The sequence below is a fragment of the Dasania marina DSM 21967 genome (assembly GCF_000373485.1).
In the GTDB taxonomy this organism is placed as follows: Bacteria; Pseudomonadota; Gammaproteobacteria; order Pseudomonadales; family Dasaniaceae; genus Dasania; species Dasania marina.
Window position 1 is genome coordinate 346,029 of sequence record NZ_KB891586.1, and the last position, 115,343, is coordinate 461,371.

Here is a 115,343-nt window from a genome sequence, read left to right on the forward strand (position 1 = left end):
CATCGCCTCTTCAAACTGCTGCATAGCAGTATAGGCACAGGCCAATTGATAAAAAGCATGACTGTTTTCAGGGTCAAATTTTAAGGCTTGCAGGCAGAGATTGGCAGCCCACTGTGGCTCGTTCAGTTCTAATACCGCATCGGCCTTATACGTTAAGGCCTCACAATCGTTAGGCCGTAATTTTAAAATCTCATCATAGGTGCTGATTTTATTGGGTATGGCGATGTCTTGTTGCGCCCTAAGCCACAGCGCCTGTATCTCTTGGGTTAGGCCTATCTCATCGCGGTTTTCTTCTATGTGTTTGGTTTTTTGATGCAGCTGACGCTCTATCCCTTCTAAACGTTTTTCGTATTCACCCACCAATTTAGAAATTTCTTCATCGGCTAGTATATGTACACGCTCTTTAATATCGCGTATCGAAGTCCAGCCCACGACGACTAGCACCGAGGTGGCCGCGGCAATCAAATAAAAGAAATAGGTCACGGTGTCAGTGGCATAGCTAACCGCCCTATCGACTGAACGGTGCTCCCTATCTAATATTTGCTGCATCAACTCATGCTTGGTATTGGCCTGCTCTACCCGCAGCGCCTTAACTTCGTCTAGCATATAGCGTTCGACAAAAGGGTTGTATAGCGGCTTAGTTAAAGCCTCTACCTCTTGTTTAGCCTTATCCGTTTGTTCGCTATTATTTTCTTGTGCGAAGGCTATAGAGCTAAAAAAAATACAGACAATTAAGAGGCGATACATATAGCTAATCCATGATTATGTATTTCTACCAATGAGGCATGCAGACTTTTTACCGCCGCATCGTAGTCACATTGATTCACTACAAACTGCATATCCACTTGCCGCATAGCCTGGTGTATAGATAAGACATTAATATTGGCATTGGCAACAGCCTGTACAGACTTAGCTAAGATACCGGGTATTTGCATATCGCTGCCTATTACCGACACAATAGCGACCTTTCTTTGATTAATATCCGCCTCTTTAAAAGTATTCTGTATCGCAGTAATAATACGCTTGACGGTTTTTAAGTTGGTCGAAAGGTAATGGGTAATGGTATTGGCGTTGAGATCTTTAGAAACAACTTGCGCCTTATAACGCTGAATAATTTCTAAAATGGCAATATCGTAACGCTGCAAACTGCCCGCCATATCCTGATCAAAAACCTCTAGGGCATAAACACCTCTGCAACCCGCAATAATTTCTACGCAGGGCGAATCACTAATATACTCACTGGTGATCAGAGTGCCTGTATGCTCAGGTTCAAAGGTGTTTTTAACCCGCAGTGGAATATTGTTTTGTCGTAAACCTTTTGCTGCTTTAGGGTGTATGGCTTCCATACCTAAGTTAGCCAACTGATCGGCCACATCATAATTAGTACGACCTATAGGCACGGCATTAGCTTCGCCCACTAAACGTGGATCGGCACTGCTAAGGTGAAACTCTTTATGTATTACCGCTTCGTACGCATGTGTGAGCACCGCTAAGCGACTAAAAATCATTTCACTATAACCGCGATCAAAGGAAGACATGAGACCTTCCTCACTATGCGCGTAGCCGGTAACGATAGGCAGTTGTTGGCTGAAATCTATGTCTTCAAAAGCCAAATTAATACGTTCATCTAAAGAGATATGGGTATTGGCACGCCAACCGGTTAAGTCGATAAAGCAAGCATTGACGCCATCGCGCTGTAATAAGCGCGCAGTATTCCAAGCACTGTGCGCCTCACCGAGGCTGGCTAGCATTTCCCTAACCGTGTGCAAGTGCGAATCTAAAGAAAAGTGGCCATGCTGACAGAGGCTCTGTAAATCTAATAAGCAGTGTTTAGCATCGTCTAAACGGGTTTGCAAAAAACCATTAGCCTCGTGCAATAACTCTGTGTCGCCAAATAATTGCTGGTTAATATCTTGCAGCTGCTGACTAAGTTGTTCAAAGCGCTGTAGCCAGGTATCGCCACTCATACCGCCGGCAAATAGCGCGAATATACCCGGCTCGCCGGTTTTTTTGCTTTCTAACAATAAGTCCGTCACGCCGCCATAGGCTGACACCACAAACACTCGGCCATAGGCCCCGGCTTCGTTATTTAAAATAATATTATCCCTCACTGAGGAATAATCACTCATTGAGGTACCGCCAATCTTTTCAATCGTGTGCATATAATACCATCTTTGTTAGTGTTAGTTTGCTGCGCAGTTAATACAAACCCGGATATGCGGCACTATCTCTAACCTAGCAACAGGAATCGTGGCGTTGCATAACTCGCAGTAACCGGCGTCATCACTTTTTAACCACTCAATATTTTTAAGCAATTCAGATAATTCTTTTCTATGGCCTGCATCCACAGTTTCATCTACGGGTGCAGCTATGGTTAAGTCTAGACTGGCACTTTGATCACCTGCTTGTGTTTGTTTTTTAACCGACAAAGAGTCATTCTCTATTAGATCTTGCTTCAAAAAAGCAATTCTTTGTTCGACTTGACTTATTAACTTGTTTTTTTCAGTCTTATTCATTATGACTACGCATTTGTTTTATGAGTTTTGATAGCGGTAACGGCCTCTCTAGTACAAACATATTCTGGTCGTGCAGGCCTATCACAAAAGGGTTTCTGCACCTGATTGCTTAAAGCGTTATACACAAAAAAGGCATTTGAGCGTGGGTAAGGGGTGATATTACTATTTGATCCGTGCATGGTATTACAATCAAAAACAATAACACTGCCAGGCTTACACACAGCTGTTGCTATATCCCCTTGGTCTATCAACGTGCTTAGACAGGCATCAGATGGCACGCCATACTCCTGTTTTTTCAAAGAGATTCTATGATGATTGTCGGGGGTATAACCTTCACACACCGCATATTGTTGATGCGAATCAGGTACTAACATTAAAGGACCGTTATGGCCGTAGTTTTCAGTTAAGCTTATAGACATGCTCAACGCACGCATACGTGGCATACCATCTTCTACATGCCAAGTTTCAAAATCTGAATGCCAGTAAAAATCTTTACCCCTATAACCCGGCTTATAGTTTAATCGCGACTGATGTATATACACATCGTCATCTAATATAAACCGCGCCAAATCTACTAAACGGGGATCTTCAGATAACTGTTTAAATAGCGCACTATGGTTGTGCACTGCAAAGATAGAGCGCACATCACCACTACTGTGCTCGGTAATGGTTTCACGAGCACTTTTTATAGACTCACTTACACGGAGCTGCTGCAACTCGGCATTCAAGCGCTCAATTTCTTGCTCGCTAAACACATCATCCAACACCATGTAACCATGCTGCTGGTAATGCTTTATGTGTTGCTCTGTTACAGGCGCCTGCGAGTAATCATCGCGGTATACAACGGGATCTTTTCTAGCAATCAATTGCGTTTTTTTACCATCCCTAGAAGCATAATCATCGCTGTTATGCGCAAAGCTATTATCCTGATTGTAGCTATTTCCTACTGCATCATCTTGGCTTGCGATGGCACAAGTCATCACTACATCAACCATGTTGTTAACTACCCCTTATACTGTTTCTTCGTCTAACGCGTAGGCACCTTCTTTGTTGTGTACCTCGTTGCCATTAAGCGGCGGGTTAAATACACAGGCCATAGACATTTCTTCAAAAGCGCGCAGCACATGTCTGTCGTGTTTATTAAGCACATATAACGTACCCGGCTCTATAGGATAGCATTTGCCATCATCTAGGCTTTCTACCTCACCACGGCCTGAAACACAGTACACCGATTCCAAATGATTTTGATAATGCATTTTAAAATCAGCATCTTTATAAATAGTGGTGATATGAAAAGAAAAACCCATGCCATCACTTTTTAATAACATGCGCGTGCTTTCCCAGTTACCATCGGGCGATACGATTCTGCGTGGTGAGTTTTTAGCTTCTTGTAATTGTCTAACTATCATAAATATTCTTCCTCCGTTATCTCTTTAATCTCTATAGTCATAGTTCGCCTACCAGTAACTGTAGCTATCTCGCCGCCATCGATAATCAGATGATCACCGCTACGTAAAGGCTCTCTATGCGTATCTGACATAATGCGTAGATACCCCTCACCGGCAACACACTCCACTTTATATAAATTGGGCGCCTCACCGACTGGTAATAAACACCGCTCACCTGGCCATATATTGATATGTAGCTGCTTGGTTTTTTCGGGTGTAGATGTCATCGGGGTATACATAGTGTTAACTGGCCTCCGAGAAATAAACTTTTTCTTCAGGAATGCTACCCGCCTTAGCGCAAACTTCCTTAATGGCCTCCTCGACTATATCTATACCTTTTTTAAGGTTTTCATCACTGATAACTAAGGGGCATAAAAATTTTACTACCTGATCATCGGCACCACTAGTTTCTATTAGTAGATTATGTTTAAAGGCGGCGCGGGTAATTTTCCCAGCCAGCTCGCCATTGACACAGTTAATGCCCTGAAACATACCGCGACCTCTAGTAGTGAAATTACCTTCACCATAATTGGCCACAATTTCATTTAAGCGCTGCGACACATAGCGGCCTTTGCGCTTAATCGATTCAGAAAATTCATCATCTACCCAGTAATTCTCTATGGCTGCTTTGGCAGTAACAAAAGCGAGATTATTACCTCTAAAAGTACCGTTATGCTCGCCTGGTTTCCATTGATCTAGCTCAGGTTTTAACAGTACTACCGCAAAAGGCAAACCATACCCGCCTAAAGATTTAGACAAGGTAATAATATCAGGCTCTATACCTGCCTCTTCAAAACTAAAGAAGTCACCGGTGCGACCACAACCTGCCTGTATATCATCGACAATTAATAAAATGCCATGCTTTCTACAGACTGCCTGTAAGTTTCTCAGCCACTGTGTGCTGGCAGCATTAATACCACCCTCACCCTGCACCACTTCAACTAAAACTGCAGCTGGCGAATTGATACCGCTACTAGAGTCAGACAGCACTTTATCTAAATACTCGGTGGTATCTATGCCTTCGCCTAAGTAGCCATCGTAAGGCATGCGATGCACACCGTTGAGGCTAACACCCGCTGCATCACGGTGATGCGAGTTACCCGTTGCTGCCAATGAACCTAAGCTGACGCCGTGAAAGCCATTGGTAAAAGTCACTATGTTTTGCTGACCCGTTACATTGCGCGCCACTTTCATAGCAGCCTCTACCGCATTAGTACCCGTAGGCCCCGTAAACTGCACCATGTATTCCATGCCGCGGGGTTTTAAAATATGATCATTAAAGGACTGTAAAAATTCACCTTTGGCCTTGGTGTGCATATCCAGGCCGTGGGTAATGCCGTCGTTTTCTATATATTCCAATAACAGGGGCTTAAATATAGAATTATTGTGGCCGTAATTTAAGGTACCAGCACCCGCTAAAAAATCTAGGTACTGATTGCCATCTTCATCCCACATAAACTCGCCTTTAGCGCGGTTAAACACACGCGGAAAAGACCTAGCATAACTCTGTACTTCAGATTCAATTTCTTCAAAAATTCTCATATATTCACTCCATTTTTATCAATTTTTTTATCGCGGTTACTAGTCAGCTATGACTGACTAGACCACTGTTAGCATCTAGCTTGCGTATTAATGCAAGGGGCCGATTTTGACCAAGGTTTCGGAATCATGCTGGCCGTCAAAATGCTCTAAGGCATCTAGCCAGTCCACCGCTTGTAAGTCCGCATTGACCAGCTTGGCAAAAACTTTAAACAAGCCCCATGAGGCATCGTTATCTTCGGTGATGGTGGTTTCTATATATTTCACACCGCTGCCACGCTGGCGATTAACAATATGCTGTAGCATTTTTTTGCCTAAACCACGGCCTCTGGCCTCTTCCGATACGGCTACCTGCCAAATAAACAAGGTGTTAGGACGATTGGGCAATAAATAACCGGAAACAAAACCCACTATCTCGCCGTCTTTTTCTGCCGCCACCGAGGTGCTAGCAAAATGTCCGCACTGCAATAGGTTGCAGTAAGTGGAGTTGGTATCTAAGGGTTGGCAGCGCTCAACCAGGCTGTTAACGGCAACTCCGTCAGCTAGTGACGGCATACGCAATTCAATAGCGCTACTTTCAGGCCTTTCTTTATCTAGCATTTCTTTATTAAACAAAGTGCCTCCAAACTATAATTTATTTACAATACTAAGCATTTAATAATAAAAAACTCCCGAATAAATCAAGGAGAACTGCGAATAACGGCAAAAGCACGCCATTTACCTCGCAAAATTGCTTAGTGCTGTAAACATAGTACACTAAATAATTGTTGACGTAAAATCAGCCTACGGAAAGACAGATTGTTGACGCCTGATCCCGTAAGCCAAAAGCAGCACTGGCAAGGCAGTGCCACAGGCAGAAAAACGCGATTAATCGCTACCTCAGCACTCACCGAAAACGCGAAAAACGAGCCTATTTATGCCCACAAATATCGACATCAGCCCGGGCCGTAATTCCGCTTTAGTCACAGACCAAAATTGTCTATATAATCCGCCCATTACCCCCAAGCCCAGTAGCCTATAGCGAGCAGCCCGTGAATCAGATAGAAGAAGTACTTGTCGCCTTACGACGCGTAATCAGAGCAACAGACTTGCACTCTAAGCACTTGGCCAAAACCACCGGCCTTACCGCGCCGCAAATTTTGCTACTACAGACCATTAGGGATAAAGGGGATGTCACCATAGGCGAAATAGCCAAAGACATGAGCCTTAGCCAGGCTACGGTAACAACGATTATTGATAGATTAGAAAAGCGCGAGCTGGTGTATAGGGAGCGCTCTAAGACCGATAAGCGCAAAGTGCATGCCCTACTCACTGATGAGGCCTATAACACCTTAAAAGAGGCACCCATCCCCTTGCAGGAGCAGTTTGCACGCCAATTTAATGATTTACAGGAATGGGAGCAGACTATGATCATCTCCTCGTTGCAGCGGGTCGCCCGAATGATGGACGCCCAGCATATTGATGCCTCGCCGGTCTTAGATATAGGCACGCTGGACCGATAAAGCACGCTAGCTAGGCATGGTGCTTTACCGGCAAATAATTAAGCCATTTAAAAAGCTAGAGTAACCCCAGGCTGCGCTGCAACGTCACCCAGCGCACCACCAAAAGCCTGATACACCGCAACCAGATCCTTCATTACCTGCATCTGGCCATCAATATAACCACTCTGCGCATCCAATAAACTGCGCTCGGCATCTAATAAATCCAATAAGTCAGACAAGCCCGCACGGTACTCAGCATCGGCCAACACCATAGAGCGCTGGGCCGCCGTCTGTTGATCGGCTAAGTGCTGCAAGCGCTGCTGGCTAAAACTGTAAGACGTCAGCGAAGACTGCGCCTCATTAACCGCCACCAATACCTGCTGCTGATAGCGCGCTAAAGCCTCACGCTGGCCAGCACTGGCAGCGCGTATACGCGCCTGCACCGACCCCCAATCCAAACCCTGCCAGCTCACACTAGGCGTTAGCGACCAAGCTCTAGCATCACTGTTTAACTGGCTACTTTGGCCGGTAATAAAACCTAAAAAACCATTAACATTTATAGCGGGATAGAGGTCTGCCTTGGCCACCCCTATGTCGGCAGTGGTCATGGCTAGGCGACGCTCGGCGGCGCGCACATCAGGGCGACGCTGTAATAGCTGGTCGGCATCACCTATGGCAACTGGGCCATTTAATGCAGGCATGGCAACAACCACAGCTACCGACAAGTCCACCGGCAATTGATTGGGCTGGTAACCGCTAAGCAAGGCCAAGTCGTAACGCGCCTTTTGCAGCTGGCTATCTAGCAATACTATCGCCGCTTTCACCGCACTTTGCTGCGCCTTAATTCGGCTCAACTCAAACTCTGACGCCAAGCCTTCCTGCAAACGTAAATCTATTAACTGTAGCGTTTCCGCCAGTATGTTTTCATTGCGCTGAGCAACCACCCGCTTATTTTGCAAGCCGCGATAATCAGCATAGCGGCTAGCCAAACGGCTCACTAAGCTCACCCGCAGCGCCTGAAAATCGGCTTCAGCACTTTCAGCGCTAGCATAAGCAGACTCACTAGCACGGCGCAGCTTGCCCGCTACATCTACCGCCCAACGCAGATTGGCACCCGCTTGATAGCGATGACTGTACACCCGCTCATTGCTAACCCCAGGCTGCTGGCCTTTGCTGTTAGTCACCTGCGCATCCAAACTGCCGGTGGGTGTAGCGTCATTATCAACATCATCAAACTGTGCCATGGCACGCTCGACATTGGCCTGCGCCGCCGCCAAGGAATAATTGTTCGTTAGCGTTTGCTGCACCAGCTCGGTTAATACCGGGTCGTCGAAGCGCTGCCACCACTGCCGCTCATAGGCCATGGTTTCAACATCTGCACCCATGCGCATATCCACCGCCAGTGCATCAGGCTTTTGATAGTCGGGGCCGACACTGGCGCAGGCCGTTAACAGCAAGGCAGTAGCGACTAAAAAAGAAGGCTTAATCATTATTCAGCAACCTCTGTTGTTAATGAATGCTTAGGCTGCTGTTGCGTTAAAGCAGGCTTATGTGAGGGGTCATGTGATGGATTGTGCAATGGCCCACGCCCTATATATTTACGCACCAACACATAAAACACCGGCGTCAGTAACAGGCCAAATAGTGTTACCCCTATCATGCCCGAGAATACTGCCACCCCCATAGCCTGACGCATTTCCGCGCCGGCACCGGTAGAAATCACCAGCGGTAACACCCCCATAATAAAAGCAATAGAGGTCATTAAGATGGGACGTAGGCGCTGATGGCTGGCTTCTAATATAGCCTCAACAATACCTTTGCCTTCTAGCTCCTGTTCGCGGGCAAACTCCACAATCAAGATAGCGTTTTTAGTCGCCAAACCCACCAACACGATAAAGCCTATTTGGGTGAATATATTATTGTCGCCGCCATAAATAACCACACCGACTATGGCTGACAACAAGGTCATGGGTACGATTAAAATAATCGCTAGCGGCAAACTCAAACTTTCGTACTGCGCCGCCAACACCAAAAACACTAACAACACCATTAAGGGGAATATCAACACCGCCGTATTACCCGCCAATTGCTGCTGGTAGGTTAGGTCGGTCCACTCATATTCCACCCCTGCAGGCAGGTTCTCAGCCAGCAATTTTTCCATCGCCGCCTGCGCTTGCCCCGAACTATAACCGGGCGCTGCCGAAGCATTAATTTCCGCCGTCATAAAACCGTTGTAGTGCATCACCCTATCGGGGCCAGCCGAATGTTTAACCTTAATAAAAGACGCCAACGGGATCATATCGCCCTGCTTATTACGCACTTTTAACTGGCCTATTTGCTCAGGCTGCTGCCTAAAGCTCTCTGCCGACTGTACATTCACCTGATAGTTACGACCAAATTTATTAAAGTCATTAACATACATAGAGCCTAAATAAATCTGCATAGTGGAAAAAATATCATCCACCGCAACGCCCTGCATTTTCGCTTTTTCACGATCAACATCCACATCAATTTGCGGCGTATTTACTTGAAAGCTAGTAAAGGCACCCGCCAATTCTGGTACCTGCCTAGATTTGCCAATCACTTCTTGTGTCGCTTTGTACAAGGCTTCGTAACCTAAGCTACCCTTATCCTGCAGCTGCAAACGAAAGCCGCCTATATTCCCCATGCCCCGCACCGGTGGCGGCGGGAATATCGCCATATAGGCATCTTGTATAGAGGCAAACTGGCCATTTAACTTGCCGGCAATCGCCTGGGCCGATAAATGCTCACCCTTGCGCTCTGCAAAGGGTTTTAAGGTTACAAAAATCACCCCCGAGCTAGAGCTGTGACTAAAGCCATTAATATTAAGGCCGGGGAACGCCACGGTATCTGCCACCCCTGGGTGCTCTAAGGCCAAGCGCGACATTTCGCGTATCACCGCTTCGGTGCGATCTAAAGAGGACGCATCAGGCAGCTGGGTAAACGCCACTAAATACTGCTTGTCTTGCGAGGGCACATAACCGGTAGGCGTGCTGGCAAACTGCTGTGCGGTGAGCAGTAATAGGCCCACATACAACAACATCACAATACCGGCACTGCGTATGATTTTTTTAATCACCCGCGCATAGCCGTGGCTACCCCAATCAAACAAACGATTAAAAGGCGTGAATAACCAACCCTGTAACAGCCTATCTAAAAAACGGCTAAAGGCATCCTTGGGAGCGCCTTTGCTGCGTAATAATAAAGCCGACAAAGCTGGGCTTAGGGTGAGCGAGTTTAACGCCGAGATAAACGTCGAGATCGCTATGGTTAGGGCGAACTGTTTATAAAACTGGCCGGTTAAGCCTGACATAAACGCCGCAGGAATAAACACCGCGCCCAATACCAAGGTGGTGGCAATAATCGGCCCGGTGACCTCTTTCATCGCCTGCTGTGCAGCCGCGACTGACGACAAACCTTTTTCTATATTACGTTCTACGTTTTCTACCACCACGATAGCATCATCAACCACTATGCCTATGGCCAACACCAAGCCAAATAATGACAACGCATTCAGCGAAAAGCCCATGCCATGCATCACCGCAAAGGTACCAATTAAAGATACCGGCACCGCCGCTAAGGGGATAATCGCCGCGCGCCAGTTTTGCAAAAACAGCACTACCACTACTACCACTAGCAGCAAGGCTTCAAATAAGGTTGTCACTACCGCATCAATAGAACCGCGCACAAACACGGTGGGGTCATAAACAATGCGGTAGTCCATACCTTGCGGGAAGCTGGGCTTTAACTCAGCCATTTTCGCACGCACTGCATCCGACACTTCTATAGAGTTAGCACCTGCGCTTTGGAAAATAGGTAAGGCCACCGCCTGCTTATTATTAAGCAAGGAACGCAAGGCATAGGTTTTCGCCCCCAACTCGACTTTGGCCACATCCGCTAGGCGCACTAGTTGCCCCTGCTCGCCTACCTTAATTACTATCTCTTTAAATTCCTGCTCAGTGCTTAAGCGGCCCTTGAGATTAATTAGTAATTGGAAATCATTTTGCTCGCTGGGTTGCGCACCCAAGCTGCCAGCAGCGGCCTGTACGTTCTGCTCACGTATGGCAGACACCACATCCATGGCCGTCATATTCAAGGCGGCAATTTTTTGCGGGTCTAACCATATGCGCATAGAGTAATCGTCAGAACCAAACACCCTAACATTGCCCACACCTTGTAAACGCGCCAATTCATCTTTAACTTTTAGGCTGGCGTAGTTGGCTAGGTATAGCGAGTCATAGCTGTTATCCGGCGAGGTAATATGCACTACCATGGTTAAATCCGGCGAAGACTTTTCAACCACCACCCCTAAACGCTGCACCTCTTGGGGCAGCCGTGGCAGGGCACGGGTGACTCGGTTTTGCACCAATACCTGAGCGGCATCAACATCGGTGCCCAGCTCAAAGGTAACGGTTAACGACAAACTGCCATCCGCGTTTGCTTGCGAGGACATATACAACATGCCCTCAGTGCCATTAATGGCCTGCTCTATAGGTGTAGCCACGGTGTCACCGATAACCGTAGGGTTAGCACCGGGGTAGCTAGCCGTTACCATCACGGTAGGCGGCACTACATCGGGATATTCCGAAATCGGCAGCTGAAACACCGCTATCGCTCCGGCTATGGTTATCATCAATGAGATAACCCCGGCGAATATGGGCCTAGATATAAAGAATTGAGAAAATTTCACGACGACTATCCCTTAACTGCGCTGATCTGAAGGTAGTTTGCTAAGCGCTATGGCGGTTTGCGCCTGTAACTCATCAACCCGCTGCTGCAATTGCTGTAATTGTGCCAACAGCTGTTTATCAGCCATCTCAACAAGTTGTGGCTGCACCGTGACACCGGAGCGCACACGCTGCACACCGTTAACAATAATGCGCTCGTGAGCGGCTAAACCCTGCTCAATAATGCGCAGGCCATTATGGGTTTCACCCAACACCACGGCGCGACGCTCAACCTGATTATTATCATCCACCACCCAGACAAACTTATGGCTAAGATCGGTAGCGACCGCTTTATCGTCTATTAATATGCCATCGTAGCTGGCGCTGCCCGCTACTTTAATGCGAGCAAATAAGCCCGGGGTAAAACGGCCCTCTTCATTTTCAAATACCGCTCGGCCACGTATGGTGCCGGTTTGCTGATCAATTTGATTATCGACAAAGTCCATATGACCGGCGTGGGGGTAACCCGCATCGGACACCAAGCCCATAAATACTGGCGATTGATTATCCCGCGAGCTGGGGCGGCTGCCCTCTCTAGCCAACTGGCTGTACTTAAGATAAGTCTGTTCATCGGCATCAAAATAGGCGTAGATCTTTTCGGTAGACACCACCGTAGTCAACAAGCTTTGACCCGCCGCCACATAGTTGCCCTTAGTGATTAAAGCCCGCGATACACGGCCGCTAATAGGCGCCTTGACCCGGGTATAATCCAAATCCAACTGAATTTCAGCCAAGACTGCTTGCTTAGCATGTAAGGTAGCAGCGGCCTGTTGTTGATGGGCCAAACGATTATCCAAAACCTCTTGAGCTATAGCATTTTGCTTTTTTAAACGCTGGGCACGCTCTAATTCGCGCTGAGCTAAAAACAACTCACTCTCAGCATGCGCCACATCAGCCTGCAAGCGTTTAAACTGTGCCTGCAGCGCCTTATCATCAATTAAAAACAGCACATCACCCTCGGTAACCAACGCCCCCTCTTTAAACACCACCTCGTCTATATAACCCGATACTCTGGGGCGCAGCGCAACGGTTTGAGGGGCCTCTAAACGACCGGTAAATTCATCCCACTCAGTAATACGCACATTAAGCACCTCGGCAACACTCACCTCTGGACCCGCTTTATTGTGCTGGCCAGCAGCCTGCTGCCCATCTGACGACTGGCAGGCCGCCAAGACAGCCATAGCAGTAAAGAGCAAATAGCGTAGGGAATGTGGCGTTAACATGTTGTTTCTCCATGGGAAATTAATTTTGATCGAGGTATTCTAAGGCAACAGAAGCATCATTAATAATCATCAATTCATATGAAACGCATATAATTATATGATGCATTGGCTACAGGGCTAGCCAAACAACTCATACAGTGTAATGATGCATCCACTTGACATTGATAGGCAGGGATAATGATATGCGCCCACAAGAGCTAAACTTAATGGTGATTTTTGACACCATCATGACCGAGAAATCCATTACCCGCGCCGCCGACCGGCTAGCCATGACCCAACCCGCAGTATCCAACGCCGTAGCGCGCATGCGCGATGCTTGGAAAGATGAGCTGTTTGTTAAAGATGGCCGCAATATCCAGCCCACCCTATACGCCAAAAACCTCTGGGACCAAGTCAAAGACCCGCTGCACCAGCTCAACCTAGCGATTAACCCCGGCCATTTTGACCCCAAAACCGCCCAGCGTACCTTTAGGGTGGCGGTTAGCGATATCGTGGTAGACACTATTTGGTTGCAGATGCGCCGCTTATTTGAGGCTGAAGCTCCGGGCATCAACTTACACGCCGTGCCCTACACCATAGTTAACAGCCAGCAGGTATTGGATGATGCCGAAGTGGATTTGGTGGTGGCGGCCAGTAACCCCATGCAGGAAAACATACGCTCTAGTTATTTATTCGACTCCTGCCTGGTGTGTACCATGCGCAAAGATCACCCTCTGGCCAAGGCCGATTTAAGCTTGGAGGAGTTTGCCGCCGCCGACCATCTATTAATCTCGCTATCAGGTAACGCTGACGGCACTACCGATCAAGCCTTACTGCAACACGGTTTAAAGCGACGTGTCGCCATTACCGTCAATCACTTTGCCGCTGCCGCGCCACTATTAATAGGTAGCGATTTAATTGCCATGCTGCCCGCCGGCATTAACCAGCGTTATATTACCAGCGGCCAACTCTCTGTTACCAAGGCGCCTATAGATATCCCCCCTTCCGCCATATCCATGTTGTGGCATAAGCGCCAAGATAAAGACGCCGGACTACAGTGGCTGCGTATGCACATACATAACCGCATGGTGACTACTTGGGAGAAGAACCGGCACAAGGTTTTTGACTGCCTGTGCTCATAGACTCAGTAATATATCCCCACTAAATATAGCCGCAGCAATAATCATAGAAAGCCAACGCTTACCGCTATCTTCACTATAATTAGTCTATTGTTTTTTATATGGTTAAACCTCCGCTATGGTAGAAGTACCCGAACAACTCAGCATAATTTGCGACAGGGATGATTTCCGCTGCTGGCAAGATGGCCAAACTTTAAATATAGGGCTTAAGCGCGACTGGGTATTAAGCGAAGTGGGGCGTCTAGAGCGAGAGCTGGCAGAGCTTGCTATAGCCAGCCGCCCAATCAACAAGGTCGCTATTTTTTGTGGTGGTTTACGCAACCTAGACCTTAGTGGCGCCATGCTGCTATATCGCAGCGCAGAACAACTAAAAATTCTGGGTATGGACGCTGACTTTTCCGGTTTTAAGGCCGAGCATTTTAAATTCATTAAACAGGTGCTCACCGTTAATGACCAGCCGGTGATCACAGCACCGCGCTATAGCTTATACCAACGCAGCCTGCAAAAAAGTACCGCCTTAATACAGAGCCTAAGCAGCAGCCTCAAGCAACGGCAGCAGTTTATGCACACACTGTGTCAGGAATTATTGCGCACCCTACAACAGCCACGTCGCCTGCGCTGGATAGCCACAACAAGGCATATAGAAGAAGCCGGCGTAAACGCACTACCGGTGGTGGTGATGATGGCGTTTTTAATTGCGGTGGTATTAGCCTTCCAAGGGCAAAATCAATTATCCCGCTTTGGTGCGGAAATTTTTACCATAGACCTAGTCGCCATTTCGGTACTGCGCGAAATGGGCGTACTGCTAACCGCCATCATGATTGCAGGTCGCTCTGGCAGTGCCTTTGCCGCCGAAATAGGCGTCATGCAACTCAACGAAGAAGTTGATGCCATGACCACCATGGGCATACGCCCCTTCGAAGTATTAGTGATTCCGCGGGTGCTAGCGCTGCTAATCAGCCTGCCCTTGCTAAGCTTTATCGCTGACATAGCCGGCTTACTAGGCACTCTAGCGGTAGCCACCAGCTTGTTAGATATTCCCTTTAACCTTGTGATAGAGCGCTTTTTAAGCTTACAAATCAGCAGCCATTTTATGGTAGGCATGATTAAAGCACCCTTCTTTGCCATAGCCATTGCACTCACTGCCTGCTATAGAGGGTTTTACGTTAGCAAATCTGCCGATGCCGTGGGCCGCAATACCACCCGCGCCGTAGTTGAATCCATTTTTATGATTATTATGGTGGACGCTATTTTTTCGGTTATTTTTGCCCAGCTCAATTGGTAACCACGATGCCACACGCGCACAAAAAAGAAATGATACGCATCACCGGTTTAGTCAATCGCTTTGGCGATCACCTAGTACACGATGGTATAGATCTCAATGTCTATGAGCACGAGGTGTTGGGCATAGTCGGTGGCTCAGGCACCGGTAAGTCGGTATTGCTTAATTGCATGCTAGGCTTGCGTACCCCCAGCGCTGGCGAGGTACGTTTATTCGGCCAAAACATTTGCCAAGATGAAAACGGCAAACTCAGTTTTTGCCAAACCCGCTGGGGCGTTTTATTCCAAACCGGCGCGCTATTTTCCGGCCTCACGGTGTTAGAAAACGTGATGACACCCATACAAGAGCACAGCAATGCCAGCCTACTCTTAATAGAAGAAATAGCGCGGCTAAAACTGCATATGGTGGGTTTAAAAGAAACCGCGTTTAAAAAATTCCCGTCAGAACTGTCAGGCGGCATGATTAAACGTGCCGCCCTAGCCCGCGCCCTAGCTATGGAGCCCAAAATTATTTTTTTAGATGAGCCTACTGCAGGCTTAGATCCCATTAGCGCCGCCGAATTTGATGCGCTAATTTTATATTTGCGGGCCCATCTAAACTTAACCGTGGTGATGATTTCCCACGATATGGACTCACTGCTTACGCTATGCGATCGCTTTGCTGTGATAGTCGATAAAAAAGCGATAGTGGGTGAGCGCGATGATATTATTCACCACCCCCATCCTTGGATACAACAATACTTTGGTGGCGTGCGCGGACGTGCGGCCTTGGCCTCCACCTCGTAAAAGTTTCATAACACAATTTCACCTTAGCTATTGGCATAAGAGAAAACCATAATGGAAAGACATGCGAAATTTATTCTGGTGGCGGGCTTTATACTCATCTCTGTACTGAGCTTAGTATTGTTTAAACTGTGGGTTACTCCCTCGGAGAATAGCGCCGACAGCCAGCTATACCGCATACTCTTTCGCGGCTCTGTTAGCGGCTTAGCAGTAGGCAGTGAAGTCCGCTACCTAGGTGTGGCAGTGGGACGAGTAAGTGATATTACGATTAATCAACAACAGGCAGGCCATGTCAATGTCGCCTTTAACAGCGAGCAAACACTACCCACCTCGCAACTGCTAGCACAGTTGGAGCCCAAAGGTATTACCGGCCTATCGGTGATAGAGCTGCGTTTAAAAAGCGAGGCTGACTCTGGTTTAAACAATGGCTTTAACAGCGGCCAAGGTATTATCCCCGGCTACCCCTCGCTATTGTCACAACTGAGCAGCTCGGCAGGCAATGTAGGTAATAACGCCAACCAGCTACTAAACAGTATCAATCAGATTTTTCAGCCCGATAATATCCAGCATCTCAACAACAGCTTGCAACAGCTGGACTTGGCCAGTGCCAACCTAGCCCACGCTTCCGAGAATATGGCCGAACTAGTCAACAACCTCAACAGCAATAGCCAACAGTTACATAACACCCTAACTAGCTACCATCAGGCCGGCAAGCAACTGGACCAACAACTACTGCCCAGCCTACACGCCACCGCCGAACAATTACAGGCTGCTGCCAGCTCAGCTAGCAGCCTACTCAGCGATAAGCACGACGATATTAACCGCCTATTTAATCAACAAATACCCAGCATAGTGGGCATTAGTGATCAACTGTCCCTGTCGTTACAACGTATTAATGAACTTGCCAGTGGTTTAAGTAATCAACCCCAGCAATTACTTTATGGCAAGCCGCTACCGCAATTGGAGATTGATCGTGAGTCTGAATAATAAAAAATCTATGGGCGTATTACGCACTTTGGCTATAGCCCTGCCCATAACCTTGACCCTGTCCGGCTGTATCAATTTACCTGAGCACAACAACAGCGCACCGCAGCACTACAGCTTGCTAGCGGCCAATAGCGCATGCCAAGTCAACAGCACCAACCCGGTTAAGTTAGCAATTACCCGTGTCGCCGCAGGGCTGGAAAGCGATAGAATCATACAAAGCTCTGCTCTAAGTGGTGAAATTATTTACCTCAGTAATATGCGCTGGCCTAACAACACCCAAACCATGTTAGAGCAACGCTTAGCGCAGGACTTAGAAAACGCAGGCTTTAGTATTATCACCAGCCATAAACAGCTAGCCAGTAACCCACAACTCAACTGCGAATTACGCGCCCTCAACTTAGTCACTCAGGGCCAACAACAGTCTGCAGTTTTTGCGCTGTCCTGCGCCTTATATAAATCCAATGAAAAAACACAGCACAGCATCCTTGTTAATCAACAGCTACCGCTGCCTCAGTTGAGCACTAACAGTATAGCTATAGCGTTAAGTCAAAGTTATAACTTAGGCTTTGAACAACTCTGTGATCAACTCAAGCAAGCCTTACCTAACAAATGACATTAGCCAGTAACATCGCGAGTAAAAACCGCCAACAAGTACAGCTAGTAAACATATTGTTCGATAAGCACACAACCAACCCTCAGCGGCCGGCCTACGCCTATCATTAAACAGCGGATAAGCTAAAAACTATCAAGATCAACCCTTACCTTTGGCAAAATTTTGCCTATAATGCGCGCCCTTTACGTATTCTCAATAGTCATTCGGGGTTTGCATTGATTATTTACACCATTACTAACACCATCACCCAGCAAATTTATGTAGGTTCTACTAGGGAATGCGCGTATGAGCGCTGGAAGCAATACCTCGCCGCCCACAACAAAGATATAGACGCGGCGCTATACCGCGATATGCGGCAACACGGCGCGGAAAACTTCAGCATTAATGAATCTGGCTTTGCCTATGATATGGACGAAGCTAGGGAGATGGTCGCTGACACTATAGCGACTATGGATGCCATAAACCTGCAAGGCATGAAAACCTCGGCACCGGCACTAAAGGCCGTAATCAGTAAAAAAACCACTAGCGTGACTAGGGAAGCCAAAACCGCTAACAACAGTAGTGCCCGTAGTGAAAAACCTAAAATCGCCACCGGCCGCACCGGCTCTAGCAGCAAAGAAAAGAAAATACGCGACGCTATAGAGCAAGAAAAAGCCGATAGACAAGAGCAGCGCTATAGGCAGATAGCCGCCGAAGCCGATGAAATGAAAGCCATTATGGCCAAACTGGATGCGCGAACAAGCGGCCCGGCCAAACGCAGCCGCTAGCCCTGTTAGCCTGCTTAATAATTAAAGGCAATTAAAGGCAATTATTTAGGGTAGTTATACCGTGGGTAGCGGGTTTGAATAACAGGGTCCATCTCATACTGCGCTTGCAAAAACGCCACCAAATCAGTCAGCTGTTGCACAGTCATCACGCTATTGTAATTAGGCATTAACGATTGCTCACCGCTTTGTATCATGGCCTGGGGGTAACCTTTAGCTAAACGATGGGAAGGGTTAATAATAGACGTCACTAACTGGCCATAGTTTTGAATAATGCGTACGGTTCCGCCTAGCTTAACCGTAATGGCGGCCTCTTCAGAATGGGGAATGTCAGCACGACCTTTAATAGCATGGCAACTATTACAATGTAACGCCAAAAAAGCGTCCTGCCCTTTTTGCGCGTCACCCTCAGGTAAAGTAAAACCCCTGCCAGACTTAGTGGGGTCGCCACAAGCTACCAATAGCTGTGTAACGACTAAAACCAATACGGTATATATAATTTTCACGATTATTCCCTCTTCGTAATAGGATGCTAACAACGGCTATCTACACAATAGCAGCCCCGTCGGCCGTAAAGTTTTGCGCTAAATCAACAATGCGCCAGAAAATAAGCCACTAATAATCAGTCCGGTTCGTCCCAGCGTTTTTCTCTAGTTCTAGTTCGCCAGTTATTAAATTTACCCTGTAACTTACGCGAGTAGAATGCGGTGAAATCTTCAAAGGTATCGATACCGTATAAAATAACCACCACTACTACAGACATTTTGATAGCAACAAATTCACCCGCTACCACTATACAAACGCCTATAGCGGCTAACACCCATATGGTAGCGGCCGAGGTAGCCCCCACCACCAGGCCCTCTTTAGCCAGCATAACACCTGCGCCTAAAAAACCTATGCCCGTCACCACTTGGCCTATCACCCTAGAGGGGTCGGCAGAGTCATTAAGCACCTGCATAGATAGGGCAATATATAAGTAGGTGCCCAACACGATAAGAGAAGACGTGCGCATACCTACCGGCTTACCCCTGAGCTGCCGCTCTAAACCTATCAATGAGCCGCAAAAAAGTGCGGTGGCAACGGCACCCCAGCTTAGCGGCTCTATGGCGAGTAATAGCTCGATATCCATCATTTAGTTTCTCAGTGCATCGCGTATGGAATAATAATTTGCCCCCATAAATAACATGGGCACACGCAGTAATTTACCGCCGGGAAACGGCATATGTTTAATGCTATTAAATACATCAAAACGCTCGGCGGTACCCGCCACCGCCTCAGCCACTAAGCGGCCGCCCAAATGGGCCAAGGCCACGCCGTGGCCAGAATAGCCTTGGGCATAAAACACATTATCCTGCGCCCGACCTATAGCGGGCATGCGGTTATAGGTAAAGCCCATAGTGCCGCCCCAGGCATAATCAATTTTAAAAGGTTTAAGCTGCGGAAAGGTTTTTAATAATTTCGGCAAGCGCCAGGCTACGATATCGCTGGGGTCTTTACCGCTATAACGGGTACCGCCACCAAACAGTAAACGCTTGTCAGCCGACAGGCGGTAGTAATCCAATAGATAACGATAGTCAAAGGCAGAACAGTCTTTAGGTAGTAGCTTGCGATGCACCTCTTCCGGCAAAGGCTCTGTCGCCAAGATATAGCTAGTGACGGGTAAAATTTTTCGGCTAATCGCAGGGGCTGCTTTACCTTGCGCTAAATAGCCATTGCCACAAACGATGACATATTTAGCCTGCACCTGACCCTGCGCCGTTTTCACTACCGGTTGTTTACCATACTCTATGGCAATCACCTCCGAACCTTGGTAAATAGCCGCACCCAAATCACTAGCGGCTTTAGCTTGGCCGCACACCAAATTCAAGGGATGCACATGGCCGGCATCGGCATCAAATAATCCACCCACATACTGCGAGCAATCTGCGTAGTCGGCAACCTGCTGCTGCGACACGGCCTGTAAGTGGGGATAATTATAACGCTGCGCTTCGGCGATTTTATCTTGCATAAACTGTAGATGGGTTTTGTTATAGGCTGCCATAAACAAGCCCGTCGCTTTATAGTCGCAGTCTATCTTGTAGCTGTTGACCCGCTCTTTAATTATGGCTTTGGATTCTTCATTCATAGCCCACAACTGTTGCGCCTGTTCCTGCCCCACCAATTTTTCTACCACAGCCATATCGGGACTATAGAACCCCGCCCACTGCCCGCCGTTGCGGCCTGAGGCACCCCAACCCACGCGCTGCGCCTCAATTATGGCAACGCTATAACCGCGTTCAACTAGATGCAGCGCTGCCGACACCCCAGAGAACCCTGCCCCCACTATGCAAACATCGGCCTGTTGTGACCCCTTTAAAACGGGATACTCTATAGCCGTATTCTGGGTAGCGGCGTAATAAGACTTTGTGTGTTTGATCATCAAAAAAACCATTAATTGTTGTGAGTAATAAATAGACAGCGTTTTTTGCTACGGCTTATAAAACTATAGCTCTATATTTTTTTCCAGCCATGGTAATTCTCCGCTAGATAGACCGCAATGTATGACAGCCTTGTCACTTTTATGTCATCAAATAATTATAGGCTTATGCTCTCAGTTAAAAGGAGCATCCATGTTTAAAGTCACCTATATTACATGCATTATCTTATTCTCGTCACTTAGTCTAGCCGATGACAGCTATCTGTTTAAAATTTCCGGATCTAATACTATAGGTGCGCATTTAGCCCCCGCCTGTGCAGTAGATTTTTTAAAAACCCAAGGTTTTACTGACCTGCAGATTAACAACAGCCCTAGAGACAATGAAAAAATAATTACTGGCAACGACCGCCAAGGCCAAACACAGGCTATATTCATTGCCGCGCACGGATCCAGCACCGGTTTTCAAGCGTTACAAACCGCGGCCGCAGATTTAGCCATGTCATCACGCCCCATCAAAGCCCAAGAACGGCAACGCTTGGCAGCATTAGGTGATTTACGCTCACCGCAGGCAGAGCACACCGTCGCCATAGACGGGCTCGCGATTTTGCTTAACCGCAACAACCCTATTCAACAGTTATCGGTGCAACAGGTAGCCGCTATATTCTCGGGGGCTATCAGCAACTGGCAAGCATTAGGTGGCGCCAATTTAGCTATTAGTCTATACGCAAGAGATGAGCAATCGGGCACGTGGGATACCTTCAAAAACTTAGTATTAGGCAAACGCTATACATTAGCGTCATCAGCGTTACGCTTTGAATCTAACGATCAGCTCTCCGACCAAGTAGCTCAAGACCCCGGTGCAATAGGCTTTACCGGTTTAGCGTCAGTACGCAATAGTAAGTTGCTTGCTATCTCCGATGATAATACCCAAGCACTACTACCTGAGCGCCTGAGCATTGCCACAGAAGACTACCCACTCTCTAGGCGTTTATATTTTTACCAACCGCAAAACAATATAAAAAATGCCACTTGGGTGCAGCAGTATGTAGATTTCTGCCTATCTGAATCCGGTCAAAAGTTGGTAAAAACAGCGGGATTTATTACCCAAAACATTATCGCGGTAGAGCAACCCCAGTATGACAACGCCCCCATCAGCTACTTGCAACTAGCCGATAAAGCCCTGCGCCTGTCGATTAATTTTAGATTTGATAATGGCAGCAGCCAATTAGACAACAAGGCCTTAAAAGACCTGGATAGGGTGAGCCAATTTTTAAACAAGGCCAAGTACCGTAACCGCAATGTGTATTTAGTCGGATTTAGTGACAGCCACAAAAAACAAAAATACGACTTACTTATCGCCCACTTTAGAGCCCTAAGCGTGCAAGCTCAATTAATGAAGCAACAAATAGCTATAGCAAAGAGTTATAGCTTAGGCTCATTTATGCCAGTAGTCTCTAACAACAATCAGGCGGCCAAGCTAAAAAACTCTAGGGTTGAAATATGGATAGATAAAAAACAGCCTACGCCAACAACATTATAACGATTTTAAAATATCTTCTGCCGACATAGTATGACTGTATAAATAGCCTTGGTGATAGTCACACTTATTTTCATCCAGAAACTGTAACTGCTGTTGAGTCTCTACCCCTTCAGCAACAACTTCAATATTTAAGTTATGCGCTAAATCAATCAGAGCTGGCACTATTTTCTTATCCTGACTCGCACTGTCGGTGCCTTGAATAAAACATTGATCTATCTTTATACCATCTATGGGTAGGTCTCTTAAATAATTTAACGCTGAATAGCCCAAACCAAAGTCATCCACAGAGAGATAAATACCCAATGCTTTTAAGCTATTTAATACCAGTGCCAAATTTTCAGGCTGGGCAATAATAATACTCTCAGCTATTTCTAGGTGTAAGGCTAACGCAGGCAGCTGATATTTTTGTAGCATGCTGGCTATATAAGCCACCGCCCCCTCACTAAACAAAAAACTATGGCTAACATTGATACAAACCGGCATAGAGGGCGCCGGCCTATGCTGCTGTAAGGTGGCAGCAAAGCTACAGGCTTTATCCAACACCTGCTGTTCTATAGCCACTAAAAGCCCTAACTCTTCGGCGCTATCAATAAATGATTCTGGGGATAGCAAGCCTTGCTGAGGATGCTGCCACCTAAGCAAAGCTTCTACTGACACCATATTATGGTCGCAGCTCATGATAGGCTGGTAATGTAAAATAAACTCATCACGCTTTAGTGCCAGCCGTAAATCGCTGTCTATATGTAATTGTTTGGCGCTATCGACTTGTAAATCTTTGCTATAAAATTGATAGTTATTTCGGCCTAGGCTTTTCGCTTGATACATAGCTAAATCGGCATTTTTCATTAGATCTGAAATCAATACACCATCATCAGGCACCATAGTGACACCTATACTTACAGTCACAACAACCTCTTCATTAGCGAGCTGTATAGGCTGGGATAAGGCGTTAATAATACGCCTAGCTATCGTATCGACATAGTCACGTTCCTTATTATTAATATTTTTTAAGATAATCGTGAATTCATCACCCCCTAACCTAGCCACATTATCATTGGCATCAACACAGGAGGATAAGCGCTCCGCCACAGTAATAAGTAATTGATCACCGGCATCATGCCCTAAAGTGTCGTTGATAATTTTAAACCTATCTAAATCCAAAAACAGCAAAGCACAAGAGGCCTTACTATCAGCCATTTCTTCAAGTAAACACTCCAGTCCGTCTCTAAATAAACGCCTGTTTTCCAAACCTGTTAATGTGTCGTAATAGGCCAGCTGTTCCATTTGTTGCTGATGGTTTTTATGCTCAGTGATATCTTCACAAACAGCGACAAAATGCGTTAAGCGACCGATATCATCACGTATAGGTGAGGTAGACAACAACACCCATACATCATCACCATGCTTGGCATGCAGCTCTAACTCACCATGCCAGCTCTCACCACTATCTATCGCCTGCAACATGGCACTGAAGTTTTTATGGCTGTGATCAGCCACTTTAATCTGATAAACATCACCACCCAGCAACTCACTTTCATCATAACCGGTCATAGCAATAAACGTGGGGTTAACATACTCTATATATTGTTTATTATTCACAATAAACACACCACTGGCGCTATGCTCTACCGCTCTAGATAACATCAATAATTTATGCGCATCTTCTTTACGCTCAGTAATATCACATAGCACACCATGGTAATGACTTACCTCGCCATTCTTATCACGATGTATTTTGCTACGTTCCTCAATCCAGCGCCACTCGCCTGCTTTAGTAACAACCCTATATTCAACAGTGTATTCATTGCTATCTCTAGCATCCTCTGCCGCATTAATGATATCTAAATTATATTGATAGTCTTCTTGAAATATTATTTTTCTATAGAGATTTTTATCTTGATAAAAATCTTCAGGACTGTAACCAAACTGAGCTATATTCTCTGAGATAAACTCTACGGGTGAATTGCTGCCAACGCCCCATTCCACCACAATAAAACGACTACCATTAATAATAGCGTCCATCTCCTCGCGCCGCTCAGCCAATGCCTTATAGCGCTGTTGCGATTTTTTTCTTTCATCATTCATAATCGCATGGGCCATAATATCGGCCAAACCACCGCAGACAGCTATCTCCTCATTACTCCACCGCCTCTTTTCACCTTTATGATCCAGATTAATAGCGCCCACCATTTTACCCTGCACACGTATCGCACTTTCCAATGTTGAAGAAATATTTTCAGGAATGTAAAATAGCTCAGCAAAAGAACTGGCCAAAGGGTCATTTAAGGTATCGTTAATAGCTACCGTACGCCTGCGCCTTAACTCAGTATAAAAAACATCATACAAATCTGCATCATGAGAAAACTGCTGCAAATTTTCTTCATAGTAATCGCCCTCTAAAATGTAAGAGCTTAACAACCAAGCATGACGCCCTTCATAATCAAACATCCATACACCGGCATTATAAACATTTAACAGCACTGCCATCTTCTTAGTTATTAAATCAGCAACCTTTTGCAAATTACCATTAATAACATCTTTGTGCGTCGCCAACTCAACCAACATTTCCTGTTTTTTTCTTAACCCTTCTCTAGCTTCTTGTGACCTTTTATCTTCTTCTATGCTCTCATTATTCATTAAAGCCTGAGTTATCTGATCACTCATACTAGAAACAAAAACAACTTCATCTTCGTCCCACAAACGTACTGTTTCACAATGTTCAACAGCCAATAACCCTAGGGTTTCACCCCGCACCCTAATAGCTACATCTATACCTGCAGTGATGCTTTTATCACGGATTAACTCGGCAAAACACATAGCTTCATTTTTATCTTTAGAAGAAGCATCAAAAATTATCTGCCTACCGGAGGTTAATAACTCATAATAGCCTGTAGAGTCTTTTAATCGATAGGGTTTATCTCTGTGATAATAACCTCTGGAGTTATCATAACCTTGCTCGATATTGATATAACTACTTTCTTGGTCAAGCCACCACACTTCGGCTCGCTGACAACCCAATGCATCAACAACATTTTTGCATATCGCTTTTATTACCCCGCCAACATCCCCACTTGACAACTGCGAGCTAACAGCTATAGAAGAGAGTAAAATATTTTTATGATGCATTCTCGTTATTCGTTCCTGCTCTTGCTCTAATCGTAATATTTTTTCCTGCTCTTGTTGCCTATAGGATTTATTGGCTAGCATAAAGCCAATAATGTCAGCCACCGTACCATGAAATGCTATTTCATCTGCCGTCCACTCTCTAATATTTCCATAGTGCTCTACATTCAATATACCCACAATTTTTGCATGCAAACGTATGGCGCTATCCATAGATGAAGCAATGCCATATACATTCTGCTCTTCATCTAAAAACTCCGAGGTCCTACTATCATTTTTCGCATCATCAGCGGCAATAGTTTTCTCTTTTTTTAATGATTTAAAAAACCGAGGGTAATTTTCTTGCGTATAGCTAACATCCACATAATGACGATTATTTGAACGCTCATAATAATCAACGCACGTAAGTTTATTAGCATCACTATCACTGAGCCAAACACCACAACCTTCAACACCCAAGGTTTTGCTGACTAGTTCGTTAATATAATGTATCGCTTTTTCTACATTATTAGCGGCCACTATCCTGGAATCTAATGACAACTCGCTGACCACCTTTTGCAAATGGCCAGCATAAATAACTTGCTCGTTGATTTTTCTCTCGGCATCTTTAAGCTTTGAGTTAATAATCAACTGCGACAGCTGTGCCGACAGCTCATGAACAACAGCTTCTTCATGAGGCTGCCAGCGATAGGAACTATCGCTTTTCTCTAAAACAAGAACTGCTTGTATATCACCGGCAATATAGACGGCACTTTCTAATACCGAAAAAAGCGTACCTTGATGTTGAAAAAGACCTTGGCATACCGATCTAGAATCAAACTCACTCGCCGCCACCTTCGACACCGAAGCAAGCTCGTGCATATACGTTAACGGGCATACCTCTTTATTAGCATTTCCAGCAGCTATATATTTTTTTCTTTTATTATCATATCTGCCATCAAGACTGAAACATTGTTCCGCTTCATTCTTTAACCAAAAATTAGCTGCGGAAGCGTTAAAAAAACAAGCAATTTTCTTTAAGGTATATTTTAATGCCGAGACATAATAGCCCTGTCTAAAATCAGATTGATTAACCAACTCCATGATTAGTGCTTGCTGCTCTCTATCGCGCTGCTTCTGCAAGATAAAGTCATCACTTAACAGCCTATACTGTTCGTTACGCAAAACTTCCGCCAACAGGACTGATATATGGCCATGAAAAGCGACTTCATCACTCGCCCATATGTGGTTAATCCTGCAATGCTCACTGCTCAGTATGCCAACAATTTCACCATCCACTTTAATAGGGCTATCCAGCGTTGAGGTGATGTCGTAACGCTCTATTTCTCCTGCGAACTCATGCTTAATTAAATTTGTGAGCGTCCCGCCTTCTTCCACCAGTGTTCTTACCTCTAATAAGTCAGAAAAAAACTGCGGATAATCATTGATGTGGTAATTATCTTCCGGGGCGTGACTTTTTTTACTCAGGGTGTATTCATCATGGGCAACCAGTAAGTCTTTTTCTTGGTTAAAAAACCAAACCCCGTTGTATTCGGTATTAAGCACTTCAGCCACGGCCTCAGTAATCAAGATTATAGCCTGCCGCGTATTACCGGTTTTAATATCAGGGTGCGTACTCAGGCGTTTGAGCACTTCATCTTGCTGACGCTCACGCTGCTGCTGTTTACTTTTGGGGCTATCCGACAGATTAAACTCTAAATCTAAGGCCTTGATAACCTGCAGCACCTTACCCATCTCAACAGTAGACTTGCCGTTTTCCAGCTCGGATAAAAACCTAACACCCACATGACAAAGTTCTGCAACTTCAGCCTGCGTCAAACCTTTAGCTCTGCGAAAGGTTTGTATTTTTTTACCGAACTCAATAAAAAAGTGATCACTCTCAACGCTAGCGAGGCTAGATATAGTCATATAGCGGTCTTTACCCATATTATTTTAATATCGATTACAACTTACCCGTACGGGATAATTTTCAGTGTAGCAGTAGATAAGATATCTGTAGGAATAAAAGCTAAATAGCTACGGCGACCTGAAAACACAGATAATAAGCAAGGTTATAGCGTTTTTTATTCACATTCCCGAATATCGCTGCACTCCACGCTTGTACACCTTAGCTTTTGGATAAACCGCAAGGCCTGCTAAACTACTTCAAAACATGCCACATCGGAACTTGTAATGACCCAAGCCGCAGATAGCAACAGCAGCCACTCCCTGAGAAAAGCCATACCCGTAGGCCTCAGCGCCTGCTTGGCCGGCCAGCCAGTACGTTATAACGGCGGCCATAGCCAATCACGATTATGCCTAGACACCTTAAGTCAGCACTTCGACTTTAAAACCTTCTGCCCCGAAGTGGCGGCAGGCTTTGGCACGCCTAGGCCCACCATGCGCTTAACCGGCGACCCCGCCAACCCGCGCCTACAGCTTAGTAATGATGATCAACAAGATTTTACCGAGCAACTACAACAGGGTTTTAGCGAGCAACTGGCGCAATTTGAGCACTTGGATGGTTATATATTGATGAAGAACTCGCCCAGCTGCGGCTTAAAGCGCATCAAGATTTATCAAGCCAATGGCTATCCACACACAGAACGAGGCCAAGGCCTGTTTACCGCAGCCTTAATAGAACGCTACCCATTGCTGCCAGTAGAAGAAGAAGGCCGCCTACAAGACCCTCATCTGCGCGAAAACTTTATTTTGCGGGTCTATGCCCATCACAACTTCAGAGCCGACGTTAGCTTGGCACCCAGCCATCACACGCTATTACAATTTCACAGCAGCTATAAATATGTGCTGATGGCGCACAACCAACCACTATACCGCGAGCTGGGACGCATGCTAACCAACGCCAAGCAAAGCGATCTCAGCCCATTAATGGCGCAATATTTCAGCCTATTTATGCAAGCCTTAAGCGAGCCAGCAACGGTCAAAAACCACTGCAATACCTTGCTACATATTTTAGGATACTTAAAAAAATCCGTGCCTTCCGAGGCCAGACAACATATCGCCGCCGTAATACACAAATACCGTGTAGGGCAATTGCCACTAGTCACTCCCATGACCTTGCTGAAACACTATATAGAGCAGTTCGGCAGCGACTATATAAAAGGCCAACGCTATTTTGAGCCTTACCCAGAAACGCTATGCCTCAGCAATAACATATAAGCGTCCCCTACCACTATGCCTACAACAACTATGCCCACACCCATAGCCATACACTGGTTCAGACAAGATCTGCGCCTAGCGGATAACCCCTCACTTCAGTACGCAGCCCAACAGGGCAGCGTATTACCCATTTATATTTTGGATGAGATAAATGCAGCCGAGCAGGCTACTACAGGCGCAGCGCGCTGCTGGCTGCACCATTCACTGCAAGCCCTCAACGACAGCCTAGGCGGCAAACTACAACTCTACCGCGGCGACGCCAAACGCATTATTGCCCAGCTCTGCCAGCAGCATGCGGTGACCAGCATCAACTGGAACCGCTGCTACGAACCCTGGCGCATAGGCCGTGACAAAGCCATAAAGGCCGAACTACAACAGGCAGGCATAGACTGCCACAGCCACAATGGCTCACTACTATGGGAACCTTGGCAAACGCTAAAAGCCGATGGCAGCGCCTATAAAGTGTTTACCCCCTATTACAAAAACGCCAGGCTCAACGGGCCAACGATACGCCAACCACTGGCCGCACCCAAAAACCTTAAGCTAGCGACGGGGGATTTTGGCGCGCAAAGCATCACCGAGCTAGCACTACTACCCAAGCAAAACTGGCACAGCCCACTGCTAGCACATTGGGCGGTAGGTGAAGCCGGCGCGCAAAAAGCCTTACACCGTTTTATAGAACGCGGGTTAAACGGTTACAAAGAGGGCCGAGACTTTCCAGCCCAAGAACATGTGTCGCGCTTATCCCCTCACTTACACTGGGGCGAAATCTCACCGCAACAAGCTTGGCACTACAGCCAACTGGCGGGTGACAACGTAGACGTAGCCCACTTTCACAACGAGCTAGCCTGGCGCGACTTTTCCCACGGCATGCTCTACCACTATCCCGACCTGCCCCACCGCAACTGGCAAAGTAAATTTGACCGCTTTGCTTGGCAGCACAATGACGAGCTACTAAAGGCATGGCAGCAAGGCCGCACCGGCTACCCCATTATTGATGCCGGTATGCGCGAGCTATGGCAAACCGGTTATATGCACAACCGCGTGCGTATGTTGGTAGGCTCTTTTTTAGTTAAAAACCTGTTGATTGATTGGCGCCACGGCGAGCGTTGGTTTTGGCAAACCTTGGTAGATGCCGACTTGGCCAACAACAGCGCCAGCTGGCAGTGGGTGGCAGGTTGCGGTGCTGATGCCGCCCCTTACTTTCGCATTTTTAACCCGGTGATTCAGGGCGAAAGGTTTGACCGCGATGGCAGCTATACCCGACGCTATGTACCCGAGTTGGCGGCACTACCTAACAAATATCTATTTAAACCTTGGCTAGCCAGCCCCGAGATACTGCAAAAAGCAGGCGTTGTTTTGGGTGAAAGCTACCCCCAACCCATCATCGACTTAAAATTATCACGCGAATTAGCCCTAGATAGCTTAAAAGCGCTGTCGCCATAAATTGGCGTAGCGCTTAAAAAGCCAACAACAATAACCGCAAGAAACAGCACGTTTCCCCTAAAAAGTCACAAAAACAACCATTTTTACAGTCTTTTTTTATCAGTCATTTAGCCTGATTGTTTCTATATAGCTATTAATAATATGACTTTTCCCCTATTTCGCCCCCCGATAGGCCGTAGTAACCCCACCACAATAGCCCTTTTACGCTAGTTTTTGTTCGATTTATAATCAGCAGCCGTCAACAATCAACATTCACCAAAAAAATAGCGAACATTTACAGTGGTTATAATGGTGTGTAGTATTCGTGACACTGTATTTATCAGGAATCAATAAAACAGTATATAAACCCGTTGTTCTTCAACGAAGACAATAGGGCCGTTTTTTTCTGGTAGAGTCATTTCAGTTAAAAAAAGACCACCCCATACCACCCCCAGTATCGGGTTCGTTTTAACCATAACAATTAAAAAATAAAAACTAAGGACACATACATGGCTGTTAAAAATAGATTACACCGCAGTGAGCTTGCCGTACCAGGTAGTAACCTACGCATGCTTGAAAAAGCACCCTCCTCCGGTGCCGACGTGGTCTTTCTCGATTTAGAAGATGCGGTAGCCCCCGACGACAAAGAACAGGCGCGTATCAACGTCATCAACGCCCTAAACAATTACGACTGGTCCAAGTGCGCCGTCTCGGTTCGTATCAACGGCTTAGACACCCACTACATGTATAGGGATTTGGTAGACGTGATGGAACAGGCCGGCGACAAGCTGGACACCATCTTAATACCCAAAGTAGGCTCCGCCGCCGACGTGCATTTAGTCGCCACCCTAATGGAGCAAATTGAAGCAGCCATGGGCCACAAGCAAGTTAACATCCACGTGCTCATCGAAACTGCCCAAGGCATGTACAACGTCGATGAAATAGCCGCCGCCTGCCCCCAGCGTATGGAAGCCATGGTATTTGGCGTGGCCGACTACGCCGCCTCTATACGCGCCCGCACCACCCAAATAGGCGGCGCTAACGCCAACTACCAAGTGCTATCTGGCGAGCCTAACGATGCCAACCGCCAATATTTTTGGGGCGACCCATGGCACTACGCCATCTCACGCATGGTAGTAGCCTGCCGCGCCAACGGCCTGCGCCCAATCGATGGCCCCTTTGGCGCCATAGACGACCCCGAGGCCTTTAGAGCCGCCGCCAATGCCGCCGCCGCGTTGGGTGTGGAAGGTAAGTGGGCGATACACCCCTCGCAAATTGAACTGGCCAACGAAATTTACACCCCCAGTGACGCCGAGCTAACACGCGCCACCCGGATTTTAGAAATGATGAAAGAAGCAGCAAAAGCAGGCAAAGGTGCCGTCACCTTAGATGGGCGTTTAATCGATGCCGCATCGATACGCCAAGCTGAAGTTGTGGTGGCACAACACCAGCAAATCACCAATCGCTAATCACTCAATAGCGTTTGCGTAGCTACCCCAACAAGTAGCCTGCAAGTAGACACCCCAACAATAAGTGACTCGTCTTGCCCCCCGCAACGGGTCACATACAAAAAACGGGAGATACTCTATGTGTCGTACCAAACCTGAGCTGGATGCGTTTATCGCCTCACAGCGCTTATCCGATTGCTTTGCAGGCTTACCCCTGCAGGGCAAGCGCGTGCTAGATATGTCCACGGTAATAGCAGCCCCCTACGCGGCTGCACTGCTGGGCGATGCTGGCGCAGAAGTGATAAAAATTGAAAACCCAAAAGTGCCCGATGGCCTACGTCAGTGGGGCACCCTAAAAGACAGCGGCATAGAACCCTACTACGCGGTAATAGGTCGCAATAAATTACCGGTTACCGTTAATTTAAAAAACGAACACGGCAAAGCCCTTTTTATGGACTTGGTAAAACAAGCCGATGTGCTGATAGAAAATATGCGGGTAGGCGCTATGGAGCGTTTGGGCCTATCACCCGATGAGCTATTAGCCGTTAACCCCGGCCTCATCATTGCCAAAGTCTCAGGCTATGGCATGGACGGCCCCAACGCCGAGCAACCCGGCTTTGGCACCTTGGCCGAAGCCTATAGTGGTTTCACCTACTTAAATGGCAGCGTCGACAGCGGCCCCACCAGCCCACCTATTGCGCTGGCCGATTTAACCACCGGCGTGCATTTAGCTTTTGCTGTTAGCCTAGCGCTGGCCAGCCAAGAACGCGGCGTAAAAGGCGGCCAGCTTATCGATATCTCATTGTATGAGCCTTTGCTGGGCTATTTAGGCGGCGAGTTTTTACACTACAAACTCACCGGCGAAAACCCCGAGCCCATAGGCAATGAATTACGCGCTGCCTCACCGCGCAATAATTATCAAACCAAAGATGGTAAGTGGATAGCGCTCTCCTGCTCTTCACAAAAACCTTGGGAAAAACTGGCGCAAGTAATGGGACACGATAATTTAATTAAAGACCCACGCTTTCTCACCAACAACGAACGCATAGAACCCGCCAACCGCGAAGCCTTAAACGGTATTATTCAAGACTGGCTTAAAAGCCACACCAAGGCTGAAGCCATGGCAATATGCCGCCGCGAAAATATTACGGCCGGGCCTATCATGGCCATGAAAGATATAGACGTAGATGAGCATATCGCCGCGCGTGGCTCTTTTGTCACTATGGAAGACCCCGCCACGGGCATAGAGCTGAAGTTTCCCAACGTACCCTTCCGCCTCACCGCTCAACCTACCCGTATACGTTTTCCAGGTCTGCCTCATGGCTCGGCTAACGATACCGTTTATAAAGAGCTGTTAGGGTTTAGTGATGGGCAGTTGAGTGAGCTAAAAGCGATGGGGGCGATTTGATTTTAAGCTTCAAGCTTCAAGCTTTAAGAAAAGCTTATCGCAATCACTGTTATAGATAGCAGCGAGCTGAGCTACGCACTTTATTTTAGAGCATTCACTTTTCTTTAACGTTGTCACTCCGGCGAAAGCCGGAGTCTAATTACGCTATATTAATTTTAAAAAAAGACTGTCTTAATAGTGATTCAGGTTTCAAAAAAGCTTGTCGTAATCACTGTTATAGATAGTAGCTATCTGAGCCAAGTATTACATTACAGGACACGCCGTAAATACTTCCATGTACCCAAAGCACTCGTGGGGCAGGCTCTAGGACAGGCAATACTTAACTCATTGCATCACGCTTATCTTTCTTACAAAATATTTTTTAAAACTTGCTACGGAGCGCTTACTCTTAGGAAGTAAGCCATCTTGGTTCAAGACAGTCGCAGGCATGGATGCCTGCGCCTAGCCTACATGGAAGTATTTACGGCGTGTCTTGAAACAAGATGGCTTGCTTACCCATCGGCTAGAAGGGAAAAGATAAACTAACTTAACACCGTCATATTTTGGCTAAATATTTATGATGTAATACCTAAGCCACAGTATTAACTAAAGGCTTAACCCCAGTAACTTCTACCACCACCTCATCGCCTGCTTTTAAATAACGTGGCGGTGTCGAGCCCATACCTACCCCTTCCGGCGTGCCGGTAGCGATGATATCACCGGACTGCAGCGTCATACCCGCCGACAAGGTTTCTATCATCGTGGGTATATCAAAAATCAAATGATCCAAAGTATCTTGCTGGCGCACTTCACCATTAATGGTGCACTTTACGGTTATCTGATCAGGGCTGGGCATCACACTGTGGTGTACCACCACCGGCCCCATAGGGCCAAAGCCATCGAGGCTTTTCGCTTTAAAAAATTGCTTGTGGTTTTTTTGCAAATCTCTAGCAGTAACATCATTAAAAGCGGTGTAACCAAACACATGTTGCCAAGCATTAGCGGCACTAATATCGCGACCACCTTTGCCTATGATAATAGCCAACTCGGCCTCGTAATCCAGCTTTTGAGTGTATTGCTCACTAGCGGGAATCGTGTCGCCTGGGCCTATTACGCAGCTGGGAGCCTTGGTAAAAATAATGGGATATTCGGGTAAGTCGGTAGAGGTATTGGTTTTTAACGCCACCTCAATTAAGTGGCCGGCATAGTTTTTACCTAGACACATAATATTGCGGGCTGGGGTGGGGAATGGCGCGATGATGTCAGCCTGAGCATAAGCCTGGCAGGCCAAATTTTGTGCCGCCGCTGCGGTTGCTATAGCCCACACCTGCTTGGCCGCCTCATCACCCAGCGCGACTAACTGCGCCAAAGTGCTGGCTGGTGCCGCTTGCCCTAAGGCTAGTGCCGCCGCAGCGATATCAATGACTTGCTCATCTACTAAGGCCGCTAACTGACCCGACGCCAAGGTAACAAACTTCATAACAGGCTCAACCTCGCGGCTTACACCGCATTATCACTTTGAAAATACTCAATTAAAAAATCTACCAACATACGTACCTTAGTCGATAAATGACGGTTATGAGGGTACACCGCCCAAGTAGACGTATCAAAACCATTGTACTCGGGTAACACCTCTACCAGCGCGCCGCTGGCGAGCTGTTCCTGCACATAAAAATGCGGCAATTGTACTATACCTATGCCTTTTTCGGCAGCGACTAACAAAGTATTACCATTATTAGTACGCCAGTTGCCCGACACCTTGTGATTAACTATTTCCTTATCCACTTCAATTTGCCAGCTGGACAAAAAACCGCGCAGGCAATTATGTTGCTTTAAATCTTCCAACTTTTCAGGGCTGCCGTATTTTTTTAAATACGCGGGGCTGGCGCACATATACAATCGGCGCGGGGCGATTTTGCGGGCGATTAATGAGGAATCTTGCAGGCGGCCAAAGCGTATCGCTAGGTCGTAACCCTCTTCTACGATATCCAATGTGCGGCTGGTAAAGTTAATCTCTATAGACAGCTCCGGGTACTTGGCTAAAAAGTCTGCCACTGCTGGCCCTATATACTTTTCGGCAAAAGTGCCCGCCGCGGTAATTTTTAAACCGCCACGCGGGGTTTGCTGCAAATTATTGATGGCCATTTCGGCTTCTTCTAAATCAGCCAAAATTTGCGCGCAGCGGCTGTAATAACCCGAACCCACATCCGTGAGCTTGACCGTGCGGGTGGTGCGGTTTAATAAGCGCGCACCCAAGCGATCCTCTAAACGGGCAATTTGTTTGCTGACATGTGATTTAGATACATTTAATTTATCGGCTGCCATGGAAAAGCTTCCGCAATTAACCACCTCAACAAACGTTTCTAGGCCTTCATAGCGCGCCATGGCACCCTCTCTTTGATATCGTTATCATTATTTCACTTATTTAAAACAACACACTAATGAATAAACATTCATTTAGTGAAAGGAGAGCTAGCATAAACCGACTCCACCAGAAAAGCCACACCTTTGATGGGCCAAACCGAAGCTATAGTGGCATAAACTATCCCCCCATATAAGCCCGTCAAATAAGCAGTTTTATGCCTATATACAGCGACTACACTATACTCAACCCCCCCCTAATCACGAGGCTTAGTTATGAACATAGTCATTACCGGGGGCACGGGATTTATTGGTATAGCCCTGTGCCGCCACTACCTACAAAAGCATCAAGACGCGGTAACCCTGTGGGTGTTAAGCCGCCAAAGCAGCGAGCAGGTTAAACAGCTATGTGGCGATGCCGTGCTCGCCATCAACCACATGGACGCGCTAAACCAACCCATCGATATCATCATTAATTTAGCTGGCGAGCCTATAGCTGATAAGCGTTGGAGCGCGGCACAAAAACAGCGCCTGCTAGCCAGCCGCCTTAACATCACCCAACAATTAATCGATTACATTGCCTGCGCCAAACATAAACCTCACTGCCTCATTAGTGGCTCGGCAATAGGTTATTACGGTGACCAAGGCAGCAGCCCCCTCACTGAAGATAGCCCGCCGCAGGATGAATTTACCCACCAACTCTGCGCGCAATGGGAAGCCTGCGCCCTGCAAGCCCAACAATACGATGTAAGAGTATGCCTATTAAGAACAGGCTTAGTGGTAGGCCCCGACGGCGGCTTTTTAGCCAAAATGCGTTTGCCTTTTCAGCTGGGTTTGGGTGGCCGCATAGGCTCGGGGCAACAGATAATGTCGTGGATACACAGGGATGACTTGCTGGCCATCATAGAATTTTTGGTGAATCAAGAGCAGCTACAAGGCGTCTTTAATGGCACCGCTCCCAACCCGGTGAGCAATCAAGAGTTTAGCAAAACCTTGGCTAGGCTATTACATAGGCCAGCAGTCATGCCCGTATTCAGTTGGACGCTAAAACTAGCTTTAGGTGAAATGTCGCAGCTGTTATTAACCGGGCAAAAAGTATTACCGGCCCGCTTACAGCAGGCTGGCTTTCGCTTTACATACCCGGTGTTAGCGGATGCGCTAAGCGCTAGTTTGTAGCGCTTAATTGGCTGAGGCAATTATCCAAGGCGGCGATAAAGATATCGACATGCTCAGGTTGAAACACCAACGAGGGCCGCAGTTTTAAGCTGTTTTTTAAGGGGCCTGAGCTGCCTATTAACACTTGCTGCTCGCGCATTAACTCTAACAGCTGGCCGGTTTGTTCGGTGGCCGGTGCCTTGCTAATGCGGTCGGTCACAAACTCTACCGAAGCCAACATGCCCCTGCCCCGCACATCACCAATTAAGGGCTGGGTTTCGGCCAACTTGTGCAGCTGCGCGCGTAGGTAGTCGCCGGTGCTATTGGCATTGGCGATGAGGCTTTCATTTTCGATGACATCCAGCACCGCCATACCCGCCGCGCAAGACACCGCATTGCCACCAAAGGTGCTAAACAATTCCGTCGTTTCCATAAATTGCGCCAGCACTTTTTTATTGAGCATGACGACACCTAAGGGATGGCCATTACCCACAGGCTTGCCCAGGGTAATCATATCGGCCTTCATACCACGTGCTTCGTGGCCCCACATTTGTCCTAGGCGACCAAAGCCCGCTTGCACTTCATCGGCAATAATCAAACCACCGGCGGCGCGCACCTTAGCCTCAACTTTGGCCAAGTAACCTTCGGGCACATCCACTACGCCGCTAGAGCAATAAGCGGTATCCACCATAAAGTAACTGGGTTTAAAGCCGCGCTGGTCTAACTGTGCAATGGCCTTATCGGCATCCTGCGCATACAGCTCGGCCATATCCGGTTTACCGGCATGCGGCCCTCTATAGGGGCAAGGCACACCTAGATAGGCGACATAATCGGGGCGGCGACCTTCGCAGGGGGAGAGATCCATCGTAGCGTCGGTGACGCCGTGGTAGGCATCTTCTACTATTATGGCGCCGCGCTCACCGGTAATCACCCGCGATATTTGCACCGCTAAATCATTGGCCTCGGAACCTGAGTTTACAAAGATACAGGCATCGATATGATCGGGGGTGAGAGCGACTAAACGCTCAGCATAATCCAACACACTTTGATACATATAGCGGGTGTTAGTGTTTAACACTTTGGCCTGCCGCCCTATGGCGCGCGCCACATGGGGATGGCAGTGGCCTACCTGCGGCACATTGTTATACAAATCCAAATAGGCTTTACCGTTCACCTCATACAACCACGGGCCACGGGCGCGTTCAAAATGCAAAGGCTGTTGATAGAAATGCCAAGGGTCGCCCAGTAACTCTTTACGCTTGGTTTTTAATTGCGCCTCAGCTTGTGGGTTAGGCTCTTGGTATTCACCTATGGCGGGGCTGTATACGGGGAAACAGCAAGCCTTTCTAAAACGGGCGGTGATTTCTGCACGGCCTATAGTATGTAAGCGCGTGATTAGGGTTTCGTATAAATCTATATCGTCTACATAGGGGGGCTCATCGGGGCTCATGGCCGCGCGCCAAGCCGACACGGCTAGGGTAATGGCATTGCGCACCATAATCATATCGTAGAGCAAATCCAGCTCTTGCTCCTCTAGCTCCAACTCACTGTCGAAACCGGCGACAATGTCGCTCATATCCCTCACCGGATCGGCCACGCGATGCATCATTAAATCGCAGGCCACCACCAACTCCATCATTAAGGGGCCGTAGAGCATATCGCCAAAATCAATAATGCCCGCCACGTGGTCGGGCTGCTCGGGGTTGATTAATAAATTGCCGCTGTGGGCATCTTGATGCACCACCTGATGACGCAATGCGGTTAACTTAGGCATAAGGCTATTAGCACGGTCGAACACCGCCTCTACCAAGCTACGTATTTCAGGGTTGGCGATATGATGGGTGTGCTCGCGGTACACCATGAAATTCATCATGTCCCAGGGGTGGCTGTTACGCGCATTAGGATGAAAAAATCCGCGCAGGGCATGGCCCAAACGGGCCACCGTTGCGCCCACATTACGACGTAACACCGTGGTATTTAACTCGGCACGCTCGCCTATCATAATGCCTGGCAAGAAACTGAGCAGGCGCACCACGTGTTGGTCGTCACCCTGCCCGGCCACTATGGCGCAGGGCTCGGCGTTTACCGTAGGCAGAATGCGCGGCACCGGTAGTGCATCGTTTTGCTGGGCTATGTGTAGCAGCGCTTGGGTTTGAAAGTCTATGTCAGCGGGGGCATCTTGGGCGTTAGACACTTTAAAAATATATTGCTCACCATCATCGGCGGTTAAGCGATAACTCTGGTCGCGCTCGCTGGGCAGGCGTTTAAACTCACCCTGCACGTTAAAATATTGTAACGCGATGCGCTTAATGTCCTCTAATGAAAACGCAGGCACATTACGATCTAATAACTGGGCAACTTCTAACATCTGAACACTCCTGGCCATTTCTCTAGCTGGCATTTTTTCACATCAATAAGCATAGCGTGCACACTATCAGGGACCACACTATAGATCAGTTCCCCATATGGGTAGGTGATTTTTTAGCGGGTTAAATAGGGGATAAAAGCGGGTTGTCGTGGTTGCAACGTTGCTTTTGATCAACTTCATATCACCGTCGCACCGGCCTTGAGCCGGTGCCTATCGTTTTAATTATTAGAGCTTAGCTTGTAAGCTGCTAGCTAAGCGCATACCGTCCAATAGCTAAACCGGGAATAAGTTACAAGGTAATAGCTAGGCACGGGGATTTAGACCTGTGTATATTTGGGCAGAAACGCGAAGATATAGGCTTGGATTTTACACCTGACTCTTCTAGTTAATAACACTGTTAGGGCATATATGAGAGATAAGCCAGATTTCATAGGACATCAGAAGTTCTCGCTGGGGAATCTTCATCAAGATTCATGAACCTCCCCCGATAATGTAGACACCACCTATAGTTATCATTGTTAAATTTCAAAAACATAAGGCCAAAAATAACCAATGGATACCACAGTCGTACTATGGAGCCTACTCTTCGGCTCTATCGGCCTAGGCTACTTCATCTACGGCAAGAAGCAGTCTCACGCAGTTGCAAAATATAGTGGCATTGCCTTAATGATATACCCCTACTTTGTTTACAATTCGACGCTATTGGTTATTGTGGGGATTATTTTGTTACTGCTACCGAAATTCGTAAAGATATAATAAGCCTTCTTGCATAGGAATAAGCGATAGCACCCAAAAGGAATTAACATGGCCGGAAAATATCCTAGCAGAATAAAATCCCTACCCTTATACGATGGCCGCTTTGACGCCTATAAACTTGAAGCGAAAAATAGCGATGTGTTATTTGCCTCTTACCCTGCGGGCACCGAAATACCAGCCCACAGCCACGATACCGACAACCATGGAGTTATCACCCGGGGCGAACTCATACTCACCATGAACGGCCAAACCATCAAAATCAGCACCGGCCAGTGGTACCACGTGCCCGCTAATATTGAGCACTCAGCCAAGTTTGAGATTGAAACTGATGAGATAGAGTTTTGGTTTCATCAGCCCAGTACCGGAAAATAAGCCATTACCTGCATATAATTATTAGTAACACCGTAGCTTTCTGACTATTTCACCATGGAGCTTAGCAGCCTACCCGCCACTATGACGACGTATAAACAAAAAAACAAAGAGCTGATATTTGCCCATCAAATGGCAAACGCACTAGGGCAGGCGTGGGATATAGCAAGCTCACCCAATGAAAGGGAATGGCCTGATTTAATTGTTACTGACGGGCGCTCTAAATTTGGTCTAGAGGTTAGGGAATTCACCAAAGATCGTGAATCCAACGAGGGTTCAAAACTAAGAAAGCTAGAAAGCAATAACAGCCTATGGATGAGACAACTGGTAAGCCAATATTACTCACATTCCACTAGACCTATTAAAGTTGAAATACTGGGCAAGCTAGCATCTAGGGATGACATACTTCCAATGCTGCTCAATTTTTCCAAAACAGCCCATGAATGGCAACACCAATGCCTAAAACTAGATACTAAGGCAATCATGCACATCACTAAGCTACCCAATCAATTTAGCCGCTATGGTCATTGGAAGTATATTAGCGATCGCACTGGCTGGATTAGAAAAATGTGTGTTAATGATCTAAAACCCATGATTGCCAGCAAAGAGAAAAACTTGGCGAAGTATCGAACACATTTAAACGATGTCAGGTTAATGCTAGTCGCAGACCCCACCTTTAACTCTGGCATGGTGTCATTTGCAGACGAACAGATAAACCTCCCTAGTACGTTCAACCAAGTGTATTTATTTATCTACCCCAAAGAGGTCCACAAGCTTAAAGCCAGCAGCAATATCTAAGTCGAGTAACAATGGACACCGGATCAAGCCCGGCGTGACAGATAAATAAATCCCGCCTCAACTCCTGCGCCACATATAAAAACACCGGCACTAGGCCGGCGTAACAAAACTAAAATCTTTAATCTTACCTCTTGCAGCTTGCCTCTTATCGCTGCCCCTCTAGCGACTAGCGACTTTCAACTAGAGACTGTAGCTACATCGGCGCAGGCACCTGCGTACGACGATCAAAATTAACAAACGGCAGTGCGCAAATAGTAACCGCCACTGGCTGATCATTAATAAGCACAAAACCTTCGCCCACTTCGGCATAGGCTACGCGTAAGGACGATAGGCCCAACCAATGCTTGGCGCTGTATGACCAGGACACCGAAGGTAAGGTGCCTATTTGTACGGTTTCGCCGCTGATAGTGGCGTAGAGCTCGGCGCCGTCCTCCAGCTCGCATTCGTCTTTGATGATGAAGCCTTTCATAGTAAAGCGTGAGCCTTGTGCTCTTTCCTGTAGCAGCGCGGCTTTGCCTACGAAGTCATCCTCTCTATCCCAGCCTACGTTCCAGCTCATGCCTAGCTCTAGCGGGCTGCGTTCAAACTCTGGGTCTTCGAAGGTTTGTAGAGTGTCCCAACCGGGTACCACCAAGCCGCCTTCCATACGGCATAGCTGTATAGCGGTGAGGCCATAGCCGGCGATTTGTATGCCGAAGAGTTTCTCGGCGTTGATAAAGGCTTGCTCTACCGCTTTGCCCAGTTCGGGTTTAAACCAAATTTCATAGCCTAGGTCGGCGGTAAAGCCGGCTCGGGTTACCATCACTTGGCCGCCATTAAAGTCATAATTAATAACTTGGAAAGGCTTCATATTGGCGATGCCGTCAAAACCAAAGCTATTAAGCACCGCGCAGGACTTAGGCCCCTGCACCGCAAAACCAGCCAGAGAGGGGGTTTCTTCGGTGACTTGGACATCGCCCCCTACTTTTGCTTGGCAGTTGGCGAAGTGCTCGTCGTGGTCCATTTCGGCCACCATAAGCAAATAATCGTCTTCGGCTAATTTATACAGCAGGGCATCGTCATTAAGCATACCGTCTTCAGTACACCAAATGGCATAGGTAGAGCGCATGGTGGGCAAGGCGCTCATTTTGCGGGTAAACACATAGTCCATAAAGGCACCGGCATTGGCGCCGCGTATGCGGTATTTTTTAACCGGCGAGGCGTCGAATAAGGCACAGCCATTGCGTACGGCGTTGTACTCTTTTTCTTCGTCCTCATACACGTGAGGCAAGCAGTGGCCATGCCAGTTTAAATAGTCTTCATCCTGTACCGCGCTGGCTATATAGGTATCAAAGTCGGTGTTTACATAACGGGAGACAAAATCGTAAAAAAAACTTTTCTTGGCGGTGTCACTCATACTGCTGTTTCCTTGCTTATTATCGTGTGCATGCTTGCTCAGTAACCACGATATTGAACAAACGTATATTTAGATTTAACAGGCTAACACAGCCACCAGATCTGTCAGCTATAAACTTGTGCTAAAGCCTCTGACTATGTAAACAAAGCCCTCAGAGAATATAAAATAACTCATTAATATCAATCACTTAACTAGCCACCCCGGTATTGTCGCCATAAGAACACACTGCGTTAACCATGGGAACAAATACCCAAGCCAGGCAACAGTAATAACCAGCAATAACTTGGACAAATATTGCTAATTGCCGCCAAAGCAGGTCAAAGCCTAAAAAAGCGGCTATAATCCCCCGCCATAGCTTTTTGAACACCACGTTTAACCATAACAATAATAAATGAAGCGCATAGCCGTACTATTAGCCTCCTTTTTTGCTAAGCGCTCACTGTCTACCCCAAGGCTACCTTGACGCTAATGCTAAACATTAATACCTCCATTGCTGTGCTCGCTTTTACGCTGCCTAACACTTTTGCGGTCGCTGAATCCGTGCGTGTGCTTAACTGGGAGGAGTATCTTGCCCCTGCGGTGATTAGCGCCTTTGAACAAGAAACCGGCCATAGCGTAGAGCAGTTTTACCTCGATAATGAACAACAGCGCGATACTATGCTGTTCAGCGGCCGCGGCGGCAATTTCGACCTCGTTATGATTGATAGCCAAGCATTGAAAACCGATGGAGAAAAAACCTATTTCGTCGACATTCCCATACATAAAATCGCCAACAGCTCGCAGCTATCACCGGCCTCGCATTTAGCCTGTGGCCGCAAGGGTATGCCCTATGCTTGGGGGACTTTAAGCATCGCTTATAGAGCATCGGCCAACCCACAGGGTATAGACTCCTGGCAAGCATTGTTTGATATAGCCCCCGGCAATCAGCAAAAAACCATTATGCTGAAAGATTCCATAAACAGCACCGGCCTTAGCCTTATCGCTTTGGGCCTACCGCCCTATAGCGAAGACAAAGATGATTTAAAACAGGCCTACGCGCTATTAAAAAAACAGCGCGTACATTTGCACTCCTATGGTTATGGCCTTAGCTACGCCATCGACTTACAGGCTGCTAGCGACATCACCATGGCTGTAGCTTACTCCGGTGACACTAAACATTTTATTAAGGCCACGGGGCAGCAAGACTGGCGTTATACTATCCCCCGAGAAGGGACGATTATATGGACAGATTGCCTAGCCATGCCCCATAGAGACAGCCCTATTAAAACGGCGACCATAGAATTTTTAAATTTTATTAGCCGCCCCGATATCGCCTTGCTTAATGCCGAAACCATAGGCTTAGCTACGCCCAACCTAGGCGCACTGCGGATAGCCCGCGACGATTATAAAAACGACCGTGAGCTATTCCCCAGCCCAGCGATACTGGCCAAGAGCCACCATGTAAAAACCCTCTCTAATGAGCAGTTAAAAATACGCAGCCGCATACTGCAAAAGCTAATACACAACGACTAAACCTATTATGAAACTCACGCGACGTATTAATGTAATTCTGCTACCGGTTATCGCTGGTGTCTTTATTATTACCACCGAGATACTCAACACTACCATGGAGGATCAGGCGCGCCTAGTGTATGAGCAACAGCTAGAGCAAACCCTTACCAATAGCCTTTATCGCATTAATTATGAGACTAACTTAGCCGACTCTATCTTTTCACAAATGGTTAATAGCCATGAATATGCCAATTACATAGTCGACCCCTCGGTACATGTACTCTACGATGCCCTAGACAGTTTACTGAACAAACAGCGCGAACAAGTACGCAGCTTTATGCCGGGGCTAGTCAGCCTACAAATTATTAATGCCGAAGGCGACATTCTGTTTTCCGCTGACGAAAGAGAGCTCTTTGCTGAACCTAAACTCCCCCTTATACCTAAACAACAGCAGCATTGGCTAGATAAACCCGCCCATAAACTAGCCTCTAAAGAATCATTCTTATTTACCAGTGAAGCGGGGCAAGTGCACTTGGCCCGGCTACATACTTTTAGCTCAGAATTTTTATCAACCGGCTCGCGCAGGCACAAAAATGAAAACAAAGTTAGCTATTTTTTAATTATTATTAACATGGATTTTATCCGCCTAGGCACCCCTGCCTTACAAGAAGAATTTGCTAACCACTACCATACAAACCTCAACATTAATAACAACCCCGATCAAAGTAATATCACTCCAACTATCACCTTAGGTAAAAGTAAAAGAATTATCTCTGCCAACTTAACTCACCCTCTATTTGAAAAAGAAGTGACGATATCTGATGAATTTATAGGCCAACAATTAAAGGAGCAAAAAAACAATCAGTGGTTTTTAACTATAGCTTTGATTTTGTTTTCATACTCATCGCTGCTATCACTGATACACAGGCAAATTATTAACCCTGTACTCAAACTAACCAATCAAGTTCGCAGTGGTAAAAAATCCACCCTAGAAACCCAGCAGGGAAATGACGAGGTAGCAGAGCTCAACAATGCCTATGCCAAACTTTTGGTGGAAGTGGAAAACCTGGCTCAATATGATTCCTTAACCAACCTAGCTAATAGAGCCAGCTTTAAAAACAGCTTCGCTAGAGCCTTAACCCGATCGCTATACCAAGAAGAGCCTCTAGCCATACTCTATATAGATTTAGACAATTTCAAGCAAGTCAATGACCACTACGGCCACGATGTTGGCGACCAACTACTCATAGAATTTAGCGACCGTTTATTAGAATCCATACGCAGCACCGATGCATGCTCTCGAGTCCCTCAAGAGAGCGCAGTAGCCCGCCTAGCAGGCGATGAATTTGCCGTAGTGTTGGCCAACTCCACGCCAGATACTGCAGCCATAGTCGCCAACCGAATTTTAGAACTATTTAAAGGCGGCTTTACCGTAGGCAAGCAGAAGCATAATGTTAAAGCCAGCATAGGCATAGCCATTACCCCTGATGATGGCGTAGAAGTATCTGAGTTAATGCGGCATGCCGATGCGGCTATGTACCAAGCCAAATCTGCCGGTAGAAACTGCTATCAGTTTTTTACCAAAAAAATTGCCGATGCCATGAAGGAAAAAATAGATATAGAGGATGAACTGATTTACTCGCTGGAAAATAAGCAGTTTTACCTTATGTTTATGCCTATTTATAACAGTGATTCATTGACTATAGAGAGCCTAGAGGTCTTATTGCGCTCCTCGAACGCCATGCTTAACAAATGCGGTCCTGAAAAATTTATTCCTGTTGCTGAATCCACCGGCCTAATTAAAAAAATAGACTTATGGGTAATAGATCAAGCGCTGCGTAAATTGAAAGAATTTAATGACACCATTAATTACCAGAAAACCTTTAGTATTAATATGTCATCGGTGGAGCTACACAATAAAGATTTCCCGAAAAAAGTTGCTGCGTTAATAAAAAAATACGATATAGATCCTAAGCAAATTGACTTAGAAGTAACAGAAACTTCGCTCGTAGCCTATGACAAAAATAGCATACAAGTATTAAACGACTTAAAAGCGCTGGGCGTAAGCTTGTCCCTGGATGATTTCGGCACTGGCTATACTGCCTTTAACCAATTAATACACTACCCTGTCGACCACTTAAAAATTGATAGAAGTTTTGTCGCCGCATTAAGTAATCAAGACGACAAAGACCATTCCATGTTAGAAATCATTGTCAGTATATCCAGAATATACGGATTAAAAACGGTCGCCGAAGGCGTAGAAACCCAACAGCAGTTAGACTATCTCATACAATTAGGTTGTGACTATTTACAAGGCTACTATCTCAGCAAACCCTTAAGCGAGGCCGACTTACTGAGTTTGTTAAAGAAGCAGAACCAGCCCCGGTTTTGCGACCTATAAAACAATACACCCTGTGGGCACATACCCACAGCGCACAGCATTCCACAAGGTAATACCATGAAACGCTTTGGCCCCGGTTTATTAGTTATGGCCGCCTTTATAGGCCCCGGCACCGTCACCACGGCCAGTAAAGCCGGCGCGAATTATGGCTACACACTGATGTGGGCTTTAGCATTTTCTATTATCGCCACCCTGATATTGCAAGAGATGGCATCGCGACTGGGTTTAGTCGCCAGAAAAAATCTTGCTCAGGCACTGCGCACTAGCTTTCAATTACCGGCTTTTAATATTGCCGCCAGTATTATGGTAATCGTAGCCATAGGTTTTGGTAATGCCGCCTATGAATCGGGTAATATCGCTGGTGCTGCCATGGGCTTGGCCGCCATCACAACACTACCTATTAATGTCTGGGCCTTAGTGGTGGGGCTTAGTGCTTTTTCAATATTAGCGATAGGTAAATATGCCTTAATAGAAAAAGGGCTAATGTTGATGGTGGTGATTATGAGTTTTGTTTTTATCGTTACCGCCCTAGTCATACAGCCCGATGTAGGCAGTATATTTCGCGGCCTAACCCAACCCAGTATACCGACAGGCTCCATGCTGACGGTTATAGCCCTAATAGGCACCACCGTGGTGCCTTATAATTTATTTTTACACTCCAGCACCGTGCAAGAAAAATGGCCCGCCGACATGCCCGCTGCTGAAGCACTAAAAGAATCCCGCAAAGATAATGCCTATGCCATAGGCTTGGGCGGCTTAATCACTTTAGCTATAGTCACCACCGCCGCCACCGCTTTTTATGGCAGCGACAGCGAATTTACCGCCGCAACTATTTCGCAACAACTAGAGCCTTTACTGGGCAGCTACGCCAAGTATTTTTTTGCTATAGGCCTATTAGCTGCAGGCCTAACCAGCGCAATAGCCTCACCGCTGGCCGCTGCCTACGCCGTTAGCGGTGCTATGGGTTGGCCGTTAGATTTAAGCAATAGACGCTTTAAAAGTATTTGGGCGCTGGTTTTACTCTCGGGCACCACGGCCGCGGCCTTAGGTACCAGCCCCATTAGCGCGATTCTTTTTGCACAGGCGGCTAATGGTTTTTTACTACCGGTAGTGGCGGTGTTTTTATTGATAGTGATGAACAAAAATAATCTGCTGGGCAGCTACACCAACAATCTGTTGGCAAACCTATTAGGTATTGCCGTGGTATTAACTGTATCAGGCTTGGGTGTGTTTAGAGTGCTTACCGCATTCAACATTCTGTAAGCACTAGCTGTTATCTACGCACACTGTTGTGCGTTTACACTTTGCCAAACTGCTGCACCATTAACCCCATATCGTGAGCCAAACGGGTTAATTGCTGGCTGGCAGCGGTGGTTTGCTGAGCGTTCTCATGGGTATCGTTCGCCAAGGCCATGATGTTAACCATATTACGATTAATCTCTTCGCTAACCATACTCTGCTCTTCCGAGGCCGCGGCAACTTGGTAGTTCATATCGCTAATTTGACTCACCCCAGCACTAATGCCTCCAAAAGCGTCACCGACTGATTCGATTTGCTGCACACTTTTGTAGGCTAATTGCTTGCCGGCATCCATGGCCTCTACCGCCTGCACTGCGGTTTGCTGTATGCGCTTAATCATTTGCTGTATTTCATCGGTGGAGTTCTGAGTATTGCTAGCAAGGTTGCGCACTTCATCAGCTACCACCGCAAAGCCCCTACCCTGCTCACCGGCCCGAGCAGCCTCTATGGCGGCGTTGAGAGCCAGTAAATTGGTTTCTCTGGCTATATTGCTAATCACATCAACCACTGAGCCAATTTTCTCACTATCTTGCTTTAACGCCTCTATGACTTGAGTGGCGCTATCCACTGACTTGGCTAGGGTATCTATATCATTAATAGCCGCAGCCACCAGTTTTTCGCCCTGCTCGGTTTGCGCTAGCACTTGCTGTGAGGCCTGCGATGTAGCCTCAGAACTACTAGCCACTTCGTTTACCGTGGCCGACATTTCATGCATGGCGGTAGCGACCAGCTCTACCTCTTGCTGTTGCCGCCCCACCCCTACTGTGGTTCTCTCTACGATTGCTTGGGTAGACTCGGTAACCGCCAATAAGGTTTGGGAGGCTTGCCTGACACGCCCCAAAATAGTCCGATTTTGGGCACGCTGCGCTTTGATCACTAAATCTAACTGGCCCAGCTCATCTTCTCGTCCGCTGTACACCGCCTTGGTCAACTCATCGTTAAAAATAGCTTTAGACTGTGTAGCCATAGCAATTAACGGCTGCACCAAACACTGACTCAAGCCCAGCGCCAGGCCTAGCGTTATAACCGCCACCCAGATACTGCCGCCCACAACAACAGCAGCTATGGCCGGTGCAGCCACCAGCAAAGCAAATACAGCTGCCTTTGAGCGAAAGGACAAGTTGCGCGGCCGCAACGAATGCAGCCATGGACGCTTGTTACTCTTCAGCTCTTGATACCGCTGCTTAGCTCTAGCAGTCACCACGGGATCGGCTTTAACTCTTACTGATTGGTAGCCCGTCACCTTGCCCTGCTGGTATATAGGTGTGATATAAGCATCCACATAGTAGTGATCGCCGTTCTTACAACGGTTTTTCACCAAGCCCATCCACGGCTTATCGCCTGCGATTACAGACCATAAATCTTTAAACGCGGCATGCGGCATATCGGGGTGGCGCACTATATTATGCGCCTGCCCCAACAGCTCCTGCTCCTCAAAACCCGATACCCGAATAAAGTCATCGTTGATAGAGGTAATCACCCCCTTAGTGGTGGTGGTCGATATCAACACGTCTTCATCGTGCAAGTCATATTCAGTATCGCTGATAGGCAGGTTATTTCGCATAGCTACGTGGCGCTCAAATATTAAGTAAGTGCTTATTTTCATTAACTTTTATCAATAATAACATCCGTATATTTACCTAATTCTATTAACTACATATAAATGCACTGATTTATATCAAGATATCTTTTATATAAAAAACTAACGACAGCATGGCTGCGGCCTATTTTTTAATCACCTGTGCAGATATCAACCAAAACGGTGGTAGTTTTTTTAAGGTAAGCCTTCACAAAGCTTGTTATTATCGGTGGATAATTGCTTCCAGACGTTACTATCGAAATAAAAAGAGAGAAGGCATGACTAGCTCCCGCGAACAATTTGGTTCCCGTATAGGGTTTATTCTGGCAGCTGCTGGCTCAGCGGTAGGCATAGGCAACTTGGTAGGCTTCCCCGTTGCCGCAACCAAAAATGGCGGTGGCGCTTTTTTATTAATTTACGCCTTCTTTGTTGCCTTTGTCTGCCTGCCGGTAATGGTGGCTGAACTCAGCCTGGGTAGAAACACCCAAAAAGACCCTATAGGCGCCTATCGCAAACAAGCGGGCAGCGACTCTCTGTGGCAAATAGCCGGCCTACTCGCCTTTATTACCCCTTTTATGATTGCCGTTTTTTATATGGTGATTACGGTATGGATATTTGGCTACTTTGTAGAAATACTGAGCGGCAACTTAGATACGTTGGCACAAGCTGAAACCTTCGGCCAATTTATTAACAGCAAGGTTATTTTTCTCTATTTAGTGGTGGTGGCGGGTTTATTGAATGTCATTTTATTAAGCGGTGTTAAAAACGGTATAGAGCGAGCCGCTAAAATCATGATGCCGGCTTTATTTATTATGCTTATAGGCTTGGTGATATTTGTATTAACTCTCGACAACGCTTGGGCTGGCGTGCGTTATTATTTAATCCCCGACTTCAGCAAGATAGACGCAAAAGTGGTTAATGGCGCGTTATCACAAGCCTTTTTCTCTTTATCACTGGGCATGGGTATTTTAATTACCTACGGCTCCTACGTTAACCAAAAAGAAAGCATCACCACCAGCGCGAAACTCATCGCCCTTACCGATACCGCCGTAGCCTTTTGTGCAGGTTTATTAGTGCTACCAGCTATTTTTGCCCTACACCCCAATACCGACACCTCACAGCTCAGCAACTCTTCGGTAAGCATGATATTTTCTTTCTTACCGCAAATCTTCTTAGAGCTGCAAACACTGATAGGCTATGTAGGCGCCAGTGCAGTAGCCGCCACCTTCTTCTTATTAGTCTTTTTTGCCGCTATTACCTCTATGGTTTCTATTACCGAAGTGCCTACCTCTAGCTTAATCGACAGCCTACAGTTACCACGTAAAACCGCCTTAATACGCCTCAATGTGGCTATGGCCTTGTTTACTATAGCCTGCGCTGTATCTTTTGGCATGGTGGGCTGGCTTAGCAGTTTTATCGAATATGCAGACACTAACAAATCTTTTTTTGATGTAGTGGTCGATGTTTTTTACGAAACCATTTTGCCGCTTAACGGTTTATTAGTGTGCTTATTTGTACGCTATCGCTGGAAAAAAGGTTTTAATGATGAAGTTGAAACAGGCGATAGGCATTTTAAAAATTCCTGGACTGAACGCTATATTAACTTCTCGTTAGCAACGTTCATCCCATTAATACTCTTGGTTATTTTTATCAACACCGTGGCGCAAAAATTCTTTGGCGCGGCCCTGTTTGGCTAAATAATAACAATGACTCTTTTTACAGGAACACCCTATGAGTACAGCTAGAGGCCAGTTTTCATCGCGCTTTGGTTTTATTATGGCCGCTGCGGGCTCAGCGGTAGGCTTGGGTAATGTTTGGGGCTTCCCCACCCAAACCGCCAGCAATGGCGGCGCTGCCTTTGTATTGGTGTATTTTGTGCTGGCTTTTTTATTAGCCTACCCGGCGTTAATGGCCGAGTTAATTATAGGCCGCCACGCCCGCGCCAATGTCGTCACCGCGTTAGGCTCTTTAAGTAGCAACCCAATCACCTCCTTTATCGGTAAAGGTGTAGGTTATTACGGGGTCATATTAGCGGGGTTAATTCTCAGCTTTTACACTATCGTGGCTGGCTGGATGCTATCCCACCTAGGCCATGGCATTGCCAATGTGGCAGGCATGACTACCGTCAGCCAGTGGTTAATCACCAGCTCTATCACGCGCGACTTAATGGGCAGTGTTATTTTTGCCGGTTTAACCATGAGTATTATTGCCAGCGGCATAGAGGGCGGCATAGAAAAATGGTCCAGCCGCCTAATGCCTATATTGATGGTTTTATTAGTCTTACTTATCGCCTATGTGTTTACCCAGCCTGGGGCCATGACCGGTTTAAAAGTTTACCTACTGCCCGATCTTAGTCAGGTGCTCAAGCCCAGCTTACTCATTAGCGCGCTGGGCCAGGCCTTTTTTTCATTGTCACTGGGTGTGGGCACCATGCTGATTTATGGCTCCTATGTGGATAAAAATGAAAACCTACCCAAACTAGGCGCCATAGTCACCTGCGTAGATCTAGCCATAGCCTTCACTGCGGGCTTGCTTATTATCCCCGCCGTTTATGTGGCGCAACACAATGGCTCGGTGATATTTAATGAGGCAGGTGAGTTAATTGCTGGGCCAGGCTTAATTTTTCAAGTGCTACCGTCGTTGTTTACTGCCATGGGTAACACCGGCTTATGGGTGGCCATAGCCTTTTTTGCCTTGATGAGCATAGCGGCTGTTACCTCATCTATTTCTATGCTGGAGGTGCCGGTATCGACAGCAGTAGAAAAAACTCGCCTCAGCCGCTTGGCCGCCACCCTAATTATGGGCAGCGCCTGCCTGGCTATTAGCGTGTTGATTATTTTTAACTTTGATCTGCTATTTGTTTTTGTTATAGACCTAACCACCAAATACAGCGAACCCTTACTGGGCATTATGTTTTGTATTTTTGCGGGCTGGATACTGCAACGTAACGCGCTATTGCAAGAATTAAAGCAAGGTAATGCGGCGATAGAGAGCAGCCTATTTTGGAAAATATGGCCTTGGTATGTAAGAGTGGTTTGCCCGCTATTAATTATAGCGACGTTTGCGCAAAGCCTAAGTTAGCTGGCTACCCATATAAATCATCTGGGCCGGATGAGGATAGACTATAGCGCTTACACCCATACCGTGGGCCTAGCCTTGGCCACACTTATTAATGCTGTGGCTGGCCAGCGAGTTTCAGCAATACCCATTATTGCTACAAGCGAAAGCCACCAGCAAAAATTACAAGCATAAGTATGGTCGTTAAAAACCTGCCCGTAAGGACTACGCGCAGCGCTGCTCTAAGTAAGCAACAATCTCTTTAGATTCATACAGCCACTGACTGCTGCCATTTTCTACAATACGTAAACAGGGCACTTTCACCCTACCGCCGCCTTCTAATAGCGCAGTTTTATGCTCAGCTTGTTGGGCATTAAGAGTAGCCACAGGAATATTTAACCGGCGCATAGCGCGGCGTACTTTGACGCAGAAAGGGCAGGCATAAAATTGATACAGAGTTAAACCCTCGGCCACTTTGTTAACCTGGGCTTGCTGCTCTACTGGGCGTTTGGCTTTGCGCGGGCTGGTGATAAAACTGATGGCGACGATGATATAACCTAACACTAAACGTATAACTTTTAACAAAACGACTTACCTCTATAACTACAGACTTTATCGCAAGGCCATTAATCGGCTTGGCGAGCTTTCTTTTTGCTGCGCTGTTGATACCACAACACAAAACCGGATAAGGATAAAAACAATAATAAAACAGCGGCAATATCCACCACCCAGACACCGCCATGACCAAACAGGCGACCGCTGTGCAAATCTAATAATACCCGTTCCCACGACAGGCCTTGGCCTCTATAAGCGCGGATAATAGCCTGCTCTATAGCCACCGGTAATGGCTGTGCCTTATTGGCACTGGGGCGCATATTTTCCACCGGGGTAAAACTAAACTGCTGGGTGTCTATCACAAAACTGCGCTTGGCGGTGGCCAAACAGAGTTGCTCACCGCATAGGCCAAACGCAACTATAGGTACGGGCAAACCATAAGCAGCGCTGAGACTATCCACCACCTCGCCTTGCGGGTTTACCAGCAGCACTTGCTGTTGGCAGGCTAACCAGTAATAGCCCTGATAAGCCACGGCAGTCAGTAATGATTGCTGACATTCAGCTATATGCCGTGCATTTAAATACAACTGTGATTTATCGTCACCACTCAACCAATCGTCATGAACCGCAAACGATTTTAAGCTAGGCGTCTGTATGCCGTAATAGGCAAGCAGGCGCTGGTTATTAACCGCAGCCTTGCCCAGCGCTAACTCTGAGGTGTGATTAAGCAATAAGCCCGTCACCGTCACTAACAACACCACTAACAATGCCGTTAAGCCTGCGCGTCTGTGCCAACGCCACAGCCAGGGCCTGAGAGTTTTATACTGCAACAGTGATAGTTTCATGATGGCTGCGCTTACTGGCCCTCGCTGACGGGCTGATTAAAAGGCGTCTGTTGATGCAAAAAGAGTGCGAGTGTAGCGATTTTTTTCAATGCGCGCACGGACAATGTCGCGCCGGTAATACCATCTATAGACTTATCCAGCCTAGGTTGTGACTGCGCAGCCAAGGCCACCTGGTTAAATTGCTGGGTAAAAAAAGGATAACGTACTTCACCGCCACGGCTTTCGCGGTACTCCAAAATACTGAGGTCGATAATTTTACCGGCATCAACCACTACCCCTACGGTAATGGGGTACTCTTTGCCTATCTCTTCCAACACCCAGCCGGTGCGCTGTTGATCACCCCAGTAGCGCAGCCGCAAGGTGCTAAAGCGCCGCCCCAGTAACCGCTCAACATCATCCCGTAAGGCTTTATCCACCCACAGAGTTTGCCAAGCGGTATCATCGGCAAAAAAGCGCGCCTGATAATCAGCCACGCTAATAAACTGCCCTTTTTGCGCCCAACTAATGCTGCTTAGCAATAGCAGCAACACGGCTATAAATACTTTCATAAAAACTCAAAAGGGGCGCAATGCGCCCCAGGGTATTCGTCTACTAAACTTAGAATGACCAACCTAAACCTAGGTTGAAGGCATCACCATCGGTGTCGCCAGTATTGTCATTAACATAGTCGGTGTAATCCGCTTTTAACACCACGGTAGGCGTTAACCAGTAGTTAACACCGTAGTCCCATATTTCATAATCTATGGTGGCGCTTAAACCGGCTTCGTTGTTGTATTCGCTGTAACGAGCAAATACGCCTAACTTTTCAGTCACTTTATAAGAGGGCTCTATGTACCAACCTTCTTGTGAGTCCCGGCCAGTGGTTTCAAAAACGTCACCGTCTACATCCCACTCGGCCCATAAGGCGCGTACAGTGAACGCTTGTACGGTATAGATAGCGTGTAGCTCCGTTAACAGGGCATCAGCTGTTGCCACTGCACCCTGAGAAATATCTTCTTGATACTGCACGGTTGCACCCAACTCTAAACCTTGTATGCCGGTGTACTTGATGCGACCCGTGTAGGCTAGATCTTCGGCATTGGCTTTAGCTGACTTTTGGCGGCCGCTGCGAATGTTGGCGTCCTCGTCATTTAAACCGCTGTGTAGCGCAGCACTATAGGATAGGCCGGGGGCGATTTCACCGTTAAACATCACGCCAGTTTCCCACCACGTAGCGGGGATAACTTTTGCTTCAACCAAGTTACGCTCGGTGCCGTAAAAGGTATCGGGCTCGTGAGTTTCGTTCATAATACCTACAGGAATTAAGAACTGACCGATTTGTACACTATGGCCTTGGGTGTAATCCCACTCTATATAGGCTTGCTCTAACTCAACTTCACCTGCTTGGCCTTCACCAGCAATGCTGTGCTCTAGCTCAATTTCAGAGAAGAAGCGTACATCATCAGAAAACTGGTGTGACAAATACATCACAAAGCGATGAGCATCAACCTGATCATCTTTATCTTCAAAATGGTTAAAGTGATGCTCACCGTAACCACCGATTGTAGTTTTCTCTACCCACTCGGCCATTTTTGATACCTTACCACTAGCTGATTGTTCAACAGCATCGGCAGTAGCGGCCACTTTGGTTTCAGTTTGTTGTATCTGGCCTTTAAGCACTTTAATTTCTTGTTGTTGCTCTTGGATAACTTTCCACATATCCGCAGTGCTGGGTAAGGTGTCAGCAGCTTGGGCGGAAACAGCTGCGGCAGTAATAGCCGCCGCTAAGATAGTTTGCTTAAACATGGATGGTGAACTCCCCTATGAGTTACATTAATAAGATGCGGGAATAGTAATGGTAGTGAGAATGATTATCAATAGTAAATAGTAAAAATAACGCCTTTCCCCTGAACTTTTTTGACTCAAGCCACCGTTATAAATTAACAACCGGGATTTGATCGCGCATACCGCGCCGCATTTGCGCCATGATGAGTTTATACGCCACATACAGCAGCGCGCTAGAGCCTATAATCCAGCTACATGCCATCACGGGTGCCGCTATCAGCCAAGCTACATGCCATAAATTAGAAGCCAACCAATAAGACAATAGCAAGCTCCACACTACCGAAAAGCTCAACCACAGCTGCCCTGCTTCTTTTTGCATCACCCCTATAGTGGCCACGCAAGGGGCATACAATAAAATAAACACTAGGTAACAAAACGCCCCCCAGGCCGAAGGAAACAAGCTTTGCATGGCCTGGTAACTATTAGGTTGCTGGTCAGCAATTTCTTCCTGAGAGGAGGCAATTTTCAGCGGATCGGTAAAGGCTGTCACTAAGCCCGCGGTGTTTTCCACCAAGGTAGCCAAAGCCGCAAGTACATCAGCGCCATAATTAGGCATAGTAAGCTGCGCCTGCGCCTGTACTGCTGGCGGCGCATATAAGGTATCCAAGGTGCCCACCACCACTTCTTTAGCGAATAGACCGGTAAATAACCCCACCGTTGCCGGCCAGTTCTCTTCACCTATACCTATAGGAGTAAACATGGGCGTTAAGGTTTTGCCCAGCGCCGACAGCGCTGAGTTTTCTGTATTTTGATTGCCCCAGCTGCCATCAGAGCCAAATGAGGACACCACATTAATAATGATAACTACCGCCACTATGCGCTTACCGGCACGCCAGGTGAAAGACGACAGCCTATGCCAAGTTTGCATTAGAACATTACGCAGCAGAGGCTTATGGTAAGCAGGCATTTCGCTGATATTGGCCGCCTCCACATTCGAGAATAACGAGCGGCGTAAAATCCAGGCCGACGCTATGGCCACTAATATACCCAATAGATACAGGGCAAAAATGGCGTTTTGCGCTTGGCTGGGGAAGAACGCTGTACCCACAAATACATACACCGATAAACGTGCCCCACAGGACATAAATGGGGCGATAAAAATAGTGGTTAAGCGAGCGCTTACTTGCCCCAGAGCCCTTGAAGCCATTACCGCTGGCACGTTACAGCCAAAGCCAATTATCAGTGGGATAAAGGCCTGGCCGGGTAGGCCTATTTTGGCCATCATGCGGTCTATCACAAAAGCCGCGCGCGATAAGTAGCCGGAATCTTCCAGCACCGACATACACAAGTACAGGCAACCGATAGTGGGTATGAAAGTACCCACTAACTGTATACCCCCGCCCACGCCGTCGGCCACAAAGGCCTGCAACCAAGCCGGCGCCCCCACGCTAGCCAGTAACCAACGGGGTGTTTCTACAAAAATACTGCCCAGCACAATATCGAAGAAATCGATAAATACTGCGCCTAAATTGACCGAGATAGTAAACAGCAAATACATCACTACCAAAAAAATAGGCAGCGCCAATAAGGGGTGTAGCATCCAGTGGTCTATGCGTTCAGTGCGGGTCACGCCATGATTTTCAACATAACAGGCCGCGGCAGTGGCTTTTATATCGACAGCTTTGGGCAGTGCGGGGTAGGCCACCAGCAAACTGGCTATGGCATCTTTTAGCTGCTCAAAACCCTCACCGGTAGAGGCGGTTACCCCCACGACTGGCAGCCTCGTTTGTTTGCGCAATTCAGCTAGGTTCACCTTGATGCCTTCGGCGGCAGCGGTATCTAGCATATTAACGATAAGTAAAATGGGCTTGCCCATGGCTAGCAAGTCGGGCAATAAGGCCAACTGCCTAGGTAGGCGGGTGGCATCCAGCGCCATTAACACCAACTCTGGGCTTTGCTCACTGAGGTATTGGTGAGCAACGCGGGCATCTATGCCCTGAATATCATCGTGCAGTGAATAAACACCGGGCAGATCTACCACGTTAAGCTGCTGGCCAGCCAATTGCAGGCGGCCATCCTTACGCTCAACGGTAACGCCAGGCCAATTGCCGGTGCGCTGACGGGTGCCGGTTAGGCGGTTGAATATGGTGGTTTTGCCGCAGTTAGGGCTACCTATAATCGCGAGTTCTTTCACAGCGATTACGCTACCTCAACATTAATATACTCAGCATCGTCGCTGCGTATGGCATAGAGCGTGCCCATGCTTTTAATTTGCATAGGGCCTTTGCCGCGGGCACGGCGTAACACAGTCACCGGCGCGCCGGGTATCAAGCCCAAGGCATCACAAAGACGCACTAAGGCATTGCCACTATGTACATCATGGATAGTCGCTAGTTGACCAATGTTAAGTTGGTTTAATGTCATCATGTGAGCAGCCCGAATGACCAAGAGCATAGCTCCTAAATCTAATTAACAATCATTCGCATTATTATTAATGCAAACCCTATTGAGAGCAAGCGAGATTACCCCAAATGGCTGATCTTTTTTGCACAGATAGCGGCAAGGTTGATAAGCATCAAACAATTGCCGGTAATAAGCCTTGTTAGGCCTAAATATATGGAATAGCATATATACAGATTTTCACATATCACTACCCTATGCCGGAGCAACGTATGGGCCCCGTAGAGTTTCACAAATGCCTAGCCGAGGAAACTCGCCTGCGCAGCCTAATGCTTATTGATCAAGAGCAAGAGCTGTGTGTGTGCGAGCTGGTAACCGCGCTGGCCGAGAGCCAGCCCAAGATATCGCGCCACCTCGCACAATTGCGGGCAGCAGGCATACTCAACGATAGACGCCAGGGCCAGTGGGTGTTTTATCAACTCAGCCCCACGCTGCCCAGCTGGGCACTCACCGTACTCAGACAAACACGACTAGCCAACCCCCGTTTTATTGCCCCCCACAGCCAACGGCTGCAGGCCATGGGCAGCAGGCCAGAGCGCAAGCTGAGCTGCTGCTGATTTTTAAGGAGTAACAGCATGACGATTAAAATAGGTATCAACGGCTTTGGCCGCATGGGCCGTTTAAGCTTAAGAGCAGGTTGGGATAACCCCGAACTGGAATTTATCCACATCAACGAGCCGGCCGGCGACGCCGCCACGCTCGCCCATTTACTCAACTTTGACTCGGTGCATGGCCGCTGGCAGCACGAGGCCAGCAGCCGAGATAACCACATACAGATAGGTGAGCACAGCATCAGCATCAGCCGCAATAAAGCCATAGCTGACACCGACTGGTCACAGTGCGATGTAGTCATAGATTGCTCAGGAAAAATGAAAAAACAAGCGCTATTACAAGCCTATTTAGAGCTAGGGGTAAAACGGGTGGTAGTGAGCGCGCCGGTTAAGGAAGACGGCGTACTCAATATAGTTATGGGCGTTAACGATCACCTCTACGACCCCGCCCTGCACCCCATAGTCACCGCCGCCTCTTGCACCACCAACTGCCTCGCGCCAGCGGTGAAAGTGTTGATGGATAATATAGGCATTAAACACGGCTCTATAACCACCATACACTCACTCACCAATTCCCAAACCATTCTGGATGCACCTCACGACGACCTGCGTCGTGCCCGTGCCTGCGGCTCTAGCTTAATCCCCACCACCACCGGCTCGGCCACGGCCATTAGCCATATCTTCCCCGAGCTAAAAGGCAAGATAGATGGCCACGCCGTGCGCGTACCACTCACTAACGCCTCACTCACCGACTGCGTGTTTGAAATGGCCAGAGACGTCACTAGCGAAGAAGTGAATAATTTATTTAAACAAGCCGCGCTAGGTGAGCTAAAAAACATTTTGGGCTACGAAGAAAGGCCGCTGGTATCTATAGATTACAAAACCGACCCGCGCTCTTGCATAGTCGATGCCGACCATACCTTGGTGGTTAACGGCAGCCAGTTAAAACTGTTTCTTTGGTATGACAATGAATGGGGCTACGCCAACCGCTGTGCTGAATTAGTCTACAAAATAGGCGCTATGGATAAGTCGATAGTCGATAGTCGATAGTCGATAGTCGATAGTCGATAGTCGATAGTCGATAGTCGATAGTCGATAGTCGATAGTCGATAGTCGATAGTCNGATAGTCGATAGTCGATAGTCGATAGTCGATAGTCGATAGTCGATAGTCGATAGTCGATAGTCGATAGTCGATAGTCGATAGTCGATAGTCGATAAAATTCTGCCGACAGCCCACCTACTGTCAACGACTATCTTCCGTTTTTTCTAGCGACTAGGAACTTTTAACTAGCGACTCTTCCCTTTTTCTAGCAACTAGGAACTGTTAACTAGCGACTTTTTTAAAAAAACTTATGTTAAAACACCTAACAACACTCAAACAAAGCAACCCAACCCTGCAGCAGTATCTGTTTATTACCGCCAACTACTGGGCCTTTACCCTAACTGACGGTGCTTTGCGCATGCTTATTGTGCTGCACTTTTATCAGTTGGGTTATGATGCCTTGGCTATCGCGTTTTTATTTTTGTTTTATGAGTTTTTTGGCGTAGTCACCAATCTACTAGGCGGTTGGTTGGGCGCGCGCTTTGGTTTAAACAAAACCATGCATGGCGGCTTACTGTTACAGGTAGCCGCACTGAGCATGCTACTAGTGCCCAATGAGCTATTAACGGTAGCTTGGGTAATGGCCGCACAGGCATTATCGGGCATAGCCAAAGACCTCAATAAAATGAGTGCTAAAAGCGCGATTAAACAATTAATACCCAGCAATGCCGAAGGCAAACTCTATCAATGGGTGGCGCTATTAACCGGCTCCAAAAATAGTTTAAAAGGTGTGGGCTTTTTTCTAGGCGCAGCCTTGCTTGCAGCCTTTGGCTTTCACTACGCCATTGTAATCATGGTGAGCTGTTTAATGCTAGTGTGTATAGCCAGCCTATTTTTATTAAAGCAGGACTTAGGCCGCGCCAGTTATAAGCCTAAGTTTCGCGAAATATTTTCCACTAGCCGCGCGGTGAATATTTTATCGGCAGCGCGACTATGTTTATTTGCCTCGCGGGATGTTTGGTTTGCCGTGGCCCTGCCGGTGTACCTGGCCAGCGAACTAGCTTGGAACCACTGGCAGGTGGGTGCCTTTATCGCCAGCTGGATTATCGCCTATGGCGTTATCCAGGGCTTTAGCCCGCGGCTTACCGGCCATAAAAAAACCGCCGCAGCCCCCGACGGTAAAGCCGCGCTCAAATGGGCCAGCCTATTACTATTAGCACCCAGCTTATTAGCACTAGCACTGACTAGCCACATCGCCCCGCAAACGCTGACAATTATCGGCTTAATGCTGTTTGGCTTTTTATTCGCCATTAACTCATCAGTGCACAGTTTTTTAATTGTGCACTACGCCAAGGCCGATGGCGCATCACTGGATGTAGGCTTTTATTATATGGCCAATGCCCTAGGACGCTTATTCGGCACCTTGGCTTCGGGCTACCTCTATATGCAGCATGGCTTTATCGCCTGCTTGCTAGCCTCCTGCGCGCTCATCATCTGCACCGCAGTAATATCACTGGCACTGCCTAGGCATACACACTAAAATCATCCTCTTTTACGCAATAGCCACACACAACTATGTACCCACTAGATTATATACAACCGGTTTTTCGCCCACCCAGTGAAGCGCGTTCGCTGATTTTGCAAGTCAGCAATGGCTGCTCTTGGAACAATTGCACCTTTTGCGATATGTATACCGCGCCGCAAAAGAAATTCACCGTCAAACCCATAGCAGAAATAGAACAAGAGCTACTCGCCTTAGCTAACGATGGCTACCCGGTAGACCGTGTATTTTTAGCCGATGGCGACGCCATGACCTTATCGGTACGCCGCTTAACGGAAATACTCACCACCATCAAACAACACTACCCCAACGTGCGACGCGTATCGGCCTACTGCCTGCCCCGTAACCTAAAAAACAAAAGCGTAGCCGAGTTAACCACCCTGCGAGAGCTGGGGCTGGATTATATGTATGTAGGCTGCGAAACCGGTGACGATGAACTATTAGGGCTAATAGAAAAAGGCGAAGACTATCAAAGCTCGCTCTCGGCCCTGAAAAAAATTAAGCAAGCAGGCATGACCAGCTCGGTGATGATATTAAACGGCATAGGCGGCCCGAACTACAGCGCCCAACATGCTAAAAACTCTGCTAGGCTAATGAACGAAGCGCAACCCAATTTTTTAAGCATGCTGGTATTAGAGCTACCCAACGGCGACCAACGTTTTGCCAAAAACTTTAAGGGCCAATGGCGCAAGCTTAATCAAAGTGAATTGTTTGAGGAAATGCGCAGCTTTATTAGCCAGCTGGAATTAGACAAAACCATATTCCGCAGCGATCACGCCTCTAACTACTTAGTGTTAAAAGGCACCCTAGGCAAAGATAAAGCAAAGCTGTTAGAGATACTTGATACGGCTATTAATAAGCCGGGGTTAATTCCCCTTAGGGAGGAGTGGCAGCGGGGGCTATAACATCGCTAATTTTCATCGGTATAAATAGTTGCCAACCAATATCAGCAGCCAATAAAATAGACACTTAACTATTTCTCTCACAACAAAGCAAAGCAAATAACAAGCTGTAGCAATGCTCTATACGTAGTAAGAGAAACAGTCGCATCAAAAAATAAAAAGCAACGGACAACACACGTTATCCGTTGCTAACTATTACCAATTATAAGAAGCACTAACGCCAGCCCAGCGAGGTGTACCGTAATACCCCTCTTGCAGACCAAAGTCACCGCCTAAATCAAAGGCTTGCACTAAATACTCTTCATCTTCAAGATTATTCACAAACACCCTAACATCCCAGTTTTCTTCACCACCGGTATAGCTAATAGACATATTTGAGATAGTATAGGAATCAGATGATACTGCTTCGGTAACATCCAGAGCGAAGGTGTGCTTATCCCGATACTGGGAATCAAACTGCAGCGCCATCATGCCAGTAAATAAATCCCATTCGTAACGCACTAGGGTATTTAAGTTCCAAAGCGGCGTTTGCACAGCTGAGGTCTTAGTACCACTTGGCAAGGTCACTTCATTATCGATATAACCTGCACCGAAAAGAACATCAAGCCCTTCAACTGGATTTGACTTTACCTCAAGCTCAAAGCCTGATGTTTTAGCTTCGGCATTAAATGTGTTACCGGTAATGCCTTCAAACGTGAATGCCTGAAAGTTTGCATAATCATAATAATACGCAGCACCAGTAAGCACTAAGGAACCATTAAGTAGAGATGATTTAAAACCAAGCTCATAAGCATCAAGCTCTTCAGGGTCATAGCGCAAATCAGCACCAGTAGGGCGATTGCCAACACTACCCCGAGGATCGGTATAGCTATTCCAACCACCCGATTTAACACCACGACTCCAACTAGCATAAAGCATGGTGTATTGACTAACATCCCAGCTTAAACCTAAGCGGCTAGACCACTCAGTACTAGTAACAGAGTCTTCAACCGCAGGCCCAAGTTGACCAACAATATTCGGATTTAGGAAATTATCCGGATTGATAACATCAGTAATAACAACAGCAAAATCAAAATCTTGCTTATCATGAATAGCTCTTAACCCAGCCGTTACTATCATTGAGTCTGACAAGGAATAATCAATTTGACCAAAGATAGAAGTAGATTGGGTCTTGTTTCTATAGGGGTTAAGCATACCTGGCAAAGTGAAATCGGCATTAACATCAAAGTTTGAATCTACCAAAGACAAATCTGAATCTAACTCATAGTCGCAAAAGCAGTGAATACCACTCAGATCTTTGGCGTCAATATTAAGATGGTAAGCTCCAGCCACCCAATCTACCGTTTCATCCGAACCATTAATTCGCAACTCTTGCGAGAATTGCTCAGCCTCTGTCGACAACATATAGTTATAACCTCCATTGTTAAGAGGGTCATTAGGGCCAGCATCAGTATCCTCAAAGTATTCACGATCAACTTTTGAGTAATCGGTAATTGAGGTCAGGGTAATATAATCATCAATCTCCCAAGTTACCGTCGCAGTATAGCCACTGGTTTCAACATCATTTGATCCTGGTGAATCCCAGTCACCGGCATAGACATCACCATCCGTATCTTCATAACCGTAAGCATCACCTACACCTGGGGTCAGGTTACCACTTCCGTCGGCACTGGCTTGCTGATAAACCCCCGTACGAATATCTGATTTACCGTAACGCGTATTCAATAAAACTTCTACATTGTCAGCTGCAGCAATAGACACTTGCCATCTTGCGGCAATATCATTGGCATTATTGAGTTTTTTGCCGCCTGACGCAGCATTTCTATTCTTGATATAGCCATCATTATCATTGGTCGAAAGCGATATACGGGTAGTCACTTTCTCACTCAGGGAACCACCTACAGCACCTTCAAATTTCACCTGATCATAGGAACCAACCGTTAGTTGCGTATAACCCTCAAACTCTTCTTCAGGTTTCTTTGTTATATAGTTAGCTAAGCCACCGGTAGCATTACGACCAAAAAGAGTACCTTGTGGACCTTTTAATATTTCTACACGCTGCATATCAAAGAGCGCAAAACCAGCTCCAGCGCTTTGGCTGATGTAAACCTCATCAACATATAAAGCAACAGGGCTTTCAACATTAGAAATGAAATTACTGTTTGAAACACCACGAATAGCCATTGAATAATTGGCTTCGCCATTAGGCTGAACCGTACTAACGCCAGGGGCCATAGAGGCAACCTGCTGAGCATTAGTAAAGCCAAGCTGGCGCAACTGATCCCCAGATACAGCGCTAATGGCAATGGGAACCTCCATTGTACTCTGCATTCTTTTTTGAGCTGTAACTATAATTTCTTCAAGTAACGATGAAGCCATAGCTGGCGCAACATTTAAAGCAGCAACACCAAACATAGAGTAACGGACGGCCCTACTTAAACTTGTCGTTAAAGTATTCATATATTCTCCAGAGAAAGCCCTCAGATGGATCCTGGGTGCATTTAATGCAGCTTTCGAATTATTAGATTTATTAATAACTGTACAAGTTAAAAAAATGATCTTATCCAGTACAGCAGTAAACTATTATTATTTAGGATTATTGAGTAGAACCAGTTGCTGGAACCAAATGGCAAAAACTGGGTCTGCTGCAGGACTGCCTGGTGATTATGACTATGTATTCATTATGAAGGGTGCCTTGCGAGCCACGTAATACCTCGTTGCGATTCACATCAAAGAGCTTTGTCGTTTGACCTGCTGGCGCGCCTAAATACACATCGTCACATACATAGTCACTGTTTTTTCATTGTTATCGGCGATAACTTGTAACAGAAACACCACGGATAGCTAAGATAGGATTGTTACCTGCACCTAATGGATTTCCAAAAGTTACGTTTGGTCTTTGGGCTGCAATGCTGGTAGCACCATAGTTAATTAAGCTTTAAATCTATGAACTATAGTGAGCTTTGCCATATTCGGAAAAGTAATGAATAAATATTTTATATTGTGTTTATGCTGCCGTCATACATCCGGAAAAGAGACATCCATCCATATCAGAACGCACCTGTAAAGATAGAAAAAAAACCTAACGTAGTATCGAAATATTGATTACAGACTCTATACGAATATTTACTATAAAGAGTGATTTGTGATGACCAAAATAAACTATGACGCTACAGCTATTGCTTAGCATTGCTCTACAAAAAGCTGTTAGATATGCATGATACGGCTATCAATAAGCCGGGGCTAATTCCGCTTAGGAAGGAGAGGCAGCGAGGATTGTAGCTAATGCGTGCTATAGGATCCCATAGATTCAGCGAGCTCATACTGCTAAGTAACTACAGAGAAACAACAAAATAAAATTAGCGCCAGTTACCCAGCGCTAAACTATCTACTATTTATTTACTGTCCGCACGGCTCATAAAGCTACGCTCTTCGACATTGATTTTAATTCTATCGCCGGTAGAGATATGTTCAGGCACTTGTACGGTTAAACCCGTTGATAACAAGGCAGGCTTAGTTCTTGAGGTGGCGGAGCCGCCTTTAATAGAAGGGTCGGTTTCGGTGATTTCCAACTCCACGTGAGCAGGCAGCTCAATGGCGACGGGGACATCGTCAACAATCACTACTTGAATGCCTTCGGTGGCTTCATTCATAAAAAGAATTTCGTCAGCGATGGACTCTTTATTGAGGTTGTAAGGTGTGTAATTTTCGTTGTCCATAAACACATATTCATCGCCATCGATGTACGAAAACATCACGGCTCTGCGAATAAGGTCGGCAAAGTTCAAAATATCAGAGTCTTTAAACGCCTCATCAATTTTGCGGCCGGTAACCACATCGTACATGCGCATACGGTAGATGCTGCCACCCGCACGGCCCTGTGGCACAGAGCGTTCTATCCCCTTCACTATATAAGTATTACCCTTGTAGTCGAGGGCGGCGTTCTTTTTTATTTCACTGGCCTTAGGCATTGGCTCTAGTCCTGCATGTATTAGTAGGTTAAAAGGTTACAACGTTAACCGGCTATTTTAGTTTAATCGCATGCTCGGTCAATCATTAACCGTCATGGTCTATTTTCTGACAGATCAGCGCTAGGCGACAAGGTTAAGAGCAGTCATGCCCTATCACTGAGGGATAGTTGAGTATACTATTTTTCACTACATATTCACCTATACAAAATAGATATTTTGCCTTCAAACTCATCAAATAGTCTATTTTTATTGCTACTAGCAATGCCATGCATATCGCACTGAAAATAAAGTCATCGCCAAGCCTATAGCAGAAATAGAACAAGAGTTTCTCGCCTCGAGCCAACGACAATATAAGCCTATATGCGCTTCATCGCACTCGACACACTAATTACCCTCGTATCTTCACATGTTACGGCATTGATAAATTTATCTAGAACACGTATTTGAAATACAGCGTTATTTGACTTTATGAGTGTGGCGGTGATGAATGTCCGGAAAATGCGGATGCTTATGAGTAACAGCCATATGACTGTGAGCATGCGTATGCGAACCAACGCCATCCCAGTCAAAGTCGTGCTGATGCTGATGATGGCTATCGTGGCTATGAGCGTGGGTATGCTCAAGCGGCTCGTGAGTGTGCTCATGATCGTGATTTTCAGTAAGATGCAACCAAACACCCAAGCCCATAAATAATGCAGCAAACCAAAACATCATAGACGTCGACTCACCCAAGAGTAAAATTGAAATAACAGCGCCAATAAATGGCGCTGTCGAAAAATAGGCTCCTGTTCTAGCGGTTCCTAGATCGCGTAACGCTAATACAAAAAGTAACAGACTGACACCGTAACCAATAAAGCCAAGCACGGCTGTTTCGAGTAAAACGATACCCTTGGGCAAGTGATAGCCTAGGGATAATGCCAGTGAGCTATTAACAACACCAGCAATTAACCCTTTACTACCAGCAATAAATAACGCATCTGTTCCCGAAACTTTACGAGTGAGGTTATTATCTATTGCCCAGCACAAGCATGCGAAAACAATAAGCATTGAACCAATCAATACAGATGATGATGTACGCGGTTCTAATGGCCACGATAGAAAAATGCCACCGAAAATAATGGCCAGCATGCCAAATACAATTCGCTTATCGGCGTTTTCTTTAAAGATCACCCATGCGATAACAGCCGTTAATACCGCCTCTATATTAAGTAGGAGAGTTGCAGATGAAGCACTGGTGGTTTTCAATCCAAACATTAATAACACCGGGCCTAGCATCCCGCCAAAAACAATGGCGCCAAGTAGCCAAGGCCATTCGCCACGAGTTAGATCAGATTTTTTCCAGCCCTTATCCCGCCATAAACGTATTAAGAGCAGGCCTAAGCCGCTGCCTAAATACAGCAAACCACCCAGTAAAAGCGGTGGCATTTCGCTCAGTAATATTTTGGCAAAGGGCGTACTGATACCAAACAAGCACGCAGCCGTCAGGGCATATAATACGCCCACAGGCAGTTTAGCGATCATTCAATGCCTTTAAAGGTGCCAGAGAAATTCGCGTCGTAAACATCACCACCAGATGACATGAGTACATAGAGTGTCTTTTCCTCACGCTTGTTTTCGACTGCGACTATATAATAGCCTTTACCTTTGGTAGCTATCGTTACGCTCTCTTTCGGAACTAATGCCCAGTTAGCGGTAAGCTTGCCGATGTCTAACCCAACATCTTTCTTTGATAGTTGTGCTGCAACGTCGGCTGCTAAAGCCGCTGCCTTTGCATCTGTAATGGGGGCATGGTCGCTGTGTGCAAAAACCTGCTGGCTTAGCAGTAATACTAAAGATAAAAGCGTCGTTATACCTATTTTCATAATAATACCTTAATGTTTTAGTGATTAATGAGAGTGGGAGCTTTCGCCGTTGTGAGAATGTGTGTCGCTGGGTAACGCATCGTCCTGCACTTCTTTATCTTGTGAAGAATCAGCCTTAGAGTTAAATTTTACCGGATAAGCAGTGAGTGGTGATGATTGCGCCTCCATATCCTCATGAATATGCGAATGATCATCAGCGTTTAGCGGAAAATCATCAGGGTACTGTGTGTGTTGGTAGCCATGAAGCTGCATAAGTAGCAAAAGCCCACCAAGCAACATCAACCCTATGTTTGACGCCTTGCTGAATCGAGTAAAGGATGCCGTTTTTCTCCAGCCAGCAAGTATAATCAGCATAATACTCAAAGCGATGATTTGACCTAGCTCTACACCAACGTTGAAGGAGAGAATTTTTAACACTAAATTATCTGTCCCCAGCGGTAGTTGCTGTAACCGCGTAGACAAACCAAAGCCATGAATTAAGCCAAAGCCAAATACCATCCAGGTTAAATTAGGGGATGGCATCTGAAAGAATCGCTTAAAACCATCTAGGTTATCAAAAGCTTTATAACAAACCGTTAGCGCTATCACGGCATCAATCAAATAATAGTTTGCATTTATCTCTAACAACGTTGCAAAAACTAACGTAATTGAATGGCCAATAGTAAAGGCGGTTATAAACTTTAGAATATCGCTAAACCGAGTTAAGAAGAAGATCACGCCGAATAAAAACAGAAGATGGTCATAGCCAGAAAGCATATGTGTAGCACCAAGCTGCACATATTCCCAATAACCTGCATTGAGGATGCGTGCCTGATCTTCCGCTGACATACCGTGCGCAAAAGCAACGCCACTCAAGCTCGACAATAAAACCACTAAAATAATTCTAAACATACAAATTCCATAAAGTAGAGTTTTGTGGCCATAACTATCTATGACCACGACAAAAATTTAAACTTACTATTTTTTGATTGGCAAAATATCTTTATGCAGAAACCGATAAAGCACCGGTAATACAAACAAGGTAAGCAAGGTTGACGATATAATTCCGCCAATAACAACGGTTGCTAAAGGCCGCTGCACTTCCGAGCCAATACCTGTGTTTAGGGCCATTGGTACAAAGCCAAGTGATGCTACAAGTGCGGTGGTTATTACTGGACGTAGTCGTGTTAACGCGCCCTCAACAATCGCCTTTTCAACCGTAAGCCCCTCGCGTATGAGTTCACGAATAAACGACACCATGACCAAGCCGTTGAGGATGGCAATACCCGACAGAGCAATAAAGCCGACTGCGGCCGATATAGAGAATGGAATGTCACGTAGCACGAGAAATAAAACGCCACCTGTGAGAGCCAAAGGCACACCGGTAAAAATGATCATGGCATCTTTAAATGACCCCAAAGCAAGAAACAACAAGCCAATTATCATGATCAAAGTAATAGGAACCACAACCGTTAAGCGCTTCGATGCAGACTGAAGCTTTTGATAAGTACCGCCATATTCCACCCAATAGCCCGGTGGGACTTCAACAGATGTATTGATGGCCGATTGTATATCAGCAACAAACGAACCTAAGTCACGCCCTCGTACATTGGCCGTAACAACAACACGGCGCTTACCATTTTCGCGATTAACCTGATTAAACCCTTCAACTAGCTCTAATGTAGCAAGCTCCTGTAAAGGTACGGCATCCGCATGAGGTAATTGAATGGGTAAATACTGTAAACGATCCATATCTGTACGGCGCTCTTCATTTAGGCGCACGACAATATTACTTCGCCTATCACCTTCATAAAACTGACCAGCGACTTCACCACCCAAGGCGACCGCCAGCTGATCCTGCAAATCATTAATTGATAAACCGTATTGCGCCAGAACTTCTAGCTTGGGTTGCATGGTCATAATGGGCAATCCAGTGATTTTTTCCATCTGGACATCGGCAATACCTTCGACGTTAGCAATAACGCTTTCTATTTCACTACCCAGCGCTTGTAACTGATCAAAATTATCACCAAATATTTTTATTGCCAGCTCTGCCCGCACACCAGACAATAATTCATTAAAACGCATTTGAATCGGCTGAAGGAATTCGTAACGATTCCCAGGTATAGATTCAACCAAGGTAGCTAAATCATCGACCACCTGCATTTTAGTTTTACTTGGGTCTGGCCACTCATTACGCGGTTTCAAAATAATAAAGTTATCGGCAACGCTAGGAGGAACCGCATCGGTTGCCACGTCGGCAGTGCCTATTTTGGCAAAGACGCGTTCAACTTCGGGTAACTGACTAATTCTTTCTTCTAAAGTTTTCTGCAACTCGATTGCCTGTCCCAATGACGTACCGGGAATACGCAAAGCATGCATAGCGATATCGCCTTCATCCAAATTTGGTGCAAATTCACTGCCTAATCTAGTGGCAAGAAAAAGCGAACCCGCAACCAGGACTATTGCAAAGCCAATCACCAGCCAACGCGCCTTAAGCGCAAGTGTCAAAAGCGGCTCATACATTGATCGACTTACTCGAATAATCGCACTATCTTTTTCTTCAATCGGCTTGCGAAACAGTAAAGCAATACATGCTGGAACAAAGGTAATAGATAGTACGATGGCACTAGTCAATGCAATAACCACTGTCAACGCCATAGGATGAAACATTTTTCCTTCAACACCGGTTAAAGCAAAAATGGGTAAATATACAACAGTGATAATAAATACGCCGAACAGGGCTGGTCGAATAACTTCCCGCGTAGCATTAAAGACGATATCAAAGCGCTCTCGAATAGCCAGCTCCTTTTTGGATGCCGATGCATGACTGAGTTTGCGCAAACAATTTTCAACAATAATAATCGCACCATCGACGAGTAAACCAAAATCTAAAGCACCTAAGCTCATTAAGTTAGCACTTACACCCGCATGCACCATTCCAGTAATCGTCATTAGCATTGCAACAGGAATAACCGCCGCCGTAAGTATTGCTGCACGCACATTACCTAATAGGAAAAACAAAACAACGATGACGAGTAACGCGCCTTCAAATAAATTGGCTTGAACGGTTTTAAGTGTTTTATCGACTAGACCAGTACGATCGTAAACAGCGGTTGCTGTTACACCTTGAGGAAGCCCCAGCTTTATCTCTTCTAGTTTTTCAGCAACGGCCTTTGCCACGGTACGGCTATTTTCACCCACCAACATAAATACCGTACTCATGACAACCTCACGGCCATTTTGTGTCGCAGCACCGGTTCGCAGCTCTTTACCTTCCTCGATACTAGCCACATCTTTTATTCGAATAGGAATGCCGTTATCACTGCGTATCAGTATGTCACCTAGCTCTTCAACGTTTTCACGTTGACCAGGTACCCGCAGTAACCATTGCGACCCATTATGCTCGACAAATCCCACACCCCGATTTTGGTTGTTATTTTGAATTGCTCGAATAACATCTGCTTGCGTGACTTGCAATGCGAGAAGTTTTTCGGGCTCAATAGCAACTAGAATCTCTCGCTTGTAGCCACCAATCGGATTGACTTCAACCACCCCGGGTACGCGTAACAACTGCGGCCGAATAATCCAATCGTGAACAGAGCGCAAATCTGTAGGTGTAATCAACGAACCATCGGGGTTTAGCGCACTGGGGTCAGCGTCTACAGTAAACATGAAAATCTCGCCCAAACCAGTGGCAATTGGGCCTAGCTCTGGTTCAAGTAGACGAGGCAGGTTGGATTTAGCACCCGACAAACGCTCACCGACCAACTGACGAGCAAAATAAATATCAGTATCGTCACTAAAGATCACAGTAACTTGCGATAAGCCATAGCGAGAAACTGAGCGGGTATACTGTAAATTCGGTAGTCCGGCCATGGCTGTTTCAATAGGAAAAGTCACACGCTGCTCAACTTCAAGCGGGGTATAACCTGCGGCCTCAGTATTAATCATGACCTGGACATTGGTAATATCAGGAACAGCATCAATCGGCAATTTGGTAAAGTTCCACAAACCGAGCCCGCTTAATGCGAGCACGGCGACCATGATCAAGGCGCGCCGCTGAATTGAAAACCGGATAATATATTCGAGCATGGAATTTCCCTTACTGGTTCTAGTTGTTAGTGATCGTGTGAGGCACCGGACTTTTCAATATCTGCCTTAATAATAAAACTGTTCTCCGTCACATATTCTGAGCCTACGTCTAACCCCCCTAACACCTCAATCCACTCTCCGGCTTTACGCCCTAACTCCAACATACGCACTTCATACTGCTCACCCACTTTGGCATACACCACGGTGAAATCTCGAAAGGATTGCAAGCCGATACGCTTAACGGCCAAAGGAACCAAGTAGCGATCCACTTCGATCTCGCCTGTGACATACTGGCCAGGAATATAAAGACCTGACGCGTTATCTATTGCTACACGTACTATTGTGGATTGATTACGCTGAAGTTGGCTATCCAGAAAGATCACTGTGCTTATTAGGCTGTCCTTCACTTCACCCACATTAATAGTGGCTGGGGCGCCAAGACTCACCCGCGCACGGTCTGTCGGAAATACCGCTAATTCTGCGGTTAATTTCTGCAAATTGGTGATGGACAATAGAACACGGCCATCTGTTTGCTCACCGTCATTAGCAAATTTAGCTGAGATAACGCCATCACTAGGTGAAGTAATCGCATAGGACGTTAAACTCTCGTTACTTTCAATCCTGGCTAGTACATCACCTGACTTTACCGTTTGCCCTAAGTTCACTGGCATTGATTTAATTTGTCCATCAAAGCGTGCGGTAATATGACGCTGACCATCCTGCGCTGGCACTATGCGACCAAATACCTCAATGGTTTCAGAAAGAGTGGCCTCTCCAGCAATTTCTGTTTGTATATTCATCGCCTCAGCAACTTTTGGCTCAATATTTGTGCGTCCTTCAAAGTTGTCGTATTGCCATTGATAGCTTTTATTTTGATAGTTCGCATTAATTGTCACCGCGAACGAATGAGGTTCATAAATTTCCATGTCGCCTCTTAAAAAGTCACTCTGTGGTTTAAAGTTTATGGTATCAACCACGCCACCTAAACGGGTCAGCTTTACCGTCAAGGAAACCGCCTCGGGGGCGACAGGCTTATCTTGGTTAGTCACCCAAACACGAAATTCTGGTGGCACACCTGTTTCAAAAATCGATAGCTCGATCACAAATCCATCTTGTTTTAACAGACGCCCTCGATTAGGACCTTTCTCAGGCTCAGTTTCCACTATAGAGTCATCAACGGCAGCTACCGATACAGAGGTAGTAACAAATGTCAGCACGACCCCAAAAAACATGAACCCGAACGCCACAGGATGTAATAGTAATTTTTTCATTTCTTTCCTCGATCCATTAAATATTTTAATGATTTACGCGTAATTAATCTGGTTAGAGTGCGGTGCTATAACGCAGAAGCGCCAATCCCGTTAAACGTTCTAACTCGACGGTGTTGTTAAGTGCCATCAAACGCGCATCGATAAGTGCAAGTTGTGCGTCGAGAAGCTCTTGTTGAACCATTGACCACTCTTGATAGCTGTATTTACCTAATTGATAGGCTTTATGCGTTTCTTCTAAAGCACGCGCCAAGCGCGGGATAATTTTATTTTCAAGTGAATCGTTAATGTGATGGCCGTGCTTTAACTCCTCATAGAGCACAAAAACTTGTGTGAGTAGCTGAATTTCAGTTGCGTTAGCATCGGCCAGATAACGGCCCTTATCAGCAGTTAAAGCAGAAATTCTCCCTTGGTTACGGTTCGATTTACCCAGCGGCAATGACACGCCAAACGTCAAACCATAATCTTCTGTTCTTTCATAACGGCTAATCCCTGCATTAAAGCGTAATCTATTTTTTGATTCTTCTTTTGCAAGGGTTATTTCACTCTCTATGAGCCGCTCTTGAGTTAAGAAATAACGTATTCTAGGGTTAGTTTTAATGGCTTCGTTGAGGTCAGAAAATTCGATTGGCAACCTGGATATATTTAAAGACCCCGATACAGAAGTAAAATCTATATATGCACCTCCCCACATAGACGCTAGTATTTTTTTAGCGGATTTCAATTCATGGGTAATATCTTCAATATTCAGGTTTCGGCGCTCAACACTAACCTCTGCTCGAAGTTGATCTGCCACTAAAGCACTACCAGCACTAACACGCTTAGAAATACCCATAAGAGCCTTTTCCATATTCTGCTGTGCTTTTATCGCAATAGCTAAACGATCTTGAAGTGCTATAACAGTTAAAAATTGGTGCGCTGTTTTCGCTGCAATATCATAACGCTTTATGTCACGCTCAATATCAACAAGCGTTTTTTTCGCTTGGAATTTACCGACTCTTCGATTTGATAACTCACCATCTAAAATCCAACTAATGCTTAATGTAGCCTTGGAATTATCAAGCTTTGAGTATTCGTCTGATCCAAAAGCATCTTCTACCACCAAGGATAATTCCGGTTTTTGACCAACCGCTGCATAGCTAACATCACCCTCAGCACTTTTTATACGATAGGCAAAGCTGGCCAACTCTGGATGTTTATTTAAGCTTCTGGCAATCGCCTCCTGCATTGAAAGCTCTATTTCTAGCTGACCCGCAGCGTATACAGGAAATGATGCAACTAGACAAAAAGACAATGATCGTAACGCATGCAAAGCTGATTGACGCACAAAAAACCGACTACCAATCGGTTTTTTGTGCGTGCGCTTATGGCCCAAAAAAAGCATTATATTTCCTTAATGGCTAAATAGATGTTCGAAAGAGTGATGAATGAAATCAACAGAGAATGTGCTAATAGATGCAATAGTTAAAGCCGAAATTAACACAAATAAATAAGGAAATGAATTACCCTTATTATCATTTAATAAATATCTAATTCTTAATTCAAAAGGGTGTCTAGTAAAAGCACAGCCAGCTGTTGGCTCTTGTTGTCGGGCGTTGATAAACGATTGCAAACGAGTAACTTTTATTATTGTTTTCGAAATCAGTGTTACATCGCTTATGAGTGCTAATACAGCATTGTCGGCGGTTTGCTCAAGCGCTAACGAATAAGATTCATTTAACCTATATCCCAACTGATTAGGGTAAAACGTTGAGAAAATAGAAAAAGTGTATTTTTTAAGCGGGTGTGAATACTTTGCATGTGCAAGCTCATGCTGCTGCACAACACAACTCTCCTCATTGCTTAGCTGGTCATGAAGTCCTTGGGTAATATAAGCTTGTGGCTTTAATAGTCCCGACGTAAACGCACTAACATTCTTTGAATCTATAATCATGCATCCATTGGGCATTGCCTCTGGCTTAGAAAATTCATTGAGCAGATTAAAATTCGATATTACTTTTAACGCTTTTACAGATTTCATTAACAGTAACAATAAAACCAATGTACTAAACAAGAGCAAAGAGACGCCATGCCAGCTAAGTACCGAAAACGTATATATGTGATGCCAGTGCAAAGGTGATGTTAACCATGCGCTTTGCCATTTAAATAGCTCTGGAAATACGAGAACCACCACAGAAAGAAAACTCACTACCCATGGCAAAGTAACTATGCACCAAAGTAAACGTGATCGACTTTTGGCGTTAAACTGTGACAATAAACGATTTAACTGAACAATGAGTAGTGATACCACAAGTAAGGTAAAACTAAAGCTCAAAATAGCAATAGTGAGAACATTAAGTACTAGCCCAAAATCACCGAATATCATTCTTTCGAATCCAGACTGACTTTTAAACGCCGCTCGTCTATCAGTCGTTCCAGCTCATCTAATTGCCTTTCATTCATACCACTCGATAACGAAGTAAATGCAGCTAGCAACGTGTTCTCACCACTTGAGCCAAAATCACTGGAAATCTCATTAACTAGCTGGCCTATGAATGCGTCTCGATCACTAACGGCCTGATACTGAAAAGCGTGCCCATGCTTTTCACGTAGCAGCACCCCTTTTTTAAACAGGCGATCCAAGGTGCTTTGAATGGTGTTTAGTGAACCACCACGGCGCTTCTCAAAGTAGGAAAAGACCTGCTTTGCATCAGCTGACCCCGTTTCCCATAGGTATTGAAGGACTAATTTTTCGAGCTCACCGAGGTGCATATCTTAGATAACCATAGCCGTAAATAAGGTAGAGGAAGATAGCATACACAAAAACCGACTGGCAATCGGTTTTTGTGTATGCTTTTAATTCTTGTGAGATTACAGCAGAGCGAATCACCCCTTACACAGCTATAAGAATCTGAAAGAATGACAAAAAGACCTATAAGCTTAGGGGTTACCCATAGCTTTAGATAGATGGAGCTTAAACAGATAAGACATCAAGAAGGAGATATACCAGCAAATCGTCAGCGTCCATATATCATGGGATAAAAAATGAGCACCCCGTAATTGCTGCGCCACGCCAAAGATTAGCCCTAAAAGCATCACCGCTACTAAGCTAACGTTACGCCAACGGGGCAAGTAACAACGACAAAAGAAATACAGCGCCAGCCACGCATAAGCACCACTGGCATGGCCAGAGGGAAAGCAGCGGCCACCCTGCGCGGATAACATAGCCTCAAGCCAAGATTGATAGGGTAACTCACCACCAAACTGGCTATAGTTCCAGGGGCAAGACACGGCCGTCAGCTGCTTTAAGACACTCACTATAATTAACGAAAGGGATACCGAGGCTAGTAAATAAAACAAACCTCTTTGGTATTTTTTTAAACGCATTACTACAAAGCTGCTACACAATAATCCTATTAACACTAAATACAGCGTTAAGACTAAAGCCCTGCCCCCTTGATGGATAACGTCTTGCAACAGCCAACTACCTTGATAACGCCACTCATAACCTTGATACGCATATAACTTAGCAGCCAACAGCCTATCGACATCCAACCCTAATAAAACAGCATTGACTGCTATGAAGGTTACCGCAGGTAATAGCCAAACGGCTAAAGGATGTCTTAACGTGCGCGTCAGCAGTGTCATGGTTAGCATTAGTTTACTTGAAACAAGCTTGGGCCATTAGACACAGATGCAGAGTCCACCTCAAACAGATCCAACAAAGCATGACACACTGCATCATGAGAGTTACTTACATCTTTCAATTCCAATGCACTGCTAATATCCACATCTGAGGACTCGCCCACCCAGGCAATCACCGGCACATCTATCTGTTCGGCGGGGGCTATTAGGTAAGGCATGCCGTGTAGATACAAACCATTTTCACCCAGCGACTCGCCATGATCGCTTACGTAAAGCAAAGCGGTTTCATAGTTAGGGGTATTGGCTTTTAACAAAGCTATAGCCTTAGCCAAAAAATAATCGGTGTAAAGAATGGCATTGTCGTAGGCGTTATTAATTTCCTCATCACTACACTGGCCTAACTCTGCTGAATGACAGGCCGGGGTAAAACGCTCAAACTCTGCCGGGTAACGTTTGTAGTAGGCGGGGCCATGGTTACCCATTTGATGTAACACAATTAAAATATCACCGCTTTGCGCATCGATATACTCTTGCAAGCCCTGCAACATACCCACATCTCTACATTCAACATCACACACGGGATTGCGTGCTTTGTCGCTAAAATCTTCAAAGGGTATACGGTCGGCCACACCTTTAGAGCCTGAGTTATTATCCCGCCATAGAATATTGACCCCTACACGCGCTAGTACATCTAATACGTTTTCCATGCCGCTGGCTGCACTTCTAGAATAATTATCGTGATCTAACATAGAAAACATACAGGGTACAGACACCGCCGTTGAGGTGCCACAGGCTGAAATATGACTATAACTAACTAAGCGGCTCTCTTTGCTTAGCTCTGGGTTGGTATTACGGGCGTATCCATTTAAAGAAAAACGATCACGCCTAGCGGTCTCCCCCACCACCATAATAATTAACTCATGGCCGGAATCGGTATCGGCAATATCCGCGTTGGGCGAAGTTGTTTTAATCTCTGTTACGGTGACGGTTTTACTATAAGAAGTGATAAACTTCCCCAAGGAATAAATCGCATAACTAGGGTTGCTGTAATAGCGCAGGTTTTTATGCTCATGGGAAAACACCGCATAAACATCACTAAAACTCACTATGCACAGCACCATCGCAAATATTGAGACTAAGGCCGTTTGCAAACCATATCGCAATTCCCTCCACCATAAAGACGGCGTAAACTTTAACAGCCATAAGCCTATAACAGGAAAAATACCCAACACTAATACATATAGAATCAAGCCATAGCTAAATAGATCGGCAGCCTCCGACACATCTGTTTCAACAATATTCTGCAACATGACATCGTCAAAAGTAATGCCAAATCTATCCATATAAAACCCTGCAACCGCAGCGGTTAGCAAAAAGAAACTACACACCCAGCGCACCGGCACCAACAGGCTAAGCACAGCAATAAATAACACCAAAATACAGAACAGCAGCAAGCCTACCGATAGGATAAATCCCATATTTTCAGCTAAGGGGTAAATAACCAGCAACTTTTCAAAAAATACATGATTGGACGTTAACAGCAAAAACGCTGCCGTTATTAACGTTAATACGGTGGGTGTTACCTTGTTATAGAAGGGTATAGCGTTGAGAGATAACTTCATAGTAAGCCTAATATCATTATTGATAAGTACTGACTTACAGGTCGTTCAAAAACAAAAAACAGGTTATTTTGACACACTGGACAACCCCATTATTTGCAACCTTATAAACCAACTTGCAATATAACAAGACAAACTTAACAAAAGCTTAAGATGGCGTAGTGTAGAAAATAAATATTGAAAAACGATATCAATCAGGCAGGCGGTAATTACCCTGCTGGTAAGAATAGGGACCAAACAGCGCATGAGCCAAAGCCTTGTCGATTAAGGTTTTATTTTGCACGGCTGACTTAGTGTATTTTCCCTTTTTATATGAATATTGTACGGCGGGTTTATTACGCTCAAAAACTACAACTTGATCACCCTCGCGGTAGGCCTGGGTTTTGTTGTATTGCATCATCGCCCTACCAGAATCACCAGCATATTTAGGGTCTGTTATATCGCGGCCTATAGCCGGAAATTCAGCATCTATACCTGCCATAGACAGTAGCGTGGGGAACAAATCGATTTGGCTGCTCACTTTGCTATACACCGATGGCTGTACCCCTCCACCCATAATCAAACCCGGTATATGAAAATATTCTATGGGGACTAAATTGGCGCCACGCACGCGGGAGTTATGGTCGGCCACCACTAAAAACAAAGTGTTATCCCAATAGCGGGATTGCTTAGCCTGTTTAAAAAATTGCCCTAGGCTGTAATCGGCGTATTTAACCGCGTTATTCTCTGTTGCTTTTTCCTTATCATATAAAGCTATACGATTATCGGGAAAGTCGAAGGGGGTGTGATTAGAAGAGCTAAACACTAAACTGAAAAAAGGTTTGTCACCGTAACTTTGAAAAAGCTTATCGGCCTTACTAAATAAGTCCTCGTCCGACACCCCCCAAGAGCCGACAAACTGTGGATCACTATAATCCTTTTGTTCGATAATTTTACTAAAACCATTATTCATAAAGAAGCGTTTCATATTATCGAAGTGGGCTTCACCGCCATAAATAAAGCTGGTGTCGTAACCTTTACGGCGCAGCACTTCGGCAAAACTAAAAAAGCCGCGCTGAGATTGGCTTAATTTCACTACCGAGCGTGCAGAGGTAGGAGTAAAGCCGGTGATCACCGCCTCTATACCGCGCACCGAGCGCGTGCCGGTAGCATAGAGATTTTCAAACCATAGCCCTTGCTCAGCCAACGCATCCAACTGTGGCGTAAGATGCTTGCCTCCTAAGCTACCGACAAATTCTGCCCCCAAGCTCTCCTCTAAAATAATCACGATATTTTTCGGCTTAGCCTGCGTATTCAAAGCGGCCTGGTTATGTAAGGTTGGAATATCGCCGACGATAAAATCACTGGCGGGCACCCGCATCTCGGCCTTTACTATTGCCAACATCTTATCTACCGCCATATCGCCATAGGCTAGCGAGCCTTTTTCGTCTCTGGCCGATTCGTAGATGGCATATAACAGTGAATAGCTGGAGTTTAAGGCGATATCGTTAACCATTAAGTCGGTAGAAAAAGCCACCACACTAGGGTTAGCTGGCCTATGGCCGACACTGGAGCGCACAGCTAAAACCAACAGGCAAAACAACACTAACGATAGCGCTAAGGCTTTAGGCCAAGTTAAAGAGACGATGGGGGCGGCGGGTAATACTCGCCATAAGGTTATAGCAGCCAAGGGCATGGCAATCGCGGTAATGATAAAACAGGTTTTAAAACCGCCCCATAGCATAGCCAGTACTTCTTTGGGGTATTTCAAATACTCCACAAATAAAATGTTGGGGCGGGCATCAAATTGCAGTAAAAAATTAGGGGTGGCCAGCTCCATAAATAACAACCACAGCAACGCCGCACACAAATAGAATTTTAACAGCCCCGGCCAGAAGCTATATAAGGCTTTGCACTGATTGATTAGCGGGCTAAGGCTAAGTGGGATAATAAGCAGGGCAGACAGTATTAGCACATCGAAGCGCAGGCCCTGTAATAATAGAAACCCCAAGCCCTGCGAGGCTGCCACCCTGTCCCACTGCCAAGCGATATAGCCCAGCCTAAAGGCTGACAACATGAAAAGGCCCAAGCCTATGGCATAAGCATAGGGCTTTAACAGGGCTAAGAGGGAACGATTGTGGGTGGTGCTAGCAGTTGGGTATGTTGTCATGCTAAATACTGTACTCTCAAAACCTTAAGACAGTCTTAAGATAGTATTAGGACGAACGAAGCAGCCCTAAGCCTAGTCTCGAGTTACAGTATTTTCTTGTTTTATCAGTATTAAATAAATCAGTTAGCCAAAGCCCGACTTTTTTGGGGCCCTTGTGACGCTAAAGCTGAGGCTTAATCGTCCTCCTCCGCCTCTTGTAAGCGCTGCTGTTTTTCCTCTTCCTCTTGCATCACCGCTTTAATCTCTTCTAATACGGCATCGACATCGGCACTGGCCCCGTCGTCTGCAAACAGGCCGGTAAGTGGAGTTTCGGGGGTCAATTCTCCCTCTTCGTATAAGGCCCACATTTCTTCGGCATAGCGCGTAGTCGATAGCTGGGGAGCAAACTCGGCGTAATAGCGGGTCATATTATTAATGTCGCGGGCTAACATGCTCTGCGCATTATTATTGGCGGCGGCGTTAACCGCTTGCGGTAAGTCGATAATCACCGGGCCGTAGTCGTCCACCAGCACATTAAACTCAGAGAGGTCACCGTGTACCAAGCCTGCGCACAGCATCAGCTTAACGTAGTGCATCATGGTGGCGTGGTCTTCTAGCGCCTGCTCTTCTGACATCATCACATCATCTAGGCGCGGCGCCACTTCGCCAGCCTCATCGGTCACTAGCTCCATCAGCAGCACGCCATCGACGCAGCCAAAGGTTTCTGGCACCCGTACTCCGGCGCTGGCTAAGCGCGACAGCGCATCCACTTCGGCGTTTTGCCACACTTCTTCTTGCTGCTGGCGGCCGTAGTTAGAGCGTTTTTCCATAGCCCTAGCGCGGCGGCCACTGCGCACCTTGCGGCCCTCTTGGTATTGGGCGGCTTTTTTAAAGCTGCGTTTAAGCGCATCTTTATACACCTTGGCACAGCGTATCTTGCCGCCACAGCGTACGATAAAAATATCGGCTTCTTTCCCGCTCATTAGGCGGCTAACAACTTCATCAATTAAGCCGTCATCCACTAGGGGTTGCAGGCGTTTAGGTACTTTCATATTGTCCTTACTACGTCAAATACAAGGAGCGGCTGTGCCAGCTCATAGCGGTTATTGTTTGGCCATTAAGGCGCCCAGGGGATCATCGGATTCATTGAGCTCCTGTATCGCTAATGACTGTATGCATAGTGAAAACAACTCCGATTGGGATTTAATATCCAGTTTTTGGTAAATATGCTTTCTATGGATTTTTACCGTACTCAAAGAAATATTTAATTTTTGCGCTAGGGACTTAGACGAGTGGCCATTTAAAATACACTGGATCACATCCTGCTCTCTATCGGTGAGTATCGATTTACCAAAGGAATCAAAAATACTCTGATAGGGCTTAGCGCTGGTGGCGAGTTTTTGTACTCCTAGGCCGTAATCATAATTATCCCAATGGGTTTTAATCAGATAAGTCACCATAGGCATTAAAGCTACAAGCTTAGCTTCTTCGGCCGGGGAAAACTTACCCTCCAGCTTATCCATATAAAAATCGACGTAACAATTATCGATTTTGACGATAAAATCATACTCGTCGGTAATACCCACCGGCTTAATAAAGGTATTGTAATACTCTGTTTCACGGTAATGATCGGGCAGTATATCCCTAAAACAATACAGCCCGGTATCTACACCGCTGGCTAGCATATTGTAATGAGGGTCTAGCAGGTATAGGCCTTTTAAATACAGCGCTATATGCTTATCAAAATTAACCGAGAAGTCGCCTTTGTAGATACTGTGAACTTCTCTACCGTTGTAAAACATCACGCCAGAGCAATCAAAGCCTACAATTTCTTTTAAAGTGTCAGACAGGTCAGCAAAGAATGAGCCTTCGCTCACTTTTTCATGCAGCTCAACCAGTGAACTATACCACGCAGCACTTTCCATGCTAATCATCGTATCACGGCCTATCTATAGTTAATGGGGGGGCACACTATAGCAAAAATGCCGGTAACTTTAACAGCATAGAGAAATAGGCAGTGGCTGGCACTGAGCGCACCAGGCTGCATTAAGACAGGCTAAGAGAGTAGGTGCTTAGCCACAGGTTTAGCTTTAAGCCGCTTGCCCGCCACTAAAGACCAGGCCAAATAACCGCCAAAGGAAACGGCAAAGGTAGGTAAGGTGGCTCCTACGGGGCTGGAGATAACGTAGGTGAACAATATAGAGGCTAGCACCCCTAGTACCCACACAACGAGTGCGGCCATGTTAACGCCTCCCTGATACCAGTACTTACCACCACGGCCTAGCAAAATATCACGGTCGTAGTGGCCGCGCTGCACGATATAGTAATCCGCTATCATAATCGCAAATACCGGTATAAATAAGCTGCCCACTAAGGTTAAAAACGAGGTGAATTGCTCTAGCATGGCCAACCAACTGGCCCCCACTATAGAGATAGCGCCCAACACCAAGGCCACCGGGACAAATTTTAGCTTTTTGCTAGGGGTGACATTAAGCACCGACGAAATCATGCCATACACCACCATTGTATTGGTGGCCATGACCGATAAAAAAATCACCAACGCCAGCGGCGCGCCAAAAGCAGCCACTATCACGGTAGGGTCAAAACTAGTTGCCGCCTTACCTTCTAAGCCTAAATAAGCAATGGCGGTAGCACCTAAGCTCATCGTGAGTATGGTGGACAAGGTGTAGCCTATGCCTGAGCCTACCACGCCAGCCACCTGATTTTTGGCTAGGCGATTAAACTCGGCAGACAGCACCGTCCAAGAAATAGCTGTGGCAATAACCACATCCAAGACCAACCAAGCATTCCAGCCTAGGCTTGGCTCTATGGATAAATCAAAAAAGGCAGCTACCGAGTAGCTGCCAAAGGCAAGATAAAAAATGTAGACCATTACGCTTAAAATAATCAGTGCCAGCCAAGGCTCCACTTTGGCTATGCCTTCATGGCCAAAAACAGCCAAGCTCACCACCAAAACCTGGCATAACACCGAAAACAGCACCGGGTTAGAAAACCCCGTTGCCTGTTGCACGATAAAGTTGACGGTAACACCCGCCAGCATCGCTTGTACCCAGCACCAACCCATAAGAATAACGACATTAGCCCCGGTGGTTAAAAACGCCCCACGCAGGCCAAAGGCCCCTTTGGTTAACGACATGGTAGACAGGCCAGTACGTGTGCCCATATTACCAACCAACACCAACACTACCGCACCTATCAAGGTGCCCAACACAATCATGGCTAAGGCCTGCGGCCAAGATACTCCCGGCACAAACAGCGTGCCTGTTAGTAAGGTTGTCACCACCAAATTCGCAGCCAGCCAAATCATGGCTATGCGGCCCAGGGACAAGGTCCCTTTGATAGCGCCGTAGCCTTCCACCTCATGGCTGGCTGCGGCTGTTTCTGTTGCAGAATTTGCTGATGACATGCTTACTTCCTATAGGGTTGCTGCTTATGACGCCGACTTAAAAACGGAATTTATAATCAACACCGTAAGTACGTGGCGCACCGCGGAAGAAGAATAAACCATTCCAATCCGTGGTTAAATCTACCGAATAAGTCGCATACTCTTCATCCGTTAGGTTTTTAACATACACACCAAATGAATGCGCCTCATCCTCTACCGCAATGTTTAAACGCACATTGTGTATAGCATAGGCAGGCTGATCCAAGCGGCTGTCGTTAAACGGTTCAAAATACTGCTTAGATACATAGTTGGCATCGTAGTGAAACTTAACCCAGGCTGAGTTGCTTTCCCATACATCGTAATCCACCACAATGTTTGCATTCAGTTCAGGCGCTGAAGGCAGGCTATTACCTGACAAGTCCATGCCGGCATAGTTAAGCTCGGTGTATTCCGAATCTAACAAGCCTATACCACCCATTAACCTAAGACGCTCGGTTGCTTGCGTGATAATTTGCAATTCCATACCGGTAATTTCTGACTCACCGGCGTTTAATAGGAACTGTAAACCAGCATCAAAAATTAAGAACTGTTGGTTCTCATAGATGTAATGAAAAGCAGCAGCGTTTACCTGGGTACGGCCATCTTGCAAGGTAGCTTTAAAACCCACTTCCCAGGCTTTTAGCTCTTCAGGTTTTACCGAGGTAAACTCATCGGCGGCGAAAGCAAAACCATTAAAGGCACTACCGCGGTAACCGGTGCTGTAAGAGGCATACAACATGACGTCTTCGGTATAAAACCAATCCAGGCCTATTTTACCGGAGGTGTTGGTGTCTTTAATTTTTTCATTGCGGCCATCTAAACCTAGGCTACCTAATGAAGGGCCATCGACGGTTTGATCAAAGCTATTTTGTGCTTCACCCAACCAAGAGGTGTAGTCCTCTACTTCTATGGTGTCTTCGGTGTAACGCAAACCTGCGGTTAACGATAAGGTATCGCTGAGCTGTGTAGTGCTGTGGAAGTAAGCCGCCTTAGTCTCACGCGTTTGCTCATAGCTATTAGAGTAGTAACAACCGTAGAAAAAAGTATCTAAGCAGGCATTCGCCAAAGGCTGGGTGCCATCACCTAAATCCGCCAACCAGCGGTAACGGGTTTCGCCATCAGTAGTATCCGTGCTGTAGTACAGACCGGCAATATAATTAAACGCGCCATCAAAATCCGACGACAGGCGAGTATCTTGGGCAAACTGTTTAGTTTCTGCGTAGAAATCATCCTCTAACAAATGGTAAGGGCTACCATCGGGATCTTCTGGCACAAAGTATTCGCCGTTATCCAAAGAGGTGATAGAGGTAATAATATAATTATCGATATTGTAGTTAAAGGTTAAGTTAACACTTTCCAGATCGAACTTTTTCTCTTCTACACGATTCGATTCTGTTTCGTGAAAATCTAAATCACCACGGCCATAACCGGTAGACCCTAAACCTACACCACCATTTTCTACACCGCCGTCGGCCTCTAGTAATAAAATACCCGAGTGATTGGCACGGGTGCGGTTTTTAGTCACTCGTAAAATGGCATCCAAGTCATCGCCTTGGTAGGCCAACGATAAACGCACACCACTTTCTTTAATTTGGCTAGGGTCATCAGCGCCGGATTGTTTGTTATCCACCAAGCCATCATTTTCAGAGTTGGTAAAAGCCAGACGCACACCCCAATTATCCGATAGCAAGGTATCGATAGCGCCAGCCATAGTTTTGTAGCCGTAATTACCTAAACCTATATCCAAATAACCGCTGGTGTCATCCATTTGCGGCACGTTAGTCATCACATTCACGGCACCGCCGGTGGCATTTTTGCCATATAAGGTACCCTGCGGGCCCAGCAACATTTCTATGCGCTCTACATCAAACAGCTGCACGCTGGAGGCTAAAGGTGTGGCGCCCATATAAACTTCGTCTACATATAAGGCTACCGCGCCAGTACCATTAGGGCTGTAATCCGATTGCGTAATACCGCGCATGCCTAATACCAGCTGGGCATCGCCATTACTGCCTAACATTTGTACGTTGGGTGCTTGCGCTGCAATCTCTTGCGTGTTGCGAAATTTAAAATTTCCTAATGAATCAGATGCCAGCGCAATCACTGAAATGGGAACATCTTGCAGGCTCTCGGTGGTTTTTTGTGCACTAACAAAAACCTCTTCCAAGGTTAGGTTAGCTGCGGCAAAGCTATTGCCAGCAAGCCCAGCGAGCACCATGCCCAAATAGAGGGAGTTACGTTTAATTGTATTCATGTTCATCTCCAATTTAAGGCTTTTTAAGCAACCTTATTATTAATAGTAATTTTCTGAGGCTTATAGAATTTGCCGCGCCCTATTACCTGAAAATATTTAACTATAGTGTGCGCCATGCGCCTATAGTCCCTAAGAACTATAAAAGGCCCCTAAGAGCTATAAAGCAGCCCTAATATCCACAGGACCTCTAAGCGCTATAGGTATTATCCGCAGACCACTGAGCCTGTATGGCCACAGCCCGCACCGGCGAACCATCGCAGGCGGTTAAGTTGAGTGGCAGCACGGAAATAAGCGGGTGTTCAAAATCTATAGCAGAAAAACCGGCCAAATTCTCGGCAATAATGCCACCCACCTCAGCAAAGCGCTGGTGCACGGGAAACTGGGTACCCCCGGTTTTGTCTAGGTTAATGGTGTCTATGGCGATCGTTTTAACGTCTTTACTCAAGATATAATCGGCAGCTTCTAAGGATAAATAGGGGTGAGTGAAAAACGCCTCGGTGCCGCGGGTACTATCCCAGCCCGTTTTTAGTAGCACGATGTCGCAACGTGATAGCTGCTCGGCAAAGCCGACAACGTCTGCCAACACTATAGCTTCGTTAGCTTGTTTATGACTAACATCTATCACCAAGCCGTTGCCAAAACATTGCTTAAGCTCTACAGCATCCACCGTCGCGCCCTGGTTATTAAAATGATAGGGCGCATCAATATGCGACCCGGTTTGGGTGCCTAAGTGCAGGTTAAACAGGTTATAACCCTCATGTTCAATCGTGGTGGCCACGGTCACATCGGGCTTGGGGTCGCCAGGATAAATCGGCGTATCTATATTGAGCGGCAGAGATAAATCAACTATTTTAACTATCTTTAACATAGTGCTTCCTACAAATTGCGGGCTTGCGCCCTATGGCACAAATATTCATATTGCAAAATGATTTAAAGCTAATACCGACAGTTTTTATATAGTTCTTAGGGGCTACATGCTCGCTTGCTGGTTGAGCTGTGCTACATTAAAGCCTTCACCTCACCACATCACTCTGAGAAAAAATGCCCTCGCCAAAGCCTATTGATATGTTATCTACACTCAGATTGAATCTGGGGATTATTTTATTCAGCTATATAGCCGTCTATGCCCCTTACTCCCAAGCAGAATCAACAACAGCTGACATCACGCAAATAAGCGTCAGCTGTGACAATTGGCCAGGCACCTGCAACAAAGACGGTAGTGGCCTCTATTTTGAGCTGCTGCACACCATCTACCAACCCGAAGGCATACGCATTAAACACCGCATAGACCCGTTTATGCGTGGGCTTAAGTTAGCCGAAGAGCACAGGGTCGACGCCATGGCCGCTGCCTATAAAACACCAGAAAGAGAACAGCGTTTTATTTTTCCGCAAACACGTTTTATTACTGCATACACCTCGGTGCTTTACAAACGTGATAGCAGACGTGATAGCAAACAGGATGGCAGCCCCCTCAGCAGTAATAAAATTAAGGGTCGTATTAGTATAGTCAGAGGTTACAACTACAGCAGCCATATCGACGAAACCGCCAATATTGAAGAAATAGGCAGTGTGCAGCAGGGTATAAAAATGGTGATGTCGGGGCGTAGTGATTATTTTATTAACGCTTTTTATGACAGCTATAGCGCCATGCAGCAGTTGGCAAAAACTGAAAACGAACGCATCACCGATAAAGTGCATATTGAGATTATCGATGCCAAGCCTATATATTTAGTCTTTGCCAAAACCCCGCGCGGCCAAGCCTTAGCCGACATGTACGATAAGAATATGCAGCAGCTTTTTAACAGCGGCGCCTTAAAAGCGTTTTTTGATAATCGCCCTAGAGGTAATTACTATTATTATTTTCCAGAGTTAGGCGACGACCACGCCCTACCCCAGTTTAAAGGATTTTAATAGCCGCATGTTGGTTGGTTGGCAAGCGCTGCCAGCTGTTTAGCTGGCAGCGCTAACAGACCTGTTAGCGTTTTGCCGCCATCATATACAACATTTCTAAGGCCAGCGTTGCCCCCGCCAAGGAGGTGATGTCAGCATGGTCATAGGCTGGGGCCACTTCCATTAAGTCCATAGCCACAATATTCAAATCACCCAACGCTCGAATAATTTGCATCGCCTTATCGGAGCTTATGCCGCCGGCCACGGGCGTACCGGTGCCCGGCGCATAGGCTGGGTCTAGGCAATCTATATCGAAACTCAAATACACAGGACTATCGCCAACCGTTGCTTTTATTTTGGCCACGATATCTTCAGCACTGTGGGTGTTAGACCAGGCAGCATCTAACACCGTAAAGGGGTGATTGTCATAATCGTATTCGGTACGTATACCAATTTGTATGCTTTTATCTGAGTCAATTAAACCCTCAGTTGGCGCATGGTAAAACATAGAGCCGTGATTATATTTGCCGTCGTTCTTTTCATTATCGGTGTGGGCATCAAAATGCAACAAGGCCACTTTCCCAAACTGTTGATGAGCCGCGCGCAATAAGGGCAAGGTAATAAAATGGTCGCCGCCCAAGGTTAGTAGCGTCTTACCTGCAGCCATAATTTTACTGGCTTCTGCCACCACGGTTTCCATCATGTCATCACTGTCACCATCATCAAAGGTGATATCACCGTAATCAATCACCTTGAGTTTATCCGCCAAGCTAAAACGCCAAGGCCAACGCTTTTCCTCCCAGCGCAGCTGCGAAGAAGCCTGACGTATACCAGTAGGGCCAAAACGGGTGCCCGAGCGGCCGGTGGTGGCCAGGTCATAGGGCACGCCCATCACCACGGCATCGACATCGTCGCTTAAATCGCGACTTAGGGGCAAACCCATATAGGTAAAAATATTAGCGTAGGTATTACCACCTAGCCCGAACAGTGTTTCTTGTTGCTTAGACATGAGCGTCTCCATAATCATTAATCGAATAGCCATTATTGGCCTCGAGAAATGCACATGAGTGCTCTCACTAAAGGATTCTCGTCGCTATGTAGATGCTAGCGCCTGTAGCGGAATTCATGATTTAACGTCGTGAAGTTTGCGACGGCCACAAATAATAGCAAATGCTTATAAAACAGTCGACTATGCTAAATGGGTATACTGCTAAGCCCAGCCTCGCTGGCTATAAGCCGATAAGAGGATGAATTTTTTGCTATAAATAGTCTAAAAACATGCGATGATAGCCCTATAACTAATCATAATAATGCGTATGTAACGGTTACCACTTTGCCCATAGCTATAAACCTACCCTCTATTAACACACTTAAAATAAGCTAAAAAGGATGTTTCTATGCCCATATTACAATCACTAGTCACCAGCCCCCTGTTTTGGATAGCCATTATTGCTATCTACACGCTCAAACAAGGCATACATTTTGTGCCACAAAACCGCGGCTATGTTATTTACACACTGGGTAAATACGACAAAACCCTATCCGCCGGTTTAAACTTTATTATCCCGTTTATCCAAAAAGTGGCTGCCGACAGAAACTTAAAAGAACAATCTTTAGACATTAGCGCACAAGCTGCCATCACCAAAGATAATATTACCTTACTATTAGACGGTATTTTATTTATGAAGGTGACCGATGCCGCAGCCGCCACCAATAACATCACCGACTATAAAATGTCCGTGGTGCAGCTAGCCATGACCACCATGCGAAACGCCATAGGCGAAATGGAATTGGACCAGTGCTTTCAAAGCCGCGATGCTATTAATGCCAAAATCTTAGGGGCCATGTCGGAAGCTACCGCACCCTGGGGTGTAATGGTTACCCGTTACGAAATTAAAGACATCACCCCGCCGCAATCCATACGCGAAGATATGGAAAAACAAATGACCGCCGAGCGTGAAAAACGCTCTGTGATACTTACCGCCGAAGGGGTAAAAACCGCCGCGATTACTCGCGCCGAAGGTGATAAACAATCTCGCGTACTGGCCGCTGAAGCCGCCAAGGCCGAGCAAGTGTTAGACGCCGAAGCCAGCAAAACCGCACAAGTATTACAAGCCGCCGGTAAAGCCGAAGCCATCATGCTAGTGGCCAAAGCCGACGCCGATGCATTAACACTTGTGGGTACTGCCGCTAGCACTGAACAAGGTAAGGCCGCCGTTACTCTTACCCTGGCACAAGGTGCCATCGCCGCCCATAAAGCCATAGCCGCAGAGGGCACGGTAATATTAAGTGATGGTAATACCGGCGCTAATATTTCCAGCACGGTTGCCCAAGCCATTGCGGTGTCTAGCAGCCTGAAATTAAGCGATAGCTAGGAGTACCCATGGATATTTTACAATACCTACTCGATAACCATGACCAAACCTTTTACTTAATAGGCGGTATTAGCCTAATCATTGAGCTAACGATATTAGGCTTTGGTGGCCCCTTATTATTTTTTGGCCTAGCCGCTTTTATAACAGGCGCGCTATCGGGCTTTGCGGTAATTAGTGGTTGGGAAGCCGAAATATTCACCCTGGGGATTAGCACCGCGATCATCGCTGCCTTATTATGGAAGCCCTTAAAAAACTTTCAAAACTCCGGTGGCGGTTCCGACTCCAGCAGCGACATGATAGGCCTACAGGTTCCGGCTGCAGCAGAAATTACCCACACTCAAGGCAAAATTCGCTACTCCGGCATAGATTGGAATGCGCGCCTACATAAGGATCTTAGCGTCAGTAGCATTAATGCCGATGAGATGTGTACTATTGTTGCTGTTGAAGGCACGCTGATGTTGGTAAAACCGCTATGAGGTTTTTACGTTAAGTCGCCGCTCTATCCTGAACATAAAAAAAGGCTGAACATCCAAGGTGCTCAGCCTTTTTTATTAACAGCTTTTTGTTAACACTGTGCTAACGCAGCACTAAATAAAATGCCCTGCCCTTGCGGCTAACATGCAGCAGTATAGAGTCATCACTTTTTTTCAATGCCGCCTCTAAGGCTTTAACATTGCTAATGTGCTGGCGGTTGGCACCAATGATCACATCCCCCACCCGCAAACCACTATAGGCTGCTGGCGAGTTGGGTGCTAAACCGGCTACTAACACACCACCATCGGGATTATCTTCAAAGCGGCTGCCTTCCAGCAATTGATGTAAGCGCTTATTCAGCTTGCTCAAGTTTTGGCTTTCACCCACTTTTACCTTGAGAGTTTTTTCGCGGTCTTCGCGTATGACTGTGATGTCGACTTTATCACCTATGGCACGCATGCCTATCTGGCTGCGCAAATGCCCTGCCGAAGTCGTTTTTTCACCGTCTATAGCAATAAGTACATCGCCATCTTTTAAGCCGGCTTTATCGGCTGGCGAGCCTTCACTAACACCGGTAATAAACACGCCTTGCTGGCCATTCTCTAAGTTAAAGTGCTTGCGCAATTCAGGCGTAATATCTTGAATGCTAACGCCTATCTGGCCGCGTTTAACTTCACCGTGTTCAACTAATTGATCAATGCTGCCCTTTACCATATTAATGGGAATCGCAAAACCAATGCCCACATTACCACCGGCAGGCGACAAGATGGCGGTATTGATGCCCACTAATTCGCCGCGCAAATTCACTAGCGCGCCTCCAGAGTTACCAGGGTTAATTGAGGCATCGGTTTGAATAAAGTTTTCATACCCTTCTATGCCTAAACCGGTACGGCCCAAAGCACTGACTATGCCGGTAGTTACGGTTTGCCCCAAACCAAAGGGGTTGCCTATGGCCACCACAAAATCACCGACATTGAGCAAATCAGAATTCGACAGCTTCACCTCGGCCAAATCATCGGCGTTGATTTTTAAAACCGCCACATCTAACTCGGGGTCTGAGCCCAGCACTTCGGCCTTAAAGCTACGGCCATCTACCAGCGCCACATGCACCTCATCGGCCTTGCCTATAACATGGTGGTTGGTTACCACTATGCCCTGGTCTTTATCAATAATAACGCCAGAGCCGGCACTCTGCTGGCGGCGTTGCTGACGCTGGGGCTGTTGTTGTTGCTGGTCAGGCACATTAAAAAAACGCCTAAAGAAAGGATCATTAAGCAGCGGGTTATTGACCTGCTGGGTGGTATAGGTGGAGATATTCACCACCGCAGGGTTAACCTCTTTCAACATAGGCGCCAGCGTGGGTAGCTGCTTGCCGCTGCTGTCGAAAACGGGGAGTGCGGCCAAGCTAGCAGCCGAGCTGGCTATAAGAAAAAATGCTAAGCAATATCGTATTGTTAATTTCATTCACCATACCTTATTGTTGACAGGTTACAGCGCCCGCCATTGGTAGCAGCACGCTATGAATAAACAAATTTATCGGCAAAAAGTTCCTCAATTAAAACACCGTATTTCCCAAGATAGGGTTGAACACCCATATTTCAAGGACTGAATAGTAGGGATTTATTATCTTTAGTGCTGAGCGTGAAGTGAGTAAGGGGGCTATTGGCGAGACAGTCGCTGGCAGGGATGCCAGCGCCTAGCCTAGGGCCTGCCCCACGAGTACCGCGAGTGCTTTGGGTATAGGGACATATTCACGGCGTGTCTCGCCAATAGCTGCCTTGCTCGCTAAAACACGGGAGAGTATAGATCATTGAAGAACCAAAAAAGTAGCAAACTATAGACGCTATTTATTTCTATGCTTATACCGCTTAGGCGACAACCCCGTCCACTGCTTAAAGGCGCGGGTAAACGAGCGCGGCTCGGTAAAGCCCAAATAACTGGCCACTTTATGCACGGCCATGTTTTGCACACAGATGCGCTCTATGGCGAGGTCGCGGCGTATCACGTCTTTGATTTTTTGGTAGCTGCTGCCCTCTTCTTTTAAATGCCTGCGCAATGCCTGGGGGCTGTTATTTAAATAGCTGGCTACGGCTTCAAAATCAGGAAAGACGTGATCTTTCTCAAAACTATCCAATAAAAATGTTTTTACTTTTAAGCCGGTGCTGTCGTCTTCACCGGGCATCACCATAATGCCTGCAGGGGCATCTTTCAAAAAGTGCGCAATTTCGCGTTGGGTGCGCACCAACGGCATCGTGCCGTAATGGCTGGGGAACACACATTTAGTCACAGGAGCTTTAAAAACACATTCGCAGGAAAACTGTATATCAAAGTCCGCCACATGCTCGGGCGCAGGGTAATTAAAATAGACTTTTTTCAGTTTTATTTTTTTGCCTATCATCCAGCTGGCAAAGCGGTGCCACAGCATTAACCAAAATTCTAAATAAAAATGATTAGGGTCTAGGCTGGGGTCAGCCATGCGTATGCTAAATTCCATGCCCTCATCAGTTTGCTCATAGGCCATGATGATATCGTCAGTGACTAGGCTATAAAATTTTACCCCCTGCTCAAATAAGGAGTTGAGGTTTTCGCAGTGGCTAACCATTTGGCACTTCATGGCATAGGTGCCGGTTTTGCAGCGATGCAGAGTGAAGCCCATAAATTCGTCTTGCAGTTCGGCCCATATCAGCTGTATTAGCCTAGTCATCTGAATAACATTAACCCGCGCCCCGGGCTGCTGAATTTGCTCGGCATTGAGGCCCACCTCGGCCAATAGCTTATCGGTATCTACCCCTTTAAGCTTAGCGCCTAGGTAAGAGGTTTTTGCATAAAATGCCGACGTGGTGGCCACCGCGATTACTCCGCTACTGAATGATGAGTTGCGCATCATAGCCTTATCATTTCAGTGAATAAAGAACTTTTATGTGACTACTACCAAGCAATTTTGGCAAAAACAACTATCGTCAATAGTACTAGCCGCAACACAGAGGTAGGCCGCCGTGGACTTTAGCCTCAACCCAGAGCAAGCCCTCATTCAACAAACCGCCCAACAGTTTGCCCAGCAACAACTGGCCCCCGTAGCCGCCGCCATAGATCAGCACCTCCAGCACGAGTGCTTTTTAGCCAACCTAAAACAGCTGGCCGATTTAGGCTTTATGGGGCTGGGGGTAAGCAGTGACTATGGCGGCAGTGAAGCCGGCAGCATAGCTTTTAGCTTGGCGATTACCGAACTGGCCAAGGCCTGCGCCGCTACCGCCACCACCACCTCGGTAACCAACCTAGTGGCCGAAGTGATACAAGCCATAGGTAGCGAGGCACAAAAACAACGCTACCTACCCAAGATATGCAGTGGCGAATACGCCGCCGCCAGCTTTTGCCTAACCGAAGCACAGGCGGGATCAGACCCCACCGCCATGCAAACCAAGGCGGTTAAACAAGGTAACGACTGGCTGTTAAACGGCAGTAAGCTCTATATCACCAGCGCCCTCTATGCCGGTGTGTTTGTGGTGTGGGCCGTGACCGACCCCGCCGCCCCCAAAGGCAAGGGCATTAGCTGTTTTTTAGTGGAGGCTGGCAGCCCAGGCTTAGAAATAGACCCACCCGAAAACAAGATGGGGCAACACGGCTCTTACACCAGCGTGGTCAGTTTTAGCGACTGCCGCATACCCCACAGCGCGCTACTAGGCAGTGAAAACAGCGGCTATCGCATAGCCGTGGCCGAGCTGGCCGGTGGCCGCATAGGCATAGGCTCGCTGGCCTTGGGCTTGGGTTTAGCCGCTATGGATTACGCCAAACAATTTGTCGGTGAGCGCGAACAATTCGGCCAAAAGCTAGGCCACTTTCAGGGCCTGCAATGGATGATAGCCGACTGCTACACCGAGCTTGAAGCTGCCCGCCTGCTACTCATGCAAGCCGCCACATTAAAACAACAGGGCCAACCCTTTGCCACCCAAGCCGCCATGGCCAAGTTATACGCCTCAGAAAAGGCCAACCACGCCTGCTATACCGCTTTGCAATTATTAGGGGGCGCCGGTTATTTACAAGATCACCCGCTAGAACGCATGAGCCGCGATGTAAGGCTAACTACTATTTACGAAGGCACTAGCGAAATTCAGCGGCTGATTATTGCCAGAGATTTACTGAAAGACATCTTATAAACCTAACCTAGAATCTAGGAACTAGAGACTAAAAACTAGGGACTGGAGACTGGAGACTGGAGACTGGAGACTGGAGACTAACAAATCATGAATAACGCCCTACTACTACAACATCAAAACCAGACGGCCATTATCACCTTAAATAATCCGCCGGCTAACACCTGGACCTTAGCCAGCTTGCAGCAATTAACCAGCATGGTGAATACACTTAATAGCGATAGTAATAACCGCGCGTTAATTATTCACAGTAATAGCGCAAAGTTTTTTAGCGCCGGTGCCGACCTCAACCTAGTGAACCACAACAATAAACAACAGGCCGTAGACTTTGCCGAAACTTTTGGCAAAGCTTTTCAAACACTAACCGATTACCAAGGCGTATCTATCGCCGCCATTACCGGCTATGCCATGGGCGGCGGTTTAGAAGCCGCGCTCTGTTGCGACATACGCCTATGCGAACAACAAGCACACATGGCCCTACCCGAAGCCTCAGTAGGTTTATTACCCTGCGGCTTGGGCACACAGCAACTGCCTTGGTTAATAGGCGAAGCCTGGGCTAAACGCATGATACTGCTAGGCGAACGTATAGATGCCAACACCGCCCTGCGCATAGGCCTAGTGCAAGAGCTAGTCGCCACCGGCGAAGTGTTAAACCTAGCCTTAGCGTTGGCCGATAAAGCCGCTCTGCAATCCCCCACTGCCATGCGCCACTGTAAACAATTGATTATGCAAGCCCGCAACAATAGCTTGGCTCAAGGTTCACAAAAAGAGCGCGAGCTGTTCGTGCAGCTATGGGAGGATGAAAATCAACAAGAAGGGGTGAGTGCGTTTATAGAAAAACGTAAACCTGTTTGGAAAACCTAATGCACACAGCGGCAACTGCTACTATAAAAACCTGCACAGTATAAATCGTCGGCTTAAAAACTATGAATACTAACAATCACAACAGCAGCAATAACAACATCGTCATCGTCGCCGCCAAACGCACCGCCATGGGCGGCCTACAAGGCGAGTTCGCCAACACCCCCGCCCCCGAATTAGGTGCGGTAGCCATTAAAGCCGCGCTGGCCCAAGTCGCAGCAAACTGCACAGCGGCAACCGGCGCAAGCCTTAACATAGACGAGGTGTATTTTGGCAATGTAGTATCTGCCGGTTTAAAACAAGCCCCCGCCAGACAAGCCTCACTCAAGGCCGGGCTAGACACGTCCATACCCTGCACCACGATTAGCAAAGTCTGTGGCTCGGGCATGAAGGCCATCATGATAGGCCGCGATCAAATAGCCGCGGGCAATGCCGAGGTAATCGTTGCCGGCGGTATGGAAAATATGAGCGCCACCCCCTATCTATTACCCAAAGCCCGGCAAGGCATGCGGTTGGGCCACGGCGAGGTATTAGACAGCTTATTATTAGACGGTTTAGAAGATGCCGAAACCGGCGGCCTAATGGGCCTGTTTGGCCAAAGCACCGCCGATGCCTACCACATCAGCCGACTAGCCATGGACGCCTACGCCATAGAGTCACTGCAACGCGCCCAGCATGCCAACAGCCTACAACTCATGGACGAAGAGATAGCCCCCGTTACCCTTAACAGCCGCAACGGCGAACGCATCATTACCCAAGACGAACAACCCGGCAAAGCCCAACCCGAAAAAATCCCCCAACTAAAACCCGCCTTTACTAACAACGGCAGCATTACCGCCGCCAACGCCAGCTCCATCTCCGACGGCGCAGCCGCGCTAATATTAATGCGCGAATCTAGCGCCCAACAACAAGGCATACCCGCACTGGCACGCATCATAGGCCAAAGCAGCCACGCCCAAAACCCCAGCGACTTTTGCCTAGCCCCTATAGGCGCCATACAAAAACTACTCAACAAAATCGGCTGGGCAGCACGCGATGTAGATCTCTGGGAAATCAACGAAGCCTTCGCCGTAGTCACCATGCTAGCCATCCAACAGCTGGGCCTAGACCACAGCAAAGTCAACATACACGGCGGCGCCTGCGCCTTAGGTCACCCCTTAGGAGCATCGGGCGCGCGCATCGTTGTCACCCTGATTTACGCCTTAAAGCGCCTAGGCAAAACCAAAGGGGTGGCCAGCCTCTGCATAGGCGGCGGCGAGGCTACCGCCATAGCTCTAGAGATACTTTAGGGGTAATTTAAGTCACTTAAATAAGACTGGTAGATGGCTTCGTACTGGCCACTTTGCTTAATGCGCTCTAAAGCTAGATTAAACTTTTCACATAGCGACTTTTCGTGAAACGCCAAACGAGTATACGTGGGGGGAAACAGGTCATGGAGCTTGAAATCTTGCGGTTGTATCTCTTTAGTATTTAAATTTTTAACGGCCTGTAAAAAAATAAACTTATCCCCCACACTGACCTGATATCGGCCCGCCACCAACATGCGCACCTGCAGCTCTGGCTTGGCAACTTCCTGATAAGCCGCCGTTACCACAAGACCAAAATCGTCGCCTAATAGTTCTTTCGCTCCCTGATAAGCGACTATGCTTTTTGCTTTTAAATCATCAAGATGATTAATGGCTAGCGCGCTACTGGCCTTAGTAACAGCCATATCACTAAAACGAAAAACAGGATTAGTCAAACAGCCTTTTTTTATTACTGTGCCAAAAAAATTACTGGCTGCATCAACATGACCAGAATCAAAGCTAGCCCACAAATCTTCATTGCTATGGCCATAAATGTACTTAGGGTGGTAATTAGGAATATGGAGAAATGCTGCACTAATAATATCGGCAAAAACACCGCCATTTTTGCTCTCTATATAATAGGGCTCGAAATTACCCATAGCTATTCTTACTTCTTCAGCATAAGCCATAGTGCTAATAATAAAAGACAAGGCAACCCGGCTTACCAACAGTTTTAACGCCATCCATCACTCCTTAATCAGGTAAATAGTTATGCGGCTCCCTCCGTTTAAAATAAAAACAAGCTCTCTAAGCGTAGCTACATTACGACACTAAGCCATAGCTATGGTCATTATTATGACAATATCAATATTGACGTTAACGTAAACGGAAACTAGTCTGAATACACCCCTCCTTCAGGCCGCCAACCAATGCGTAAAGTCTACAGCATCACCGAACTGGCTACAGCCTTTGACATCTCTACCCGTAGCATACGCTTCTATGAAGAAAAGGGCTTATTGACACCACAGCGCCAGGGCAACAACCGCATCTACAGCGATGCCGACAACGTTAAACTACAGCTCATTTTACGAGGTAAGCGGCTGGGGTTTAGCCTACAGGAAAGCCGCGGCATTATTGATCTCTATAACCCACAACACGGTAATCAGCAGCAGCTAGAAAGGCTGATTATTAAAATACGCGAGAAGCGTACACGACTAAAACAGCAGCAACAAGATATTAAGACTATGCTGGCAGAGCTGAAAAAATCCGAGCAGCAATGCCTAGCCAGCTTAACGCACAAAGAAAATGTCGCCTAAGGTTTTAAAGCCTATCGCTAATCCTTTTATAAGGAGCCGCCCATGAACAGCCACTACCCTAGCCTCAACTATCACCTGGGTGAAGAGATAGACATGCTGCGCAACAGCGTTTATCAGTTTTGCCAGCAAGAGCTAGCCCCCCGCGCCCAACAGATTGATGCCAGCAATGAGTTCCCCATGGATATGTGGAAAAAGTTTGGCGATCTGGGCTTATTGGGCATTACTGTTAGCGAAGACTATGGCGGTAGCGCCATGAGTTATTTGGCCCATGTGGTTGCCATGGAAGAGATTAGCCGCGCCTCGGCGTCTGTTGCGCTCTCTTATGGCGCGCACAGTAATTTATGCGTGAATCAAATTTTTAAAAACGGCAACGAGCAACAAAAAAAACACTATTTACCTAAGCTGTGCAGCGGTGAACACATAGGCGCGCTGGCTATGTCTGAGCCTAACTCCGGCTCTGATGTGGTGAGCATGCAATTAAAGGCGGTTAAAAAGGGCGAGCACTATATTTTAAACGGCAACAAAATGTGGATTACCAACGGCCCCGATGCCCACACCTATGTCATCTACGCCAAAACCGATAGCCAAGCCGGTGCCAAAGGCATTACCGCCTTTATCGTCGAGCGCGACAGCGCCGGTTTTAGCCGCCATCAAAAACTGGATAAGTTAGGCATGCGCGGCTCCAATACCTGTGAGTTGGTGTTTCAAGATTGCGCCGTACCCGCTGCCAATATTTTGGGTGGCCTAGGGCTGGGCGTAAACGTATTAATGAGCGGCTTAGATTATGAGCGCAGTGTATTAGCCGCCGGCCCGGTGGGAATTATGCAAGCCTGCCTAGATGTAGTGCTGCCCTATGTACACGACCGCAAACAATTTGGCCAAAGCATAGGCGAGTTTCAACTAATGCAAGGCAAACTAGCCGATATGTATACCGAATTATCTGCCTGCCGCGCGTATTTATATGCGGTGGCCAGCGCCTGCGATCGCGGCGAACAATCACGCAAAGATGCTGCCGGGGTTATTTTATACACCGCCGAAAAAGCCACTCAAATGGCCTTGCAAGCCATACAAGCGCTGGGCGGTAATGGCTACATCAACGACTTCGCCACCGGCCGCCTACTACGCGATGCCAAGCTGTATGAAATAGGCGCAGGCACTTCGGAAATACGTCGTATGTTAATAGGCCGGGAATTGTTTAACGAGAGTCGCTAGGCGACAGTCACTAGTTAATAGTCTCTAGTCGCTAGAAAAAACAAAGACTAAAGACTAGAAGCTAGCGACTATTTTCTAGAGACTCCTTGCTAGAGACTAGCGACTGCCAACTAGAGACTTCTTATATGAGCATTATAAAAAGTAACATAGACAAGCAAGGCCCTGCCTATGCAAAAAATGCTGCCCATATGCAAACCCAAGTAGATGATTTGCAGGCGGTGCTGGCAGCGATAAAACTAGGCGGTGGTGAAAAAAATCAACAGCGCCACCAAGACCGTGGCAAGTTGTTGGTGCGCGATAGAATTCAGTTATTAATCGATCAAGGTTCGCAGTTTTTTCAGCTCTCTCCGCTTGCGGCTTATAACGTTTACGAAGAGGTGGTAGCAGCCGCAGGTATTATCACCGGCATAGGTATAGTGCACGGCCAGCAGTGCATGATTATTGCCAATGATGCCACGGTTAAAGGCGGCACCTATTACCCGCTTACCGTTAAAAAACATTTACGGGCGCAAACTATTGCCGAGCAAAACCGACTGCCCTGTATTTACTTGGTAGATTCCGGTGGCGCTAACCTGCCCCATCAAGATGAGGTGTTCCCCGACCGCGAACACTTTGGTCGTATTTTTTTTAATCAGGCCACTATGTCCGCTAAAAGCATTGCCCAAATTGCCTGTGTGATGGGCTCTTGCACCGCCGGTGGTGCCTATGTGCCCGCCATGGCCGACGAATCTATTATTGTTAAAAATCAGGGCACTATTTTTTTAGCGGGGCCGCCGCTGGTTAAAGCCGCCACCGGCGAGAAAGTGAGCGCTGAAGATTTAGGCGGTGCCGAAGTACACTGCCGCAAGTCTGGTGTAGCCGACCACTATGCGGAGGACGATTTACATGCACTGCAATTAGTACGGCAGGCGGTTTTCCACCTCAATAGTCAAAAAATTTCACCCCCAGCGCAAGCAAGCGCTGAGCCTTTGTACTCTGCCGAGGAGCTCTACGGCATTATCCCCACCGACAGCAGGCAGGTGTATAGCATGCATGAGGTTATCGCCCGCTTGGTGGATGGCTCTGAATTTCACGAATTTAAAGCGCTGTATGGTAAAACCCTAGTATGCGGTTTTGCCCACCTCTACGGTAACCCGGTAGGCATAGTGGCCAGCAATGGTATTTTATTTAGCGAGTCGGCCTTAAAAGGCTGCCATTTTATAGAGCTATGCGCCCAGCGCAAAACACCGATTATTTTTTTGCAAAATATCGTCGGCTTTATGGTGGGGCAACAATACGAACAAGGCGGCATAGCTAAAAATGGTGCCAAAATGGTGACTGCGGTAGCCACCGCCCAAGTGCCCAAGCTTACCGTGTTAATAGGCGGTTCTTTTGGCGCAGGCAACTACGGCATGTGCGGCCGCGCCTACGACCCCCGATTTTTATTTATGTGGCCCAATGCCCGCATTAGTGTGATGGGTGGCGAACAAGCCGCCGGCGTATTGGCCCAAGTAAAACGCGATCAAAAAAACAAAAACGGCGAAGCCTGGAGCGAACAGGAAGAAAAAGACTTTAAACAACCCATTAAAGACACATACGAACAGCAAGGCCACCCTTACTACGCATCGGCCAGGTTATGGGACGATGGAGTGATAGATCCCAAAGATACTCGGGCGGTGCTGGGTAAAGCTTTAGCGGCGGCCTTGCATGCGCCTATAACAGAAACTAAATTTGGTTTGTTTAGGATGTGATGAACAGTTACTAGGGGAAGAGTTCCTAGTCTCTAGTTGCCAGTCTCTGGATAATAGTCACTAGTCGCTAGGGGTTTGTTTTGATGGTGTATAGAGTAATAGCTGTAACATTATTCCAGTGGGTATTAACTAGATGGATACCGGCTCAAGGTCGGTATGACGGGGTGTAGGTTTAACCGTGCAGTTACGACTAAAAGCGATAGGCTAAAACACCTAACACTATTTTTTTGTCATACCCATAGCATTCGCTACGCTTATGGGGCAGGCCCTACCGGCCTTGAGCCGGTACCCATACACTTTTCTAAACAGCTTTGTCCAAACACGTTTAGCCTCCACCTAGCCATGCTAAACTTCACGCCATTGATAGCGGCACTACCACCAACATAAAGGCCATAGTATGAGCGACACAGTAACTACCACTATTAACGCGCAGGGCATAGCCACGGTTACCCTTAACCGCCCCGAAAAAAATAATGCCTTTGATGACGAAATCATTGCGCAATTAACGGCGGCGTTTAAACAAGTCGATAGCGACCCGCAGGTGCGCGCTATGGTGCTGGCCTCTACCGGTAAAAACTTTTCTGCCGGTGGTGACCTAGCGTGGATGAAACGCATGGCCAGCTTTAGTTATGAGCAAAACCTACAAGATGCCCGCGGTTTAGCTGAGATGCTAAAAACCCTTAATTTTATGAGCAAACCCACCATCGCCCGCATACAGGGTGCCGCCTACGGTGGCGCCGTGGGTTTAGCCTGTTGCTGTGACATAGTGGTGGCCAGCAGCGATGCCCGCTTTTGTTTAAGCGAAGTAAAAATTGGTTTAATCCCCGCCACTATCGCCCCCTATGTGATCGCCGCCATAGGTGAACGCGCCTGCCGCCGCTATTGCATTAGCGCCGAAGTAATCAACGCCCAGCTTGCGCTGCAATTAGGCATAGCCTCAGAGATAGTCGCTGAGGCAGAGCTGGATAACTGCATAAAAAATATAAGCAACAACCTACTTAGCAACGGCCCCAGCGCCATGGCTGCCGCCAAGCAACTTATTTTTGCCCTAGGCCAGCAACCCATAGGTGATGGGGTGATAGAAAAAACCTGCGAGGTTATCGCCCAGCGCCGCGCCTGCCCAGAGGGCCAAGAAGGCCTGACTGCCTTTTTAGAAAAACGTAAAGCCGAGTGGAATCAATAATATTGCGCCTGTAGCCAGAGTTTTGCGATATGCGTTATTCTGCAACTGACAAACTGCGAATATAAATCGTATGGATACCGGCTCGTAGGCCGGTAAGACAGTACAGAGAATTCATCTTTATCTCGTCGTGCCGGCCTTGAGCCGGCACCCACTGTTTTACGATATACGTTGTTCTACAGACTATAAACTTCGCACATATATCGATTGGATACCGGCTCGGTGGCCGGTAGGGCCTGCCCCATGAGTGTAGCGAATGCTATGGGTATGACAGTCACAAAACTTATATGAATATTAACGGCTAACATCTCCCGTTAAAAAACAGAGACCCAGCATGAACCTAGCAGCACTACCCAAAAAAGTTAGAATCGTAGAAGTAGGCCCCCGCGATGGCCTGCAAAACGAGCAGCAAACCATACCCACCGCCGTTAAAATAAAACTGATAGAGCTACTCACCGACGCCGGCCTTAACAGCATAGAAGCCGGTAGTTTTGTAAACCCCAAGTGGGTGCCACAAATGGCCGATAGCGATGCAGTATTTCAAGGCATCTCACGCGCAGCCAATACCACTTACGCCGCACTCACCCCCAATATGCAAGGCTATGAGCGCGCCATAGCGGCCAGTGCAAATGAAGTGGCTATTTTTGCTGCAGCCTCGGAAGCCTTTAGCCAAAAAAATATTAACTGCTCTATAGCCGAAAGCCTACAGCGCTTCGCCCCTATTCTGGATGCCGCCCAACAAGCCAATATACCGGTGCGCGGTTATATTTCCTGCGTGCTGGGCTGCCCCTATGAAGGTGCCGTTAGCCCTATCGTAGTAGCCGACATCGCCGAGCAATTATTTAGCATGGGCTGTTATGAAATTTCATTAGGCGACACCATAGGCGTAGGCACACCCGGCCAGGTCAGTGAGATGTTGGCGCTATGCACACAGCGGCTGCCGGTAGAGAAATTGGCGGTGCATTTTCACGACACTTACGGCCAAGCACTGGCCAATATTTACGCCGCCTTATTGCATGGCGTGAGCGTGGTGGATAGCTCTATTGCAGGCTTAGGCGGCTGCCCATACGCCAAAGGGGCCAGCGGTAATGTCGCCACCGAAGATGTACTGTATATGCTAGATGGTTTACAGATACACAGCGGCGTGAACCTCGACAAATTACTGACTGCCGGCCGCTATATTAGTGATTTTTTACAACGCAGCAGCGGCTCAAAAGTGGCTAATGCCCGCAGCCAATAAAATCCTACAAGCTAAATGCCAGCAGCAAAAGAGAGTATATGTCATTCCGGCCTCCGATCCGGAATCTCGTAAATAACCTAGAGCCACCATGCATGTAAGCGTTGCTAGCCCAGAGAGGCTCAAAAGATTCGAACCACGAGTAAACGTCACCCCAACAGTGTTAATATTTGTTGCTAGCACTAATCCCAAAAAAATAATCTTTACTACAGGTATACACCATGTCCAATGCCCCCAGTTTAACCGACGCCACTTTAACCATCAGCAAGGGTGTCGCCACCTTAAGCTTTAATCGCGATGACGTACGCAACGCCCTAACCGGCACCACCTTAATAGATGATATTTGCAACACGGTAGAGTGGATCAACCGCGACAACACTGTGAGCTGCTTAATTATTACTGGCAACGGTAAGGCGTTTAGCTCTGGCGGCAACGTTAAAGAAATGCGCGACGGCAACGGTATCTTTGGCGGCAGCCCCGCCGAGATAGCCGAAAATTATAGACGCGGCATACAACGCATTAGCCTAGCCATGCACAGCATAGAAATACCCACCATCGCCGCCATTAACGGTGCAGCCATAGGCGCGGGTTTTGACCTCACCTGCATGTGCGATATACGCATAGGTTCTGAGCACACCTTGCTGGGCGAAACGTTTATTAATTTAGGTATTATTCCCGGTGATGGCGGCGCTTGGTTTTTGCAGCGTTTAATCGGCTACCAACGCGCAGCCGAGCTTACTTTTAGTGGCCGGCTAATTAAAGCGGACGAAGCCAAAGAGATGGGCATTTTATTAGAGCTGGTCAGCGCTGAGCAACTGCTGCCCCGCGCCCAAGAGCTAGCCGCCAACTTTGCCAGCAAGCCACCGCAGGCCCTGCGCATGACCAAGCGACTAATGAAAAGCGCACAGCGATTAGAACTGGCTGACTTTTTAGACCTATGCTCCAGCTACCAAGCTAGCTGCCACCATAGCCAAGATCACCAGCGCGCCATTAATGCCTTTTTAGATAAAACTGACCCAGAGTATCAAGGCAACTAAACCCAGTAGCTTGCTAAAATTAAAGCAGCTAACAGCCCTGCACCGCGCCGCCCGGTAATGAACCTAGCCGGGCTAGCGCTGTCCATGTACTATCTGTACCAGCCCCGCGTCTAACCATCAACAGGATACGACCATGAAAACCGCACTACTCTTTTTGATTACCGCTTTATTAATCACTGGCTGCATGAGCACCCCCCCTTCCCCGCAGCAATCTGACGATGGTTTACAACTGGTACAGCAATCTAGCTTTGATATCCTATACCTACGCCCCGGTGCCGACTTTAGCCAATACAGCAATATACAGTTTGAAACTATGCCGCTGGCTTACAGCGACGAGCGCCGCACCAATAGCCTACCCACCTTAAGCGATGAAGATTTTCAATTTAGCGAAAAGGAGATGGGCTATTTTCAAGCCCGCGCCAGCAAAGGTTTTGTTGAGGGTTTTGGCAAGAGTATTAACGCCCAAGGCAACTTAATCGTGCGCAGCCGCATTAGCGATTTTTACCTTACCGCACCCATTAAAAATTCTATTATTCAGCCCGACAAAAGCTTTGTACAAGAAAGCAGCCGCATGACCATAGTCACCGAGCTGGTAGACGCCAATAGCCAGCAAGTGTTGCTACGCGTCACCGACAAGCTTACAACCGGTGATATCGGCACCAATAGCAATCATTTAAACCGCATGACTAGCGTAAGCTACTGGCAGGATGTGTACCGCGAATTTAGACGCTGGGGCAGCCGCCTTAAAACCGCCAGCCAATAAACCTGGCTATTGATAGCCTAGTGACGCTCAGCTGCTAGGCTCTCTTATTACTTTCCTCCTTTTTTATTAGCTAACTTCTATTATTAGTTACCCCCCAGCCCAGTAAAACATGGCACTGCAGCCAAGCTTACTGTAAGCTGCACGCCCCCAGCATGGCGGTCTTGGCAAGGTACACCCAGCCATTAATCTCATGCGCCACACTATATGCGAGCGACTATCCAGCACTTTTTTTTGCTGCGCACGCCATCAGAGACACATCAATGAAATTTACCGATCTAGGCTTATCAGCCCCTATTCTTAAGGCTGTTGCCGAACAAGGCTATGACAGCCCTACCCCCATACAAGCGCAGGCCATACCCGCCGTACTTGAGGGCAAAGATATTATGGCCGCCGCCCAAACCGGCACCGGCAAAACCGCAGGTTTTACCCTGCCACTACTAGAACTACTATCCAAAGGCCCCAAAGCCCAAGTCAACCAAGTTCGCGCCTTAGTGCTTACCCCCACCCGCGAGCTAGCGGCACAGGTAGGCGAAAGCGTAGCGCTATACGGCAAAAACTTACCGCTTAAATCAGCTATCGTTTTTGGCGGCGTTAAAATTAACCCTCAAATGATGAAGCTGCGCAAAGGTGTGGACATACTAGTAGCCACCCCCGGCCGCCTGATGGATTTATACAACCAAAACGCCATTAACTTTAAACAGCTAGAAGTATTAGTACTGGACGAAGCTGACCGCATGTTGGATATGGGTTTTATACGCGACATTAAAAAAATTATTGCCGTGTTACCGCCGAAACGTCAAAACCTTTTATTCTCTGCTACGTTTTCTGATGACATACGCGCGCTGGCTAAAGGCCTGGTACACGACCCGGTAGAAATTTCAGTGACGCCACGTAATGCCGCCGCCAAAACCGTAACCCAGTCGGTATACCCGGTTGATAAAACCCGCAAAACTAGCTTGTTGATAAAACTGATTAAAGACAATAACTGGCGACAAGTGCTGGTATTCAGTAAAACCAAGCACGGCGCCAACCGCTTAACCAAGCAGCTAGAAGACGCAGGCATAGCAGCCGCAGCGATACACGGAAATAAAAGCCAGGGCGCACGCACCAAAGCCCTAGCTAACTTTAAAGACAGCACCGTACAGGTGTTAGTCGCCACCGACATCGCCGCCCGCGGCATAGACATAGACCAGCTGCCCCATGTAGTAAACTACGAGTTGCCCCATGTTTCGGAAGACTATGTGCACCGTATAGGTCGCACCGGCCGCGCGGGAGCCGAAGGCGAAGCGGTATCGTTGGTATGCGCCGACGAGTTTAAATTGCTAGCCGATATAGAGCGCCTAATACAAGCCTTAATCCCCCGCAAGAGTTTGGCTGGTTTTGAACCCACCCACCCGCTGCCAGAATCGCGTTTAAATACCCGACCCGTTAGCCCCAGAAAACCGAAAAAGCCTAGCCCCGGCCACCGCGACGGCCAGCGCTCGGGCGAAAACGCGCAGGGCCATAAACCGCCCGGCCGCTCTGGCGCTAGAAGATCGACAACGGGTGCAAACGATAGCAGCCCTAGCAGCAATCGCCGCAGCAAACCTAGCGGTGGCGGTCGCCCCTCCCGCACTAACAGTGGCGGTAATAATAGCGGTAACCGCTAAGCTATCTAGCCATGCCGGCCTTGCGCCGGCATCTGCTATACTCAAGCCCACCTTAAAGCACTGAATGCCGTGTCACGCACGTCCGATTAAAATCGTACGTGTCCGGCCCCCAAGCCGGCATCCATTTAATCAGTCCCTCCAATTGTTACCTAGACAGTTAGCAGCACGATAAAAGCTGCATTATGTCTGCCTTTCACTTTGCTAGTAACAACTGACCTCATAACTTTCTGAATGCCGGCTCAAGGCCAGCATGACTAGAGGGCTTAGCCAGTCTTTTTAACAGGCAATAAAAAAGGGTAAGACCGAAGTCTTACCCTTTTTTCAAACCCTTGCGAGTTTGCTTATAGCTTAATTAGCGAACTAATTAGATAGCTACGATGTTCTCGGCTTGTGGGCCTTTTTGGCCTTGAGTTACAGTGAACTCAACGCGCTGGCCTTCGGCCAAAGTTTTGAAGCCTGAACCAGAAATAGCAGAGAAGTGCGCGAACACGTCTGGGCCGCTTTCTTGCTCGATGAAACCAAAACCTTTAGATTCGTTAAACCACTTAACAGTACCAGTAGTATTAGACATAGTTGTATCCTAAATTTTCAAAAGTAAATAAAGCCAATATTGGCCGTTGGGCTGGAAGTGATGCTATTACTTATGAAATCAGGACGAGTATCTAAACGACTATCGAAATGGTGTGCATATTGTAAAAAACGTACTTTCAAGCTAGGCGGCATTATATACTGCCTCACTGTGAAGTCAATGAGTAATAATAACTATAGCCCATAAAGCCCTAGGCTTTTCTTGGCTATGGCCTATTGCCCCTCACCTTTTTTTGAGTAAGCGCTGAAATCTATTTGAGTTACATTAGAGCAATCTACTTGCTCTTCATTAAATGTCATGCTGGTAGCCCCTACCCCCGCGCCCAATAAATCCTTACTTTGCTGCGCCTTAAGCAGCTGCGCTTTTATTTTGGCATCTACCTGTAGGGGGATAAAAATCACCGCGTCATAAACCCGCATAGCCAAACGCCCCAGCTCAACACTGAGCGAGGCCAGCACCCTAAATATCACACTCGCACAATACAGTATCAGCTGTAAGCTACTGCTTAACACGGGCCTAAAGGTTTGTACCGCATACTCCAACGGCATCACGATGGCGGCAAACAACCAGCAAGCAAAAAAGCTCATTACCGCCAGCGACCATTGGTTCATGTCGGCTTGCAGCACGGACGCCATACTTTGCAAGCCCCCCGCCCAACTGGCCGATAATACTGACAGCGCCAACAACATCAGCCCCGCCACTGTCGCTAAGGTGTTTTTAACCCAAGATTTGACCGGAGCTAGCAGCGGTAACATATGGGTAGTGCCTGTGGTTTCGCACAGCAGCACCGAGGATAACACCAGCATGGCGCTGTGCATGGCCAATACCGGCAGACCCAGCGCTACGCTTTCCCCTAGCTGCTGAGCAAAAGGTAATAACAATAACTGACTATTATAAAAACCAATCATGGCTGCAACAAACACCAGCGAGCTGGCAATAAAGAAGCGTGCTAGCACCGAGGCCATAAAACCCTGACCATTACCCGCCGTGAGTAATTCATAACGGCACATCTCTTGGTCCAATCTGCGTATATCTCGCTGCAAAACGGCGCTTTTGCCTTCAGTTGCGGCTAGTAATTGCCCTAAACGGCGCCACTGTGACTCTAGCCCAGCTAACAATTTGTGTCGGTTGCTGACACTCCAGCGGTGTTCACGCATAGCATCTTGCTGATGTAACTGCACGGTACTGTGCATATCCGCTAAAATTTTTACCATCACATCGCTATTGCGGTCATCATTTTCAATTTGCGCGATAGCTTCTACCGCAGCCACCCACTCCGGCGAGGGTGGCGGGATGTGAGCACTGTCTTCATAGTCACGCTGTAACACCGTTAAGTGCTCGCTGACGACTGCTGCTTTATCTTTGTAGTAGGCCAGCTCTTTATGCACCCGCCCTTCTATATCTCCATAGCGGCGCTGTACCCGGCGCTGCGACAACACCTCAACCAAGGCTTTAGTGACTTCGTAGTGACGCAACCTGACCCGCTGCTCTGAACGTATGCAAATCTTTGATAATAAACGGAATTGTTTTTGTAAGACGCGAAAGAATTGCTCTATCAAGCGCTGCGCCTGAATACGGAACAAGTACATGGCAATCAGCGCGGCCGCCCCTACAGCAATGGAATACAAGACTGGCGAGTCCGAGTAGTTCATGCCTAGCTCCTTCAAAGTATTTCTCATTAGCGGCATTTTAGTTGAAAGCTGCCGCATTGAATACGTTGACAATAGCCAAGACTATGCACTGAACAACGCTTTTATGACGTAGTCGTCTTTACCGGCTACCGCTTATAAGACTTAAGCGTTTAAAACCAGCAGCTTAGCCAGCATAAAAAGAATAAATCGAGAAATATGCTGTAAGCGCTTAAAATTTTTAGAAAAAACTGGCGTAAGCTGCTAATTAGGTCTAAACCTAGCAATAGCAAAATACAAATTGTTCGCCACATAACAACTACAGCCACGCCCCGTGAGCTGTTTTACCAAAAAGCGGAACAGTTTGTGCTTTAAATAATAAAACAGTCGGTAACGACATTAAGGCATTAGCGCAGCAGCAAGGCTGGCTTCATATGAATATTGATAACACCCATCTATGCCAGTATGTGATAGAACCCACCCTCCATTATTTAGAGATGTATTCACCCGCGGCCTCCCATATGCTGCTAGGCGTTGCCAACCAAGAGTCTGCTGGCAACCCTTTTTGTGAAGACCACCAAGGCTTGGGGCTATTCCAAATTAGCTCTAGCCAACACCGCAGCGTGTGGGATAACTACCTAGCCTTTCAGCCCGACCTCGCTAGCCGAGTACGTGGCCTAGCCAGCCAGCACCAATTTCTAAAAGACCCCGATAGCGAACTTATCACCAACCTACGCTACAGCACCGCCATAGCTTGGATGATATTTTTGCAAAGTGAAGCCGACGAAAAGAAGTCCCAACCTGAACCACTAAACCCTTACTGGCATCAGTTGTATCACGAGCAAGATGGGTTTGATGGGGTATTAGCGAAAGCGGTTTGATTGGCTGACAGCGGCAGCCAAAGCTGTAAGCTGTAAGCTGTAAGCTGTAAGCTGTAAGCTGTAAAAATGTTAACTTGCCTCCCTCTAAATTACTAAGTCCGTTTTTTCTTTTACTTATAGCTTGCCGCTTGTAGCTTACCCCTGTCGCCTGCGGCGACTTCTAAGCCCCTAGGCTTATGCCATTATCACGCATGCGCGCAATTTTATAACGCAGGGTTCTGGGGCTAATACCCAGTTTTTCGGCGGTGTTTTTGCGCGAGCCGTTTTCGGAACGCAGGGTGCTTAGAATAATTTCAAATTCACGCTGCTGTAAGTCACTGCCCAACACATTACTGTCATCTAAGGACTCTACTGCGACACTTGTTAAACCTGCTGGGGTTAAACCGGTTGGCGCTAAGCCCGCTGGAGCGAAAGGGTCTATGCGCAGATCGGCGACGGTAATGACATTGCCAGACTGCATAATTAAGGCGCGCTGCACCACATTATCCAACTCCCGCACATTGCCCGGCCAAGGGTGATTGATCAGGGTTTGCTGAGTCGCTTGGTCAAAGCAGGCGTTGACCCGACCCATTTTTACCGTGTGATTGTTTAATAGCCGCTGGGCGATGGCGAGTATATCTTGCTTGCGCTCGCGCAGTGGCAGCCAGTTGAGGGGGAATACGCTGAGCCTATAATATAAATCTTCTCTAAAACGGCCGTTTTTTACATCGTCCGCTAAATGGCGGTTGGTGGTGGCTAGAATACGCACATCCAAGCTAATGGTTTTACGGCCGCCTAAACGCTCTACTTCGCGCTCTTGGATTACCCGCAGCAACTTCGCTTGCAGGCTAATATCCATTTCCGAAATTTCATCTAATAACAGCGTGCCACCATTGGCTTGCTCAAACTTTCCCGGCATGCTGGTATAGGCGCCGGTAAACGCGCCCTTCTCGTGGCCAAATAACATCCCCTCCAACATATTCTCGGGTATGGCGGCACAGTTAATCGCGATAAAAGGCTGCTGGGCACGGCTGGATTGCTGGTGTATATAACGCGCCAACACCTCTTTACCAGTGCCCGACTCGCCACAGATTAATACCGTAGAATCGGTGGCAGCCACGCGCTGGGCCAATTGCAGTAATTGCTGGCTGGAGGGCTCTACCGCTACCGGGCCTTCATCGTCGCCGGGGCTGGCCACGCCCACATAGCGGCTTACCGTATCCACCAATAGTTGTGGCTTAAAAGGCTTAACCAAATAGTCCACGGCACCATTGCGTATAGCCTCTACCGAAGCACTGACACTGCCATAGGCGGTAATCAATAACATGGGCAGTTGCGGGTAATCCTGACGCACAGCTTTTAATAGCGCCATGCCATCCATCGCTCCCATATTGATGTCAGACACCACCATATCAAAGGCTTGCCTAGGCAATAGCGTGAGGGCTTGCTCGGCGCTGTCGGCTTGAGTGACCTTACAACCGGCCAACTCCAACGTGTCGGCTAAGGCTTCACGCAGGTCTAAGTCATCTTCCACCACTAAAATGGTGGCTTTTAGGCTTGGAGTGTTACTCATACTCTGCTCCCTGGCCAGCATTATTGATCAGCGGCAAGGTGATGCAGGCGCGACAACCGCCGCCGGGTTCAGGGCTGAGGCTAAACTGGCCATGATGGGCTTGTGCCACTGCCCGCACCACCGCCAAACCTAAGCCGGTGCCTTGCGGCTTAGTTGTATAAAAGGGCTCATCCAGGTTAGCAAGTACCTGCTTACTAACACCTACGCCGTTATCGATAATGGCAATACTGAGCGTATCGGGTTGCAGTTGTGATAGCTCTATACGCAGGTGCGCGGGCTGCTCACCCGCCGCCTGTACGCCGTTATTCACTAAATTCACTAAGGCCCCTAGCATACTGTCGCTATTGCACTGCACCTGCTTGTCGGGGCAGTGATTATGCAGCTCGTAGCTGGCTTGATGACTGGCCATGACCACCTCGATGGCGGATTCTAGGTCGTCCATCAATTGCTGCGCACTAACGGCATCGGTGAGTTTGACGTCGCCGCGCACAAAGATCAGCATGTCCTGTACTTGCCGCTCTAGGTGCTGCAGGCGCGATAAGATTTTTTCGGAAAAGCGCTGGCTTTGCTCTTTGCTCAGCGCCGAGTCGCAGAGATGGCCGGCGTAAAGCATGGCGGCCGACAGCGGTGTGCGTATTTGGTGAGCCAGTGAGGACATCATGCGCCCCATATCCGATAAGCGCTTGTGGCGGCTGAGGTTGCGTTGCAGCTCGCGAGTTTCGGTCATATCGGTAAGTACAATAAGCTGACCGCCATCCTTCTCTAAAGAGCGGGTAGCCAAGCTAACGCGGCGGCCATCTTTCAGCGAGATTTCGTGGCCATCATCGCCGCGGGGAGAAAAGTTTTTACTAATCACATCACGCCACAGCTCGCCAATTAAGGGCTCACCTAAGAAGGTGATGGCGGCAGGGTTGCAGTCGCGTATGCGGCCGCGGTTGTCTATAACGATGACACCGGAAGGCAGCACATTAAGTAGGCTTTCTAAGTGGTCGGATAAGCGCTCTTTCTCTTGCAGCTCATGCAAGCGCTGTTCGGCGACCTCATGCAGCTCCTCGCTGAGGGTATCTACCCGCTGCTCCATCTCATGGTAGTTGTCGGCCAATTGCGTAGAGGCACTGTTAAACAGCGCCAAGGCATCGCTAATGGTATTGGCGGCACTTGTAGGCTTGGACGTGGAAGGGCTTATCACTGCGGTTACCGGCATTATCGCTCCAGCGCTATCATCTCAGGGGTTACACAAAAGCCAAATAACTGGCTCTAACTACTGCGTTAATAGTACTATTGCAAGGGCCATGCCCACTTTTAAAAACCAATAAAAACAATGACTTATAAACAGAAAAAGCCACACAGAGGTGGCTTCGTCAAGGAGTTGGCGGGGGATGCAGCGCTAAGCCACAAGCGGCAAGCTTCAAGATAGGCATTCACTTGTAGCTTGTAGCTTAAAGCTTTGACCGCAGGTCACTTCCGCTGTAAATCATATTTCCGCATTTTCTCCACTAAGGTAGTACGGCGTATTTTGAGACGCTCGGCGGCGCGGGCGACCACTCCACAGCTGTCATCTATGGCTTGCTGGATAAGGCTTCTTTCTAGGTTGGTGAGGTATTCTTTGAGGTCTATGCCGTTCACGGGTAACAGCGCGGTGGCATCGGTGTCGACAATGGAGGGCATGCTGCCGCCCTCGCCTTCGGGTAATACTAAGTCTTCATTGCCGGGGTCTACATGGCGGAATTTTTTCGGAAGCTCTTGCACCCCCACCACCCCATAGGGATAGAGTATGGCCATGCGTTCGACCAGGTTGGCCAGCTCGCGTACATTGCCCGACCACTCGTGATGGCACAACGACATTATGGCTGCCGAGTTGAAACGTATAGAGCCGCGCTTTTCGTTTTCCATACGAGTGATGAGCTCGTTCAGCAGCACCGGTATATCTTCCACTCGCTCACGCAGGGCGGGCATTTCTATGGGGAAGACGTTGAGGCGGTAATACAAATCTTCTCTGAAGCCACCCTCGTCTATCATTTTATCTAGGTCGCGGTGTGTGGCGGCGATCACCCGTACATCGGCCTTAATGGTTTTATTGCCACCTACCCGCTCGTAACTGCGCTCTTGCAGGGCACGCAGAATTTTAACCTGCATATCCAGTGGCATGTCGCCAATTTCATCTAAAAACAGGGTGCCACCTTGAGCCATTTCAAAGCGTCCGGCCCGCGAGGTGACAGCGCCGGTAAACGCGCCCTTTTCGTGGCCAAATAATTCACTTTCTAATAATTCGCGGGGGATAGCGCCGCAGTTAACCGGCACAAAGGGCTTATCGCGACGGGTGGAGTTGTAATGCAGGGTTCTGGCGACCACTTCTTTGCCCGTGCCCGACTCACCAGTCACTAAGACGGTAACTTCTTTATCGGCCACCTGAGTAATCATTTCACGCACCCGCTGTAGCTCACGGCTGCTGCCCACTAGGCTGCGGAATAACTGCACATCGCGCTGGCGCACGCGGCCGGCGCGTATATCGTATTGCTCGCGGTAAACCTGCGCTCGGTGCAGGGAATCCATAAAGCTGTTATAGCTGGGGGGAAAGCTTAACTGTGCGATGACTTTATGCCTAAGCTCTTCGTCGCCCACGCTATCGAGATCGTGTTCGCCCATTAAAATCACCGGGCAGGAAGCATCCCATTGCTTGGCATCCTCCAAGCGCTGCGCTAAGGTTTCGCTGCTGTTGTCACCCAAAATTAGGGCTTTAACTTGACGGCTATCACTTTCCGCTTTGGCAATCAGCTCGCGCCATTGCTCACCGGTGCAGCTAAAAGGGCTGTCACCCAAAAAATCTAATATTACTGCGGCATCGTGCCTACGCTGCTCATTGTCATCTACAACAATAACGCTATTTTCATCCCACATGGACCACGAACCTTATTAAGAAGCAGCCTTAGTCTTCACCGTTGAGGGCGCACTAAGGCCTATGAGTTAAACGTAAACTATATTGGGTGTACTGGGCTGTATTGGTGTAGCTTGCCGGGCTTTTAGCCCATTATCATTTATTGGTGGCAGCTATTGGTGGTAACTATTGTTACAACACAGCGACATGGCATGCAGTAAAGCCTAATACGCCATGAGAGTCAATTTAATGACACGGGATTTTCGAAAAACGACAGAGATATTGTGATATTAATTGGTACTACTCAGCGGCAGTGGTTTTTTTTGACGGTTTTTTATCCATTCAGTGATGTCGCCCGCCGACATAGGCCTGCAGTAGTGATAGCCCTGTACCTCATCACAGCCCAAAGCTTTAATCACTGCCAGCTCCTCTTCATTCTCCACCCCTTCGGCTACCACATTGAAATTTAAGGTATGCGATAGATTGGTAACGGCGGTAACAATAGCTGCCTTATCGGAGCCTAGGGTAATGTTTTGGACAAAACAGCGATCGATTTTAATCGTATCTATAGGAAAGCGGGTGATATAGCTTAATGAGGAATAGCCGGTGCCAAAGTCATCTAAGGCTATAGAAACCCCTTCACTGCGCAACACTTCCACAATGCTACTGATATTGGGGTCGGCCATAAGCACCCCTTCAGTC

Annotated in this window: 93 protein-coding genes (2 of these 93 cut by a window edge); 39 read left to right on the forward strand and 54 right to left on the reverse strand. The window is 47.1% G+C overall.

The window, feature by feature from the left end; translation table 11 throughout:
• From B067_RS0114485 to ectA, 8 genes are all read right to left on the reverse strand, one after another.
• Window positions 1–747, reverse strand: the 5' portion of a protein-coding gene (locus B067_RS0114485; protein WP_019530806.1) for a TPR end-of-group domain-containing protein. The gene continues 144 nt to the left of window position 1, outside the view; the window shows 747 of its 891 coding nt (coding positions 1–747); it begins with the start codon at window positions 745–747; its stop codon lies beyond the left edge, outside the window.
• Window positions 732–2,162, reverse strand: a complete 1,431-nt coding sequence (locus tag B067_RS0114490) for an aspartate kinase (RefSeq protein ID WP_026244682.1) — start codon at window positions 2,160–2,162, stop codon at window positions 732–734. Before B067_RS0114490 ends, B067_RS0114485 begins: the two co-directional genes overlap by 16 nt.
• Window positions 2,163–2,183: 21 nt before the next feature.
• Window positions 2,184–2,459 carry a TraR/DksA family transcriptional regulator gene (locus B067_RS0114495; RefSeq protein ID WP_169335581.1) on the reverse strand — a complete coding sequence of 92 codons (276 nt, stop codon included), beginning with the start codon at window positions 2,457–2,459 and terminating at the stop codon, window positions 2,184–2,186.
• Between the two features lie 62 nt (window positions 2,460–2,521).
• Window positions 2,522–3,511: an ectoine hydroxylase gene (gene thpD / locus B067_RS0114500; protein WP_019530809.1), complete on the reverse strand. Its 990-nt coding sequence runs from the start codon at window positions 3,509–3,511 to the stop codon at window positions 2,522–2,524.
• Between the two features lie 15 nt (window positions 3,512–3,526).
• On the reverse strand, window positions 3,527–3,925 hold the full coding sequence (locus tag B067_RS0114505) for an ectoine synthase (protein WP_019530810.1): 399 nt from the start codon (window positions 3,923–3,925) through the stop codon (window positions 3,527–3,529).
• The gene (locus B067_RS0114510; RefSeq protein ID WP_019530811.1) at window positions 3,922–4,191 is read right to left on the reverse strand and encodes a hypothetical protein; all 270 of its coding nucleotides are present in this window, start codon (window positions 4,189–4,191) and stop codon (window positions 3,922–3,924) included. The genes B067_RS0114505 and B067_RS0114510 overlap by 4 nt, the downstream gene beginning before the upstream one ends.
• A gap of 16 nt (window positions 4,192–4,207) precedes the next feature.
• Window positions 4,208–5,506, reverse strand: a complete 1,299-nt coding sequence (gene ectB / locus B067_RS0114515) for a diaminobutyrate--2-oxoglutarate transaminase (RefSeq protein WP_019530812.1) — start codon at window positions 5,504–5,506, stop codon at window positions 4,208–4,210.
• Window positions 5,507–5,593: 87 nt separating this feature from the next.
• Complete coding sequence (gene ectA, locus B067_RS0114520) at window positions 5,594–6,118, reverse strand: diaminobutyrate acetyltransferase (RefSeq protein ID WP_019530813.1); 525 nt, start codon at window positions 6,116–6,118, stop codon at window positions 5,594–5,596.
• A 416-nt stretch (window positions 6,119–6,534) separates the two neighbouring features.
• Here ectA and B067_RS0114525 point away from each other — a divergent pair, with 416 nt between their 5' ends.
• Window positions 6,535–7,005, forward strand: a complete 471-nt coding sequence (locus B067_RS0114525) for a MarR family winged helix-turn-helix transcriptional regulator (protein ID WP_019530814.1) — start codon at window positions 6,535–6,537, stop codon at window positions 7,003–7,005.
• A gap of 47 nt (window positions 7,006–7,052) precedes the next feature.
• On the opposite strand, the gene B067_RS20595 is transcribed toward B067_RS0114525, so the two are convergent.
• The 3 genes from B067_RS20595 to B067_RS0114540 are packed head-to-tail and all read right to left on the reverse strand — an operon-like array spanning window position 7,053 to window position 12,955.
• Window positions 7,053–8,474, reverse strand: coding sequence for an efflux transporter outer membrane subunit (locus B067_RS20595; protein ID WP_019530815.1), 1,422 nt, complete (start codon window positions 8,472–8,474; stop codon window positions 7,053–7,055).
• Window positions 8,474–11,695: an efflux RND transporter permease subunit gene (locus tag B067_RS20600; protein WP_083921430.1), complete on the reverse strand. Its 3,222-nt coding sequence runs from the start codon at window positions 11,693–11,695 to the stop codon at window positions 8,474–8,476. Before B067_RS20600 ends, B067_RS20595 begins: the two co-directional genes overlap by 1 nt.
• 12 nt (window positions 11,696–11,707) lie before the next feature.
• On the reverse strand, window positions 11,708–12,955 hold the full coding sequence (locus tag B067_RS0114540) for an efflux RND transporter periplasmic adaptor subunit (RefSeq protein ID WP_026244684.1): 1,248 nt from the start codon (window positions 12,953–12,955) through the stop codon (window positions 11,708–11,710).
• 182 nt (window positions 12,956–13,137) lie between these two features.
• On the opposite strand from B067_RS0114540, the gene B067_RS0114545 reads away from it, so the two are divergent.
• The 6 genes from B067_RS0114545 to B067_RS21400 all read left to right on the forward strand — a co-directional run bounded on the left by B067_RS0114545 (window position 13,138) and on the right by B067_RS21400 (window position 18,504).
• Window positions 13,138–14,076 carry a LysR family transcriptional regulator gene (locus tag B067_RS0114545; RefSeq protein WP_019530818.1) on the forward strand — a complete coding sequence of 313 codons (939 nt, stop codon included), beginning with the start codon at window positions 13,138–13,140 and terminating at the stop codon, window positions 14,074–14,076.
• 115 nt (window positions 14,077–14,191) lie between these two features.
• The gene (locus B067_RS0114550) at window positions 14,192–15,358 is read left to right on the forward strand and encodes an MlaE family ABC transporter permease (RefSeq protein WP_019530819.1); all 1,167 of its coding nucleotides are present in this window, start codon (window positions 14,192–14,194) and stop codon (window positions 15,356–15,358) included.
• A 5-nt stretch (window positions 15,359–15,363) separates the two neighbouring features.
• Window positions 15,364–16,140, forward strand: coding sequence for an ABC transporter ATP-binding protein (locus B067_RS0114555; RefSeq protein ID WP_019530820.1), 777 nt, complete (start codon window positions 15,364–15,366; stop codon window positions 16,138–16,140).
• 51 nt (window positions 16,141–16,191) lie between these two features.
• Window positions 16,192–17,124 carry an MlaD family protein gene (locus B067_RS0114560; protein WP_019530821.1) on the forward strand — a complete coding sequence of 311 codons (933 nt, stop codon included), beginning with the start codon at window positions 16,192–16,194 and terminating at the stop codon, window positions 17,122–17,124.
• Window positions 17,111–17,737: an ABC-type transport auxiliary lipoprotein family protein gene (locus tag B067_RS0114565; protein ID WP_169335582.1), complete on the forward strand. Its 627-nt coding sequence runs from the start codon at window positions 17,111–17,113 to the stop codon at window positions 17,735–17,737. Before B067_RS0114560 ends, B067_RS0114565 begins: the two co-directional genes overlap by 14 nt.
• Before the next feature lie 215 nt (window positions 17,738–17,952).
• Window positions 17,953–18,504, forward strand: a complete 552-nt coding sequence (locus B067_RS21400; protein WP_019530824.1) for a GIY-YIG nuclease family protein — start codon at window positions 17,953–17,955, stop codon at window positions 18,502–18,504.
• 41 nt (window positions 18,505–18,545) lie between these two features.
• On the opposite strand, the gene B067_RS0114580 is transcribed toward B067_RS21400, so the two are convergent.
• From B067_RS0114580 to B067_RS0114590, 3 genes are all read right to left on the reverse strand, one after another.
• On the reverse strand, window positions 18,546–19,007 hold the full coding sequence (locus B067_RS0114580; RefSeq protein WP_019530825.1) for a c-type cytochrome: 462 nt from the start codon (window positions 19,005–19,007) through the stop codon (window positions 18,546–18,548).
• A gap of 116 nt (window positions 19,008–19,123) precedes the next feature.
• A complete protein-coding gene (locus tag B067_RS0114585; protein ID WP_019530826.1) occupies window positions 19,124–19,633 on the reverse strand; it encodes an MgtC/SapB family protein in 510 nt (169 codons plus the stop codon).
• Complete coding sequence (locus B067_RS0114590) at window positions 19,634–20,920, reverse strand: NAD(P)/FAD-dependent oxidoreductase (RefSeq protein ID WP_026244687.1); 1,287 nt, start codon at window positions 20,918–20,920, stop codon at window positions 19,634–19,636.
• 190 nt (window positions 20,921–21,110) lie between these two features.
• Here B067_RS0114590 and B067_RS0114595 point away from each other — a divergent pair, with 190 nt between their 5' ends.
• Window positions 21,111–22,457: a substrate-binding domain-containing protein gene (locus B067_RS0114595; protein ID WP_019530828.1), complete on the forward strand. Its 1,347-nt coding sequence runs from the start codon at window positions 21,111–21,113 to the stop codon at window positions 22,455–22,457.
• Here B067_RS0114595 and B067_RS21405 read toward each other — a convergent pair.
• Complete coding sequence (locus B067_RS21405; RefSeq protein WP_169335583.1) at window positions 22,452–27,488, reverse strand: EAL domain-containing protein; 5,037 nt, start codon at window positions 27,486–27,488, stop codon at window positions 22,452–22,454. The two genes, B067_RS0114595 and B067_RS21405, sit on opposite strands and share 6 nt — an antisense overlap.
• 264 nt (window positions 27,489–27,752) lie before the next feature.
• On the opposite strand from B067_RS21405, the gene B067_RS0114605 reads away from it, so the two are divergent.
• From B067_RS0114605 to B067_RS0114620, 4 genes are all read left to right on the forward strand, one after another.
• Window positions 27,753–28,739, forward strand: coding sequence for a YbgA family protein (locus B067_RS0114605; RefSeq protein WP_019530830.1), 987 nt, complete (start codon window positions 27,753–27,755; stop codon window positions 28,737–28,739).
• 15 nt (window positions 28,740–28,754) lie between these two features.
• Entirely contained in the window at window positions 28,755–30,185 is a 1,431-nt protein-coding gene (locus B067_RS0114610) for a cryptochrome/photolyase family protein (RefSeq protein ID WP_240472869.1), read from the forward strand.
• A 488-nt stretch (window positions 30,186–30,673) separates the two neighbouring features.
• The gene (locus B067_RS0114615) at window positions 30,674–31,633 is read left to right on the forward strand and encodes an HpcH/HpaI aldolase/citrate lyase family protein (protein WP_019530832.1); all 960 of its coding nucleotides are present in this window, start codon (window positions 30,674–30,676) and stop codon (window positions 31,631–31,633) included.
• 118 nt (window positions 31,634–31,751) lie between these two features.
• Window positions 31,752–33,020 (forward strand): CaiB/BaiF CoA transferase family protein, encoded by a 1,269-nt coding sequence (locus B067_RS0114620; RefSeq protein ID WP_019530833.1) that lies wholly within the window; start codon window positions 31,752–31,754, stop codon window positions 33,018–33,020.
• 568 nt (window positions 33,021–33,588) lie between these two features.
• On the opposite strand, the gene B067_RS0114625 is transcribed toward B067_RS0114620, so the two are convergent.
• Together B067_RS0114625 and B067_RS0114630 are read right to left on the reverse strand one after the other, a co-directional pair.
• Window positions 33,589–34,479, reverse strand: coding sequence for a fumarylacetoacetate hydrolase family protein (locus B067_RS0114625; RefSeq protein WP_019530834.1), 891 nt, complete (start codon window positions 34,477–34,479; stop codon window positions 33,589–33,591).
• Window positions 34,480–34,499: 20 nt separating this feature from the next.
• On the reverse strand, window positions 34,500–35,384 hold the full coding sequence (locus B067_RS0114630) for a LysR substrate-binding domain-containing protein (RefSeq protein WP_019530835.1): 885 nt from the start codon (window positions 35,382–35,384) through the stop codon (window positions 34,500–34,502).
• A 252-nt stretch (window positions 35,385–35,636) separates the two neighbouring features.
• On the opposite strand from B067_RS0114630, the gene B067_RS0114635 reads away from it, so the two are divergent.
• A complete protein-coding gene (locus tag B067_RS0114635) occupies window positions 35,637–36,536 on the forward strand; it encodes a TIGR01777 family oxidoreductase (protein ID WP_019530836.1) in 900 nt (299 codons plus the stop codon).
• Here the strand turns inward: B067_RS0114635 and B067_RS21410 are convergent.
• A complete protein-coding gene (locus B067_RS21410; RefSeq protein WP_019530837.1) occupies window positions 36,526–38,883 on the reverse strand; it encodes an aminotransferase class III-fold pyridoxal phosphate-dependent enzyme in 2,358 nt (785 codons plus the stop codon). The genes B067_RS0114635 and B067_RS21410 overlap by 11 nt on opposite strands.
• 804 nt (window positions 38,884–39,687) lie before the next feature.
• On the opposite strand from B067_RS21410, the gene B067_RS0114650 reads away from it, so the two are divergent.
• Window positions 39,688–40,011, forward strand: a complete 324-nt coding sequence (locus tag B067_RS0114650) for a cupin domain-containing protein (RefSeq protein ID WP_019530839.1) — start codon at window positions 39,688–39,690, stop codon at window positions 40,009–40,011.
• Window positions 40,012–40,092: 81 nt separating this feature from the next.
• The gene (locus B067_RS0114655) at window positions 40,093–40,806 is read left to right on the forward strand and encodes a hypothetical protein (RefSeq protein WP_019530840.1); all 714 of its coding nucleotides are present in this window, start codon (window positions 40,093–40,095) and stop codon (window positions 40,804–40,806) included.
• 193 nt (window positions 40,807–40,999) lie between these two features.
• On the opposite strand, the gene B067_RS0114660 is transcribed toward B067_RS0114655, so the two are convergent.
• The gene (locus tag B067_RS0114660; RefSeq protein ID WP_019530841.1) at window positions 41,000–42,202 is read right to left on the reverse strand and encodes an aminomethyl transferase family protein; all 1,203 of its coding nucleotides are present in this window, start codon (window positions 42,200–42,202) and stop codon (window positions 41,000–41,002) included.
• A 468-nt stretch (window positions 42,203–42,670) separates the two neighbouring features.
• On the opposite strand from B067_RS0114660, the gene B067_RS0114670 reads away from it, so the two are divergent.
• Genes B067_RS0114670 through B067_RS0114680 form a run of 3 tightly spaced genes read left to right on the forward strand, consistent with a single transcriptional unit; the run spans window position 42,671 to window position 47,357 of the window.
• Complete coding sequence (locus B067_RS0114670; RefSeq protein WP_019530843.1) at window positions 42,671–43,714, forward strand: ABC transporter substrate-binding protein; 1,044 nt, start codon at window positions 42,671–42,673, stop codon at window positions 43,712–43,714.
• Window positions 43,715–43,721: 7 nt separating this feature from the next.
• A complete protein-coding gene (locus tag B067_RS21415; protein ID WP_019530844.1) occupies window positions 43,722–46,094 on the forward strand; it encodes a putative bifunctional diguanylate cyclase/phosphodiesterase in 2,373 nt (790 codons plus the stop codon).
• Between the two features lie 57 nt (window positions 46,095–46,151).
• Window positions 46,152–47,357 carry an Nramp family divalent metal transporter gene (locus tag B067_RS0114680; protein WP_019530845.1) on the forward strand — a complete coding sequence of 402 codons (1,206 nt, stop codon included), beginning with the start codon at window positions 46,152–46,154 and terminating at the stop codon, window positions 47,355–47,357.
• A gap of 34 nt (window positions 47,358–47,391) precedes the next feature.
• Here the strand turns inward: B067_RS0114680 and B067_RS0114685 are convergent, their stop codons facing one another.
• On the reverse strand, window positions 47,392–48,957 hold the full coding sequence (locus B067_RS0114685) for a methyl-accepting chemotaxis protein (RefSeq protein ID WP_026244693.1): 1,566 nt from the start codon (window positions 48,955–48,957) through the stop codon (window positions 47,392–47,394).
• A 293-nt stretch (window positions 48,958–49,250) separates the two neighbouring features.
• Here B067_RS0114685 and B067_RS0114690 point away from each other — a divergent pair, with 293 nt between their 5' ends.
• Window positions 49,251–50,669, forward strand: coding sequence for a sodium-dependent transporter (locus B067_RS0114690; RefSeq protein ID WP_026244694.1), 1,419 nt, complete (start codon window positions 49,251–49,253; stop codon window positions 50,667–50,669).
• 34 nt (window positions 50,670–50,703) lie between these two features.
• Window positions 50,704–52,053 (forward strand): sodium-dependent transporter, encoded by a 1,350-nt coding sequence (locus B067_RS0114695; protein WP_019530848.1) that lies wholly within the window; start codon window positions 50,704–50,706, stop codon window positions 52,051–52,053.
• A 201-nt stretch (window positions 52,054–52,254) separates the two neighbouring features.
• Here B067_RS0114695 and B067_RS0114705 read toward each other — a convergent pair whose 3' ends face one another.
• The 6 genes from B067_RS0114705 to B067_RS0114730 form a co-directional block, all read right to left on the reverse strand.
• A complete protein-coding gene (locus tag B067_RS0114705) occupies window positions 52,255–52,614 on the reverse strand; it encodes a glutathione S-transferase N-terminal domain-containing protein (protein WP_019530850.1) in 360 nt (119 codons plus the stop codon).
• A 41-nt stretch (window positions 52,615–52,655) separates the two neighbouring features.
• Window positions 52,656–53,429 (reverse strand): PepSY-associated TM helix domain-containing protein, encoded by a 774-nt coding sequence (locus B067_RS0114710; protein WP_019530851.1) that lies wholly within the window; start codon window positions 53,427–53,429, stop codon window positions 52,656–52,658.
• A gap of 11 nt (window positions 53,430–53,440) precedes the next feature.
• A complete protein-coding gene (locus B067_RS0114715; protein WP_019530852.1) occupies window positions 53,441–53,977 on the reverse strand; it encodes an FMN-binding protein in 537 nt (178 codons plus the stop codon).
• A gap of 49 nt (window positions 53,978–54,026) precedes the next feature.
• Window positions 54,027–55,214, reverse strand: a complete 1,188-nt coding sequence (locus B067_RS0114720) for a porin (protein ID WP_019530853.1) — start codon at window positions 55,212–55,214, stop codon at window positions 54,027–54,029.
• Between the two features lie 127 nt (window positions 55,215–55,341).
• On the reverse strand, window positions 55,342–57,387 hold the full coding sequence (gene feoB / locus B067_RS0114725; RefSeq protein WP_019530854.1) for a ferrous iron transport protein B: 2,046 nt from the start codon (window positions 57,385–57,387) through the stop codon (window positions 55,342–55,344).
• A gap of 5 nt (window positions 57,388–57,392) precedes the next feature.
• Window positions 57,393–57,620: a FeoA family protein gene (locus B067_RS0114730; protein WP_240472870.1), complete on the reverse strand. Its 228-nt coding sequence runs from the start codon at window positions 57,618–57,620 to the stop codon at window positions 57,393–57,395.
• Window positions 57,621–57,865: 245 nt separating this feature from the next.
• Between B067_RS0114730 and B067_RS0114735 the strand changes: the two genes are divergently transcribed.
• From B067_RS0114735 to B067_RS0114750, 4 genes are all read left to right on the forward strand, one after another.
• Window positions 57,866–58,210: a metalloregulator ArsR/SmtB family transcription factor gene (locus B067_RS0114735; RefSeq protein ID WP_026244695.1), complete on the forward strand. Its 345-nt coding sequence runs from the start codon at window positions 57,866–57,868 to the stop codon at window positions 58,208–58,210.
• A gap of 18 nt (window positions 58,211–58,228) precedes the next feature.
• Window positions 58,229–59,254: an ArsJ-associated glyceraldehyde-3-phosphate dehydrogenase gene (locus B067_RS0114740; protein ID WP_019530857.1), complete on the forward strand. Its 1,026-nt coding sequence runs from the start codon at window positions 58,229–58,231 to the stop codon at window positions 59,252–59,254.
• 303 nt (window positions 59,255–59,557) lie between these two features.
• On the forward strand, window positions 59,558–60,787 hold the full coding sequence (gene arsJ / locus B067_RS0114745; RefSeq protein ID WP_019530858.1) for an organoarsenical effux MFS transporter ArsJ: 1,230 nt from the start codon (window positions 59,558–59,560) through the stop codon (window positions 60,785–60,787).
• A gap of 35 nt (window positions 60,788–60,822) precedes the next feature.
• On the forward strand, window positions 60,823–61,713 hold the full coding sequence (locus tag B067_RS0114750; protein ID WP_019530859.1) for a radical SAM protein: 891 nt from the start codon (window positions 60,823–60,825) through the stop codon (window positions 61,711–61,713).
• A gap of 192 nt (window positions 61,714–61,905) precedes the next feature.
• Here B067_RS0114750 and B067_RS0114755 read toward each other — a convergent pair whose 3' ends face one another.
• The 18 genes from B067_RS0114755 to B067_RS0114855 form a co-directional block, all read right to left on the reverse strand.
• Window positions 61,906–64,170 carry a TonB-dependent receptor gene (locus B067_RS0114755; protein ID WP_026244696.1) on the reverse strand — a complete coding sequence of 755 codons (2,265 nt, stop codon included), beginning with the start codon at window positions 64,168–64,170 and terminating at the stop codon, window positions 61,906–61,908.
• Window positions 64,171–65,105: 935 nt separating this feature from the next.
• Window positions 65,106–65,681 (reverse strand): elongation factor P-like protein EfpL, encoded by a 576-nt coding sequence (gene efpL, locus B067_RS0114760; protein WP_019530861.1) that lies wholly within the window; start codon window positions 65,679–65,681, stop codon window positions 65,106–65,108.
• Between the two features lie 456 nt (window positions 65,682–66,137).
• Window positions 66,138–67,202, reverse strand: a complete 1,065-nt coding sequence (locus tag B067_RS0114765; RefSeq protein WP_019530862.1) for a DMT family transporter — start codon at window positions 67,200–67,202, stop codon at window positions 66,138–66,140.
• The gene (locus B067_RS0114770) at window positions 67,199–67,543 is read right to left on the reverse strand and encodes a DUF6488 family protein (protein ID WP_019530863.1); all 345 of its coding nucleotides are present in this window, start codon (window positions 67,541–67,543) and stop codon (window positions 67,199–67,201) included. The genes B067_RS0114765 and B067_RS0114770 overlap by 4 nt, the downstream gene beginning before the upstream one ends.
• A 24-nt stretch (window positions 67,544–67,567) precedes the next feature.
• Entirely contained in the window at window positions 67,568–68,434 is an 867-nt protein-coding gene (locus B067_RS0114775; protein WP_019530864.1) for a HupE/UreJ family protein, read from the reverse strand.
• 66 nt (window positions 68,435–68,500) lie between these two features.
• Complete coding sequence (locus B067_RS0114780; RefSeq protein ID WP_019530865.1) at window positions 68,501–71,617, reverse strand: efflux RND transporter permease subunit; 3,117 nt, start codon at window positions 71,615–71,617, stop codon at window positions 68,501–68,503.
• A gap of 26 nt (window positions 71,618–71,643) precedes the next feature.
• Window positions 71,644–72,888: an efflux RND transporter periplasmic adaptor subunit gene (locus tag B067_RS0114785; protein ID WP_020700312.1), complete on the reverse strand. Its 1,245-nt coding sequence runs from the start codon at window positions 72,886–72,888 to the stop codon at window positions 71,644–71,646.
• Window positions 72,889–72,940: 52 nt separating this feature from the next.
• Entirely contained in the window at window positions 72,941–74,269 is a 1,329-nt protein-coding gene (locus B067_RS0114790) for a TolC family protein (protein ID WP_083921434.1), read from the reverse strand.
• Window positions 74,270–74,278: 9 nt separating this feature from the next.
• Window positions 74,279–75,250 carry a M56 family metallopeptidase gene (locus B067_RS21420; protein WP_019530869.1) on the reverse strand — a complete coding sequence of 324 codons (972 nt, stop codon included), beginning with the start codon at window positions 75,248–75,250 and terminating at the stop codon, window positions 74,279–74,281.
• Window positions 75,247–75,636, reverse strand: a complete 390-nt coding sequence (locus B067_RS0114805) for a BlaI/MecI/CopY family transcriptional regulator (RefSeq protein ID WP_019530870.1) — start codon at window positions 75,634–75,636, stop codon at window positions 75,247–75,249. The genes B067_RS21420 and B067_RS0114805 overlap by 4 nt, the downstream gene beginning before the upstream one ends.
• A 168-nt stretch (window positions 75,637–75,804) precedes the next feature.
• Entirely contained in the window at window positions 75,805–76,521 is a 717-nt protein-coding gene (locus B067_RS0114810; RefSeq protein ID WP_019530871.1) for a phosphatase PAP2 family protein, read from the reverse strand.
• Window positions 76,521–78,131 (reverse strand): phosphoethanolamine transferase, encoded by a 1,611-nt coding sequence (locus B067_RS0114815; protein WP_019530872.1) that lies wholly within the window; start codon window positions 78,129–78,131, stop codon window positions 76,521–76,523. The genes B067_RS0114810 and B067_RS0114815 overlap by 1 nt, the downstream gene beginning before the upstream one ends.
• A 187-nt stretch (window positions 78,132–78,318) precedes the next feature.
• Window positions 78,319–80,277 carry an LTA synthase family protein gene (locus tag B067_RS0114820; protein ID WP_019530873.1) on the reverse strand — a complete coding sequence of 653 codons (1,959 nt, stop codon included), beginning with the start codon at window positions 80,275–80,277 and terminating at the stop codon, window positions 78,319–78,321.
• A 173-nt stretch (window positions 80,278–80,450) separates the two neighbouring features.
• Window positions 80,451–81,308 carry a PA4780 family RIO1-like protein kinase gene (locus tag B067_RS0114825; protein WP_019530874.1) on the reverse strand — a complete coding sequence of 286 codons (858 nt, stop codon included), beginning with the start codon at window positions 81,306–81,308 and terminating at the stop codon, window positions 80,451–80,453.
• Between the two features lie 51 nt (window positions 81,309–81,359).
• Window positions 81,360–82,181 carry a helix-turn-helix transcriptional regulator gene (locus tag B067_RS0114830; protein ID WP_169335585.1) on the reverse strand — a complete coding sequence of 274 codons (822 nt, stop codon included), beginning with the start codon at window positions 82,179–82,181 and terminating at the stop codon, window positions 81,360–81,362.
• Window positions 82,182–82,312: 131 nt separating this feature from the next.
• Window positions 82,313–83,683, reverse strand: a complete 1,371-nt coding sequence (locus tag B067_RS0114840) for a purine-cytosine permease family protein (RefSeq protein WP_019530877.1) — start codon at window positions 83,681–83,683, stop codon at window positions 82,313–82,315.
• 37 nt (window positions 83,684–83,720) lie between these two features.
• The gene (locus B067_RS0114845) at window positions 83,721–85,955 is read right to left on the reverse strand and encodes a TonB-dependent receptor (protein WP_019530878.1); all 2,235 of its coding nucleotides are present in this window, start codon (window positions 85,953–85,955) and stop codon (window positions 83,721–83,723) included.
• Between the two features lie 187 nt (window positions 85,956–86,142).
• Complete coding sequence (locus B067_RS0114855; RefSeq protein ID WP_019530879.1) at window positions 86,143–86,823, reverse strand: cyclase family protein; 681 nt, start codon at window positions 86,821–86,823, stop codon at window positions 86,143–86,145.
• 197 nt (window positions 86,824–87,020) lie between these two features.
• Here B067_RS0114855 and B067_RS0114860 point away from each other — a divergent pair, with 197 nt between their 5' ends.
• Window positions 87,021–87,866 carry a substrate-binding periplasmic protein gene (locus B067_RS0114860; protein WP_169335586.1) on the forward strand — a complete coding sequence of 282 codons (846 nt, stop codon included), beginning with the start codon at window positions 87,021–87,023 and terminating at the stop codon, window positions 87,864–87,866.
• 64 nt (window positions 87,867–87,930) lie between these two features.
• Here B067_RS0114860 and speB read toward each other — a convergent pair whose 3' ends face one another.
• Window positions 87,931–88,854, reverse strand: a complete 924-nt coding sequence (gene speB, locus B067_RS0114865) for an agmatinase (RefSeq protein WP_019530881.1) — start codon at window positions 88,852–88,854, stop codon at window positions 87,931–87,933.
• A gap of 388 nt (window positions 88,855–89,242) precedes the next feature.
• On the opposite strand from speB, the gene B067_RS0114870 reads away from it, so the two are divergent.
• Together B067_RS0114870 and B067_RS0114875 are read left to right on the forward strand one after the other, a co-directional pair.
• Complete coding sequence (locus B067_RS0114870; protein ID WP_019530882.1) at window positions 89,243–90,220, forward strand: SPFH domain-containing protein; 978 nt, start codon at window positions 89,243–89,245, stop codon at window positions 90,218–90,220.
• Window positions 90,221–90,228: 8 nt separating this feature from the next.
• Window positions 90,229–90,696 (forward strand): NfeD family protein, encoded by a 468-nt coding sequence (locus tag B067_RS0114875; protein ID WP_019530883.1) that lies wholly within the window; start codon window positions 90,229–90,231, stop codon window positions 90,694–90,696.
• A 100-nt stretch (window positions 90,697–90,796) separates the two neighbouring features.
• Here the strand turns inward: B067_RS0114875 and B067_RS0114880 are convergent, their stop codons facing one another.
• A complete protein-coding gene (locus B067_RS0114880) occupies window positions 90,797–92,158 on the reverse strand; it encodes a DegQ family serine endoprotease (protein ID WP_019530884.1) in 1,362 nt (453 codons plus the stop codon).
• A 379-nt stretch (window positions 92,159–92,537) separates the two neighbouring features.
• On the reverse strand, window positions 92,538–93,581 hold the full coding sequence (locus tag B067_RS0114885) for an AraC family transcriptional regulator (protein WP_019530885.1): 1,044 nt from the start codon (window positions 93,579–93,581) through the stop codon (window positions 92,538–92,540).
• A 109-nt stretch (window positions 93,582–93,690) separates the two neighbouring features.
• Between B067_RS0114885 and B067_RS0114890 the strand changes: the two genes are divergently transcribed.
• The 3 genes from B067_RS0114890 (at window position 93,691) to B067_RS0114900 (ending at window position 96,995) form a co-directional block, all read left to right on the forward strand.
• Window positions 93,691–94,848, forward strand: coding sequence for an acyl-CoA dehydrogenase family protein (locus tag B067_RS0114890; RefSeq protein ID WP_019530886.1), 1,158 nt, complete (start codon window positions 93,691–93,693; stop codon window positions 94,846–94,848).
• An 87-nt stretch (window positions 94,849–94,935) separates the two neighbouring features.
• Entirely contained in the window at window positions 94,936–95,709 is a 774-nt protein-coding gene (locus B067_RS0114895) for an enoyl-CoA hydratase (protein WP_019530887.1), read from the forward strand.
• A 62-nt stretch (window positions 95,710–95,771) separates the two neighbouring features.
• Window positions 95,772–96,995, forward strand: a complete 1,224-nt coding sequence (locus tag B067_RS0114900; RefSeq protein WP_019530888.1) for an acetyl-CoA C-acyltransferase — start codon at window positions 95,772–95,774, stop codon at window positions 96,993–96,995.
• On the opposite strand, the gene B067_RS20630 is transcribed toward B067_RS0114900, so the two are convergent.
• On the reverse strand, window positions 96,992–97,735 hold the full coding sequence (locus B067_RS20630) for a substrate-binding periplasmic protein (protein ID WP_019530889.1): 744 nt from the start codon (window positions 97,733–97,735) through the stop codon (window positions 96,992–96,994). The genes B067_RS0114900 and B067_RS20630 overlap by 4 nt on opposite strands.
• Window positions 97,736–97,921: 186 nt before the next feature.
• On the opposite strand from B067_RS20630, the gene B067_RS0114910 reads away from it, so the two are divergent.
• The 8 genes from B067_RS0114910 (at window position 97,922) to B067_RS0114945 (ending at window position 107,116) form a co-directional block, all read left to right on the forward strand.
• Window positions 97,922–98,308 (forward strand): MerR family transcriptional regulator, encoded by a 387-nt coding sequence (locus B067_RS0114910; RefSeq protein ID WP_019530890.1) that lies wholly within the window; start codon window positions 97,922–97,924, stop codon window positions 98,306–98,308.
• Between the two features lie 42 nt (window positions 98,309–98,350).
• Complete coding sequence (locus tag B067_RS0114915) at window positions 98,351–99,520, forward strand: isovaleryl-CoA dehydrogenase (protein ID WP_019530891.1); 1,170 nt, start codon at window positions 98,351–98,353, stop codon at window positions 99,518–99,520.
• A 125-nt stretch (window positions 99,521–99,645) separates the two neighbouring features.
• Entirely contained in the window at window positions 99,646–101,250 is a 1,605-nt protein-coding gene (locus B067_RS0114920; RefSeq protein ID WP_019530892.1) for a carboxyl transferase domain-containing protein, read from the forward strand.
• A 397-nt stretch (window positions 101,251–101,647) separates the two neighbouring features.
• Window positions 101,648–102,433 (forward strand): enoyl-CoA hydratase/isomerase family protein, encoded by a 786-nt coding sequence (locus B067_RS0114925; protein ID WP_019530893.1) that lies wholly within the window; start codon window positions 101,648–101,650, stop codon window positions 102,431–102,433.
• A gap of 331 nt (window positions 102,434–102,764) precedes the next feature.
• Window positions 102,765–103,670, forward strand: a complete 906-nt coding sequence (locus tag B067_RS0114930; RefSeq protein WP_019530894.1) for a hydroxymethylglutaryl-CoA lyase — start codon at window positions 102,765–102,767, stop codon at window positions 103,668–103,670.
• A gap of 218 nt (window positions 103,671–103,888) precedes the next feature.
• Window positions 103,889–104,704: an enoyl-CoA hydratase-related protein gene (locus tag B067_RS0114935; protein WP_019530895.1), complete on the forward strand. Its 816-nt coding sequence runs from the start codon at window positions 103,889–103,891 to the stop codon at window positions 104,702–104,704.
• A gap of 133 nt (window positions 104,705–104,837) precedes the next feature.
• Window positions 104,838–105,467 (forward strand): DUF3313 domain-containing protein, encoded by a 630-nt coding sequence (locus B067_RS0114940; RefSeq protein ID WP_019530896.1) that lies wholly within the window; start codon window positions 104,838–104,840, stop codon window positions 105,465–105,467.
• Window positions 105,468–105,727: 260 nt separating this feature from the next.
• Entirely contained in the window at window positions 105,728–107,116 is a 1,389-nt protein-coding gene (locus B067_RS0114945; RefSeq protein WP_019530897.1) for a DEAD/DEAH box helicase, read from the forward strand.
• 364 nt (window positions 107,117–107,480) lie between these two features.
• Here the strand turns inward: B067_RS0114945 and cspE are convergent, their stop codons facing one another.
• Window positions 107,481–107,687 carry a transcription antiterminator/RNA stability regulator CspE gene (gene cspE / locus B067_RS0114950; protein ID WP_019530898.1) on the reverse strand — a complete coding sequence of 69 codons (207 nt, stop codon included), beginning with the start codon at window positions 107,685–107,687 and terminating at the stop codon, window positions 107,481–107,483.
• 230 nt (window positions 107,688–107,917) lie between these two features.
• A complete protein-coding gene (locus tag B067_RS0114955) occupies window positions 107,918–109,357 on the reverse strand; it encodes a hypothetical protein (protein WP_019530899.1) in 1,440 nt (479 codons plus the stop codon).
• A 410-nt stretch (window positions 109,358–109,767) separates the two neighbouring features.
• Here B067_RS0114955 and B067_RS20635 point away from each other — a divergent pair, with 410 nt between their 5' ends.
• Entirely contained in the window at window positions 109,768–110,214 is a 447-nt protein-coding gene (locus B067_RS20635) for a hypothetical protein (protein WP_019530902.1), read from the forward strand.
• 160 nt (window positions 110,215–110,374) lie between these two features.
• Here the strand turns inward: B067_RS20635 and B067_RS0114975 are convergent, their stop codons facing one another.
• The 4 genes from B067_RS0114975 to B067_RS0114990 form a co-directional block, all read right to left on the reverse strand.
• Window positions 110,375–111,766, reverse strand: coding sequence for a sigma-54-dependent transcriptional regulator (locus B067_RS0114975; protein WP_019530903.1), 1,392 nt, complete (start codon window positions 111,764–111,766; stop codon window positions 110,375–110,377).
• Window positions 111,759–112,970 carry a sensor histidine kinase gene (locus B067_RS0114980; RefSeq protein WP_019530904.1) on the reverse strand — a complete coding sequence of 404 codons (1,212 nt, stop codon included), beginning with the start codon at window positions 112,968–112,970 and terminating at the stop codon, window positions 111,759–111,761. The genes B067_RS0114975 and B067_RS0114980 overlap by 8 nt, the downstream gene beginning before the upstream one ends.
• A 254-nt stretch (window positions 112,971–113,224) precedes the next feature.
• Window positions 113,225–114,664: a sigma-54 dependent transcriptional regulator gene (locus B067_RS0114985; protein WP_019530905.1), complete on the reverse strand. Its 1,440-nt coding sequence runs from the start codon at window positions 114,662–114,664 to the stop codon at window positions 113,225–113,227.
• A 267-nt stretch (window positions 114,665–114,931) separates the two neighbouring features.
• A protein-coding gene (locus tag B067_RS0114990) for a putative bifunctional diguanylate cyclase/phosphodiesterase (protein WP_083921436.1) crosses the window boundary here: on the reverse strand, window positions 114,932–115,343 show its 3' end. The gene runs 1,796 nt beyond the window's last position; only the last 412 of its 2,208 coding nucleotides appear in the window; its start codon lies off the right edge, out of view; the stop codon is at window positions 114,932–114,934.

Coding starts and splice junctions, on each gene's coding strand:
- B067_RS0114605 (WP_019530830.1), top strand. CDS start 27,753: ATGACCCAAGCCGCAGATAGCAACAGCAGCCACTCCCTGAGAAAAGCC.
- B067_RS0114685 (WP_026244693.1), bottom strand. CDS start 48,957: ATGCGAAATAACCTGCCTATCAGCGATACTGAATATGACTTGCACGAT.
- B067_RS0114975 (WP_019530903.1), bottom strand. CDS start 111,766: ATGAGTAACACTCCAAGCCTAAAAGCCACCATTTTAGTGGTGGAAGAT.
- B067_RS0114585 (WP_019530826.1), bottom strand. CDS start 19,633: ATGATGGATATCGAGCTATTACTCGCCATAGAGCCGCTAAGCTGGGGT.
- B067_RS0114740 (WP_019530857.1), top strand. CDS start 58,229: ATGACGATTAAAATAGGTATCAACGGCTTTGGCCGCATGGGCCGTTTA.
- B067_RS0114720 (WP_019530853.1), bottom strand. CDS start 55,214: ATGTTTAAGCAAACTATCTTAGCGGCGGCTATTACTGCCGCAGCTGTT.
- B067_RS0114590 (WP_026244687.1), bottom strand. CDS start 20,920: ATGATCAAACACACAAAGTCTTATTACGCCGCTACCCAGAATACGGCT.
- B067_RS0114805 (WP_019530870.1), bottom strand. CDS start 75,636: ATGCACCTCGGTGAGCTCGAAAAATTAGTCCTTCAATACCTATGGGAA.
- B067_RS20635 (WP_019530902.1), top strand. CDS start 109,768: ATGAATATTGATAACACCCATCTATGCCAGTATGTGATAGAACCCACC.
- B067_RS21405 (WP_169335583.1), bottom strand. CDS start 27,488: ATGACTATATCTAGCCTCGCTAGCGTTGAGAGTGATCACTTTTTTATT.
- B067_RS0114625 (WP_019530834.1), bottom strand. CDS start 34,479: ATGAAGTTTGTTACCTTGGCGTCGGGTCAGTTAGCGGCCTTAGTAGAT.
- B067_RS0114540 (WP_026244684.1), bottom strand. CDS start 12,955: ATGTTAACGCCACATTCCCTACGCTATTTGCTCTTTACTGCTATGGCT.
- B067_RS0114870 (WP_019530882.1), top strand. CDS start 89,243: ATGCCCATATTACAATCACTAGTCACCAGCCCCCTGTTTTGGATAGCC.
- B067_RS0114490 (WP_026244682.1), bottom strand. CDS start 2,162: ATGCACACGATTGAAAAGATTGGCGGTACCTCAATGAGTGATTATTCC.
- B067_RS0114635 (WP_019530836.1), top strand. CDS start 35,637: ATGAACATAGTCATTACCGGGGGCACGGGATTTATTGGTATAGCCCTG.
- B067_RS0114885 (WP_019530885.1), bottom strand. CDS start 93,581: ATGATGCGCAACTCATCATTCAGTAGCGGAGTAATCGCGGTGGCCACC.
- B067_RS0114660 (WP_019530841.1), bottom strand. CDS start 42,202: ATGAGTGACACCGCCAAGAAAAGTTTTTTTTACGATTTTGTCTCCCGT.
- B067_RS0114930 (WP_019530894.1), top strand. CDS start 102,765: ATGAACCTAGCAGCACTACCCAAAAAAGTTAGAATCGTAGAAGTAGGC.
- ectB (WP_019530812.1), bottom strand. CDS start 5,506: ATGAGAATTTTTGAAGAAATTGAATCTGAAGTACAGAGTTATGCTAGG.
- B067_RS0114860 (WP_169335586.1), top strand. CDS start 87,021: ATGTTATCTACACTCAGATTGAATCTGGGGATTATTTTATTCAGCTAT.
- B067_RS0114895 (WP_019530887.1), top strand. CDS start 94,936: ATGAATAACGCCCTACTACTACAACATCAAAACCAGACGGCCATTATC.
- B067_RS0114655 (WP_019530840.1), top strand. CDS start 40,093: ATGACGACGTATAAACAAAAAAACAAAGAGCTGATATTTGCCCATCAA.
- B067_RS0114825 (WP_019530874.1), bottom strand. CDS start 81,308: ATGAAAGTACCTAAACGCCTGCAACCCCTAGTGGATGACGGCTTAATT.
- B067_RS0114695 (WP_019530848.1), top strand. CDS start 50,704: ATGAGTACAGCTAGAGGCCAGTTTTCATCGCGCTTTGGTTTTATTATG.
- B067_RS0114920 (WP_019530892.1), top strand. CDS start 99,646: ATGAGCATTATAAAAAGTAACATAGACAAGCAAGGCCCTGCCTATGCA.
- B067_RS0114670 (WP_019530843.1), top strand. CDS start 42,671: ATGCTAAACATTAATACCTCCATTGCTGTGCTCGCTTTTACGCTGCCT.
- B067_RS0114845 (WP_019530878.1), bottom strand. CDS start 85,955: ATGAATACAATTAAACGTAACTCCCTCTATTTGGGCATGGTGCTCGCT.
- B067_RS0114775 (WP_019530864.1), bottom strand. CDS start 68,434: ATGTTTAGAATTATTTTAGTGGTTTTATTGTCGAGCTTGAGTGGCGTT.
- B067_RS0114735 (WP_026244695.1), top strand. CDS start 57,866: ATGGGCCCCGTAGAGTTTCACAAATGCCTAGCCGAGGAAACTCGCCTG.
- B067_RS0114900 (WP_019530888.1), top strand. CDS start 95,772: ATGAATACTAACAATCACAACAGCAGCAATAACAACATCGTCATCGTC.
- thpD (WP_019530809.1), bottom strand. CDS start 3,511: ATGGTTGATGTAGTGATGACTTGTGCCATCGCAAGCCAAGATGATGCA.
- B067_RS0114875 (WP_019530883.1), top strand. CDS start 90,229: ATGGATATTTTACAATACCTACTCGATAACCATGACCAAACCTTTTAC.
- B067_RS0114750 (WP_019530859.1), top strand. CDS start 60,823: ATGTACCCACTAGATTATATACAACCGGTTTTTCGCCCACCCAGTGAA.
- B067_RS0114770 (WP_019530863.1), bottom strand. CDS start 67,543: ATGAAAATAGGTATAACGACGCTTTTATCTTTAGTATTACTGCTAAGC.
- B067_RS0114985 (WP_019530905.1), bottom strand. CDS start 114,664: ATGTGGGATGAAAATAGCGTTATTGTTGTAGATGACAATGAGCAGCGT.
- B067_RS0114955 (WP_019530899.1), bottom strand. CDS start 109,357: ATGAACTACTCGGACTCGCCAGTCTTGTATTCCATTGCTGTAGGGGCG.
- B067_RS0114780 (WP_019530865.1), bottom strand. CDS start 71,617: ATGCTCGAATATATTATCCGGTTTTCAATTCAGCGGCGCGCCTTGATC.
- B067_RS0114810 (WP_019530871.1), bottom strand. CDS start 76,521: ATGCTAACCATGACACTGCTGACGCGCACGTTAAGACATCCTTTAGCC.
- B067_RS0114630 (WP_019530835.1), bottom strand. CDS start 35,384: ATGGCGCGCTATGAAGGCCTAGAAACGTTTGTTGAGGTGGTTAATTGC.
- B067_RS0114935 (WP_019530895.1), top strand. CDS start 103,889: ATGTCCAATGCCCCCAGTTTAACCGACGCCACTTTAACCATCAGCAAG.
- B067_RS0114650 (WP_019530839.1), top strand. CDS start 39,688: ATGGCCGGAAAATATCCTAGCAGAATAAAATCCCTACCCTTATACGAT.
- B067_RS0114545 (WP_019530818.1), top strand. CDS start 13,138: ATGCGCCCACAAGAGCTAAACTTAATGGTGATTTTTGACACCATCATG.
- B067_RS0114710 (WP_019530851.1), bottom strand. CDS start 53,429: ATGAAACTATCACTGTTGCAGTATAAAACTCTCAGGCCCTGGCTGTGG.
- efpL (WP_019530861.1), bottom strand. CDS start 65,681: ATGCCTAAGGCCAGTGAAATAAAAAAGAACGCCGCCCTCGACTACAAG.
- B067_RS0114830 (WP_169335585.1), bottom strand. CDS start 82,181: ATGGAAAGTGCTGCGTGGTATAGTTCACTGGTTGAGCTGCATGAAAAA.
- B067_RS21410 (WP_019530837.1), bottom strand. CDS start 38,883: ATGTTAGAAGTTGCCCAGTTATTAGATCGTAATGTGCCTGCGTTTTCA.
- B067_RS20630 (WP_019530889.1), bottom strand. CDS start 97,735: ATGGCGTTAAAACTGTTGGTAAGCCGGGTTGCCTTGTCTTTTATTATT.
- B067_RS0114610 (WP_240472869.1), top strand. CDS start 28,755: ATGCCTACAACAACTATGCCCACACCCATAGCCATACACTGGTTCAGA.
- B067_RS0114820 (WP_019530873.1), bottom strand. CDS start 80,277: ATGACAACATACCCAACTGCTAGCACCACCCACAATCGTTCCCTCTTA.
- B067_RS21415 (WP_019530844.1), top strand. CDS start 43,722: ATGAAACTCACGCGACGTATTAATGTAATTCTGCTACCGGTTATCGCT.
- B067_RS0114910 (WP_019530890.1), top strand. CDS start 97,922: ATGCGTAAAGTCTACAGCATCACCGAACTGGCTACAGCCTTTGACATC.
- cspE (WP_019530898.1), bottom strand. CDS start 107,687: ATGTCTAATACTACTGGTACTGTTAAGTGGTTTAACGAATCTAAAGGT.
- B067_RS0114730 (WP_240472870.1), bottom strand. CDS start 57,620: ATGATGACATTAAACCAACTTAACATTGGTCAACTAGCGACTATCCAT.
- B067_RS0114555 (WP_019530820.1), top strand. CDS start 15,364: ATGCCACACGCGCACAAAAAAGAAATGATACGCATCACCGGTTTAGTC.
- B067_RS0114680 (WP_019530845.1), top strand. CDS start 46,152: ATGAAACGCTTTGGCCCCGGTTTATTAGTTATGGCCGCCTTTATAGGC.
- B067_RS0114550 (WP_019530819.1), top strand. CDS start 14,192: ATGGTAGAAGTACCCGAACAACTCAGCATAATTTGCGACAGGGATGAT.
- B067_RS0114620 (WP_019530833.1), top strand. CDS start 31,752: ATGTGTCGTACCAAACCTGAGCTGGATGCGTTTATCGCCTCACAGCGC.
- B067_RS0114505 (WP_019530810.1), bottom strand. CDS start 3,925: ATGATAGTTAGACAATTACAAGAAGCTAAAAACTCACCACGCAGAATC.
- B067_RS0114790 (WP_083921434.1), bottom strand. CDS start 74,269: ATGCTTTTTTTGGGCCATAAGCGCACGCACAAAAAACCGATTGGTAGT.
- B067_RS0114615 (WP_019530832.1), top strand. CDS start 30,674: ATGGCTGTTAAAAATAGATTACACCGCAGTGAGCTTGCCGTACCAGGT.
- B067_RS21420 (WP_019530869.1), bottom strand. CDS start 75,250: ATGATATTCGGTGATTTTGGGCTAGTACTTAATGTTCTCACTATTGCT.
- B067_RS0114840 (WP_019530877.1), bottom strand. CDS start 83,683: ATGTCATCAGCAAATTCTGCAACAGAAACAGCCGCAGCCAGCCATGAG.
- speB (WP_019530881.1), bottom strand. CDS start 88,854: ATGTCTAAGCAACAAGAAACACTGTTCGGGCTAGGTGGTAATACCTAC.
- B067_RS0114940 (WP_019530896.1), top strand. CDS start 104,838: ATGAAAACCGCACTACTCTTTTTGATTACCGCTTTATTAATCACTGGC.
- arsJ (WP_019530858.1), top strand. CDS start 59,558: ATGTTAAAACACCTAACAACACTCAAACAAAGCAACCCAACCCTGCAG.
- B067_RS0114765 (WP_019530862.1), bottom strand. CDS start 67,202: ATGATCGCTAAACTGCCTGTGGGCGTATTATATGCCCTGACGGCTGCG.
- B067_RS0114945 (WP_019530897.1), top strand. CDS start 105,728: ATGAAATTTACCGATCTAGGCTTATCAGCCCCTATTCTTAAGGCTGTT.
- B067_RS0114715 (WP_019530852.1), bottom strand. CDS start 53,977: ATGAAAGTATTTATAGCCGTGTTGCTGCTATTGCTAAGCAGCATTAGT.
- B067_RS0114785 (WP_020700312.1), bottom strand. CDS start 72,888: ATGAAAAAATTACTATTACATCCTGTGGCGTTCGGGTTCATGTTTTTT.
- B067_RS0114595 (WP_019530828.1), top strand. CDS start 21,111: ATGTTTAAAGTCACCTATATTACATGCATTATCTTATTCTCGTCACTT.
- B067_RS0114980 (WP_019530904.1), bottom strand. CDS start 112,970: ATGCCGGTAACCGCAGTGATAAGCCCTTCCACGTCCAAGCCTACAAGT.
- B067_RS0114690 (WP_026244694.1), top strand. CDS start 49,251: ATGACTAGCTCCCGCGAACAATTTGGTTCCCGTATAGGGTTTATTCTG.
- B067_RS0114815 (WP_019530872.1), bottom strand. CDS start 78,131: ATGAAGTTATCTCTCAACGCTATACCCTTCTATAACAAGGTAACACCC.
- B067_RS0114755 (WP_026244696.1), bottom strand. CDS start 64,170: ATGAATACTTTAACGACAAGTTTAAGTAGGGCCGTCCGTTACTCTATG.
- B067_RS0114880 (WP_019530884.1), bottom strand. CDS start 92,158: ATGAAATTAACAATACGATATTGCTTAGCATTTTTTCTTATAGCCAGC.
- B067_RS0114510 (WP_019530811.1), bottom strand. CDS start 4,191: ATGACATCTACACCCGAAAAAACCAAGCAGCTACATATCAATATATGG.
- B067_RS0114855 (WP_019530879.1), bottom strand. CDS start 86,823: ATGTTAAAGATAGTTAAAATAGTTGATTTATCTCTGCCGCTCAATATA.
- B067_RS0114915 (WP_019530891.1), top strand. CDS start 98,351: ATGAACAGCCACTACCCTAGCCTCAACTATCACCTGGGTGAAGAGATA.
- B067_RS0114560 (WP_019530821.1), top strand. CDS start 16,192: ATGGAAAGACATGCGAAATTTATTCTGGTGGCGGGCTTTATACTCATC.
- B067_RS0114925 (WP_019530893.1), top strand. CDS start 101,648: ATGAGCGACACAGTAACTACCACTATTAACGCGCAGGGCATAGCCACG.
- B067_RS20595 (WP_019530815.1), bottom strand. CDS start 8,474: ATGATTAAGCCTTCTTTTTTAGTCGCTACTGCCTTGCTGTTAACGGCC.